General features: G+C 54.7%; 52 protein-coding genes, 4 tRNA genes and 1 pseudogene (1 of these 57 only partly in view). 40 read left to right on the top strand and 17 right to left on the bottom strand.

Features of this window, described 5'->3' with window-relative positions; translation table 11 throughout:
• From MMC1_RS11540 to MMC1_RS11515, 6 genes are all read left to right on the top strand, one after another.
• A protein-coding gene (locus MMC1_RS11540) for a hypothetical protein (protein ID WP_011713868.1) crosses the window boundary here: on the top strand, positions 1 to 750 show its 3' portion. Its footprint begins 111 nt before the window's first position; 750 of the gene's 861 nt are visible here — the last part of the coding sequence; its start codon lies beyond the left edge, outside the window; the stop codon is at positions 748 to 750.
• Positions 751 to 861: 111 nt separating this feature from the next.
• Entirely contained in the window at positions 862 to 1,446 is a 585-nt protein-coding gene (locus MMC1_RS11535) for a hypothetical protein (RefSeq protein WP_011713867.1), read from the top strand.
• 423 nt (positions 1,447 to 1,869) lie between these two features.
• A complete protein-coding gene (locus MMC1_RS11530) occupies positions 1,870 to 6,120 on the top strand; it encodes a PilZ domain-containing protein (RefSeq protein ID WP_011713866.1) in 4,251 nt (1,416 codons plus the stop codon).
• Positions 6,121 to 6,243: 123 nt separating this feature from the next.
• Entirely contained in the window at positions 6,244 to 7,275 is a 1,032-nt protein-coding gene (locus tag MMC1_RS11525; RefSeq protein ID WP_011713865.1) for a flagellar biosynthesis protein FlhF, read from the top strand.
• A gap of 14 nt (positions 7,276 to 7,289) precedes the next feature.
• On the top strand, positions 7,290 to 7,733 hold the full coding sequence (locus MMC1_RS11520) for a hypothetical protein (RefSeq protein ID WP_011713864.1): 444 nt from the start codon (positions 7,290 to 7,292) through the stop codon (positions 7,731 to 7,733).
• An 8-nt stretch (positions 7,734 to 7,741) separates the two neighbouring features.
• Positions 7,742 to 9,466 (top strand): hypothetical protein, encoded by a 1,725-nt coding sequence (locus MMC1_RS11515; RefSeq protein ID WP_011713863.1) that lies wholly within the window; start codon positions 7,742 to 7,744, stop codon positions 9,464 to 9,466.
• Between the two features lie 284 nt (positions 9,467 to 9,750).
• Here the strand turns inward: MMC1_RS11515 and MMC1_RS21920 are convergent, their stop codons facing one another.
• From MMC1_RS21920 to mamD, 5 genes are all read right to left on the bottom strand, one after another.
• Positions 9,751 to 9,912: a hypothetical protein gene (locus MMC1_RS21920; protein ID WP_160162701.1), complete on the bottom strand. Its 162-nt coding sequence runs from the start codon at positions 9,910 to 9,912 to the stop codon at positions 9,751 to 9,753.
• A 173-nt stretch (positions 9,913 to 10,085) separates the two neighbouring features.
• Positions 10,086 to 10,805: a hypothetical protein gene (locus MMC1_RS20135; RefSeq protein ID WP_011713862.1), complete on the bottom strand. Its 720-nt coding sequence runs from the start codon at positions 10,803 to 10,805 to the stop codon at positions 10,086 to 10,088.
• A 260-nt stretch (positions 10,806 to 11,065) separates the two neighbouring features.
• Positions 11,066 to 12,994, bottom strand: coding sequence for a magnetosome biogenesis transporter MamZ (gene mamZ, locus MMC1_RS11505; RefSeq protein ID WP_011713861.1), 1,929 nt, complete (start codon positions 12,992 to 12,994; stop codon positions 11,066 to 11,068).
• A gap of 3 nt (positions 12,995 to 12,997) precedes the next feature.
• Positions 12,998 to 14,035, bottom strand: a complete 1,038-nt coding sequence (locus tag MMC1_RS11500) for a magnetochrome domain-containing protein (protein ID WP_011713860.1) — start codon at positions 14,033 to 14,035, stop codon at positions 12,998 to 13,000.
• A 244-nt stretch (positions 14,036 to 14,279) separates the two neighbouring features.
• Positions 14,280 to 15,302, bottom strand: coding sequence for a magnetosome protein MamD (gene mamD, locus MMC1_RS11490; protein WP_011713859.1), 1,023 nt, complete (start codon positions 15,300 to 15,302; stop codon positions 14,280 to 14,282).
• Positions 15,303 to 15,775: 473 nt separating this feature from the next.
• On the opposite strand from mamD, the gene MMC1_RS11485 reads away from it, so the two are divergent.
• Both MMC1_RS11485 and MMC1_RS11480 read left to right on the top strand, forming a co-directional pair.
• Positions 15,776 to 16,090 (top strand): hypothetical protein, encoded by a 315-nt coding sequence (locus MMC1_RS11485; protein ID WP_041641191.1) that lies wholly within the window; start codon positions 15,776 to 15,778, stop codon positions 16,088 to 16,090.
• A gap of 411 nt (positions 16,091 to 16,501) precedes the next feature.
• Positions 16,502 to 17,245 carry a tetratricopeptide repeat protein gene (locus MMC1_RS11480; protein WP_011713857.1) on the top strand — a complete coding sequence of 248 codons (744 nt, stop codon included), beginning with the start codon at positions 16,502 to 16,504 and terminating at the stop codon, positions 17,243 to 17,245.
• Between the two features lie 247 nt (positions 17,246 to 17,492).
• Here the strand turns inward: MMC1_RS11480 and MMC1_RS11475 are convergent, their stop codons facing one another.
• On the bottom strand, positions 17,493 to 17,840 hold the full coding sequence (locus MMC1_RS11475; RefSeq protein WP_049757666.1) for a magnetosome magnetite crystal formation protein family: 348 nt from the start codon (positions 17,838 to 17,840) through the stop codon (positions 17,493 to 17,495).
• 200 nt (positions 17,841 to 18,040) lie between these two features.
• Here MMC1_RS11475 and MMC1_RS11470 point away from each other — a divergent pair, with 200 nt between their 5' ends.
• From MMC1_RS11470 to MMC1_RS11460, 3 genes are all read left to right on the top strand, one after another.
• Positions 18,041 to 18,433 carry a hypothetical protein gene (locus MMC1_RS11470; protein WP_011713855.1) on the top strand — a complete coding sequence of 131 codons (393 nt, stop codon included), beginning with the start codon at positions 18,041 to 18,043 and terminating at the stop codon, positions 18,431 to 18,433.
• Between the two features lie 192 nt (positions 18,434 to 18,625).
• Positions 18,626 to 18,931 carry an STAS domain-containing protein gene (locus tag MMC1_RS11465; protein ID WP_011713854.1) on the top strand — a complete coding sequence of 102 codons (306 nt, stop codon included), beginning with the start codon at positions 18,626 to 18,628 and terminating at the stop codon, positions 18,929 to 18,931.
• Between the two features lie 5 nt (positions 18,932 to 18,936).
• On the top strand, positions 18,937 to 19,341 hold the full coding sequence (locus MMC1_RS11460) for a bacteriohemerythrin (protein ID WP_011713853.1): 405 nt from the start codon (positions 18,937 to 18,939) through the stop codon (positions 19,339 to 19,341).
• Between the two features lie 250 nt (positions 19,342 to 19,591).
• On the opposite strand, the pseudogene MMC1_RS11455 reads toward MMC1_RS11460, so the two are convergent.
• A pseudogene (locus tag MMC1_RS11455) lies at positions 19,592 to 20,336 on the bottom strand (IS3 family transposase); the annotation flags it as partial.
• A 427-nt stretch (positions 20,337 to 20,763) separates the two neighbouring features.
• Here MMC1_RS11455 and MMC1_RS11450 point away from each other — a divergent pair.
• Positions 20,764 to 23,913 (top strand): hybrid sensor histidine kinase/response regulator, encoded by a 3,150-nt coding sequence (locus tag MMC1_RS11450; protein ID WP_011713851.1) that lies wholly within the window; start codon positions 20,764 to 20,766, stop codon positions 23,911 to 23,913.
• 351 nt (positions 23,914 to 24,264) lie between these two features.
• Here MMC1_RS11450 and MMC1_RS11445 read toward each other — a convergent pair whose 3' ends face one another.
• Positions 24,265 to 24,480 carry a hypothetical protein gene (locus MMC1_RS11445; RefSeq protein ID WP_041641188.1) on the bottom strand — a complete coding sequence of 72 codons (216 nt, stop codon included), beginning with the start codon at positions 24,478 to 24,480 and terminating at the stop codon, positions 24,265 to 24,267.
• 31 nt (positions 24,481 to 24,511) lie between these two features.
• On the bottom strand, positions 24,512 to 25,084 hold the full coding sequence (locus MMC1_RS11440; protein WP_011713850.1) for a TetR/AcrR family transcriptional regulator: 573 nt from the start codon (positions 25,082 to 25,084) through the stop codon (positions 24,512 to 24,514).
• Positions 25,085 to 25,532: 448 nt separating this feature from the next.
• On the opposite strand from MMC1_RS11440, the gene MMC1_RS20130 reads away from it, so the two are divergent.
• Entirely contained in the window at positions 25,533 to 29,360 is a 3,828-nt protein-coding gene (locus tag MMC1_RS20130; protein ID WP_011713849.1) for an EAL domain-containing protein, read from the top strand.
• A 368-nt stretch (positions 29,361 to 29,728) separates the two neighbouring features.
• A complete protein-coding gene (locus tag MMC1_RS11430; RefSeq protein ID WP_011713848.1) occupies positions 29,729 to 30,697 on the top strand; it encodes a hypothetical protein in 969 nt (322 codons plus the stop codon).
• Between the two features lie 174 nt (positions 30,698 to 30,871).
• On the opposite strand, the gene cobA is transcribed toward MMC1_RS11430, so the two are convergent.
• From cobA to MMC1_RS11395, 7 genes are all read right to left on the bottom strand, one after another.
• Positions 30,872 to 31,711, bottom strand: a complete 840-nt coding sequence (cobA, locus tag MMC1_RS11425; protein ID WP_011713847.1) for a uroporphyrinogen-III C-methyltransferase — start codon at positions 31,709 to 31,711, stop codon at positions 30,872 to 30,874.
• A gap of 210 nt (positions 31,712 to 31,921) precedes the next feature.
• Positions 31,922 to 32,893, bottom strand: a complete 972-nt coding sequence (locus tag MMC1_RS11420; RefSeq protein ID WP_041641186.1) for an acetoin utilization protein AcuC — start codon at positions 32,891 to 32,893, stop codon at positions 31,922 to 31,924.
• Between the two features lie 107 nt (positions 32,894 to 33,000).
• Positions 33,001 to 33,708 (bottom strand): rhodoquinone biosynthesis methyltransferase RquA, encoded by a 708-nt coding sequence (gene rquA / locus MMC1_RS11415; RefSeq protein WP_041641185.1) that lies wholly within the window; start codon positions 33,706 to 33,708, stop codon positions 33,001 to 33,003.
• Between the two features lie 398 nt (positions 33,709 to 34,106).
• Positions 34,107 to 37,469, bottom strand: a complete 3,363-nt coding sequence (locus MMC1_RS20125) for a PAS domain S-box protein (RefSeq protein WP_011713844.1) — start codon at positions 37,467 to 37,469, stop codon at positions 34,107 to 34,109.
• A gap of 163 nt (positions 37,470 to 37,632) precedes the next feature.
• Positions 37,633 to 37,989, bottom strand: a complete 357-nt coding sequence (locus MMC1_RS11405) for a hypothetical protein (protein ID WP_011713843.1) — start codon at positions 37,987 to 37,989, stop codon at positions 37,633 to 37,635.
• A gap of 211 nt (positions 37,990 to 38,200) precedes the next feature.
• A tRNA-Ala gene (locus MMC1_RS11400) sits at positions 38,201 to 38,276 on the bottom strand.
• A gap of 22 nt (positions 38,277 to 38,298) precedes the next feature.
• Positions 38,299 to 38,375: transfer RNA gene (locus tag MMC1_RS11395), tRNA-Ile, on the bottom strand.
• Between the two features lie 252 nt (positions 38,376 to 38,627).
• Here MMC1_RS11395 and MMC1_RS11385 point away from each other — a divergent pair.
• From MMC1_RS11385 to MMC1_RS11365, 5 genes are all read left to right on the top strand, one after another.
• Positions 38,628 to 38,717, top strand: a tRNA-Ser gene (locus tag MMC1_RS11385).
• 372 nt (positions 38,718 to 39,089) lie between these two features.
• The gene (locus MMC1_RS20120; RefSeq protein WP_011713842.1) at positions 39,090 to 42,005 is read left to right on the top strand and encodes an EAL domain-containing protein; all 2,916 of its coding nucleotides are present in this window, start codon (positions 39,090 to 39,092) and stop codon (positions 42,003 to 42,005) included.
• Between the two features lie 170 nt (positions 42,006 to 42,175).
• Positions 42,176 to 42,682, top strand: coding sequence for a hypothetical protein (locus tag MMC1_RS21465; protein ID WP_011713841.1), 507 nt, complete (start codon positions 42,176 to 42,178; stop codon positions 42,680 to 42,682).
• Positions 42,683 to 42,689: 7 nt separating this feature from the next.
• The gene (locus MMC1_RS20115; RefSeq protein ID WP_227665206.1) at positions 42,690 to 43,127 is read left to right on the top strand and encodes a nucleoside deaminase; all 438 of its coding nucleotides are present in this window, start codon (positions 42,690 to 42,692) and stop codon (positions 43,125 to 43,127) included.
• Positions 43,128 to 43,159: 32 nt separating this feature from the next.
• A tRNA-Ser gene (locus MMC1_RS11365) sits at positions 43,160 to 43,250 on the top strand.
• A 257-nt stretch (positions 43,251 to 43,507) separates the two neighbouring features.
• Here MMC1_RS11365 and MMC1_RS11360 read toward each other — a convergent pair.
• The gene (locus tag MMC1_RS11360) at positions 43,508 to 44,617 is read right to left on the bottom strand and encodes a methyltransferase (protein ID WP_011713839.1); all 1,110 of its coding nucleotides are present in this window, start codon (positions 44,615 to 44,617) and stop codon (positions 43,508 to 43,510) included.
• A 1,232-nt stretch (positions 44,618 to 45,849) separates the two neighbouring features.
• Here MMC1_RS11360 and MMC1_RS11355 point away from each other — a divergent pair.
• The 21 genes from MMC1_RS11355 (at position 45,850) to MMC1_RS11255 (ending at position 115,241) form a co-directional block, all read left to right on the top strand.
• Positions 45,850 to 46,368 carry a Na+/H+ antiporter subunit E gene (locus MMC1_RS11355; protein WP_011713838.1) on the top strand — a complete coding sequence of 173 codons (519 nt, stop codon included), beginning with the start codon at positions 45,850 to 45,852 and terminating at the stop codon, positions 46,366 to 46,368.
• Positions 46,361 to 46,621: a monovalent cation/H+ antiporter complex subunit F gene (locus MMC1_RS11350; protein WP_011713837.1), complete on the top strand. Its 261-nt coding sequence runs from the start codon at positions 46,361 to 46,363 to the stop codon at positions 46,619 to 46,621. Before MMC1_RS11355 ends, MMC1_RS11350 begins: the two co-directional genes overlap by 8 nt.
• Positions 46,621 to 46,959 carry a monovalent cation/H(+) antiporter subunit G gene (mnhG, locus tag MMC1_RS11345; protein WP_011713836.1) on the top strand — a complete coding sequence of 113 codons (339 nt, stop codon included), beginning with the start codon at positions 46,621 to 46,623 and terminating at the stop codon, positions 46,957 to 46,959. The genes MMC1_RS11350 and mnhG overlap by 1 nt, the downstream gene beginning before the upstream one ends.
• A complete protein-coding gene (locus MMC1_RS11340) occupies positions 46,956 to 47,210 on the top strand; it encodes a Na(+)/H(+) antiporter subunit B (protein ID WP_011713835.1) in 255 nt (84 codons plus the stop codon). The genes mnhG and MMC1_RS11340 overlap by 4 nt, the downstream gene beginning before the upstream one ends.
• Entirely contained in the window at positions 47,203 to 47,904 is a 702-nt protein-coding gene (locus MMC1_RS11335; protein WP_011713834.1) for a Na(+)/H(+) antiporter subunit B, read from the top strand. The genes MMC1_RS11340 and MMC1_RS11335 overlap by 8 nt, the downstream gene beginning before the upstream one ends.
• Positions 47,901 to 48,260: a sodium:proton antiporter gene (locus MMC1_RS11330; RefSeq protein WP_011713833.1), complete on the top strand. Its 360-nt coding sequence runs from the start codon at positions 47,901 to 47,903 to the stop codon at positions 48,258 to 48,260. The genes MMC1_RS11335 and MMC1_RS11330 overlap by 4 nt, the downstream gene beginning before the upstream one ends.
• On the top strand, positions 48,257 to 51,400 hold the full coding sequence (locus tag MMC1_RS11325) for a proton-conducting transporter transmembrane domain-containing protein (RefSeq protein ID WP_011713832.1): 3,144 nt from the start codon (positions 48,257 to 48,259) through the stop codon (positions 51,398 to 51,400). The genes MMC1_RS11330 and MMC1_RS11325 overlap by 4 nt, the downstream gene beginning before the upstream one ends.
• A gap of 2 nt (positions 51,401 to 51,402) precedes the next feature.
• Complete coding sequence (locus MMC1_RS11320; RefSeq protein WP_011713831.1) at positions 51,403 to 52,308, top strand: respiratory chain complex I subunit 1 family protein; 906 nt, start codon at positions 51,403 to 51,405, stop codon at positions 52,306 to 52,308.
• A gap of 6 nt (positions 52,309 to 52,314) precedes the next feature.
• Positions 52,315 to 52,956, top strand: coding sequence for a NuoB/complex I 20 kDa subunit family protein (locus tag MMC1_RS11315; protein ID WP_011713830.1), 642 nt, complete (start codon positions 52,315 to 52,317; stop codon positions 52,954 to 52,956).
• Between the two features lie 5 nt (positions 52,957 to 52,961).
• On the top strand, positions 52,962 to 53,492 hold the full coding sequence (locus MMC1_RS11310; protein WP_227665204.1) for an NADH-quinone oxidoreductase subunit C: 531 nt from the start codon (positions 52,962 to 52,964) through the stop codon (positions 53,490 to 53,492).
• A 1-nt stretch (position 53,493) separates the two neighbouring features.
• Positions 53,494 to 54,669 (top strand): NADH-quinone oxidoreductase subunit D, encoded by a 1,176-nt coding sequence (locus tag MMC1_RS11305; RefSeq protein WP_011713828.1) that lies wholly within the window; start codon positions 53,494 to 53,496, stop codon positions 54,667 to 54,669.
• Positions 54,670 to 54,671: 2 nt separating this feature from the next.
• Positions 54,672 to 56,468 carry an FAD-dependent oxidoreductase gene (locus MMC1_RS11300; RefSeq protein WP_011713827.1) on the top strand — a complete coding sequence of 599 codons (1,797 nt, stop codon included), beginning with the start codon at positions 54,672 to 54,674 and terminating at the stop codon, positions 56,466 to 56,468.
• Complete coding sequence (locus MMC1_RS11295; RefSeq protein ID WP_227665203.1) at positions 56,465 to 56,971, top strand: ferritin family protein; 507 nt, start codon at positions 56,465 to 56,467, stop codon at positions 56,969 to 56,971. Before MMC1_RS11300 ends, MMC1_RS11295 begins: the two co-directional genes overlap by 4 nt.
• A gap of 506 nt (positions 56,972 to 57,477) precedes the next feature.
• Entirely contained in the window at positions 57,478 to 59,307 is a 1,830-nt protein-coding gene (locus MMC1_RS11290) for an IS1634 family transposase (RefSeq protein WP_041641528.1), read from the top strand.
• 570 nt (positions 59,308 to 59,877) lie between these two features.
• Positions 59,878 to 60,672 (top strand): SapC family protein, encoded by a 795-nt coding sequence (locus MMC1_RS11285; RefSeq protein ID WP_011713825.1) that lies wholly within the window; start codon positions 59,878 to 59,880, stop codon positions 60,670 to 60,672.
• 79 nt (positions 60,673 to 60,751) lie between these two features.
• Positions 60,752 to 62,479 (top strand): TolC family protein, encoded by a 1,728-nt coding sequence (locus MMC1_RS11280; RefSeq protein ID WP_160162700.1) that lies wholly within the window; start codon positions 60,752 to 60,754, stop codon positions 62,477 to 62,479.
• Positions 62,479 to 63,303, top strand: coding sequence for an efflux RND transporter periplasmic adaptor subunit (locus MMC1_RS11275; protein ID WP_011713823.1), 825 nt, complete (start codon positions 62,479 to 62,481; stop codon positions 63,301 to 63,303). The genes MMC1_RS11280 and MMC1_RS11275 overlap by 1 nt, the downstream gene beginning before the upstream one ends.
• Positions 63,304 to 63,312: 9 nt before the next feature.
• Positions 63,313 to 65,172, top strand: coding sequence for an efflux RND transporter periplasmic adaptor subunit (locus MMC1_RS11270; RefSeq protein ID WP_011713822.1), 1,860 nt, complete (start codon positions 63,313 to 63,315; stop codon positions 65,170 to 65,172).
• Entirely contained in the window at positions 65,169 to 67,331 is a 2,163-nt protein-coding gene (locus MMC1_RS11265) for a biotin/lipoyl-binding protein (protein ID WP_011713821.1), read from the top strand. The genes MMC1_RS11270 and MMC1_RS11265 overlap by 4 nt, the downstream gene beginning before the upstream one ends.
• The gene (locus MMC1_RS11260) at positions 67,328 to 69,277 is read left to right on the top strand and encodes a preprotein translocase subunit SecA (RefSeq protein ID WP_011713820.1); all 1,950 of its coding nucleotides are present in this window, start codon (positions 67,328 to 67,330) and stop codon (positions 69,275 to 69,277) included. The genes MMC1_RS11265 and MMC1_RS11260 overlap by 4 nt, the downstream gene beginning before the upstream one ends.
• Positions 69,278 to 69,503: 226 nt before the next feature.
• On the top strand, positions 69,504 to 115,241 hold the full coding sequence (locus tag MMC1_RS11255; RefSeq protein ID WP_011713819.1) for a hemolysin-type calcium-binding protein: 45,738 nt from the start codon (positions 69,504 to 69,506) through the stop codon (positions 115,239 to 115,241).
• Positions 115,242 to 115,343: the final 102 nt, after the last annotated feature.

Here is a 115,343-nt window from a genome sequence, read left to right as displayed (position 1 = left end):
GCCGTTGCGAAACAGCCGCAGCCTACAGTGACCGTAGCAACACAGGTAGAACCGTTGCCCCAAACGGTGGAACCCTTACCCCAGGCGCTAGAACCGTCTGCACAACCGGCGGTAGCGCCATCCGCGCCAATGAGCTGTCCAGAACTCCCCGCTCCGGTGGTTAAAGTGGAGCAGGTCTATGTGGAGGACCCTGCGCGTCTCTCTTTACAAGATCTGTTAAGCCGCCTCAGTAAGGAGCTCACGGCAGAGGGGGTTGCGCATCATGTGGATGAGCTGGGCGGGGCGCTCTTTCTCCCCGATCTCTTTTTGTTTGATGCCGGACGTATCAATGTGGGAGCGGAAAAACAGGCTTTGCTCGGTAAGCTTGTCGGGGTGTTAAAAAAGGTTTTACCTTGCTTTACGATTGATGCGCCTGGGTTAAGTTGCGCGGGTGAGCCAGGTAAGGTTTTGTTGGAAGGTGTCTATGTTGAGGGCCACTCCCCACAGTCAGATATTGATCAGCCACGTTTTAATGGCAATTGGAACGTGGCGATGAAACGCGGCTTTAGCCTGTTTGAGAGTCTGCTGAAAAAAGATCGGCTACTCAACGGATTGCGTGGGGCACAGGGGCATAGTTTGTTCAAGGTGGCGGGTGTCGCCTCCAACTTTGATGTGCGCTCGGATGGGCGTCGCGTTGAGTTGCGGTTTGTTATGCAGCAGGCGGTCGCGCTAGAAAACCGAGAGAACCATGTCCAGCCGCAAAATCCCTAGTCCTGACCCCCATGTGAACGATTCTGGATATATGCTTGTACATGGCAAAATAACCGCTCTATACTATAGGGGGAAGATGTAAAACCATAGTGTGTGGAGGGAAGTATCGCCATGTTGTTCCTGTTACCTCTAGGGCTTAGTGCCAGTATCGGTGTGGGGTTGGCGTATTACATCGCCAATCGTGACGCTGTGAAGCCGGCCTCGTCGAAAGGAGGTCTGTTAAGCAGGTTCAGCCAGCCGACACCACCGGATATGGAGATTGAAGATGAAGTGTTTCTGGACGAAAAAACCGTCACGCTAGCCAGTGAAGAGATTGTGCTGGATAATCGCTTTGGAAACCACAGCATCTACAGTGAGCATGACTTTATCCGCTCTGCGGATATTAAGCTGGAGTTTACCTCGGGAAAAGATTTTGGCCTGGGTAGCCAGAGCCGACTGTTGAGGGTCTTGGAGTATAAAGCCAACCAATTTCTTTCGCAGCGACTTGGTGGAAGGGCTGGCTCGCAAATAGAGCGCCGGGTCCATTTGCGACTGGTGGCTGAGCGTGAAACCCGTGCCATCTACCGGATCCATTGGAAACAGAGCAGTTGCCGGGGCCTGTTTGTGGTACGGATTGGGGATAAAAAGATAGAGTTGCCCTATATGGCCAGCTACGGATTGTTTCACGAGGTGGAGAGCATTAAGGATGATGGTTGACGCGCTTGTGGGTCAAAATAGGGCGCACTGAATCGGCAGCGCCGGCAGTCCAAAGAGTCATCTAGTGCTGTTGTTCCATGTTTTGTAGAGCTCCCTTGGCTCCCCTAGTTTTGGAGTGCTTGGGCCGCTTGACCGGCCTTTGTTAGACAAGATGATCTTGAAACATCATTCGTTTGCATCGGTATAATACGCAGTGTGCCACCGTATGATCGGCAGAGAATGAACATTTGGGTTAAGTTGACAGGACACTTTCATATAAACAATGCCCTGATGTTGCATGAGACGGCATGCTGGTGGTTTGTCGTGTAGAATGCAAATGGAGTATGCAGGTTACGCTTTGCCGGAGGCCTGTCGAGAGCATGGGTATATGGCCATGGCACGGGAAATCAGAGGGTTTGGTAGGGTTGAACTTTGAGTGAGTCGATGCAGCAAAAAAAATTGACCATTCTGGGTCAATATGGTCAGTTGGTCGTCTTACTCTTTGAAGGTGTAAACGAGGTTGATGAACCCGTACGGCTGCTCTCGCCAACCAGTGGCTATGAACGGCTGAATGATCAAGATAGCGCTACGTTCTTTCATGATGTTGCCCCACAACTCATGAATGATTTAACCGATACCATCCATGCGCTCCGGCGTCACCTGTTAAAAGAGTGGTCACATAACCACGAGGATCCTCGTCAAGCTGGTCCGATCTCTGCCGCATATTTCAACTTTCAAAATGCGGTGCGTCAAAATGAAGAAGCGTCTCTCTCTGAAAATCCATTTTACGATCTTGCCAAGCTGATTTATCGTCTGCACCAACAGGCGTTGCAGAGTAATTTTCAGAATAGTTTAAAACAGATTGGTGAAACGCCAGATTTTAATATGCCGGTGGTGCGCCCCTTTAAACAGATTTGGGGAAAAGCGTATCGCTCGGACCCCCTGTGGCGCAAGCTGTGGCACACCATCAGCTTGGTGGTTATTTCTAGTAAAACCATGTTGGCGTTGTTTCTTTTTGTTTTCTCAACTTTTACAACCTCCCGTGGTGTCAATGAGCTGCTGCAAACACCTATGGTCGAAGCGTTGTTTGGCTCCTTATTTCTGGGTCAAGATGGGGAACTGCCCCGGGCTCTAATCGCGTGGGGCAGTGGTGTGGTGCTCTCATCCGCGATCTTAGATTATAAAAACAGAATTTTTATAGGGATTGTTGAGCGCGGGAAAATATTTAAAGGAATTTTTTTGTCGATGCAACGCAACCCACGTTGGTTTGTGTTGGCTTTTTTCTTAACCTTTGTCTCTATTTTTACCAACTATGACGGTATTGTAACCCTGCTTTCCAAACATGGGGATCTGGCTAAGCAGGCTGAGGAGATTCAACACCGCGTGGAGATGGTGTTAGGTCAACGAGCCTTGGCTAACCCCGACAACCCTCAATCGCTGAACGGCTTGCTACGCTCCTTGGAAAATACCGCAGAGGCGGCCATTCAAACTTTTCGGCAGATCCCCGAGGATGAAATTTCCGGTGTGGCATCCAGCCGTGACCCCCGTAAAGGCCCACGCTATTGGGCCAAGCACTTTATTATTTTTGGGGGATATTACGAAGGGGTTAATGATATTCCGACGGTTTTTCGTAACTCCACGGCGGCGCAGCAGGTTAACCGTATTCTACTGGATTCGGGTCTGGATTTAACCCAGTCGGTGGAGCAGCGGATCAAGGATCTGCTGGCGCTCTACCGGGACCATTTTAACCATACTGAACGAAAAGTCCTGGAAAAACTGAATGCCCTCAATGGGTTGATGACCATTAAAGATTTCACGCCGACAGAGTTGCAGCGCATTTTGACGTTGGAACACTATAAGGTCAACCAGCGTATCGCGGAAATCATCAAACTGGTTGAGGAAAATAAGACCGTTTATGACGAGGTAGCCTCGGATCTTAATCTGCTCATGGGTGAGCGGGTTGCCCTGCTGCAATTGGTCGATAAATATGGCAAATCGGTTAATGCCAGCTACAATGTCGCGGTCAATGTGGATGTCCCGGAAATTTCCTCTATCGAGGCGTTAAAGTCCGGTATTATTCCGGTTGCCACACATAAAAGTCTGGCGGAGCTTAAAGGATTTTTGGTCGAAAAATATGGTCTGGCCATGGGGGGGTTGATCCTGACGGCCATCCTCTATTTTGCCATAAGTATTGATTTGGCAGACGTTATGTTCTTTATGCACCATAGCGCCGCAGTGGGTCGTAGAGATCAAAAAAAGTTAAAACAGAAAATAGATCAACTGGATAAATGGGAAAAAAATCTGACCCATGGCTTGTTAAATTTTTTTCAGCAGGGGCAGGTTACAGCCATTCTCAACTGGTTGCCAACAGCTTCTAGTGTCATTATACGCTATGGTTTGTTTAGACAAGCCAATGAGTTGAAGCTTATCCTGCGTGAACCTTCGGATCGACACCCTCTGGCGGCCCTGAGTATCTGGTTTATTGGCCTATTTCACATGGCCAGGCATCCTCATGTTAATTTGATCAATGCATGGTACGATTTTGCCCTGCATATTCGTTCTGGCCAGGAGCGCATGGCCAATCGACTGTTTTGGTCCTTTTATCCTGGGGTGCAATTGGGCGCTGGTGTGCCTAAGCAGGGATTTGACTACCTGGAAAAGCAGTCGCTGAAGGGCATTGAAAAAAACAAAGTAGATTTTGCTCAGGAGGTTAAATCGGTTGTCAAGCAGGTTGAAGACCCGTGTGGCGAGGTCAAATGGAGTGTGCTGTTCCGGCAAGAAGATGGCGACTTTAAGCGCTTGGAAAATGCCTTACAAAAGCTGCAAAAATCAGGAAAAACCGACGATGAAAGCCATCATTCTGGCCTGTTTGGGCGCCAGGGCAGTGCCCTGTGGAAGTTGTTCTCTTTTATCGCGTTTAGGGGCTACTGTTTGTGGCGGACGCTGATTTTAAGCGACTTTGCCCCGGCTGTAGAGCCGTTCCCTGTCGAATATAAACAGTGGCTGCGGGATCTGGAGCGAAATTTAGAAGATTCGCGCCGGATTAGCGAGGTGGTCAGTTACAAAGTGCCTTTGGCCAAACGGATCATGCAGGAATTGCCCGTGTTTCAAGCGATGGTCTTGCTGCCTGTGCGGTCCAAAATAGATTCGTGTGATGATGATTGGGCGCTGCCCTACCGAGCGTTGATTAACTATTTTATCCCGATATTTCATGATCTAGAAGCCGAAGCCATGCAGTTGCTTGGCTTCTATAAACGCACCCAAGAAAAACTGTCGCTGGACGATCCATGGATGACCAAATCGGATGGTGGTTATGTTCAGTTGATGTATAACATGAGCGGCGAAAATTTTTCGAATGTTGAAAAGTATGATTTTTTGCGTGAACAACTCAAAGAAGCTCAAGAGACCATTGCCCTTATCTTCGAACGGATCGAACTGCAAAAACAGTTAATTCAAGAAACCCGGGAATGCGAACAGCGTTTTTCACATTTGACCATGCGTGTGCGCATGCGCAGTTATGGTCAGATGGGTGGTCAGATGGGGGGACACCAACAAGCCGCTCAGTTGATTGATCGAATTAAACATGAGATGCAGTTGATGCTCGATTCTGCCGAGGAGTTGGTGATTCCTGGTGCGGTTCCTGATGAGTTGACATTGGAAACCTTAAAGCAAATTCGAGATCGTATGCATGAAGTGGAGACCCGTATTGATGGAGGTGACGGCCTCTTTGTGGATGAGATGCTCAGCCCGACCTATGTGCCAAGTGACTTATTCCCCGATGAGGTTGTGGAGGATAAGCTTTCTTCTCACGACATGCCAACCTATGAAACCATGGTTAGCACCACACAGGCGGCTGGCATAACCTCACCTGTGCGTAGTCGGCCCTCTGCGGGAAGAACGCAGGGGGGGGCAACTCAAGTAGCGAAAGCTGTGCCCCAACTGTCCAAGCAGACGATGAATTTTAAGAGTGAGCCAACCATTGTGGAAGAGGAAGTGTGGGTCCCGCCCGTACCACGCGCGGAGCCCCCTAAAGAGAGACGACAGGAGCGCAGCACGCTTGAAACGCCGTTGTCGTCTCAAGAGGGGCCACCCGTGCGCCGTTCGAACCAAGTGACACATTCATGGCCTAAACTCAAAACCACCTTTAAGAGCCCTGTTTTGGATCTGGAGCGTTTGGTGGTTTCGCACCAAGCAAGCGCAGCAAGACCCTTGGCACAGGCCCCCTTGGCACAGGCCCCCTTGGCACAGGCCCCCTTGGCACAGGCCCCCTTGGCACAGGCCCCCTTGGCACAGGCCCCCTTGGCACAGCCTAATAAGGGGTCCACTGCCATGCAAACACCTGATTTAGCGCAAATACGGCGGAAGGAAAATCCACGACGTCAAAATAAACGGGTGGAACATGCTTCTACAGTGGAGTTTATCAATGAGAGCGGTTGGATCTATAGGGGATTGACCGAGGATATTAGCGTGACCGGTGTGCGTGTGGTGATACGGGGTTCGCTGCATGGATTGTATCCTGGCGAAAGCGGTGCCTTTTTCCTGATGGGGCACGCGGATGAACGCGGCTTCCCCTGCAAAATCGTGCGGGTGGAAGAGGATACACTGGTTTTAAAAATCACCGGCGACCTGTCGCGTTATAGCTTATTGGTGATGCAAGACGCCTTTGCCCAGTTTAATTTTTTGAATGCGCCGTAGTCTTTACTGGGCACATAATCCGCAGTATACGCTTGTTTTGGCCTCTAAAATGCTTGGTATTTCCCTTATCACGTTTCAACATCATAGTAATCCACCATAAATATGGCAGGATGGGGTAGATTCATGCAACAAGATCACCACTCTGAAGAGAAAGCCCAACTTGAAGAAGCCCTCATTCGATGGGTAGAGAGCGAAGGTCATGCTTGGTTTCAGAATGTCGGGGTAGAGTTAGCACGAACCTACGAAGAGATCGTACGGGAAAGGGGCATTCCCGTTGAGATCGCGGAGATTATCACGGCACTGGAACAGTGCCAGGAATTTACGGTTAAAAGGGTGAGCGCGGCAATCTCCCACAGTTTGCGACCGGCTGCGTTTGAACCATCGCCCCCCCCACCTCTACAACAGCCCAACAGAGTCCATGATGCCCGTGCTCATGGCACGCAACAAGAGCGCCCACCGGCAGCAGCCCAGCAGGAGACACCGGTTATACGTGCAGCCCCGGCTGCTGCTGAGGAGTTGTTTCCTCAAGTAACCCGGCAAAATTTGGCGGTGCGTCGGTCGAACCGCTCCCAGTGGAGCGCTCCAGTGGAGCCCAATAAAATCGTTCGGGAACCGCGCCCCGATCAGCCTGCCGCGCATACGGGCATGGCTCATCACTCTGCGCCTGCCCCGGCACCGTCCACACCACAACCCGGTGCTATGAACGCTGCAACCGATGCGCAGACAGCGAGCATGGGTATGGAAGAAGTCGCCATGGCCGAGATGTTAAAAGGGGTTGCGGCGCGTTTACACCCCATTGCCTCCTTTAAAGAGGGGCAAGTGCTGCTGCACAACCTACAGGTGTTGATTCACAGCATGTCCCAACCCGGTTGTTTGCATAACCCCCAACTGCGTCAACAGTTTCTGGAAATGGCCCATGCACTCGACCATGCGGGTAAGCGCGGTTTGCTCGAACAGACGGGGCTTGCTGATGTGGGCAGTGCTTTTGAACATATGGCGAATTTTTTTAAGGTTAGCCCACAAGAGCCCGCAGCGCGTGAGGAACAGGATGGACGAGCACCTGTGGTCGGCCAGCAGACAAGCACGGCCGTAGCAGCAGACGTACACCCGTTTGCCCAGAACCTGCAAACCCATTTTATGCGTCTAAAACGCTGAAATAAGGTGGTGTTATGAACAACACTCAGATACGACGTTCACCGGTTTACCGATGTTCATCTACGGTAAAAAGCAAAATTCGCTACCGCAATCAACACGATGTCTGGGTGGCAAAGGCGGGTAAAGCATTGCTGGATAATCAAAAACAGCATATCTTTGAGCAGATCTGTTTTGCCGAACCTCAGCACACCCAAGATATACCGTATGCAGAGATTATCGATTTGCCCGAAGTAGATAAGCTGCCCCCACCTGGGCAAGCGCGCAGTGATGTCACGCTGGCTGTGGCACGGCATGATGGCATCACGCTGGAATTGACGGGTTTTCGTGATATTCGCGACTATGATAAAACCGTTGGGCGAATTTTAAGTGCCATGGCGGCAAACTACATCACCCGGGAAGAGGCCACACAACTCTGTTGGCAGCTTCATCATTTACGCCAAAACCATCAGGGAAGTTAAATACCCCCATGGCTAACATCTCGTCCCTCACCAAAGTGCTGTATGTTGGACTATTCTGCTTTGTGTTGGGTGGGTGGGCTGTGTCGGCCATGGCGCAAGAGCAATCCGCCGCTCAGGAATCTACCGAGGCACGCCAACCCATTTTAGATCAGCAAATTCGGCAGACTTGGTCCCGCCTCAATCAGGTAGCCATGACCAGTGGCACCAACTCGGAAGAGTATCTACGTCCTTTACAGGTTTTGATTAATCTTTTTATGGACGCCGATATGTTGCCCCTCGCCGAGCCGCTTATTCAGCAAGGGTTGGATGCTTTAACTTTGCTTAAAGGCCCTAACCACTATATGACGCTGAAAATGCGCATTCTTATGTCTAAGGTCGATTATTCCAAGGGGCGCTATGAGCGGGTTTCTGGTGAGCTCAATAATGTGCTCATTATCAATAAATCCAAAGGTGTGCTTAGTCGTGAACAGATTAAAGAGGCTGAGCTTTACCTCTATCGCGCTCGCCTTGGCTTGGTTAAAGAGCTTATCGCGACACCCGGTAAACAGACGCGCGCGGAGCAACTGTTATTGGTGTTGATCCCTGATTTCGAATCGCTGCTGGGGACCAAAGCGCCAGAGTTTTTAGAAGCGGTGCATTTACGGGCCGAAGGCATGTTGATGCGGCGGCACTATGGTGACGCCGAAGCGCTGTTCCAGTATTTGCTGGAGTTGTACAACAAATTGGATGCACCACCTGTGGATGAGCGGGTACGTGTTTATAGAGATCTGGCAATTCTATATGGCGAACAGCGCCAAATGGATAAAGCGCTGATCTGGATTGATAAAGCCTATCATGATCTGCCAGGCGTCATTGGTGTGCGTACCTGGCAGACCAAGGTCGAAGTATTATCAACCTTGATTGTTATTTATCAAAGCCTGGGTAAGACGACAGAGATTATGCCTTTGGTGCAAAAAATGGAGAGCTTTATTGGTAACTCCTTGGGCCATCATAGTTTAAAGCATGCGCGTTTTAGCAAAGGCTTAGCCGAAGTATTAAGTTTTTTAAAAATGGATGAACAGGCCAAGCAGCTAACCGCGCAGTCAGAGCAGATGGGGCAGCAAATCTTTAAACGCGAACCAAAATTGTTTGCCCATTGGTGGGAATCTTTAGCCCAGGAAAAACCGAGCGGCAAGCGCCGGGGTAATGATCTATCCCTGTTGGTTCGTTATATGGATGACCTTATCGCGCGGCTCTTTGTTCAGTCAGAGAGCGTCATGTTATGGCGGACCAAATATCAGGAGGAAAATCCCCAATGGCAACCCTCTTCTCCCAGTAAATCCGATGAGGCTGAAGCCGAAGCTGAGCCGCCTGAGCCTGAACAGAAGAGCAGTGTCGTCCAAAAGATTAAGGAGATGTTGACCATCACCAAGGATGACAATAAAGAACAGAAATCCGCGCAGCCTGCCCAGGATAAAAGTAGTGAAGAGGCATCGGTAGGGCTGGATGCCAGGAGTGGTTATCATGTCTCTATGGGCTGTTTTTCCAGCAAGTCTTTTCCATCGCAAATTATACGTCGGGGCGAGCAAGAGGGGCTGAACGTCTATATGCGTGCTCTGCCGCGCGGCGGTGGCCGCGAACTCTATTGTGCGGTTGCTGGTCCATTCAATAACCGGTTAGAGGCCGAGCAAACCAACGAGGCTATTAAGATTTTAAAGCTTAGTGAGGATAGCGCGATTGTTTTCTATAAATAGGGCGCGTACAACAGTGCTCCCCTTAATCAATCCGCGCTGGGCTATTTTGATCCCGGCTCATACCCGCATCAAGCAGCAAGAAGGGGGTGTTGGGCGGGTTTTCCCGTCTGGCAAATAGGGAAGCAGGACGGTAGCGCTGATGTAAGTCGGTGGGGGCGTAGAAGGCTCTTGGGGTTGGGGTAAGCAGCGCTGCTGTGCGGGCATGTATCGCTCTTGAGCGTGCTTGTAAGCGCCTCTAAAACAGGGTGGATTTCTGGGTTGAAAGCGCATTCATCCGTATAGGATTAAACCGGTGGGTGTTTGGGGCGAAAACGGGTAGAGGCTAAAAAACGGGCCAGCAAGAACTTAAAAGAGAGCCCTACAACAACGGCAAGACCGATGAGTTTTGCGGCCTTTTTTATCCCCTCACGGCGGCGGGCAATGGTGTCGGGTGTCTCAGCAGGCATATTTGCGCAGGGATAAACGTGAAAAGGTTTGCGGTATAAGCGTCATGCTCGGTAAGCCTTGCTGAGCTGGGTAAAGCCCGTTAAGGCGGTAAAGAGAGGGCCTTTCTGCGTTTAGAAAGGCCCTCTCTTATTTTAAAAAAGCAAAGAGCGTGGCGCGTGTCGGTAGAACGCTTTCACTCAACCGTGGGCGCGGAAGAGGTGCTCATGTGCGGCGGTGTCGCCAACGCCTCGTCATGGCCCTGTTGTTCCCCACGGTGACGTTTAAGATAGTTGTAGACCCCGACACCCACCGCTGCGGTAACAACACCGCCCAAGGCAACAGTACCCCAAACGCCTAAGCCCAACCCCAGCCCTAAGCCCCAGCCTGTGCCAGACCAGATGGAGCCGCCCACTTTTGAGGCCACAGCCGCGCCCGAAGCTTGGGTGCTGGCAGGCTTGGTTAAAGCAATGGTCTGCGCCTTGGCGGGTGCTGTGTTGAGGGCGGCAGCCTTAGCAGGTACGCTCTTAACCACAGCAGGCTTAACCGCAGAGTTGGCCGCGACAGCTTTGCCGGTGGTGGTAATTTTAGCCTCGCCGCCGGTGAGCATTACCCCATTTTTGGTGCCCTCGATCAGGGTGCCATTGGCCTCAAAAGAGGTGATGGTGGTTTTACTCCCGGTCAAGCTGGTGGCGGTACCCGCACCTTCAATTTGTACCAGCGATTGAGCCGTGCCCGTTTTCAAGCCCTGAACTTCAGTACCGTTGAGCAGAACTCGCCCTTTAAGGGTAATGGCGTTGGTCGTGTCCAATGGGGTGAGTTTAACGGTGCCAGCCCCCACCTGCTGTACGGTAAATTGCTTACCCGTTAGTGCGGAAAGTTGATCTTTTCCGATAAGTTCGGTCGTTGGCATCATCGCTCTCCCGTTCCCCTGTAATGGTACATTAACAAGAATGATTATCGTAACCAATATTTTGTTAATAAAGCACTCTTGCAAAATAGCAAAGCGCTGGCATGAGTGCAAGAAATCTACTGCGGCAGAAGGGCGTTTAGCTTGCGCCGGGCACTGGCATGCCCCTGTAGCCTTAGGTGTAACCCAAGTGACGCCTAGGCGGCTTGCCACACAAAGAGGGGGGGGGGCTCCCTATGCTGTTGGTGTTACGTGTGCTGTTGGTGTTACGTGGGCAGAATAGCGTGGCGTTTTCGTTGCAGATCCCTTGTGCCGTTGCGGCGTTTCCAGGCTTGGTGCGCACGATACCCCAGCAACACCGCTACTAAGGAGGCATAAGCGTAGGCTTCGCCATTTTCATGGGTGGCGGCGAAAATAAAGTGCAACGCCACCAGAATATTCATAGTATACGTGAATTTATGCAAAAATTTCCATCGTTTGCCGCCCATTTGCCGGATAATCTGATTGTGTGAGGTCGCAGCCAACACGATCATAATTAAAAAGGCGATGACCCCCAACAGGATAAAGGAGCGTTTGGTGACGTCATCGACAATCTCATGCCAGTTAAAGATCCACTCTAGCCAGAGGTAGGTTAATACATGCAGCAGTGCGTAGAAAAACGCATAAAGCCCGATCATGCGTGAGTATTGGGCGAGTTTTTTAACGCCAGTAATCTCATAGATAGGGCGCAGAGCGAGGGAAAATAAGAGAAAATTAAATGCCCAATCCCCCAGATAGCGGTTGATGAAGCCCACGGGCATTTGGCCTACCGAATTGCCCGGCACGTAGCCGCTCATGAGAACCCGACCGACCAGCCAGATGAGGGGCAGGGTGGAGGCCATGAAAATCATGGGTTTTAAGTTGAGTTTGGTTTTATGTTTTTTCTCTAATATCTCGTGCTGGGCATTTTCGTTAAAGCCCTTGAGTATCAGCCAGACGGCATAAAGCGTGAAGAGCAGGTTGCCGGTGCCCATCAGGATAAAGGGAGAGCTTGGACCGACCGCGTCAAAATAGTAACCACCACTTTGCACCATCAGCACCAGGCCGATGCCGCCCGTCAGGAAAAAGAGCCCCTGGAGTGGGCCAAGAATATCTTTTGGGGCAAGATCGTTGGCCAATACTTTAGGCGCGATCAGAGCACCACCACTGCCCATGCCGATGACAATTAAGGGGAGCACCACGATCCATTGAAAGGGGTTGACCACAAAAGCCAGCATAACAAAACCAAGGCCCGAGAGAGCCAGCGCCGCGCCAATGGCCGCCACCCGGCTATGGTGCTCCATAAAGCGGATCCACACCGGGATCGAGATCAGGGTAGAAGCCCCCACTACCCCCATTAAGCCAGCCGCGTGGGCGGTGGCATAAAGCCGCGAGGCCCCCACCATATCGGCCATGGAGTTAAGCCATAGAGAGAGAAATAGGCTTACCACGATCATGTCGGCACGGGTATAGAACGATGCGGCAAAACAGAGCTGCATCCGGGCATCGCCAGTGACCAAGGACCAGATTCGATCATAGGGGCGCTCTTTTAGCTCCGTGCCCGGGCGTGTGGTTTTGTGTAGGTTATAGCGGGTTAAGAGCGCTCCGGCTAAACCGACTAAAATTGGCAGGGCCAGCACAAAGTTGACCGTACCGGTGTCGTGGGGGATCTGGATGATGATGCTGTAGAGGATGGTTGAGCCCAAGACCATCATGGAAATCACCCCAAGCATTAGCTTAGGTTTGTGATCGTGAACTGAAACATCGCCCATCCAGGTGGTGGTTTCCATCTGCACGGTGTTGGTGCCGATTGAGATAAGTGTACGCATAAGGTAGTAGAAAGCCAGTCCACCGACTCCTATGGCGATCTGTAAACGGCCACTCCACGGTGCCAACAGCGAGCCGATTAGGATACAGAGAAATCCATAAAAAATGAGCTGTGCTCGGAATGTCCGGCCATAGCGAAAGCCGGTATAACCGACCACAAACAGGCTTATCATCTCGGTAACAACGGTTAAGTGGGCATTGATGGTACCGGCTTTTTCAAAAGGAATTTTGAGCACCTCATCCAGAAACAGCGGTTGCACCCCCACAGCCAAGGCAATCGCCAGTGTGCTCATGACCGAGAGCATGTAGAGGATGTGTTCCGTACGGAAGCTGCGGGATAGAGCAAGCATCGGTTACTCCTCCTCCGAGTCGACGCCCGGCCAGATCCAGGCTCCCACCAGGTGGTTGTTGCGGATCATGCAAAAGGCACCGTTGACAGACATGGTGCCGGCATAGCGCAAGCTGCCAGGCGCGACTCCCATCTCTTTGTAAGCCGTGCCTTTGATGAAAGTTCCCGGCATAGGCATACACCCTTGTTGGCGTAAAAACCAACTGGGCGCAACGTTGATCCATTGTGGTGGGTTAATATCGTCATACACCAGGACATGGAGATTTTCGCGACCCGAGCGGGGAGATTTGTCCACAACCCTTAATACTTTGCCTTGAAAACGCAGGGTCCGAAAGCGCTCGTGCCACTCGGGATCCATAAAAGCGGCATTGGGCGTTGGGGGCAAGGGGGGCAGGGGAGCGTTCCACGCAATGGCCAAGGCTTGAGCGCCGCCAGGGTTGGGAGGGGCCATACGCCCTGCGGCACCTTGGGCAGGAATCAAGCGGTGACAGCTTGTACAGACTCGTGCATTGCGCCCATCCGTATGGCTGGGGGGAGCCGGTTGCCCTTGACGGATGGGGGGGGTTGTCGATGGCGGGGCTGTGTTTCGGGTGCTCTGCGTTGGGTCCAACATCGCATGGCAGCTAGAACAGACCCTGCGGTCCCGCCCATCTTTGTGCGTGGCTGGCGCGGGTGCGCCACGGGCAATGGGTGGCACGCCATTTTGGGCAGAGGTGCCGGCGGTGCTTGCAAAACTGTGGCAGTTGGAACAGACGCGTTTATCGCGCCCATCGTTGTGGGAGATGGGTGCAGGAGCCCCACGGGCAATGGGCAGCAGGCCCGTTTGGGCGATGTTGCCGCCTCTGTTTTTGATCAACTCATGGCAACTGGAGCAAACCATTTTTTCCCGTCCATCACGATGCGGGGCAGGCATGCCTACCGCGATGGGTGGTGCCTGATCATAGGCATGGTCATCCCATGGATCATTGCGCGCAATGGAGAGCAAGAAAAACGCAAGGCTGAACACAATGGCGACAGCCATGATCCATTCAGCCACTTTCATAGGGAAGCAAAATCCATAAGGGACAAATCCGCGGGTAATCCGAAATAGGTTTGGTTGGTCTCTTTATGTTGAAAGTAGGGTCAGGTGGTTAGAATACGCTACTCTGATCGGGATAAAAAGTATTGGTTCCACAATTTTTGCTAAATGGTAGCCGCCACTAGGTAGAGACAAGGTGTTTAAAGGAGATCAAACAAAAAAGAACCCTGCCGGGGCAGGGTTCTTTATGGTCGTGCCCGAGGGGAACTCAGGCAGGAAAAGCCTCTGCTGTGGTGTGCGGGTTAGGCGTCGCATCCGTTGCGTTGGCAAAGTTGCCCTCTTCTTTGTCCAACTCACCTTCTAACTGAGCCCCAGCGGTTTCAGCGGCCGATTTTTTGGCTTTATACTTTTTATAGGCCAACCAACTGCCGTAACCGGTACCCACCAAGGCGGCTCCAAGGATAACGGGACCGGCCACACCAAGCCCTAAACCAAGCCCCAAGCTCATGCCGCCGCCATTCCAAATGGTGCCAGAGACAGCGGTACCGGTAGCCGTCGCGGTCGCAGGGTCAATTGGGGTTTTTAAGGCAATATTCTGCATTTGTGGTAGCGCCGTTACATCAGGAACGGGCGGCATCTGCTCGGTGCCCACCATGCTGGTGGTTGCTGTGGCCTGAGCCGTTGGTTTAAACAGGAGCCAGTTGCCCGTAACATTCCCCGTGGCCATGGGGGCTTTGGCGATGGTGTAGCTTTTGCCGTTCATGCTGCTTAAACCCATAGCGTTGGCATCTTGCACTTTGATGCCAACAGAAGCCTGGCCACCGGCGGGTTTAAAATAGACCATGCCATTGGCTTGAGCCACGTTGGGTGCGGGCACAACTGTGACGGTTTTGCCAATAAATTTGGAAACCTGAGCAGCCTGGCGCGCCCCTTCGAGTTGGACCAGTGTGGATGGCTCCGGGAGTTGGGCGGCACTTACTGCGGAAGCATTGTTCACGGGGGTCATGACCAAAAATTTACTGGTCTGACCGCCGATCAAAGTAGGGGAGGGGTCGATGAAAACATTTTTCCCGGCCAAATTGTTGGCCGCAGCCATCTGCCGTGTCCCTTCAAGCTTGATGGTAACTGATGAGGTGGCACCGGCGTTGACGGGTGTCAGAGTGATCCATTTGGCCAACCCCATGGCACCTGCGCTGCTGGGCACAACGGTGTAAGTTTTGCCAGCCATAGTGGCCACTTTGGCCATCTGCTTGGCACCTTCTATCTTCAACATCGTCGGTTCAGTGAGCATGCCCGTTTCCTCAGCTGTGATCCACAGTTTATTTTAAATATATCATGGAGCGGTGGCTTTTATAAAAGTGTCTCGGTGAAGTTCTCAAGCCACACAGGTCCATCATTGTCCATTCTAACAACACTCAGTATCTCAATGCAACCATACAATGCTCTGCCGGGAAGGGGGCCTATACTTTAGGTGTGGTTAGACTCGGGGTGTCTGCTCAACTGACGGCTACATTCATCGCAGTGTTTGGGGCGTTGGGTTGAGCAAATAGGGCGGATTTTAAAGGGCTTGAGTGTCTGTCAGGGGGGTAATTAAGGGAGGGGGTGAAAAGATGCATCACTTTTTAACTGTTTATATTATGGCACCGGGTACTGTTTAAGATGGGGTTGATTTTTTTTGCAGTTTGCCATTATCCTAGGTGCGGAAATCCTGGGTGCCTTGCAGGGTGCTCATGGGTGCAGCTTACTTATAAGAGAGGGAAAACGATGCCCGTTAACGAAGTGATCGCAAAGTTGCAAGCGGGTGAGGTGTTTGTTGCACCTGCTCCGGGTACCATTGAGTTTGTTGCGACCCCTCAAACGGCGCCCGCTGTGAAGGCTGTTGCGGCAAAAGGTACCGCCGCGAGTACCGCGCCTGCGGTTGGAGTTACCACCGCGAGCGCCCAATCCGTTCCGGCCACATTGCTCTCAGGTAAGGTGTTTGGATTCTCCCTGGCCACGGTTAACCCTTGGCTGCTGTTGGGGGTTGGCGCTATAGGTGGCTATTACTATTTTAAAAAACGCCGTTTTAGTTTTTTCTGAGACTAAAGCGTTTGTCATTCCCTGTTCGCTTGTTTTGTCCTAGCATGCGCGTGGATTATATCGAGGGTAAAGCGCTTAAAAAGAGGGAGCTTCTCTTTTTAAGCGCTTTACCCTCTTTGGTATGCTCGCGCTTAGGCAAAACCTGCCTCCATGCCTTCATCACATCCGCAAGCCGCCGGCTTGGGCTGCACCTTTTGTAAATATCCTCTGCCGAATGCCCAGGCGCATCTTTGCAAGCTTTTTAATCGTTGTAAAATCAAGTGACATTGCACAAACGCTTCGCTCCTTACGTTACCCCCTCTGGATGAGAGAGATCATGAAACCGGCACAGCGTGTGTGGATTTACCGTAGGTGGCCTCTATCGTGCATGTTTCCCCGGGTGGTAAACGATTTCCCACCAGGAGAGGTACAATGCTGGAGCAGAAATTTAACTTGGACATGCTGACACAATCCACATCCACCATGACGATAGAGGGGTATGAGCAGGAGCAGGCAGAGCTTAGGCACGACACTGCCCGCGCGGGTCATGAAAATGTGGTGGGGGTGGTGTTGCATCGGGCGGATGAAGCACTGGAAAAGGTTATTTCCCGTCTTGAGCGTCACTTGGGGTTCATTGAACAGGACAGCCGCTCCGTGTCACCGAGTGAGCCGGTAGAGGCTTTTTCGCATGTGAGCAGCAGCCCCCAGCTCGCCGCTGATGCACGCAGCGTGGGCATTTCCGCCAACCGTGCGGGTGCCTATGATAAGGCCATTGAAGCGCTCGGGCAGGTCTGGCATAAGGATGGGCAGCGGGATGCCGAATTGGCCATGAATCTTGGTTTTGCGCTGCTCAAGAAGGGGCGTTTAAAAGAAGCCGCGCGGGTATTGTCCATACCCTTTCATCAACAGCCGCAAAATCCCGCTTTGGCCACTCTATTGGGTAAAGCACTGCTTTTTCAAGGTCTATATGAAGATGCCGCCAAGGTGATGGTACCGGCAGCCCGTAAACATGGCAGCCGCTTTAACCTGCATTTTTATCTGGGCTTGGCGTTCGCCAAGATGTCCCGGTTTGCCGATGCGCAAAAAGCCTGGCAGATCGCATCCTCTATCCGCCCCAATGATGGTGAGACTCGCCGCATGCTCAAACGGGTAGAGGGTGTTTTACAGGCTTCTTAAACGAGTAGCCACGAGTATGGACGCTGTAGCGGTTTTGCGTGCCATCTACTCTGCTAGGTGGATAGAGGTGGCAGCTTGCGCTTCTGTGTGCCGGGTATACCTCGGGCAACCCGCGCAAGTGAGTGGCTAAGCGTCTTGCACACCGTTCGCCATTGGATGAGGGCGTCGTTCTAGAAACTTCGGTAAAAAAAAAGATCCTGCCCCCAACGAAGGAGGCAGGATCTTTTTTTGTCTTGGTGAGGGCGTGTCAGATTTTGCAAGCTAGGGTATAGACAACCGGAATGCGCCAAGATTGTCCCAAAATGACCGACACGATCCCAATGATAGAGAGAATCATACTCACCCATACGGATACCAAAAGGATAACAGGCCCTATTCCCGGCAAAATCGTACTAAAAGAGCCGAGAATATAGATGAAAAAGATGACAAATCCCTGCCGGGCATGAAACTGAACATAATCATGGTCTTTGAAAAAGATCAGGGGAATCAAGCAGAGAAAGCCCATATAGCTCAAGATGGCCCAGACACGGTCCGTTAAGCTGCGGTTGCTGGTATAATGGCTGATATTGTTCTGAATTTTCTCAAAAAACATCATGGCGATTCCCATAGATGGCAGGTTTAGAAGGGTAACATTGTGCTTTTTACCTCAATCCGCTATAAAATAGCACAATAGAAAGCCAGGAGCGGAGTAATAATCGCATCCAAATAGATATTTTCCCTTTAAGTAAACGGAAAGTGCGTAGGTTCAAGATCAAGGTAGCCCGGTGACACTTTTGGCCTGGAGTTGGGTGTAAAATGACGACGCTCTTCACAGATGTCAGTGGTGATGGCATTTGGCTGCAATATGACTGGTACGAATTTAAAACCTCACCATGGATGGGGCAGCGTTACGGTATTGAGCAACTGATCGATTTTAAGATTCTTAAAAGAGGGGAGCGTGAAACGACCTCTAGGGGCTATTTACAAGGGGCAGGTTTTGGTATATTGGGGGCGTTGGCTGCGGGACCCTTGGGGATGGCACTGGGCGGGCTGTTCGGCTATGAACGGGGGCGCCATACCGCCATGGTGCGGGTTGCTTTGCGCTTTGAAGATGGCCGCTGTTTTCACGGAAATGTGAGTCGTGACGGTTTGAAACGTATTTTAGAAGACCATGCCCACCGGCTGCAAGAGTTGGAACAGGATGGCTAAAACGCAGAAGCACTCTGCCAAATAACCATTGTGTTGTTCACCAAGCTGGTCATTATGGGTAAAATGCAAAATTTAGATTTTTATTGGATTATATGCTAGACATTGGCCGCTGCAAATGCTCAAATCTCTGTAAACACATTAGGAACGTCAAAAGTAATGCCAAGGCTCTATCGCAGAAAGGAACCTTAAACGGTGAGTGCGGTAATAGAGGTAATATCGCCGGGTCCCATAACGCGAGCAAAATTGAAGCAGAAACTTGGATTTCAAAATCTCAAAGAGGTCCAGGCTTTCGCAGCTCAACTCGGTGCCGTTCAGCAGTTCAGATTGGACTTTTCAGAGATTGATTGGCTGGATAGTACGACCTTGGGTCTGCTGTTGGTTCTGCGATCTCAACTTATCGAGAAGGGGTGTCAAGCCTTTGTGTTAACTGGTTTATCCGACATGCTGATCAAAATGATCAAAACGGCGGAATTCAATACCCTTTTTGACTTGGAATAGACGTGATGCCACCTTTTTTAGATCTGCCTGAAAATTGTCGCCTTAATCAGCCTGACATCGACTTGCAACACTCGATTTTGTTTGCATTGATCAACGCTGTCGAAACCAACAACTCCATTGAATTGGAAGTTGTCTTCAAATCGCTGGTTGAGTACGTGGACGTACACTTTAGCTACGAAGAAAAAACCATGCTCCCGGAGAGTTATGGTTTTTATCACCAGCATTTAGCCCAACACCGCATGTTTGAAAAGAAGGTCTCAGAAATGCGCAGTAGATTAACCTCAGGCGATCAAGCGCAGGAGGTATTGCGTCAAGAACTTCGTCTGTTTTTGCATGATTGGCTTGTCGACCACATCAATGGTATTGACCGCCAACTCTTCGCCACGGCCAGCAACTATCGAAAGCCTTGATGTCATCCTGCTCTGAAGGCGTGTGGCCGGCCCTCAATGGGATAGGGAAGGTTGCCCGTTGAGGGGTTGTGGGAGCGTGGAACCGTGTGGTGCGCATTGTCTCGACTTTGCGCATTTTCTCCCCGCCCCTCTTTGCGCTTGGCCCGAGGGGGAGGGGCTCATGCTCAGTGCGGTAAACAGCCTTGCTGTCGTGCGGGCAGTGCTGGAGAACCTTTGCGCCTCGATGTGGTAACACAAAACGGACAGTTTTTTACACGGAGTTGAGCCACTCTGTTTCGTACTGAAAAGGGCGCATATAGGCGATGGATGAATGCTTGCGCTTGCGGTTATAAAAGAGCTCTATATACTCAAAGATTACCTGTTTAGCCTCATCTCGCGTTTTAAAGTCACAGGATGAAACCAACTCAACTTTGAGCGTGTGGAAAAAGCTTTCGGCTGGCGCGTTGTGCCAACCGTTGCCACAACGACTCATACTCTGTGTATAGCCTCTATCATCCAGATATTTTCTAAAGCGTTCAGACGCATATTGGCTACCACGATCACTGTGAACAATCCGCCCGGCCTCTGCACGGCGCTTGAAAAAGGCCATGCGTAAAGCGTCAGTTACCCATTCTGCTTGCATAGGGTCTGCCATAGACCAACCGACCACAGCTTTTGAATAAAGGTCAATCCAAACAGTTCGATAGAGCCAGCCTTCCTTGGTCGGGATATACGTGATACCACCAACGTAGGTGTTATCAGGGCGTTCCATATTGAACGGACGATCAAGAAGGTTGGCAGCTATAGGCGACGAGTGATTTGAATCTGCCGTTACAACCCTATAAATCTTCCGAGCTTTACAAACCAAGCCGAGCTTTCTCTTGATTCTAGATGCGCGTCGTCGACTTATCCGTACGCCATTTCTCGTTTAACGCTTTGCGTAGACGCTGTGTTCCATAGGTTGATCGACTCTCCTTGAAAATCTCCGTTATCCACTCTCCAAGCAGTTGATTCTCCAATGAAAATATTACGAGAAAATACGACTTCTGAAAATTCTCAATTTTAGGGGGGATTACCCAATCTCAGGTATGGATTTATCAGACGGCTCTACCATTTTGAGCACCTGATCGTTAAATTCTTGGACGTAGGCTGTAGGGGCTTTTCTGCGCATGGGAGACCTTTCTGTGCGAGATCTCATTTTCCCTCATTTTTAGTGTCCGTTAAAGTGTTGCCCCATCATGTTCGGTTGGGCTTGACATGGCTACGGTCAGGAACAATAAATCTGAGGAAGGAATCATGCCGTTAGGATGCATCAGAGTAACGACAGTTGAACGGTTTTATGCTAGAATCGGGCAAGCACTAAATTACACATAGGCAAACATTATGACCTAACGTTGTTACACAACTGTGGGGTGTTTTGCCGCCCGGTCTGCGGGAGACGCTATGCACAGACGATCCTCACTCAAAGTCAAATTGAGTCTGTTCCTCTTTATGGTCATCGCTATGACAGCGGTGATTGTCAGTTTTTCCGTGCAGCAGTTGGCCATCCAGCAGTTTAAGGCAAACCGTGATCAGCGTATTCATGAAACCCAGCAGCAGCTACTCAACCGTTTTCGCTCCTTTGATCTGTTTATGAACGAGTTAGAGGCAGAGCTGGATCTGCGCATGGCGGAGGTCTTGCCCAAAATTGCTCAACGCATTGCCCAAGGGCCAGAACCCAATGCGTGGAGCCTAAGCCAGCTGACCGCCCTGGCGCGGGAGTTTTCCGTTGGGGATATTTATCTGATTGATCATGATCTCAAGGTTTTCAATACCACCTTTAAGCCAGATATGGGCTTAAACCTGGGTCAGCTTGGTGAGAGCTTGAAAACCAAGCTGGAGGGGCTGCAAGGCAGTGGCCGTCTGGATGTAGATCGAATTTCCATGTCCAACCAGACCGGCATTATTAAAAAATATGCTTACCACGGACCCGTGGGTAAACCCTATTTAGTTGAGGTGTCGATCAATATGTGGGAGGGGGCAGAGACCTTTGGCTCCATGGCCCAGAAGCGTTTTTTTCTTGAGGAGTTTTTCCAAAGTTTGGTCGACAGTAACGACATTCTTAAAGAGCTGGATCTCTTTATCGCCGATGATCTGGCCCAGTGGTCGGTACTGCATGAAGGCACGCCTATGGATCCCCAGGCAGCCGCTCAGCTAAAAGGGCAAAACAGCCTGGAACAACTCAACAACAACCTGTTGACGATTTACACCATTCAGGCTAGGCGAGAAAATATCAGTGGATTCCGATTTTACAGTAAAACCGTCTTTGATACCGCCATGCCCGCCGATTTTTATCGTGGGGTGCATCTAAGCACCCTCGGCTTGGCTCTGGTCGTGGCGCTACTGGCCTATTTATTGGTGGATCGGTTGATCTTTCGCCAGCTTTATGCCCGTGTGCAGAGTATGGATCAAGGCCTCAAACAGATGCGCGAAGGGGCACTGAACACCCGCATCCCTGTTATAGGCGATGATGAGCTAACCCGCATTACCTTGGCCATCAACGAGCTGGCCATGCAGGTGCATGATCGAGAACAGCAGCTAACAGCGACCAAAGAGGATCTGGAAAAACGGGTGGCGGCCCGTACCCTGGATCTGCAAACCTCCATGCGAGCGCTCTCGGAGCGGGAAGCCAACTACCGCTATTTGGTAGAACATGCTCGCAGCATTATTCTCCGCTGGAAGCCTGACGGGGTGATCACCTTTTGCAACGACTATGCGCTCTCTTTTTTTGGTTATAGCGAGCAGGCGCTGCTGGGAAGTTCGGTCTATGAGACCATCGTCCCTAACCGTGAGAGCAGTGGTCGTAACTTGCACCAGAGGGTGGATGAGGTGGCGAATACCCCAAACAGTTTTACCTTTCACGAAAATGAGAATATCTGTAAGGATGGCCGCCGGGTGTGGGTCGCTTGGGCCAACCGGGCCATCCTTGATGAGCAGGGCCAGCTTAAAGAGCTGTTGAGTGTAGGTGCCGACATTACCCATCTGAAGATGATCCAGCAGGAGCTGACCCTCGCGAGGGATGCCGCCAATGCCGCCAACCGTGCCAAAAGTGCGTTTTTAGCGGTGATGAGCCATGAAATACGTACCCCAATGAATTCCATTTTGGGCATGACCGATCTGCTCATGGAGCACGCTCTGGATGCCGAACAGCGCCACGCCCTACAGGCTATTGCACGGGCTGGCGACGCGCTGATGATTATCATTAATGACATCCTGGATCTCAGTAAGATTGAAGCCGACCGCCTGGAGCTGGAGTTGGTGGAGACCGATCTAGACAATCTTATGGCAAATTTGGGGGATATGCTCACCCTGCGTGCCCAGGAGAAGGGTGTGAAACTGAGTTTGTTAAGAGAAGAGCAACTATCCCCCTATCGCTGGTGCGATCAGGTGCGGCTGCGGCAAATTTTGGTTAATCTCATAGGGAATGCCATCAAGTTTACCCACCAGGGTAGCATCGAGGTTAAGCTCAGCAAGGGGCCGGGCAATCGCATTCGTTTTAGTGTCTCCGACAGCGGCATTGGGATTGACCTACAGCAACAGGAGGCCATTTTTGAATCCTTTAACCAAGGGGATTCCAGTGTCACCCGACGCTATGGTGGTACTGGGCTAGGGCTCTCCATCAGTCAGCGTCTGGTTAAGCTGATGGGGGGTGTTCTCAAGGTGTACAGTCGGCCCGGTAAGGGTAGCACCTTCTTTTTTACCATTCCCATGGCGCCCGTACCCCATCTCGGTCGACATCTGACGCATATACAGAATTGGGAACAATTTCACCTGCTGCTGGTAGAACCTGTTGGCACAACAAGCACAATTGGACAACTGTTAACCCCGTTGGGTATGCAGGTCAGCCATCTTCACGAACTTACCCATATCAGCCAAGTCGTGGCTCAATTGGATCCCATTGATCTGCTATTGATTAATCTGGATAGCGTAGAGGATGAAACCCTAAATCAGAGTCTGCAACAGGTGCATGATCACCCGGCTAGCGCCCGGCTGCCGTTACTGTTACTGCTGCCAGAACCGGATCATACCCGTTTTGAGATGGTTAAAGGGATAGGGGGACACTGTTTGGCTAAACCAGTACGCAGACAAGGGTTGATTGATGCCATGGAGCTGGTTATCGGGGCCAAACATGCTACGCAAGAAGCGAAGATTGCAGGTGAAATTAAGGGCTTAAAAATTCTTATCGCTGAAGATTCTGACGATAATATTTTATTGCTGCAATCCTACCTAAAGGGGTCTGATCATCAATTGACCATTGTGCGCAACGGCCTAGAGGCGCTGCAACAGGTGGAACAACACCATTTTGACTTGGTGTTGATGGATGTACAGATGCCGGTGATGGACGGGCTTGAAGCCACCCGCAAGATTCGCCTCATGGAACAGCAACAGGGGGCACGGCAGCCGCTACCTATTGTTACCTTAACCGCCCATGCTATGCTGGAAGATAAACGGCGCAGTGTGGAGGCCGGCTGCACCGACCACCTGACAAAACCCATCAAAAAACAGGTTCTACTCAAGGCGATTGCAAAATTGATGCAATCGGTTGCAGCATAAAAAAGGGGCAATCTTTAAGGGGTGACAACCCTGTCCGTGCGACTTGAACTGGGATAAGGCATGGCTATGGGCAAAATTATTTAAGAGAAAGGTTTTGCTGTGTAGGTTTGGCTAGAATACAATATACCGATTGCAATTAACTTTTCACGGTATTTGATGGGAATATCACCCGCAGGTTTTCAATCCAAATTAGGAACCGTGTGCTTAAGGTTGGCGCCACTGTGAGGCCCTTTGCAGGGGCAGTGTTTGTTTGGACCGATTTTTAGGCAGACTTGGACCGCTCCGTTGTAGGTAGGAGAGGATTTATGTCGCCATTCAAGAGGCTCGGCTACGGTTTATCAAAGAGTACCATCACGCATGGCGTGGCGGTAGCAGGGGAAAATGCAACAACCGCATGTCGTTATGCCATGGTTTGTTAATGGGGTGGTAGTGGGGGCAGCTACCATCGGCGCGCAAAAACTCTTCCACATAAACATGCCGACAGTTGCGCCGTTCGACACACTCAGGAAAGTGGCACTCTACGCCGACGCTGGGTCGGCCAGCGGTTTGTCTGTAGGTTTTGATCATCCCACGCGCTCCCTTGGGTAACGGCTTTTAACTACCGGTTGTGTATGGCCCGCCAGTAGAGGGCAAACGTTTGATCTATGTAGAGTCTACACTGTTTGTCATCGGGTTTGGTGCGTAAAATATACTGTACCGTGCCATCAAGGAGTAAACGGAAGAGGTGTTGATGGTAAAGGCTGGGTAGCGTAGCAATGGTGCCATGCTCAATGGCGTCGAGCATCGGCTCTTTTGGGAAAAGGTGGCTAAAATCGTCATGGGATAAGCCGAGCAGGGTCTGTGCTTGGTTGGATGTACATAGCGTAAGCAGCAGTTGGTAACGTTCTGGATGTTCTAAGGCCCACTCAATTAAATTGTGCCAAACTAGGCTAAGATGCTCCCGTAACCCCATGTCTATACGAAGATCATTGTGGGCAACACGGATGGTTTCGCGCTTGAGTTGATGCAAAATTTCCTGCAACAGCGGCTCTTTGCTATCAAATTCTTGGAGCAGGATCGGTAGGCTTACATCGGCCGCACGGGCAATTTGAGCGGTTGATATGTTGTCCAATCCACGTTGGGCAAACAGCGCAATAGCAGCCTCAATGATGCGCTTATGTTTAGGCTCCATAACGACTCCCCGTCTGGTTGGCAGGTTTTTGCACCGGTGTGATTGTGCCTCTGCTTGGGGCTTGGGTAAAGGCATTTTTATATCTAAGGCGTTGTTCCATCGCTTTCTTACCACCACTGGCAGCTGGTTAGGGGGGGATCCATTTAGGCAAGTGCTGCGTTAGGTGCACACCTAACAGGACGCGGCAAGCACCATTTAGGCGCATCTTGAAGATGCCCGGACGGGAAGCCTAGGGGAGAATAATAAATCATAGTCCGTTATCCACCGTAGCCGCCAAGCTTCACGACAGTCGATTCTCTAGGAATATGTTTTTTTATAATAAATTGATCGTTTAGGTTGGAGAGGACTTTTTTAATGGGGATGGGGTTAGAGGATGCATCCCTGCTGGGTTCATGGCATGATGATGGGTGGATAGAGGTCGGATAACGGGGCATGCTAGGTGTTTGGGATGATCGTGCAACAACGGGGCAAATGGATGCAGCTATCTATCGCACGCAAGGTGGTTTACGGCTTTGCCGTGCTGATTGTGTTGGCACTATTCAGTGGCCTAATGGTCTCTTCTCAGCTTGTGGTATTGCAGGATCGTGTGGCTCGGTTGCAAGGTCAGCGGGTCCCCTTGGTGGTCAACGCGGTCGCCTTTGTTAGCCATGTCAAAGATGCCCTTAGTGCTTTACAGAGTTGGATGACCACCGAACTTCCCCGCTTTAAACAGGAGCGCCAACATGCCTGGCAGCAGGCCCGTCGCCAATTATTGAAATTGGAACAGATTTTGGTCACGGATCCGCGTTTGTTGGAGCAGTTAGAGCCGCTTAAAGAGGGATTGACGCAACTTGGGGTGCTGCAAGATCGCATTGAGGCGTTGATCGAAAAACCTGCTAACAAGCCTGCCCATCAGCTCTATAAAGAGCAGCTTTTGCCGATCCTTGAATCCTTGGATGTGCAGGTGCGGCGTCTTGTTTTGCGTGAAAACCACCGTCCTGTTTTTGCCGGGGGTGTGGCCGAAGCCATCAACAGTCGTACCCAGCTTAAAGAACTTGCGGATCTTCGCAGTGCCTTGTCGCTCTGCCGCAGTCAGCTAGAGCGCATACTCACGGAACCAGATGACGCGCTGGTGCAACGTTTTGGGCAGGGTTTAAAGCAGGCTGATGGGGCTTTGGCGGTGTTGGTACGGGCCGATATGAGTCAAACTCAGCGCCAAGAGCTCGGGCAGGTGCAGGAACTGTGGAGTGAATGGCCCGCTTTGGCCGAGCAGGTGATCGTCTTGCGTCAATCCGATCATTGGAATTTGGCGCGTCACCTGACGGGTGATGCGCTGTTACCCCTATGGCAAACCCTGCGTCAGCGGTTGGACACCACGGTTGAGCAGCAGCTCACCACGATGGTCGAAGAGGGGCGGTATCTGGAGCAGAGCATTGCGCTGAGCCGACAGGTGCTGTTTTTTAGTTTTGTCCTGTTGTTGGTGGCAGGTGGATTGTGGGCGTGGTGGATCAGTCATCGGCTGCGCAGTGGTTTTCACACGCTGCTGCAACGGATGAGCTATGTTAGTGACCGCATACAACAGGCTGACCTGACGGGCAACTGGAGCGATTGTGACCTGGATATTTGCTTGATCCCCAATCACCAGCAAGATGAAATCGGGGCTGCTGTGAGTGCCTACAACCAGTTGCTTACCAACTTGGTTGTCGCGCAGGGGAATGAGAGTCGTTTTATCGACTCACTGACCCGCATGCACGCCATTACGGTACGTACGGAGTGGGACTCGCAGCGTAAGATCCAGGAAATTTTGGAAATGGGTGGTGAGATTCTGGAGATGGAGTCGGCCATTGTGACCCATGTTGATGGTCAAATGTGTCAGGTAGAGCACCTGCTGGGGCAGGATAGCCTTTTTGAAATGGGGCAAATACAGCCGTTGGAGCAAAGCTTTTGCAAACAGGTGATCGACGCGGGTCATGCTGAGGCGATCTACCGCATTAAAGGCAGCCTGCTTGAAGAGCATCCGGTACATACCCAGTTTGGGGTGGAATCCTTTATCGGTACCCCACTCTACCTGGGTGATCGTTTTTATGGTGCTTTGAGTTACTACTCCAAGGTGCCACGCACGAAGGGGTTTAGTTTTCATGACCGCTCTCTGATTAGCCTGCTGGCGCAATGGGTGGGATGGGAAAAATATCGTGCTCAGCAGCTCAAACAGTTAGAGCAGATTCACCAAGATTTGGAAAATGCCCAGAGCGTTGCCAAAATTGGTAGCTGGCACTGGGATATGCAGAAAGATAACCTGCATTGGTCGAAAGAGCTGGTGCGGTTATTAGGGTTAGAAGGGGATACTTCCCACGCCTCCTACAGTACCTATCTAGAGCTTATCCATCCTGATGACCGTGCGAAGATTAATCGGCAGATGGCTGCTGTTACGCGGGGCATGCAGGATCGGTTTGAGGCAGACCATCGAATCATTTGCCATAAGAGTGGCGAGTTACTGCATATCCACGCCCTAGGTATTGTGAGCCGCGACAGCCGTGGTGTGCCCAGTCAGATGGTCGGTACGTTGCAGGATGTCACGCGCCGTAAAATGGCCGAAGAGGGGCTGGTGCTGGCAAAAATGATTTTTGATAATGCGGGCGAAGCCATCGTTATTACCGATGCTCAGGGGGATATTACCGACGTTAACCCCGCGTACCAGCGTATTATGGGTTATACCCGTGATGAAATTGTGGGACAAAATCCCAGCATTCTTAAATCGGGCCGACATGATGAGCAGTTTTATGAACAGATGTGGAACGAGATGCTGAGTGAAGGACACTGGCAGGGTGAAATTTGGGATCGGCGTAAGAGTGGGGAGATCTTTCCAAAATGGCTCACCATTGATGCCATTCGCGACGAGCAGGGCGTAATCAGTAACTTTGTTGGTCTGTTTATGGATATTACCCAGCAAAAGGAGACCGAAGAGCAACTGGAAAAACTGGCCTACTATGACCCCCTCACCGAGCTACCCAATCGCGCGTTGTTTCGTGACCGTTTGGAGCAGGAGATGCGGCTATCTGCCCGTGGAGGAAAAAGTTTGGGGCTGTTTTTTATTGATTTGGATCGTTTTAAATATGTGAACGATAGCCTTGGTCACGATAAAGGTGACGATCTCCTTATTCAGGTTGCTGGGCGCATCAAACACCATTTACGCACCAGTGATACGGTGGCTAGACTGGGGGGGGATGAGTTTACGGTTATTTTGCCGGGCATTGAGCAGACCAATGATGTCGCCCGTATTGCGGGGGCGATTGTCAAATCCTTGGGTGAGGTGTTCGTGCTGCAAGGGCACGAGGTGTTTATTGGGGGTTCCATTGGTATTGCCATGCATCCCGATGATGGTGAAGATTATGAAACGCTGACCAAACATGCCGATACGGCGATGTATCGGGCAAAAGAGGAAGGGCGGGGTACTTATAAGTTTTTCACCAGTGATATGAACGAAATTAATGGGCGACGGCTTAGCTTGGAGCGTGCCCTGCGGCAGGCGGTGGAGTGTAATCAGCTCACTTTGCACTATCAGCCCAAGGTGGATGTCAAACAGTGTCGTATCACCGGTATGGAGGCGCTGGTACGTTGGAACCATCCTGAACAGGGGCTGGTGTCGCCGGTGGATTTTATTCCCATTGCCGAAGAGACAGGGCTGATTATTACCATTGGTGAATGGGTGATGCAGCAAGCCTGTATGGACGCCAAACGCTTAGCAAGGTCGAGTCGCCATCCCTTGCAGGTGGCAATCAACCTTTCGGCCAAACAGTTTCAGGACGCCTTGTTGGTGGCCAAATTGGAGCGCTCTCTACAGCAAAGCGGTCTTGCGCCAGAGTTGTTGGAGGTGGAGATTACCGAGTCATTGGCCATGGGGGATGTCAACCGCACCATTGAGCAGATCGGGGAGCTGCGGGCATTGGGGGTAAAGGTCTCGATTGATGATTTTGGCACCGGTTATAGCTCGTTGAGTTACTTAAAAAAACTTCCCCTTAATGCCTTAAAAATTGATAAATCTTTTATTCAAGATCTCTATCTGGACTCTGACGATACCGCCATTGTCTCCTCTATTTTGAGCATGGCCAGTGCGTTGGGGTTGAGCGTGGTGGCCGAAGGGGTGGAAAACCAAGCGCAGATTCACTTTTTGTGTGAAAAAGAGTGTCCCACCATTCAAGGATATTTCTTCAGCAAGCCGTTACCGTTTGAGGCGTTTGAAAAATTTTTGCTGGATTGGGATCCGGTAAAAATGAAGCACTCCCTGGAGAAAATATAGCCTGCAAAGCGCCAGAAAAGCAGACAGTCGATATGGTGGATCGCTGACACAGCCCCATTTTATTAAGCTCAAGGCGGTGAAAAACCGGGTGGAGATTAAAAAAATTTGCAGGAATATAAGATAATAAATACCAAAAAAACAAAATATTATGGTATTTTTAAGTAAAATGGCGGGTAAAACTTAAAAAAAAGTCCGGAATTTTGTGAGTTGGCATGGCATAGAACATGCATTGAGTTGGTCAGGCAAGCAGGAGCGGTGTAGAGTGATGCTCTACCGCCCCTAACAATTCAAGCCCAAAGAAGGGGGATAGATCCCCAAGGGCGTATTGACGCGCATATCGGCGCAGTCATTGAGTCAGGAGTGGAGCCATGGCCCAGATGACGTCTCACAAAATATCAGTGCACCATTTAGGGGAGGTTAGTCACGCCTCATTTCCCGTGGTGCACGCCTTTATGCATGATGTGCAAGCGGTCTATTTTGGTCCCCAAGACAACCGCTGTCTATCCCGCATCCGTCAACAGGTGCATGGACGCACCCACTACCCAGATACCCATGTGGTGCCATACTGTATTAGCGCCCATAATGAAGAGTTTGTTGAGCGTCAAGAGAGCCGGGTAAACTGCCTACAGATGGCACCGGCCCGTCTGGATGCCTTTTTGGCCGACCCTGACTGTCAGGTTTCGGCCCCCACCTATCTGTCGGTGGCGTTGCAAGAACAAGCCTATGAAATTTTGAATTCTGCCCCAAAAACCTTGACCCGCAACGTGGTTGCTGTTTCGGCTGAGGTGTGGTTTTTACCCATGGTCCAGGGGGGCAAACGCTACCAGGATGTGAGCGATTTGTTGGCGGGTTATGGTTTTGCCGTCGAGAATTTAGAAGCCCAGCAAGGACCCGATGCCGTGCATGGCGCAGGGTTGGCGTTGCTGTTTAAAAAGCCAGAACGCATTATTGAGTCTCATCCCCACGCGGCGCTGGATCTGCTAAAAGCCGCGATGCTGGCCATTTTGCATAGCCGTGTGGATCTGGCTCACAGTTATCTGGATGCCTTTGAGACCCTGAGCAGTTGGCATACCTTGGGGCCGGTACTACATCGTCCAGGATATCTGCCCTTTTTGGCCCGCTGGCGCCACGCGATGCAGAGCTATGCCCAGGTTTATGCGCTGCCATTCCCAGAGCTTTACTCGCCTCGGGATGCCTATGGACAGGTGGATATGAGCTGCTCCATGTTAGAAGGTGATGAGGCGCTGTTTGGGGTCGAAACACTATTGGCTGACATTGGCCTAGAGCAGTTGGCGCATACGCTGCGCAATCTGCGCCATGCGCAACTACAGGCGTAAGGGCAAACAAGCATACCTAGATTAAACAAAAGCGGCGCACCCTCAAAGGGTGCGCCGCTTTTGTTTAACGCATCATCGCTGTCGTATGCGCTGCCCCGTTGCTGGGGGCTAGGTGGTTTATTGGGCGTTCAGCGGGCTTTAATAGTCCCCTTTTGCCCATGCAAAAACCGCCTGTTATTCATCATCACGCAGTTTGTTTTTGCAGTTGTCGCGGGTTAGGGTATCGTCGGCAAACCAGCTAAGATGATCCCGATAGTTCACCACTTCGCCAATCACCACAATAGAGGGTGGTTTGATTTTACACTCGGAAATATCATCTGCCGCCCGGTTTAGGGTGGTAATCATGGTTTGTTGGCGCGGGGTGGTGGCCCAGCGGATGAGCGCCACCGGGGTTTCTCCAGAGCGACCGCCCGCGATCAGCCGTTTGGCAATGGTGGGTAGGTTTTTAACCCCCATATAGAGCACAATAACCGGAAAGGCTGCCCCAACAGACTCCCAATCCACGGTGGTTGGTACCGTTTCGCCAGCGGCATTGGTGGGGGATTCGTGACCCGTCAAAAAGGCCACGTTGGCGTTGACGTCACGGTGGGTAATGGGTATGCCCGCATAAGCCGGACCCGCCACCCCAGCCGTCACACCCGGAATAATCGAGAAGGGAATGCCCTCGCAGCTTAGGCAGTAGGCCTCTTCGCCACCACGACCAAACACAAAGGGGTCGCCCCCTTTTAGGCGTAGTACCTTTTTACCGGCCTTTGCCAGCTGCACCAGTATGGCATTGATGGCCTCTTGACCAATGGAAGGGTGGCCTCCCCGTTTGCCCACAAAATGCTGCTCAACCGACGCAGGCACCAGTGCCATAATCTCGGGTGAGACCAAAGCATCGTAAACCAGCGTATCGCAGGCTTGCAGGGCCTTGTAGACCCCAAGGGTGAGCAAATTGGGATCGCCCGGACCTGAACCGGCTAAAATGACCGAGCCAGGGGCCATGGATGTGTAGGTATCAACGGTGTGCATGGTTATTTTCCAAAGCAAAAAGCAGCAAACGCAAAAAACACCAAACCGATTACGTAGAGAAGCCCTTTGGAGTTTGACAACGCCATTTGGTTCCCAACGGTTGCTCAGTGGTTAGAAACCGGGATTATACTGCAAAACCTACAAATGTGAAGCCTTTGCGCGTAGGGTTTTGGTGCCACGTCAACCACAGCTTGTTAAGCCACACAGTCGTTAGGGCTGCGCAGGGATTATTGGGGCTTCGATTAAGGCACGCAGTACGGCGCTCCAACCTTGTGCCACATTGCTTAGGTTGTACCCGCCGCCGCCCAAAGCCAATACCCGCCCATGGCCCAAGGTTTCGGCCATATGGCACAGCCGCGTCGCCGCATGACTGTGGGCTGCGGTGGAAAAGGCTAAGTGGGTGAGGGGGTCGTTTTTCAGCGAATCGGCCCCACACTGTAGAATGATAAATTCTGGCTTGTGTTCCATCAGCAGGGCCTCAATGCGGGGCCACGCAGAAAAAAAGTCGGCATCTGAGGCATCGGGGGCCATGGGAATATTGACTTTGGTACCATAAGCCGGACCTACCCCAGTCTCATCCTCACTCCCACACCACGGATAAAGATAACGACCATCTTCATGGATATCGGCAAAAATTAGGTGAGGGTCCGCCTCAAAAGGATAGAACACCCCATCGCCATGGTGGGCGTCAATATCCACATACGCAATTTTTTTTATGCCGTGTTGTTTGCGCAGATGTTTCACCACCACGGCGGCATCATTAAAGACGCAAAACCCCCCTGCAACGTCAGGCTGGGCATGGTGCAAGCCGGCAATGGGAATAAAAATACGTCGAAAGCGCTGCTGCATAATCTGCTCAGCCGCCGCCACCGCTGAGCCAACCACGTAGGCTGCTGCTTCATAGATCCCCGGAAAGGCAGGTGTATCGCCATGATCCAAAAAGCCCTCTCCGGCATCGGAGCAGCGTTTGACCAGCTCGACATACTGGGGGGTGTGAAAGCTGTGTAACTGCTCGGGCTGGGCCATCACCGGGTCTGCGATCACCACTTTAGATGAAAGGCTTTGGCGGGTGGCCTCTTGCCAAAAAGCATCCATGCGGGTGGTGGTCCAGGGATGACCGTCGGGAAAACCATACTGGGCGATCTCTTCACCCAGGTAGACACAGATCGTGGCGTCACGCATGCGATTTACCATAAAGGTTGCGGTTAAACACTCAAACGGCACCAAGGGCCAGCGTGCCCTTGATGCCGTTTATCTGTTCGGTAAAGCGCAACACACCCTGTGACCCGCTAACAGTCACACACGACCCTTTGGTAGAGTCCGCCAAAATAGGTGGTCTTGCGCAGCGTTGCCGGGGCTTTGCCCTCGGGTATCCAACTGGCGATCTCTTTATCCCAAACGGCTAGGGCATAGGGCTCCAGCCATTTTAGGATCGGCCACATTACGTAGCGGAACGGGTTGTGCTTTACCGGCTGATGATAATCGACAAAGATCACTTTACCACCGGGCTTGACCACTCGGAAAGCCTCTTTAACCGTTTGGGCCCGCACCTGCTCAGGTTGTTCATGTAAAAGAAAAAACAGCAAGACATTTTCAAAACTGCCATCAGCATAGGTTAAGCTGCTGGAGTCCTGTAAAGAAAGGTGGACATGGGGCGGGATATCCCCCAGTTTTTTTTCAAGATTATCCAATTGAACGGGGGCCACATCCACCACCTCAAGCAGCCCCGTCTTGGGCATTTGCTGGATGATGCGGTGGGTAAAATCCCCATAAACACACGCGACCTGTAAGGTTTTTCCCCCTAGGTTGGGCTGCATCGACTCAATCGCTGCATCACGTAACTTCGCAAAATTGCCCCATAAAATAAGATTAACCAACCATTGGCGTTCAAAAAAACGCACCGCATTAGGGTGTAAATAGGCCCACCAATAGGTTTTTTGCAGGTAGTCTGGAATCACCGGTAGACAGCCTTGAGGGGGCTGGTTATGTCGCTCCACACGGTGCGTTGGTAGAGTGCTCGTCCCCTCCCGAGGTAGGGCAATGGGGTTGTTCGATGATGAAAAGCTATTTGGGGACGGTCTATTCATTATTCTGCTTCCAACACAAAATGCCGTACTGTACAGGGGTAGGTAGGGTCCATTGCATAAAAGCCAGTTTAACCAAACGGGCATGATGGGCAAGCGCAACTAAGCGACCATTGTTTTACACTACGGCGTCGAGGGAAGGCCCCTCCGTTGGGAGGTACGTTACCCGGAGTGGTGTCATGGGACAAGCAAAAATCCAATGGAAAAGATAGGAGACACCGAAACCCACGCAACATCAACTGGCGTGCACCACCCTGTCGTGGCGGCAAACGGACTTTTTTAGGGAGAAGTAGGGTCCCCGGCGGTGGCCGCTAAGGGAGGGGTGGCGCATCATCATTATGGGTAGGTACAACGGGACACAGTTGATGACAGAGCGCTTCCAGTAGCCGTTTTTTGGCAATGGGTTTAGATAAATGCAGGTCGCAACCAGCCGCCAAGGCATCATTGTTAACATCAAGCATGGCATGGGCACTGAGGGCAATAATGGGGGTGCGGGATTTATGCTGCATTTGCTCATGCTGGCGGATCAAGCGGGTTGCTTCGAGCCCATTCATGATAGGCATCTGTATATCCATCAAAATCAGGTCAAAGCGTTGCTCTTGGCACAGACGTACGGCTTGCTCACCATCTTCGGCCATCTGGATCTGCATTTGACAACTCTTTAAAAAAGCTTGAATTAAATTACGGTTATCCTCGGCATCATCCACCACCAGTAAACGCTTGTTTACCAGTTGCGTAAGGCTCACAGGTGCGTGTAAAACGCTCTGCGGTGAAACTTCGTCGGGGGCTGGCTCCATAGCCGTAGCGAGGGGAAGGGTGAAGTAAAAAATGCTGCCATGACCCAATTGGCTCTTTAGCCAAAGTGTGCCCCGCATGGCCGTCACCAGTTTATGGCAGATGCTTAAACCCAAGCCACTGCCGCCAAAATGGCGATGGGTGCCACTCTCTTCTTGGACAAAGGGTTCAAAAATGATCTTCTGCCGGTGGGGGGCGATCCCTGGCCCCGTGTCGGCTACTTGGAAAGAGTATTGGCCATCAGGTTGTTGCTGTAAGGTTAGGGAGACACTGCCCTGCTGGGTAAATTTAACGGCATTACCTAGTAAATTAAGTAAAATCTGACGTAAGCGTTGGGCATCCCCCCGCACCCTTTGTTGCGGGGGGATGTGCAGATGGGTTTGGAGTTGCAACCCCTTTTCACTGGCCTTATGACGCAGAATGTCCATCACATGCTCCACCGTTTCTGCCAAGGTGAAGTCGTCCAACTCCAATTTAAGCTGCCCCGCTTCGATTTTGGAAAGATCTAAAATGTCATTGATGAGTGAGAGTAGGGTAGAACCCGCGCGGCGAATAATTTTCAGATAATGGCTCTGCTCTGGGTCCAGGGAAGATTCACCCAACAGCTCGACCATACCCAATACCGCGTTCATGGGGGTGCGGATGTCATGGCTCATGGTGGCCAAAAAATCGCTTTTGGCTCGGTTGGCACTCTCCGCCAACTCTTTGGCTTGCAACAGCGCCTGCTCGCTCTGTTTCAGGGAGTTGATATCCGTGGCGACCTCTAGCCGCACGGTGCGGCCATCCACCCAGGTGATGGGCTGGGAGTGGGCCGAGTACCAACGGTGGTTGATGGGGCTGCAATACTCCCAGCTCTGAGCATGGTTGCGGCCCCGGCTGCGGGAAGCTGGTGTGCCTTGCGAGAGACGCTTTTTGTTTGGGTAGAGCAGCTCCTCACGTTCCCCTTTCAAATTACCCGCAATATCGAATAAATATCGGTTGTGGTAGAGTATCTCTCCAGTTTGCGGGTCGGCGACATAGACAATTGATTGTAAACTATCCAAAATCGTAATAAGACGCCCATGGGAGGCTTCGAGCTGATGTCGGTTGTGGCTTAATGCCGCTTCAATACGCCGCCGCTCGGTAATGTCATGTACAATCGAATAAAGTAGGGCACGTCCTTGGATCTCCACCGGTCCCGAGTGAATTTCAACATCACGCACCTCACCGCTGCTAAGGCGATGGCGGAACTGGAAATGGTTGCGATTTTCCTGCTCGGCCCGCAGCATTTCCTGCTCAATTTCGTCCCGTGTGAGAATGTTGATCTGCGCGATGTTCATTTGGCGTAAGGTATCGCAACTGTAGCCATAATAGTCTGCCGCGGCCATGTTGGCATCGACGATTTGGCCGTTAACGGGATCAATTAACAGCTCAACCGCTTTATTGCGTTGAAAAAGTTGCCGATAACGCTGTTCGCTTTCTACCAGAGCGGCCTCAGCCCGCCGCCGATCGGTAATATCCCTCGTCATATTAATCAAAAATTCAGGCTCATCCATGGCGTTGGTCAGAGCTGTGACGGTACTCTCAACCCATATCCAACTACCATCTTTATGGAGAATCCGTTTTTCAAGGGTATACACACTGCGCTTTTTTTTAGCCAGATCATGCAATAAAGATAAATTTTCAGGAAAATCGCTGGGGTGTGTGAGCGACTGTAATGAGCGCCCTACCAGTTCGTCTGGGCTGTAGCCCAGCAAGTTAGCGTACGCGCTGTTTACTTTTATAATGGTACCATGGATATCCCCTTGTGCCACGGCCAAGCCTGCGTGCTCAAAAATGGCGCGGAACCTTTTTTCACTCTCCTTTACTTGGGCAATGATGTGATTATGTTCGCTTAGGTCCACAGCGGTGTGTATGCAGTGGGTAATACGTCCCGATGTATCCCATAAAGCACGGGTGGAGAGGTTGACCGAAACCCGACGACCCAACGCGGTGCAGAGGGGGAGCTCTAATTCAAAATTTTCAGTGAGGTGTCGTACAAGTCTCTCATATTGATCAATATAATAATCACGATGGCGGGGGTCGAGCCACTGATCAATGGGGGTATTAAGCAGCGCCTTAGGCTGGCACTCCAGCAGCACGCAAAGTTGTTTGTTGGCATGTAAAAACAGGCGGTCCGGGGTGGTAATCGCCATGCCTACCACGCCGTGGGCAAAATAGTCATGGAAAAGGCGTTCTTGCTGCTTGAGTTGGGTGTGAGCAAAGCGCAGGGCCTGTTCACCGCGTATGCGGTCGGTGACGTTCATTTGGGTGCCCATCATACGCAAAGGGGTCTGCTGATCTCCCCACTGTACCACTTTACCCCGGGTGAGCAGCCAGAGCCATGTGCCTTTTTTGGTGTGCTGGCGGTGTTCAATTTCAAAATGTTGGGTGTGTCCCTGTAAGTGCTGTTCCAGAGCCTCTAGGGTGGCGGTTTTATCGTCAGGGTGAATTTGCGTTATCCAAGCTTGGTAGGTGTGGGGAATTTCACCCGGCTCAAAGCCGAGCATGCGTTCCCAGTGGCAACTAAAATAGAGCGCTCCGCTGGCAATATCCCACTCCCACATCCCCTCTTGCGCACCCTCTAGGATAAGGTTAAGGCGCTCTTCACTGTGAACCAAGGCATCGCCAATTTTGCGTAGCAGGGTGATGTTTTGCACGGAACCAAACAGGCGTTGGGGTGAACCGGATGGACGAGGTGTGCTCTGCATGACGCAGCGGATGACTTTGGTCCAGATCTCCCCAATTTCCACATGAAACTCAACCTCCACGGGCTGACCTGGATTTTGCCAAGCTTGGGCCATGGCTTGGAGAATGGCGGGACGATCTTGGGGGATAGCCAGTTGGGCAAAGCTCTCCATGGTTGGGTGGTAGTGTTCTTGGAACTGGCCTAATATGGTATAAGTCTCAGTTGACCAGGAGGTGTGCTTACGCTCTCTGTCGCACCACCAAGAACCAAGGTTGATAATGGGCAGGAGCTGCTGGATTTCAGATAACTCGATGAGTTGGGCTGGGGATGGTGTCTTAATTTATGGGTTTAATTTGGCTCAGGTGGTAGGCCAGCAATGGTGGAAATGCAGGGTCTTGGGCGTCACCTAAGAGGCGAGTAAAGCCCTGTTTATGCCAAGCCAGTTGCTGTTCGGGGTTGGCGTGATCCAGTAAAATGAGGGTGTGGCTGGCATGTTTGAGCAGTGGTTCAGGTAGAGCGCTGGGAGGATTGTGTAGAAGCAGCCATCTGTCTGTGTAGGACGCAGGCTCTTGGATCACCTCTGCCCAGCTTGAGAGGGTGACAGGCTTGTGTAGGGCGTGCATGCTCCGTTGCAAGCGTAGGCTAAAGTCACCTTGGTCAGTGATCAGCAGCGGGGCGTGATTGCCTAGCATAGCGTAACCTAATTTCTTTCAATGAGATGTCAATAAAAAATGCGTACTTCAGGCTCAGTGTAGAAAATTTTGGTGTGCTTAGGAAAGAGGTATTTTGTGATCTGTGGTAGAAATAAGGCAGGAGAGGGCGGGGTGGCAAGTTTACAGCTTTTCAAATTTTGCATTGGGCACAAAAAAAGCCTGATAAATCAGGCTTTAGATGTATTTAAAATGGTGGAGGTGAACGGGATCGAACCGATGACGTCCTGCTTGCAAAGCAGGTGCTCTCCCAGCTGAGCTACACCCCCGAAGAGACATTTACGAAAAAGATGGTGGGCCTAGGTGGATTTGAACCACCGACCTCACGCTTATCAGGCGTGCGCTCTAACCAACTGAGCTATAGGCCCCCAACGAGGCCCAAATTAATACAATGGCTTGGGTATGATCTGCAAGAAAAAAAAGCACACGCCGACACGTTTGTTGGTAACGCTTTAAAAAATAAGACACTAAAATGTCACAAAACGGAGGGTGTGGAACAGCTTGGTGAAGATAAGATTGAGGGGTGTGACAGGGGGAAGGCGCAAGGTGAAAAAAAAATAATTGAGCGCTTGACACGACGCTCCGCCTCGGCTTAAATAACCAACCTGTCCCCCTGGGAAGGAGAGGTGGCCGAGCGGCTGAAGGCGGCACCCTGCTAAGGTGTTATACTCGTAAGGGTATCGAGGGTTCGAATCCCTCCCTCTCCGCCAGAATAAAAACCCCTTGATGGAACGAAAGTTCTAGATCAAGGGGTTTTTTTGTGCCCAAATGCCCAAGTTGGGGGCTTGCAAAAATCTTTTAATAGAATTTCACAAAGTTAAAGTGTAAAAAACATGGATTTGTTTACACTTTTTATAATAGAGACTAAGGCAAGCTTGCGCTGCTGATGCGATCAAAATTCCCCGTCCAAAATAATGGGACTTTGGTTCGATCTTAACCCTGTGTGGGTGTACCCGAAATCCTTATTTGTGCCGGTTATCCGTAAGCCAGCAGGATTGATTGGACCCCTGCGGGTTAATGTTTTACAGTGATTGGGGGAAAACGATACGGTTACACAACGTGGCTGTAAAAATGGGGGGGGTATGGATTTTCAATATGGTGACAAAATATTATTTAAACATATAACCATACATAATCGCATGCTGGTCATGGTTGGTTGCGCCATCATTTCCCTTATGTTTGTGGGTGGTTTTGGTTTGCGAGAGCTGCATAGCAATCTGATGCAAGATCGTAAAAATAAAACGCAACATCTGGTCCAAGTCGTGGTCTCTACGCTGGCGGCGTATCAAGCGCAGGTGGTTGCCGGAACCCTGTCGTTGAGGGATGCTCAGCAGCAAGCCGCAGATATGGTTGCCCATATGCGCTACGGGCAAGAAAATTATTTTTGGATCAATGATTTAAATATAAAAATGGTTGTTCACCCTCTGCGGCCAGAGCTAAATGGTCAAGATCTTTCCACCATAAAAGATGCCAATGGCGTGTTTTTGTTTACCCGCTTTGTGGATGTAGTACAGCGCCAGGGTAGTGGTTTTGTGGAGTATTTATGGCCCAAGCCAGGGTCCATAGAAGCCGTACCCAAAATTTCTTATGTCGAAAAATTTGCGCCCTGGGGGTGGATGGTTGGCTCAGGGATCTATGTTGATGATGTAGAACATATTTTCCAAGATGCGGCCAGTGCTTTTATGGCGGTCATTTTAACCGCGCTACTGGTTGTTTGGGCCATTTCGGTAAAGATTGGCCGTAGCATTACGCGACCTCTCTTCCAAACCCGCCAAGCGATGTTGCGCTTGGCCAATGGCGACTTGGATGTGCCCCTTGAGGATATGGACCGTTCCGAGTTGGGGGATCTTAGTCAGGCTCTGCGTGTTTTTAGGGATCAATTTGCCATTAACGAAGGGCTGCGCCTAGAGCGGGAGGAGAGCCTAAAACAGGCTGCCGAAAAACGCGAAGAGTTGGCACGTATCATTGAAATAAGCCACACGGTGGTGCTCTCTTGGGAGAATGATGAAGAGTGGTCCCTGAGCTATGTATCAGAAAATTGTTATCGGATTTTGCAATCTGGGCTTAAATCATTGGTGTTAAAACCGCTGGTTAATCCTGAAGACCTCCCTCAGATGGAGGCCCTGTTGGCTGCGGGTGGGGATGCGTCTCGTTGGGTCAAGTTAGAGTTTCGCTTGTGCTTGGGCAGTGAAGAACCCCGATGGTTTGAGTGCTGCGTGCTCCCCATCAAAGATGATCATGCAGAGGTTGTTCAATACCATGGCGTTTTACACGATATAACCGAGCGCCGCAAAGGGGAGCATGATCTGCGGTTGGCCCAGGTGTTGTTCCGCACGACCAATGAGGCGTTGATGATCTCGTCGCGGGATAACAAGATAGAGATGGTTAACCCAGCTTTTAGCCGTATTACCGGCTATCAACTTGATGAGGTGCTAGGCAAGGGTCCTGACTTGTTGCAATCGGGCCGACACGATGCGCCATTCTATACACAGATGTGGCACGCTTTGCAGCAGGATGGTGCGTGGGAGGGGGAGATCTGGAACCGACGTAAAAGCGGTGAAACCTATCCTGAATGGCTCTCCATCGCGACGGTGACGAATGACAAGGGCGAGACGGTGCAATATGTCGCGGCCTTTAGTGACATTACCAAACGGAAACAGGCGGAAGAGACCATTCTTCACCAAGCCAATTATGATTTTTTGACTGACCTGCCCAACCGTAACCTTTTTCACGACCGTCTGCAAACGGAGCTGAAACGGTCCCAACGTTCTGGGCAGCAGGTGGCGCTGCTGTTTATTGATCTCGACCGCTTTAAGTTTGTTAATGATACGCTGGGTCATAATGTTGGGGATCAATTGCTGCGCGAAGTGGCGATCCGTTTGGGGCACTGCGTGCGTGAGTCGGATACCATTGCCCGGTTGGGTGGGGATGAGTTCACGGTGATACTGCCCGAGCTGCACGGTCCCGAAGGGGTGGCACGGCTGGCGCAGGGTATGATTGATAAGTTGGAAGAGCGCTATTGTATCCAGGATCATGAGCTGTTTATTTCGGCCAGCATCGGCATTACCATTTATCCGGAGGATGCGGATAATATGATGGATCTGGTAAAAAATGCGGATGTCGCCATGTATCGCGCCAAGGAGAATGGACGGGGCAGCTTTTGTTTCTACACCGCTGAGATGAATGCGGATGCAAGACAGTTGCATAAGATTGAACAAGCGTTGCGGGTTGCTTTGGAAGAGGGGCAGTTTTGGATCCACTATCAGCCCTATGTGCAGCAATCCAGTGGGTTGATAACCGGGGTTGAGGCGCTGATTAGGTGGCGCAATAGTGCGGGGGAGATTGTCTATCCGGATCAATTTATTCCCGTAGCTGAAGAGACGGGTTTGATTGTGCCCATTGGATTATGGGTGTTGCGCAGCGTTATTGGGGTTATTGCACAATGGCAGCGTGAGGGGCATCCAGACATTACCTTTTCGGTAAACGTCTCGGCGCGGCAGTTTCAAGAGGGGCACTTGGTCGGTCAAATTAAGGCTGCCTTGCAGGAGAATCAGATCAATCCCCAGAGCTTGATGTTGGAGATCACGGAAAGCCTCATGATCCGTGACCCAGAGCATACATTAAACATGCTTAAAGAGATTAAGGCGTTGGGTGTTCGGGTGGCGCTGGATGATTTTGGCACGGGTTATTCTTCCTTGGGTTATCTTAAGCAATTTCCCATTGATTTGCTCAAGATAGACCGCTCCTTTATCAATGGTATTGCCAACAGTCAGGATGATGAGACCATGGTATCTGCCATTGTCAGCATGGCGCACAGTCTGGGTGTTGGGGTGATTGGAGAGGGGATTGAAAATGACCAGCAATTGCAGCGGGTCAATCTTCATGCCTGTGATTATGTTCAGGGATTTTTTTACAGTAGACCCATGCCGTATGATGAATTGGCGCTGTTTTTTGAAGGGTATCAAAAGAGTCACCTGGGGCTAGCGGAGTCGGAGTAGGGGTGTCCATAGGCTCTAAGGTGGGTTTGTTGGGGTGGGTGTTTTTTGGAAAAAGGACCGCAGAGTAGCGGTGGAATTGTCCGTGTAGGGGCTGTGCCCTTGCCGTGGGGTGTGGATGGTGTCACAGTTGCGTATGGTTGGCTCCAAAGTGCAGAGATGGGATGTCAGTGATGGCTAAATGGTATGTGTGGATGGTGATGGCAACCCTGCCACTAAGCGGTTGTTTAGAGGATCCTGCTCCGCGAGAGGTCTATAAATCTTTAGAGCAGGCTCGGCAGGACCGTCTGCCTGTGGCGCCCCATGTGACCCAGGTACAGGCACGTCCGAGTAAAGAGATGGTACACAGCAGTCGGGGTGTGCCGGTGCGTTTTCAGGTATTGGATAAACGCACATTAAAAATACACGCGTTTGTGGTTTCGGTGGGCGAGCCCACAGCGGCCCCATGGAATGGGGGTGTGTTGGTACATGCCTTTGTACCCGATTTGTTGATTTACCAGAGCCAAGCGATTCATGGACCCGATGGGCATATCAACCCAGCGGTATGGTTGGAGTTACGGGGTCGAGACCATCAATTGTTGTATGAAGGTTGGCTGTTTGTTCGCGATGGTTCACAGGTGGCGTGGGATCATCCGCGTTTTGATCTTACCTTTAAAGGTGCACAGCGTAAGAATGGTTGAGGGTTGCGTGGATTTTCTTTCGAGCCACGAGGCACATAATCTGATGACGTTGGTGCAGGCGACCGATGCGGCGGCGCGGGGTGAGGTACCGGTTGGGGCGCTCATTTATGCAGCCCAGGGTTGGGTGGTGAGCATGGCAGGCAATGGGCCTATTGGGGCCCACGACCCTATGGCACATGCGGAGATTGTCGCCATGCGCTGTGCGGCCAGACGATTATCTAACTATCGTTTGAGTGGGTTATGCATGGTGGTATCGTTAGAGCCCTGCCCAGTCTGTCAACAAGCCACTGGATTGGCGCGCTTGCAGAGTGTGCGCTATTTGACCGCGCAGGGGGCGGAAAATGGCTTTGTACGGCCTGACATAACCCCACCGTTACAGGAGGATAGAGCCTTTATGACGGCAGGTGAAATGATGTTGAAGATTTTCTTTGAATTTCGCCGATAATTCGTGTCTAATATGCGCTCTTTAATTGTGATGGAGAGGTGACCGAGTGGTTGAAGGTGCACGCCTGGAAAGCGTGTGTACTCTAACCGGGTACCGGGGGTTCGAATCCCCCCCTCTCCGCCATTAAGAAATTTAAGGCCCCAGTATCTTCGGATGCTGGGGCTTTTTTATTTGTGCGCCCGGCAGGGGGCACCTACTTGGAGGTGCAACTGTAAGCCGTTACATGAAATCGGCAGGATTGACACTTGAATACGGAATTCCGGTGTGGGGCTCTGTGCCTTTCCCATTGTGAACGCTGTTTTTAACCATCCTATCAAACAGGTGTGTCCCGAATCTTCAAGCTACTTCAATTTAGACTGCAATGGAGATGCTGTTCGCTGTTATGACGATTTAACGGATTCAAGCACAACAAATTTAGGGGTGGCTGCAATGGATCGGCAATGGCCGAACAGCTTGTGCAGTTTGGCGTGATAACCCAGATGACGATTGCCAACCATGCGCAAGCGTCCTCCTGGTTTGAGCACGCGGTGGGCGTCTTTAAACATGCACCAAGCAATATCATCGGTTAGGGTTTGGTGCTGATGGAAGGGGGGGTTGCATAAGACAAGATCAGCCTGCATACCCTCAATAAAGGATAGGCTATGACCCCAAACCACCTTAAAATGTTCGGGTGTGCGCACACGTTCCAAATTGATTTGGCAGGAACGGGTAGCTTGCCAGCTTTCATCGACGGCCAGAACATGGCTGTTTGGGTTACGCTGAAGGGCGGCGATACTTAACACCCCGTTACCACAGCCCAAATCCACCACTTGATCGGGAATGGTGCCAAGGTTTTGCAGCAGTACCCGTGCCCCTAAATCGAGCTTTTGACGGCCAAATACATTGGGATAATGGCTTAATAGGCAGTCAAGCTCTGCACAATGCCACGCGGTGATTTCCGCTTGACCGCTCTGGCGCCCGCTCAGTTGACCAAAGATTAAACGCGCCTTTTTTTCTGCCCTGGAAGGGTGTACATCATCAAGCAAGCGGCGTGTTAAATCGGGTAGTGTCGAGGGCATATCTTTTTGACGTGCGGCAATAACAACCGGTGTGCCCTTGGGCAAATGTAAGTTGAGCCAGTCCAGTTGGCTGCTCAATAGCTGAAGCATGCGGGGTAATTTGATGAGGATACCGACCGGATTGGTGGGTGAGGCCGCCAATGCTGGCGTGCGATGCAGAGGGGTTTCAATGCGATTTAATTGAAGATTTTGCGCGAGTGCTTGATGCGCCATGTAGGAGTCATTAACCCATTCCAGGGTGCGTTCGGGGTAAGCAAGGCCACAGGCCAAGGCCCCAAAATGATCGTTTAAGATCAAAATCTCCCCATCAGGTAAGGCATGGTTGGTTAAGGCCAACGCATCGGCGGCATCCCATGCTTGTAGGGGGCACCCCGGTTTGTGTGGAAAGCGTCGCAGGGTAAGGGTGTGGCCATGGATATTGAGGTGTTGCATGCCGAACCTATCAAAAATACAAAATGGAGTTAAGATGCGACGATGATGTTGAGCCCGATTTTGGTGGAAGGGAGCAGGACATTCTACACCCATTCTCCATTTGGAGAAATGGTCCTGCTGAGGTGTTTGGGGGTGGCTGGGTGAGCCCAGGTTTGATGGTTTGCGGCATAGGTTCGTAGAAAAAAGCCAATTTGGTTCAGTGGGCAGCTTGCTTGGCTAACCTGTAAGGGGTGTTTGACCTGTGTGGGTGCGCTAGGGTGACTCTTCTTATGAACAAGGGTGTGCTGGCAATCTCGGTGTGAGTGGCGTAATAAAGAGGGTAGGGTGTTTGCCTTGTTGGCTAGGGAGGATCTGTTTTGCTCATTCGTTTGGTCATTTTCATCGTGCTTGTCGCTCTGGCCGGTTGGGTCGCGCTACGGTTATTGGGGATAAAAATCAGCCTGAGCTCAGCGGGTAAACGGAGTTTATTGAAAGGGTTTTTTGTGGCTCTTGGTTTATTGTTGCGTCGATTTTTGGGCCGTTAAGGGAGCGTTCTGTTTTTTGGTGGAGCAGAGCCAGCTTAGGGCTCTTGCAAAGTAATTTATTGAGCAGATGGTGCGACTGGGGCAACGGGTGTTGCTTGGGGAAACATGGGGCGCACCATAGCCATGATAGCCACTGAAGGCGTTGGCGAGATTGGCCACGGTCTGACCACGGCAAGCCTGATCATGGATCTCCTCCCGCGGCACGCCCTAACATCACAAACCGTGTACCGATGAATAAGCGTGGGGATGGGTTCAGCTTACTGCGCACAAAACCGAACAAACCGTCTGACAAATGCAAAAAAAACACAAAAAAGTAGCGGTATAGTCGGGCAAAAGTCACGATCGTTTATAAATTGAAATATACATTTGCCAGCGCGAGAAAATAGGCATAACCTCATTACCCGTTGGTCAGCTGTCGTAAGCAATGTGAGGGTAAAGTGTCTCTTTGTATCCCCTTTGTGGCCTGCGCATCCTCCCTCTGTCATTGTCTGTGTAATGCTGTGTCCGTGGAATCGTGGAGCCGAGTAAGGATTCTATTGGCTGGCATAGGATAATTTGCGCGGCTTTTATAAGGGCTTTTGCAGGCCAAAAACAGATCGGATACAAACAGCATAAGCTGTGTGGTGTTGACGGAGCTGTCAGCCCTTTTCAACCCCTTGTCCGTTGTGCATAGTTACGGGGTGACAGTAGACCCCTTAAGAGCATTAGATGGTACGAAAGGCTTGGCATATGAGGACGGTGCGCAGTTTGGTGGTCCCCTTCATCCCCCTGTTTTTATTTTGGGTGATGCTCAATGGATCGACAGATGCAGATACCTTGTTTATTGGGGTAGTGGTGTCGTTGATCATCGCTCTGCTGTTTAGAACCAGCCTCTCTCCCTTCACAGAGCTTCATTTCACCCCCCGTGCGGCAAAGGCGGCGCTAGGCTTTTTCATCTTTTTTGTGGGAGAGCTGGTCAAGGCCAATATTCGATTGGCGCGGGTCGTTCTTTCCCCCAGTCTTCCCATTAAGCCAGGCTTTGTTAAGGTGCGTACGCGCTTGAAAAGCCGTATGGGCCGTTTGCTACTCGCTAACTCCATTACCCTAACCCCCGGCACTTTGACCGTTGAGTTAGAGGGTGAGTGGCTCTACGTCCACTGGGTTACGGTGGAAACCACCGATACCGAACTGGCCTCTCAGCAAATTGTGGCCGGGTTTGAAAACTATCTTGAGGTGATGTATGGCTGACATTTTACTCTATCTGTCGGCTACCTTGGCCGGGGTGGCTATGATCCTGGTGTTTGTACGGTTTGTACTGGGGCCTACGGTGTCGGACCGGGTGGCGGCTTTTGATGTGCTCACCATCATCTCCATCACCGCTATCGTCATGGTGGCTTTGGTAAGTGGACGCAGCATCTACCTGGATGTCGCTCTCATTTACGCCTTACTCTCCTTCCTAGGTGTGGTTGTGGTTGCGCGTTATAAAGAGGGAGGTTTTTGATGAGTATGCTCTTGGATATTATCGGCGGGCTGCTCATGCTGGCCGGTACCGGTTTCTTGATGCTGGGTGGCTTAGGTCTGGTGCGGATGCCCGATCTGTATAACCGCATTCAGGCTGGCACGAAAACAACCACATTGGGGACCATCCTGACCTTGGCTGGAGCGGCCTGTATGCAGCCGGGTTGGAGCCTTAAATTGGCGCTAATCAGTCTGTTTTTGCTCTTTACCAATCCTCTTTCATCGCAAGTTTTGGCGCGTTCTGCCCACCGTACAGGGGTTAAACCCACCGAAAAAACCGTGGTTGACCACTACGCGGAAAACGTGGAGAAACGGTCATGACCCAATTGATTCTTGTTCTGACAGTGCTGTTGGTGTTGGCAATGGTGGGTACCGCACTGGTGGCGATTATGGTACAGAGCTACGCCATTGCCATGCTCTCTGCGGGATTGGTGGGTCTGTTTGCCTCGGTGCTGTTTTTGGTGCTTGGTGCGCCCGATGTGGCCATGACCGAAGCGGCCATCGGCAGCGGCCTAACCTCCTTCCTGTTTTTCTTTATCTTGGGACGCATTCGGGGAGGCGACCGTGGTTAAGCATATCATTGTACTACTACTGATGTTGGTAACCGGTGTCCTGTTTTTGGGGTTGATGGAGAGCTACCAGCCGGATACGCAGCTAAACACTACCGCCCGTTACTATGCCGAGCAGACCGTCAACGATACCGGTGCCGCCAACATTGTCACCGCCATTATCGTAACCTACCGAGGGTTGGATACCTTGGGTGAGGTGACGGTGCTGTTTCTTACGGCAGCCATTATGGGATTGGTGCTCTCGCTACAGCGTGGGGTAGGGGCGACCAAACTACCGCCTAGGGCTTCAGTGGGTGAGCTGTTGCAAAACGGTGGTCAGTTGTTGGTGCCGATGATTCTACTGCTCGGGGTCTATGTGTTCGTTAATGGCCACCTTACCCCTGGCGGGGGCTTTCAGGGCGGGGCAATCGTCGCTTCGTCGGTGTTGCTGGTATTGCTCTCTAACCCCTTACGTCCCATCAGCCATCGCCTAATTTCGGTGGTGGAGTCAAGCTCTGGTCTGGCTTACATCATGATAGGTGTGCTGGGGATGGTGCTGGCCGGTGGCTTTTTGGATAACCGCATCTTACCCCTGGGTGAGTTGGGCGACCTCTTCTCTGCGGGTGCCATTCCGGTGATCTACTCCCTTATCGGTCTAAAAGTCGGGGCAGAGTTCAGCTCTATGTTGGTCAATCTTAGCGAAACGGAGAGATCATGATATCCACCCTGAGCATGGCAGCAGGCTTTGTCTTGATCCTTATCGGACTCTATGGCTCTCTGACCAACCGCAATATTCTACGAATGATCGTGGCGTTTAGCATCTCCAGTACCGGCATCAATATTGTCATGGTGTCGGTGGGCTATATGACCGGACGCACCGCCCCCATTCTGGATGACACACTATCGGTTACCGATGCGGTGCAACGTATGATTGATCCAGTGCCCCAGGCACTGGTGTTGACCGCCATCGTCATCGGGTTGGGCGTCACCGCCCTCATGCTGGCTTACGCTTTAAAGCTCCATGAGAGCAAGGGTACGCTGGATATTTCCAAATTTACGGAGCTGAAGTGGTGAGTCCTCTTTACATCATTGCAGTCGGTCTGGGCGGTGCCTTTACGTTAGGTTTTCTAAATAAAAATCAGCGTAATACTGCCTATCTCATTACTTTGGCTGCGCTCGCCTGTATGGGTGCTGTGGCCAGCGAATGGTTGTGGGCCTTTAGCTTTTTAGGGGCTTCAGCGGTTGAGATCCAAACAGCGGGTACGGTGCCCCCCTTTGCCATTAACTTGCGCATGGGTATGTCCGAGGCGGCCTTGTTAACCCTTATCACCGCTACGGGTTTGCTCTCTGCGCTGCACATGCGCGAGGTGTTGTTGCGGGTGGGACAGCGGGGCATGGCGGTGCTGCTCATCTTTGTCATGGGGCTAAGTGGCATTATCCTCACCCGCGACATATTTAACCTCTTTGTGTTTTTCGAGCTGGTGGTTATCGCCACCGGGGGGCTGGTGTTGCTCTCGGACGATAAACGCTCACTGGGGGCAGGTTTTAAATATTTGATCATCTCCCAGGTTATCACCATCCTTATGTTGGTGGGGATAACGTTTATCTACCACGCCACCGGTACCCTTAATATTGATGGTATGAGTGGGGCTTCCTTACAAGGCGGGGTGGATCTGGCCATCATGAAGGGCGGGGCGGTGGCCTTCTTCTGCCTGTTTATTGCGGTGATTGCCGAATTAAAACCCTTTCCCGCGAATGGTTGGGCGTTGGATATTTATGAATCGGCCCATCCATCCTTTGCTGCGCTTTTCTCCGCAGCTTCGGCCTCGGCAGCGCTGATCGCCGTGGATAAAATTTTGCTCATTGGTGGTGCCCAGTGGCATCTGGTGGCCACCGCGGTGGGAATTGTCACCTTTGTGGCCTCGAACCTGTTTGCTCTGACGCAAACCTGTGATCGCCGTATGTTGGGTTACTCATCGGTGGCGCAAGTGGGCTTGGTGTTGACGGTGATCGGTCAGAAAAACCTGCTGGGGGATAACTACCTCTATGTCGCCGGCGGTATTTTGCTTGCCCATGGGGTGGGTAAGGCTGGCCTCTTTTGGCTCTCTGGTTTGGTGGCCCAACGCAATCTGACCGCTTGGAGCGCGCTGCGCGGACATCCTTTGCTGATCTTTAGCTTTGTCACCTTCGTGGCGTTGCTCACCGGTTTACCGCCTTTCCCTGGTTTCTATGCAAAATGGGACCTTATGCATGCTCTGGCAGGCAATGGTAAGTTGGTGCTGATGGGTATGATCCTGTTTGGTGCCCTTATGGAAGCAGGCTATCTGCTGCGCTGGTTTGGCTATGTCCTCAAACGTGAGCAACCTGCTGAGCCCGTAACGCATGATCTGTTAAAGCAAGGCGTGGTGTTGGTGGCCGCCCTCGCGGGCTGGGCATTGGCTTATCAGTGGGGTAGTTTGTCGGCCCACGGTAATCTATTGCATGCCCTACCGTTGCTGTTTGCCCTGAGCTTTTTGCTGCTGGAGTGGTTGCCTGCCTGGGTGAAAAACAGTTTGGCCATTGCGGGTATGAGCTACTACTTTTCGCAACATTTTACCGAGTACGATCCACTGCACCTGATCTTTGCGGCGATTATCTTGATTGGTGGGGTGGTGACACTGCTGGCGGGGTACCATGCCCATGGTCGCCGGGTTGGCTTTTTCCCCTCGGTTATGTTGATGTTTGCCGGTTTAATTATGTTGGTTACGGCTAAGGACTCGTTTAACTTTTTTGCCGCATGGGAGCTGCTGACCGTTGGTTCCTACTTCTTGATTATGCGGGGTAAAGAGTCAGAGCCCCATGCGCTCTCTTATGTGCTCTTTTCGTTGGGCGGGGCCTTTTTAATTTTGGCTGGCTTTGCCATCGCTGCTCAAGGTGGGCAATCCATGGTTCTTGGTGCGTTAGGTGGTTTGCCCGCCGCGATTGCACCTTGGGTATTTGTACTGTTAGCCATCGGTTTTATGACCAAAACGGCATCCATCGGTGTGCATATTTGGTTGCCCGGCGCCCACGCTGAGGCTGAGACCGATGTTTCGCCCATGGTATCAGGCATCTTGCTTAAAGCGGGACTGTTTGGCTTTGTGGTTTTACTGCTTAATATGGGCCACCAGAAAATTCTGGGCGTTGATCTTACCCATGTGTTGCTGTGGATTGGTGCGTTCTCGGCCCTGTTGGGTAACTTGATGGCCATTTTTCAAGAGGATGCCAAACGGTTGCTGGCCTACTCCTCCATTGGTCAAATGGGTTACGCCCTGTTTGGTCTGGCCTTGATGAACCATCTTGGTTGGCTGATGGCGTTGATGTTTGTGATTAACCACTATGTTTACAAATCCATGCTGTTCTTGGCGGTGGGGGGTGTGGCGAAACGCACCGGTACCCGTGCCATGTACCAGATGGGTGGGCTTATCAAGTTGATGCCCTTGTCGTTTATCTCGGTCTTGGTGGGCATTATTGCGGTTTCTGGTCTGCCGCCGTTGTCGGGCTTTGGTGGTCGCTGGATCTTCTATAATGCCATTTTGACGGCTGAAACCCAGCTGCCCATGGTGGTGCTGTTCCTGGCCGGCCCCATTGCCTTCCTCTACCTGTTCCGCCTGATCCATACGATCTTCTTGGGCCAGTTGAAGGATGAGCACCGCCGTCTCAAAGAGGCCCCCTTCTGGATTTTGGTGCCGCAGATGATCTATGTGGCGCTGTTGATGGTGGTGGCGCTCTTCCCGGGTATGGTGCTGCGGCGAGTGGATAGCTTCTTGGGTGGCTATTTCCCCGATCAAGGTTTGCATTGGGGGGAGGGTACGCTCATTACCAGCCAGTTTGGTTACTGGAACCCTATCGCGATCATGGTCATTGTGGTCTCTATCTTTGCCACGGTGTTGTTGCTCATGCTGTTTTTACACCGTAAAGCACAGAAAATTAAGCAGTTCAATATTGCTTTTTCGGCTGAACGCCCCTATCGGCCCGAAACCACCCACTACGCTTGGAACTTCTATGCCCCTTATCGCAAGGCGCTGGGCATTTTGACTGAGCCGGTGATCGAGCGTTTCTGGGCGGCGATCATGGATCTGTTGCACGGTACCTCAGAGATTTTCCGACGTCTCTATACGGGTAATGGACAGACCTATGTGACCCACTTTATTGCCTTTGTGGCCATCGTCTTCCTCTTTTCTGTGGGGGTCTGAGCATGGATTTCGAGTGGATCAAGATCCCATATGCGCTGTTAAGCCTGTTTATCGTGCTTAACTATGGTCTATTAATGACTGCGTTGGTAACTAAAATAGGGGCGCGGGCCGGTCGGCGTTATGGCATCCCTATCTACCAGAACTACATTGATATTTTAAAAAACATGGCGTTGCGGACCTCACTAACCCATGGTGTGATGTTCTACCTAGGTCCGGTGTTCCGGCTGAGTGGTGGGGTGGGGCTGCTGTTGTTTATGCCGCTGATCTTTGGTTCGGAGATGTTCTCTAACTTCTCCTTTGCTGGCGATCTCATGTTGGTGCTCTACTTTATCTTCTTTGGCATGCTGGGTATGGCGCTGGGGGCAGGTGAGAGTGGTTCACCCCATGCGGCCATTGGGGTTTCCCGTGGTTTGTCCCAAGTCACGACCTCGGAACTGCCGTTGGCATTGGCGGTGTTTGCGGTGGCTTTGCAGTATCAAACCTTGTCCATCACTGACATTGTTGCGGCACAGCAACATGGTTGGACAAGTTGGACACTGTTTACCAACCCGTTGGCGGTAATTGCCGCGATGTTCTCTTTTTTGGGCAGCATGATGCGCCCCCCCTTCGATATCGTGCTGGCCCCACAAGAGATTCCCATTGGGCCACCGACAGAGTATCACTCCTCTTACCTGGCGGCCATGCAGACCAACCGCATGATCTTTGCCGTGGCCAAGGTGGTGGTCTACATGAACCTGTTTTTCGGGGGCGCGAGTAACTGGTTTGAGCTCTTTATCAAAGTCTTTTTGATCTACCTCTTCTCGGCCTTTGTGGGGGTCTGTTTTCCCCGCTTTCGGGTGGAGCAGTCGGTCCGTTGGTTCCTGGTCTGGGCTGTACCGCCAGGCATTCTCGCTATCCTATTGGTATAGAACACAATGAAGAAAGAACTGGAAAAACGAACCGTTACCGGCCCTGATGGCCAAGTCTTTGAGGTGGATCCGCTGAAAGACTATTTCTGCGAGGCCACCCCCACCGTACAGACCGGCGAATATCTACAGATTGTTGAGGATCTGTTTAACTGGGCGCGCAGTAACTCCATCTGGGTGCTTGGTTTTGGTACGGGTTGTGGGGCTATTGAGATGCGCCCTTTGATGACCCCTCGCTTTGATGCCTACCGCTACGGTGTGCAGTGGCGGGCGACGCCGCGTCAATCCAACCTGTTTATTGTCTCTGGCTACTTGTCGGTGAAGACGCTCAAGCGGGTGGTGCGGGCTTATGAGCAGATGCAAAGCCCTAAATATGTGATGGGGCTTGGCTCTTGTACCATCAATGGGGGGATGTATTGGGACTCCTACAACACCATCAAACAGTTGGATGACTATCTACCGGTAGATCTTTATGTAACCGGTTGCATGCCCCGTCCTGAAGCGCTGTTGTCGGGGATTGAGGCTTTAAAAAAGATCATACGCGAAGGTCGCGGCGAAGGCGCCAATATCTACGCTGAGCGGTTCGAGTGGTACAAAGCGAACCAGAAAAAGGTCATTCAGGATTGGGATATGCCTGACTACAACTGGTAATGATAATGCGCGATATCTATGAAAGATTGTTGAAGACCTTCTCCCTTGGGGAGCTCATTGAGCAACGGCCTGACTTGGCGTTTATCACCGTACCACAAGCGCAATTGCAAGATGTGCTGATACGGCTGCGTGACCGGGAGGGGTTTACCCATCTGGTGTTGCTCACAGCGGTGGACTGGATTGAGGATAATCAATTTCAGCTTACCTACCTGCTCTCTAACCGAGAGGCTGCGGTGGACCTGGGGCTGCGCGTGATGATTCCACGGGATGAGCCAGTCATGTCCTCCATTCACATCATCTGGCCCACTGCGGCCACCTATCAGCGCGAGCTGAAGGAGATGTTCGGGATTGATTTTCTCGATAGTCCCGGTATTGATGAGCCGTTTATCCTGGAAGGGTGGAGTGATATTCCCCCTTATCGCCGGGATTTTGATACAAAAAAATATGCCGAAGAGACCTACAGCAACCGCCCGTGGCGTGAGACGTTGGATCCTCAAGAGCATATGAAAAAACAACTCTACCCGGATGGGACCTAACATGGCGTATCAACCCGACCGTAGTCAATATCCCCAACGCCGGGTCGATGGTCGTCTGGACATCGATTTGGCATCGGGTAAATATCTGAAACTGTGGCATGGTCCTCAGCACCCAGGCATCACCGGCAACATGTCGGTGGAGCTGACCCTGTGTGGGGATGAAATTGTGGATGCCAAAACCCATGTGGGCTATCTCCACAGAGGGTTTGAAAAGCTCATGGAGCGCCGCACTTTTATCCAGTGCTTCCCCATTGTGTGCCGCGTCTGTGTGCCGGAGCCCGATTTTAATGAGTACTGCTATGCCGCAGCGGTGGAAGAGCTGGCCGGTATTGAGTGCCCCGAACGGGCCCGCTGGATCCGCACCTTGATTTTGGAGATGGGCCGCATCAATAGCTATTTGATGTATCTGGGTGGTCAGTCTGGGGCCTTTGGCATGGGTGTCATTGGTCAGTGGACCACCTATATACGGGATTTGATGCTGGACCGTTTTGAAGAGCTGACCGGCGCTCGCATTTACCATATGTTTATCTTGCCTGGTGGGGTGCGGGATGGTCTGCCCGAAGGCTTTGAGCAGCGCATGGAAGAGACCTTGCGTGAGCTAGAGTCCACCATGAAAGATGTGCGGGATGTGCTCTTTCACAATGCGGTGTTTAAAAAACGCAGCGTTGGCGTAGGGGTGATTGATCCGGCGTGGCTGGAGCCCTATGGGGTGACCGGTCCCAATGCACGTGCGGCCGGGGTCGCCAAGGATGTGCGCATTGACCAGCCCTATCTGGTCTATCCTGAGCTCTCCTATGAAGCGATTGTGGGTAAAGATTCGGACATCTATACCCGGGCGGATGTGCGTTATCGGGATCTGTTGCAATCGGTGGACTTGATTCGGCAGATTTTGGCGCGCATGCCCCATGAAGGGCCGGTGATGGCCAAGTTGCCCAATGTGCTGCACTGGAAAATCCCCCAAGGTGAGACCTATATTCGCGGGGAGTGCTCCCGTGGTGAATATGGCTACTATGTGGTGACCGATGGTAGCGGTTATCCCCGACGGATCAATGTACGGGGTCCCTCCTACACCCACGCGGTGGCGCTGTTGGAGCATATGATTATCAACCAGAACATCTCGGATGTAGCGGGACTGATGGTCTCTCTGCATACCTATCCCCCAGAGGTTGAGAGATAACCATGACTATTCGCGATGTGCTCTCGCCCTTTACTGCGTGGAAAAATCTGTTTCGTGAACCGGTATCCATTAAGGATCCCATTCACCGCAAAGCTGCACCGCGCTACCGTGGTTTCCACAAAAATGATGTGGAAAAATGTATTGGCTGTGGAACCTGTGAGGCGATTTGTCAAAACGGTGCCATTGATATGGTGGAGAACCGGGATGTACCCGGTAACCGCAGTGATTCTGGCTTGCGTCCCCGTATTGATTACGGGCGCTGCTGCTGGTGTGCGCTGTGTGTTGACGTCTGCATGACCAGTTCTCTTACCATGTCCAATGCCTATCAGTGGGTAGACAGTGACCCTAAGGCCTTTATGTTTACGCCTGGGGTGGACCCCAAATATTGGGACAATATGGAGCAGGGCTACCGCCGTCCCGAGGGGCACCGTTTAACCCCTGCGGCACGGGTGCATATGCACGAGATGGAGGCTGAGGAGCGTTTAGACTCCTTTACCGAAATTGTGGATGGCTACTCGGTAACCGATGCCCAGTTTGAGGCTGACCGCTGTGTGGCGTGTGGCTTATGTGTGGCGACCTGCCCAGCTCATATGAGTATTCCCGACTATATTGCGGCGGTGCGTGATGGGGATTATGAGCGGGGCTTGGCCCTGCTTTATGAAACCAACCCCTTCTCCAATGTCTGTGGGCGGGTCTGTACGCACAAGTGCGAAACCGTGTGTGCGGTCAACCATGAGGGTGAGCCCATTGCCATCCGTTGGTTAAAACGTCACATTGCCGATCAGGTGCCGGTGGAGAAATATCGCCAGATTATTGGGGATCCTGCGCCGGCTGTGGGTAAAAAAGTTGCGGTGGTGGGGGCGGGACCGGCCGGTTTAACGGCGGCTTTTGATCTGGCAAAAATGGGCTATCAGGTCGAAGTTTACGAGGCCCGTCCCAAACCCGGTGGTATGTTCCGCTATGGTATTCCCGAATACCGTCTGCCCTATGATATGATGGACCGGGATATTGATGTTATTACCTCAATGGGGGTCAATATTCACTGCAACATGCGGGTAGGCCATGATATTGCCATGGAGCAGCTCCGTGAGGGACATGATGCGGTGTTGTTGACCATTGGTTTGCACTTGGGTCGTTCCACCCGTATTCCGGGCTCCGACCATCCCAACGTGACCAAGGCCATTGACTTGCTACGGCAGATAACCGAAGGGCAACAGATCGAGGTGCCCCGCCAGTTGGTTGTGATTGGCGGTGGAAACGTGGCCATGGATATTGCCCGTAGTGTGGCCCGTTTGCAAAAACAGAGCTATGGTGAGATCAAAGTCACCCTCACGGCGTTGGAGGATCGCGCCCATTTCCTGGCGGACCCGGATGAGATCCGTGAAAGTCTTGAAGAGGGGATTGAAATTTTGGATGCCCGTGGTCCACAAGAGATCCTGGTGGATGACAACGGTGCGCTGGTTGGGCTGAGAACATTGCGGGTGCTGGCTATTTTTGATAGTGAGGGGCGCTTTGCCCCCAGCTATGATGAGAGCGATGAGCGCATTCATCCTGCCAATATGATCAGTGAGGCCATTGGCCAAATGTCTGACACGGAACTGCTGGGTGAACCGCTTAAAGAGGCCTTAGAGTGGAACCGTGGTCGTATTGCGGTCGATGGCATGGGACGCACTTCAGAGCCGTGGCTGTGGGCGGCTGGGGATTGTGTCAAGGGTCCCGATGTGATCCATGCGGTGGCAGATGGGCACCGGGCTGCCGAGAGCATTGATGCCGCCATCAAAGGGCAGGGAGGTGCATGATGGGTGAAGGTAAAACCAGCAGCTATGAAAAATTGCAGAGCCAAAAGAGCCTTGCCGATATTCTGGATGTCGCCATTGGTTTTGAACAGACGGCCTTTGACTTTTACACGCAACTGACCCCCAAGGTGGGTAAGCCATTGCGCTATTTGGTGGCGGAGTTGGCCCAAGAGGAACAGCGCCATGTGGTGCTGTTTACCGAACTGCGCAACCGTCCAGAGCTTGAGCAGCAGATTCGTGAAATGGTGGATACACCAGAGAGTGATAGCCGTTTTTCCGATGCAGTGCATCTGCCTGAGTTAGGGGAAAACCCTGACGATCAGTCGGTGCTGCAATTTGCTATGGGGCGGGAACATACCGCCATGCAGCAGTATACCGCGTTGGCTGAATCGACCCCGGTTGGCCCCATCCGTGATCTCTTTGCTTATCTTGCGGATGAAGAGATGCTCCATAAAAAAGAGTTGGAGAAGCTCTACTATCAGGTCGTACATAGCGGTGGGGTTTAATGCGCCGAGGTGTGTGGTGTTGTTCGAGATCGTGGCATGGTAGCGGTTTGCCCTGTAAGGATCCGGAAAACCTGGAAAATAGGTCATCTTACAAAGAGATTAAATGAGATTTTTGTAAGATGAAGCATAAAAAAAAGGGGCGCTAAGCGCCCCTTTTTTTTATGCGCAATGGGGCAAAATATTTATGAGTGTGCTTGATTTCAAATCGTATTTTTCTTTACCGTGCGTAATTTTCAGAAAAAGGCCCATTTAAATTGGATAATTTTCCCTATATTTGATGAGGAAAGGTGGCCAGAATAAGATTGCTAGCTATGTGTTGAGGTTGTTAGTATGTCCTAAAATTAACCCATGTTTAACGTTTCTCTGCCGAATTTAGGCATGTTTGGCCTGTTGATGTATTTTAACATATTGATTTATATGTACTCACAAATTCAAACATGTTTTGTAGTGCCATAATAAATTATTATGTCTTGCGCCACCATGGTGCTTTTGGTATCATTCCGAGTATGTATATACGACGCACACAAACCCGCAATACAGCCACAGGCGAATCTTACTACACGCATCGCCTGGTTCAATCCCTTCGTGTCGGCACGAAGGTCAGGCAGGTGACACTCTTGAATCTTGGCCGTCATTTCGCCATAGGCCAGAATCACTGGCCCACCTTGTGTTCACGTATCGATCAACTGCTAAGCCCTCAGAAGACACTGATTTCTCTTGATTGTCCTTCGCAAGTGGAGCGGGAGGCCCAGCGTATTGTCGCGCAATTGTTGACCCGTCAGCCGGAAGCAATCCCGTCTGCCAAGGAGACGGAAACCGGCCTTTCCCCAGAGGATGTGCAAACAGTATTGGTGGACTCTCTTGAAATGAGCCGCCCCCGGAGTGTGGGGGTGGAGCAGGTGGGACTATGGGCCATGGGTAAGGCAGGGTTTACAGAACTGTTGGCCGATGTCGGACTAACCGGCCCTCAGCGAGCCGCAGCCATCGGCGCCATTATTGGACGCATGGCCGCACCTGGTTCCGAACGGGCGCTGCATAGATGGCTCAGCGCCCAAAGCGGCCTAGGGGAGTTGCTTGATGTGGACTTCGAGACCATGAGCCTGATGCAATTTTACCGAGTTTCAGACCTATTGATCAGAAACCGCGAGGCTATCGAAAACAGATTGTTTTCCAAGATTAACGATCTATTCAACCTGCCGGGCACCGTCACCTTATACGATTTGACCAATACCTATTTTGAGGGAGAGGCAGAAGGAAACAGCAAAGCTCAGCGGGGGCGCTCAAAGGAGAAGCGTTGCGACTCTCCCCTGTTGACCTTGGGTCTGGTACTCGACGGTAGCGGGTTTGTGCGCCGTTCGCAGATTTTCCCCGGCAATGTCTCCGAAGGGAGCACCCTGGAAGGGATGCTCAAAGGCTTGAATGCTCCCAATGGTACCTTGGTGGTTATGGATCGGGGGGTAGCCACTGAGGCCAATCTTGTCTGGTTACGCGACAAAGGCTATCGTTATCTGGTGGTCAGCCGAGAACGCGAGCGGCAATTCGATTTCAACGGTGCTGCATGTATCGAAACGGCCGCAAAGGAACAGATCCACATCCAAAAAGTTCTCAGCGACGATGGCCAGGAGGTGAGGCTTTACTGTCATTCCCAACGCCGTGCGGAAAAGGAAAAGGGGATCTCCCGGCGTTTTGCCGAGCGCTTTGAAGCCGGTCTGACTAAGCTCTCCGAGGGGCTTTCCAAGCCCCGCACCACAAAGAATATCGATAAACTTTGGGAGCGCATTGGACGGCTGAAAGAAAAAAATCGTGGTATAGGCCAGCACTACCACATCGAAATCATCCCGGACGACAGTGGTTTGCAGGCCCAAGCCATCCATTGGAAACAAAAACCGCTCGATGGCACCTCGCTGACCCACCCTGGGGTCTACTGCCTGCGTAGCAACGAGACCGGCTGGGATGAGGAGCGCTTATGGCGCACCTACATCACCCTCACGGATCTGGAATCGGTGTTTCGCTCTCTCAAATCGGAATTGGGCTTGCGTCCACTCTTCCATCGGAAAGAGGAACGCAGCGATGGTCATCTGTTTATCACCGTGCTGACCTACCAGATCGTACAGATAATACGTCAACAATTGGCGGAAAAAGGTATCCACGGTCGCTGGAGCACGCTGCGAGACATCCTCTCCAGCCAGTGCCGGATTACCGCTTCATTTCGACGACCCGATGGACATTCCTTGCAGGTGCGCAAAGCCACCAGACCTGAGCCTGAACAACAGAAAATCTTCCAGGCGCTTGGAATCCATGCAAACCCAGGCGGGGTGAAAAAGATGGTCGTCTGAGCACATTTTCCAAAGAATGCACAGTTTGTAGTGCCACTCGAAAAAAATACACATCGTAAGATTCTGTATTTTAAGATCTTCTACAATAGCCTGTTAAACATGGGTTAAGTCTGTAGTGGCCTGCCTGTTGATACCAATTGTTGCGATAGATGAATTGATATAGGCCTCGACTCTGTTAAAACCCATAGGAGCGAATGCTATTTTTTTAGGATGAAAATCTCTCGGATTTACCTTGATACCGTTTGGGTAAGGTAAAATCATACAAGATTAGAAGCATTTGATCGGTCCCTTTTAGAGCCTCGCATAAGTGGGAGTTATCCCATTACGGCTTCGTCTGGATCTCCCCTCGCCGCTTGGTTGACAGGTTTTTTTTGGGGGGGAAAGGTTATTAGAGGGTCTGTCTTTGTTGGATATTCACCAACGGTTCGTGTTAAGCCACGTTTGCCCGTTTTTTCTTGTCCTGCTTGTCTGTTTAGAGTGATCAAGCTTGAGCGTTTGTTGTCGAGATCTCTACTGGCGATTGCCTTGGCTGAGTTTTTGGCCTTAACCGTCATTTGTGAAGGAGTTGGTATGTTTGAGTCGATGGTTCCCGTTAATCGGGAGCGGCACGGTCACAAAAAGGTGCGCGCTGATAACAATTTTAGCTTTGCATCCCATTTTCATTTGGCCTACCTCACCATGCACGAATTTGCACGGGCCGCGTCGATCTACCCGGTGGTTTTTTTGGAAGAGAGCCAAAACGACACCTTTCGCCCCGTTGCACTGCTTGGGCTAGAAGCGGGTGAAAACCTGTTTGTGAGTGCTCAAGGAGAGTGGCTGGCCAGCTATATTCCTGCCATCATCCGCCGTTATCCCTTTGCATTAACCAAAGCTGGCGATGACCGTTATGTGGTCTGTTTGGATGAAGCGAGCAGCATGATCAATGATGACGAGGGTTTGCCGCTGTTTGATGAGCAGGGCGAGCCAACGCAAGTGATCGAGAATGTGCGTAAATATTTGGGCGAATTACAGCAGATGGACCAGATGACACAGGCATTTACCCAGTTTTTACAGGCCAATAATCTGCTAACGCCGCTCAATATGCGGGTCAATGGTAGTTCGGGTGTGCGTAATATTTCAGGTTGTTACGTCATCAATGAAGAGCGGATGAATAAGTTTAGCAATGAAAAATTTTTAGAAGTGCGTGAAAAGGGCTTTTTGCCGGCCATCTACGCGCAGTTGATCTCGCTGTCACAAATCGAGCGTTTGGCCAGCATGCAAAAAGAGGGTGCTGCGCTGAATGTGGAGAGAGAGCCCTTGGGTCAGGTTGTGGCTGCGGCAAAAAGCGCCAAAAGTACCAAAAACAGTTCCAAAAATCTTCAGTAGTACTTTAAACAGCCATGTATCTGGATCGGTGTAAGGTGGAACAATGATCAACCGAAAATACCATCAAAGAGGCCAGCGTTTGCTTCGCTTAACACTGGCTATGGGGTTGAGCCTAAGCGCTGTCTCTGCCCAGAGCGCAGCAAGCACCACCCCACCGATCCAGACACCGTCGGAGCGTCTGGTGGCAGCTGCGGATCTGCCCAATATGGTGGGAGAGGCCATCCAAGCGGCCCCTGCACAACCCCCTGCAGAAAAGGGTGAGCAGGCCCAAAGCGCCGATGAAAATGTGGTGATACCGACCCCGCCTGCAAATCAACAACCACCAGGAGCGATTGCTGAGTTTGCGGTCTCTTCGTGGTGTGCAGGGGCGGGCTCTGTTATTGCACCATCGCCTGAGCAGCCGCACATGACGCTGGGGCAGTTGATTGGGCTTCTACAGCGGCACAACGCCACGTTGCAGACCAAGCAATTGGCCCAGCAAAGTGCCGAGGCTGCCGTGCAGCGGGCCAAGGGGGTGTTTGACCCGCTGGTAAGCTTTTCTCTCAAGCGGAGTCACCAGGAAGAGCCCAATAACATTGAAGAGAAATTAACCCGCTATACCAGTATTTATAAGACCGATAGCACGGCGGTTTCCATGTCCATGAGCAAGCTGTTTTCTTCGGGTTTGCAATTAGAGGCCGAGGTGAGTGAAACCAAACTGATGACCAGCACCATGAAGACGCTGGATGCCAATGAGCCGGATAACCATCGTGCCTCCTACAGTCTGAGTGTCACCCAACCTTTGTTACGGGATGCCCGTAGTAGCGTGGTGGAGGCGCCTGTCCGGGCGGCTGAGTTGGGGCATAAGGCGGCTGAGCATGAGCGTTTGGATACCCAGTCCATGGTCACTGCCGAGGCGGTGATCGCCTATCACGATCTGGTGTTGGCCCAGCATAAGGTGGCGGCCATGCAAGAGAAGATCGCCATGGCCAACCGGTTACTCGGTATGGCAGAAGATCTCTACAAAAAGGGGCGTTTGCCCCAATCGGATGTGTGGGAAGTGGAAAACTCTTTATCCCGTTTTGAAACGGCGTTGGCCGAGGCCCAGCAGGGGCAGCGGGAGCAGAGCAACCGTTTGCGCACCATGATTATGCAATCGCAAGGTGAGGATTTGGGGGTTTTGCAGGTTGCGGATGTGTTGCCCAAAAAGATAAGCAACCTGCCAACGCTAACCGAGAGTGTTGAGCAAGCCTACGCCAAACGTCAAGATCTAAAGGCTAAGCGCATGCTGCTTAAACAGCAGGATGAACAGTTGGGTTACAGTGAAAACCAGATGCTACCGCGCCTTGATCTGGTGGCCAGCTATGGACGTAGTGGTTTAGCCTACGATGGCTTGGATGCCTTTGAAGGGATGAAGGATTTAAGTCCAAGTTGGAGCCTAGGTGTGCAGGCTTCCGTGACGTTAAACGGCAATAAGCAGGCGAAGGCGGACGTACAGAGTGCGCGGGCCAAACGGGAAGAAGCCGCACTGGCCGTCAAATCATTAGAAGTGACCATCACGAATGATATTGATACCAGCCTGAACGCGTTAAAGAGTGCCTGCAAACGCTGGAAATATTGGGATAAGGTCGCCAACCGTGAAGAGCAACGGGTGGTCATGGAAAAAGATCGGGTCAAAGCGGGTCGCAGCGATGTACGCCAGCTCTTGCTCAGTGAAGAGCGGGCGATCGACGCCCGTCAGGTGCTCAAAGAGCAGCAGGTTGCCTTTGCGAAAGCACAAGCCTTATTAGCCACCGCGCAGGGGACCTTATTGGAGCAGTTTCATTGATGAAGGTAAAGGGGCGCATAAGCCGTTACTTGGTGGCGGCAGGCTGCTTTATGGCCAGCTTTGCACTGAGTGCGGCTTGGGCCGAGCCCATGGTTATGGGGATTACCGAGGCATTTCGTTCGGCCCAACTCAGCATGACCATGGGGGGGCGGGTGCAGGCGGTGCAGGTACGCGAGGGTTCGGTGTTGCAGAAGGGGGATCTGATTCTCTATCTGGATCGCGAGCAGGAGCGGCTAGAGGTTAAGCGGCAAGAGCTGCTGTTGCAGGACCGGGTTCGGTTGGATGCCCTGCGGGTACGCAAAAAAACTTTAGAAGCGCAGGTGGCACAGATAAGAGTGCTCTTAGCCTCGGGCGCGGTCTCTGCAAAACAGGTGGAGGATGAGGAACTGGCGTTGCAATCCACAGTGGCGGAGTACGAGGCGTTGCTGCTTTCTAAAAAACGGGAGCAAGTAGAGCTGGATCTGGCCCGTCACACCTATGAACGCCGCCATTTGCACGCTCCTTTTGCGGGGGTGGTGACCAAGGTGTTGGCCCACGTGGGGGAGAGCATCGCCCCCAATGAGGCCGCAGTGGTGTTGGTGGATGTGAGCCGGGTGCGTTTTGTGGGGACCTTTCCCGCCACGGCTGAGGGCACACTGTTACAGGTAGGGCAGCGGGTCACGCTCAATTTGGGGGCTGCGGGGGAGCAGGTGCAGCGGGTGGCCGAGGTGGTATTTGTGTCACCTGTAACCGACTCGGCCAGCGGATTGGTAGAGTTTGTGGCGGAGTTTGATAATCGGGATGGGGCGGTGCGTCCTGGTCTCTCTGGCCGTTTGGTGCCCTAGGCGGGGTCTATGGATGACACAGTGATGGGCCAAGTAAGCCTGCCAACCGGTGACGAAGAGCGCCCGTTGGAGCTAAGTGAACTGCACGCTTTTACGGGGCCGGCCGAGGCGTTTTGGCCCGTTTATCTGGATGCCGTGTGCCACGCCTTGATGGCTCATAAAGTGGTGTTATTGCTCAAAGGGGCTGAGCAACGCTGGCAGGGGGTGCTGTTTTCGCCTCGGCAGGCGGTGATTGACGGTGGCGAAGCGCCACAGCTATTGGCATTGGCCAATGCCAGCGATGAGCAAGCGGTGGTGCGGGGGCAACTGGAGAGTGGCACGGCGCTGTTGGCACTACGTTTACCGATCTCTCCTGATCCCACACGTCCGAAGGCGGTGTTGATTTTATGGATGATGCAGGCCGTTGAGCCCCTTTCAACCGAGGTGCAAAGCTTGGCCGCACTGGCGGCCCAGGTGCCTGTTCACTATCAGCATGGGCAAGAGCGGTTGCCGGTGGCGTTGCAACTCTCTGGTGCCCAGCGCATGCATGAGATTTTACAGCTCAGCATCCGCCTAAGTGGTGAGGGGCGGTTTATGCGCACCGCCTTTGATCTGTGCTGTGAATTGGCGGTACGGTTTGGCTGTGAACGGGTTTCGCTGGGTTGGGTAGAAGGGGCCTATGTGCGTCTGGTCGCCATGAGCCATATTGAAAAATTTGATCCAAAAACCAACCGCTCGCGGGAGATGGTCAACGCCATGGAAGAGGCGTTGGATCAAGGGTGTGTGGTGAGTTATCCGGCTCTGGCCGAGGCACGTCCGGTCAACCGGGTGCATGAAACCTATGTGCGGGAGTACGGTGAGGGTACCGCCATGTCGGTGCCGATCCACTGGGTGGGCGGCATCATCGGCATCCTCTTTGTTGAGCACCAAACGAGCCTGCCCACCGAGTTGCAGGTTTGGGAGCTGGAGCTTACCAGTCAAGCCTGTGCGCACCATCTGCGGGATGTCTATTTGCGGGATCGCTGGTTTGGGGCCCGTTTGTGGGATCGTTTTAAGCAACTCTTAAACGTGGTGTTTGGACCGGGCCACGCCCTGTTAAAGCTAAGCGGGGTGGTAACGGCGCTGGTGCTGTTGGCATTGATTCTGACGCCGTGGAACTATCGGGTCGAGGTAGGGGCCCAACTTCATAGCCAGGATTTGCTGTTTATGCCGGCGCCGTTTGATGGGTTTTTGCGCAGTGTGCACGTGGAGGTGGGGGATCGCGTGGCACAAGGGCAGGTGTTGGTTACTTTAGACACCCGCGATTTGGAGCAAGAAGCGGCCATGGCCGCCGCAGAAGTGACCCGCTTTGCCCGCGAGGCAGAAAAGGCCAATGCCACCCGTAAATTGGCTGAAATGCAGATTGCACTGGCCCATGGGCAGCAATCCGAGGCCCGCTTGGCGTTGGTGCGCTACAAGTTGCAACACGCCGAACTCACCGCGCCCTATGAGGGGATTGTGGTGGAGGGGGAGTTGAAAAAAAATCTCGGTGCGCCGGTACGCAAGGGGGATCTGTTGCTCAAACTGGCGCAGACGCAGCAGATCTATCTTGAGTTAGAGATTGCCCAGGTGGATGTGCATGAGGTGCAGTTGGGTCAAGTCGGTGAAGTGGCCTTGGTGGGGCGCCCGGAGCAGCGCTTTAAGATAGAGGTGGCGCGTATGGATCCCATCGCCACCCAGCGTGAGGGGCGCAGTGTCTTTTTGGGGCGAGCGCGGATTTTAAGCCCGGTTGAAAAATGGTGGCGGCCCGGTATGGGGGGTAGTGCCAAAATCGCGGTGGGTGAGCGGCGCTTAATCTGGGTATTAACCCATCGCACGGTACGTTTTTTACGGGAGTTGTTCTGGATTTGAGCACCTCAACGCAGCAGACCCGAGTTTTTAGCGATTCGTGGCACCGTATCTCGGGTGTGCGGGTCGCCCTGCTCAGCAGTGTGCGGGCGCACCGTCAGCAGTTTCAGGGCGAGATGTGGGTGGTGTTGCGAGATAGCCTAAGCAGTGACTGGTTTCGGGTTTCGACAGAGGCCTACCGGTTTCTCTGCCGTCTCTCCCTCCAAAAAACGGTGGAACAGGCGTGGCAGGAGAGCTTGCAAGCTGAGCAAGCGCATGCCCTTACCCAGGAAGAGGTGGTGCAGCTGCTGGGGCAGATTAACCTTTCCAACCTGTTGCAGTACGACCGTACCACCGCCGGGGCCAGTCTGTTTGAGCGCTATAATAAGCGCCGCAAGCAGGAGCGTAAGGCGTTATGGATGAGCTTTATGGCGGTCAAAATACCGCTGATTGATCCAGACAGTGCCTTGCAACGCGCCCGCAAGCTGATTAGCTGGCTGTTGGGGCCTTGGGGGGTGGGGTTTTATCTGCTGCTGCTTTTGGCGGCGCTGATTACGCTTTTCAACCAAGGGGACCGGCTGTTTGACCAAGGGGCGGGTATTTTAGCGCCGGATAACCTGCTGCTGCTGTATGGCGGCTTTATCGTCGCCAAGGTGGTACACGAGCTGGGTCATGCGGCGGTGTGTAAACACTTTGGCGGTGAGGTGCATACGGTCGGGGTGATGCTGTTGCTGTTTGCGCCGTTGCCCTATGTGGATGCCACGGCGAGCTGGGGGTTCCGCAGTCGTTGGCAGCGCATCTTGGTGGGGGTGGCCGGGGTAGCGTCGGAGCTAACCGTAGCGGCGGTGGCGGTGCTGGTGTGGGCCTATACCGCGCCGGGCACCCTTAATGCGCTGGCTTACAATGTGATCTTTGCCTCCAGTGTTTCAACGCTGCTGTTTAATATCAATCCGTTATTGCGGTTTGATGGCTACCATGTGTTGGTGGACCTGTTGGATGTGCCCAATCTGTTTCAGCGTTCGCGGGAGCAGCTAAAGTATTTGGCGCAGCGCTTTGTTTTGCGTCTGCCCCAGGCGCGGCCTGCGGCCCATAGCCGTCGTGAAGTGGTGTTATTGCCCCTGTATGGCGTGCTCAGCCTGGGCTATTGGGTGTTGCTAATGTGGTCCATTGTGTTTTTTGTGGCGCAGCAATACCTGGATTTTGGGACCGCATTGGCTTGGTTTTTGGGCTTTACCATTGTGGTGGTGCCGCTGTTTAAACTGTTGCGTTACCTGCTGACCAGCCCTCAGTTAGAGCGTCATCGGGGGCGTGCCTTAGGGGTGACGGCGGTGATCGTGCTGGTGGTGGGGACGGTGGTGGGGGGAATCCCCATGCCGGACCGGATGCGGGTCAGTGGGGTGGTGGAGGCAGAGCAGTTTCGCCAGTTACGCAGTGAGTCTGAAGGGGCGTTGCAGCAGTTATTGGTGCAGCCGGGTAGTACGGTACAGCAGGGGCAGACGCTCTTGGTGTTGAGCAATGCTCAGTTGGATCTTGAACTGGAGATGTTAAACGCCCAATTGGTGCAGTTGCACGCGCAGGAGTTGTTGGCGATTAGCCGTGCGGTGGCCGATTTAGCGCCGCTACAAGAGCAGCGGCAGGCGGTGGAAAGCCAGCTTGAGGAGGTCAAACGACTGCATGGAGCGTTGGTGGTGCGGGCCCCTTTGGCCGGGGTATGGAGCCTACCCCAAGAGCAGGCCGGTCAAGGGCGCTGGGTGGTGCGCGGTGGTGCCCTGGGGGTGATTGTGCAACCGGATCATTGGCGCTTTGTGGGGGTGTTGCCGCAGATTGGTACCCACCTGTTTGAAGATCAAATTCGTGTTGCTGAGGTACGGGTGCGGGGCGAGGAGGGGGTCAATGTGGTGGCCCAGCAGGCCCAGGTAGTCCCCCATGAAAATGGCGTGTTGCCCTCGGCGGCATTGGGCATGCCGGGGGGTGGTGAGATTGCGGTGGACCCCACCGATCCCCAGGGGTTGAGTGCCGCAGAGCCCTTTTTTAGGGTGCAGGCTCATCTACCCAGCGGTGCGGGTGCGCACTGGGTGCATGGCCGCTTGGGGGTGATGCGTTTAACCTTGAGTGATCGTCCCCTGATTGTGCAGTGGGAGCGGGCATTACGGCAGTTTTTGCAGCGGAGATTCCGGGTGTGAGTGGGGTTTCTGAGCTGCTGCTGCCCAGCCCGGTGCCCCAGGGTGTCGAGGGGGTGCTGCATGGGTTGCATGGGCGCTGGCGTGGCCGTGCCGCCCATCGGCGGCGGTTGATGCAGCTGGCCGAGCAGGCTGAGCGCCGCTGTATGGCCCTGCTGGGCTTGCCGGAAACCCAGCTGCAACAGCAGCTGCTGGAGATTCAATCACGGTTTCGGCGACGTCTGCTTACCGATGATGAAACCCTGTTGGCGGGGGTGGCTTTGGTGGGCGAATTGGCTTGGCGGGCGGTGCAAAAACGTCCCTATCGGGTGCAGTTTATGGGGGCGTTGGCCATGCATCGGGGCTGGTTGGCGGAGATGGCCACGGGTGAGGGTAAAACCCTTACGGTGGCGGTGGCGGCGGTGCTGGCGGGTTGGAGTGGGCGGGCCTGCCATGTGATTAGCGCCAACGATTATCTAACCGAGCGGGACGCGCAACAGATGACCCCCCTGTATGAGGCGTGTGGGGTGACGGTCGCCAGCGGTGGCGGGGCATTGAGCCCCGAGGAACGGCAGCTCTGTTACAAGGCCGATGTGGTCTATGTGACGGCCAAAACCTTGTTGGCGGACTATCTGCGGGACCAGTTGGCAACGCGGCAAGGGGCGGGGCGGGCGCAACAAGGCTTTGCTCAGTGGCTCACGGGGGGGGCGCAGCAGCCCAGCGCGATGATGCTTGGGCGCGGCTTACACACGGTGATTATTGACGAAGCCGACAGTGTGTTGATTGATGAGGCGGTGACGCCGTTGATTTTGGCGGCGCCACAGAAAATACCGGGCATGCATGGGGCGGTGATGTGGGCGGCTGAGGTGGCGGAACGCCTGCACGAGGAAGAGGACTACACCGCAGACCGACGCACCCGGCAGATTCAACTGCTGGAGGGGGCCAATCAGTTGATGGCCGCCATGGCGTGGCGGTTGGATGCGGTGTGGCGCAGTGAGGTGCGGCGGCAGGAGCTGGTTCGCCATGCCTTGAGCGTGCGTCACTTTATCCGGGTGGGGCAGCACTATCTGGTGCAGGAAGATAAGGTGGTATTGCTGGATGATGCCACCGGACGCATGACCCCAGAGCGCAGTCTGACGGCGGGTTTGCATCAAGCCATTGAGGCTTATGAAGGGGTGCCCTTGACCGATCCCAATGCGTCCATGGGGCAGATGAGTTTTCAAACCTTTTTTCGGCGTTTTCATCGGTTTTGTGGCACCACCGGCACCGCGCGGGAGTCCACCCGCGAGTTGTGGCGCATCTATCGGCTGGCAGTTTTGCCAATCCCCACCCACCGGCCCCGGCAGACGGTGGTGCATCCTACCCGCGTTTACGCCACGTTGGAGGATAAGTGGCAGGCGGTGGCCGCCGAGGTTGCCCAGGTGCACGCCAGTGGACGGCCCGTTTTGGTGGGGGTGCGCTCGGTTTCGTCCAGTGAGCAGTTGGCGGCGGTGCTGGTGGAAAAGGGGCTGTCGGCCCAGGTGTTAAATGCCCGTAATCATGCCGAAGAGGCTGCAATTGTCAGCCGCGCGGGGCAGTCGGGGCATGTGACCATCGCCACCAACATGGCGGGTCGGGGCACCGATATTGGGTTGGAGGAGCAGACCCGTAGCTTGGGGGGGTTGCATGTGATTATTGCCGAGTGCAACAGCTCGGCGCGCATTGATCGCCAGTTGGCGGGCCGCTGCGGGCGACAGGGTGACCCGGGCAGTGTGGTCACTTTGCTCTGTTTGGAAGAAGATGTGTTGCGGCAGCAGCTCTCCCCTGCGCTGTTGGGGATTGCTCGCAGCTTGCCACGTTGGGGGTGGGCCGCAGGGGTGTTGGCTGGCTTGGTACACTATGCCCAGCGCCGTTCAGAAGCTCAAGCCTATGGGCAACGGCGGGCGGTGATGCAAGGGGATGAGTGGCTCAATAATGCGCTCCCTTTTTAATCCTTTTGGGGGATACTTGAAGGGGCAAAAATGGTAGCATATAGGATGGTTTTGATGGATTGGTTGAGTCCGGTTGGCAGATCGGCGTGGGTGGGGTAGAAAAAACGGTTAGACGCTCAATGTGCAAGGCAGGTCGTGGTGCGTTTGATTGGTTTTTATCGTTATGTAAAAACTGTGAATTATTTTGTTTGCAGTAAATGTTGGTTAATGGGTTGGGAGTTGGGCCATGAAGAAGAAGCGTTTATTTCGTGGTGGTCAAGCGGGTACGCGAAAAGCCTTTTTCAACCGCAACCGCGCGGCGGTGGAAAAATTGGAGGATCGTATTCTCCTCTCCGCTGAGTCGATGGTCCAACAAAAACCCATTGAGGATGGGCTTACCCTGAGTGCCCAGACGTTGCAACTGGAGGTGGTGCAAGTCCAGAGCAGCTTTAGCAATCTAAGCGAGATTGCGGCGCAATCCACGGTCATTGACCTGAGCCTGAATGGGCTGGGGGCAGACCAGTTGGAGGGGTTGAGCTGGATGGATGGCAACACCCTGCTTAGCCTCAATGAGAGCCTGACCAATCTGATTTTGGATCTGGGCGATGGGGATGATGTGGTCACCCTGCGGCAGCAAGAAGATGGTCTGCTGCGGTTAGAAGGGGAGAGCATCTACGATATCGTGTTTGCCGCGCCCACGGCCACGTTTGGCCTATCTGGTGGGTTAGGGGTTGATCGGCTTTTGCTTGAGTCGGTGGATCTGGGGCAAGCCTCGCTGATTGCCGAAGCCGAACAGATTGTTGTTCCCCTCGATGCCACCTTACAAACCGGTGCCAGCCTGGTGTTGCGGGCGCAATCCGCCTTTGTCGAAAGCCGTACACCGGGCAATGCCATCGCTTCGGTTATGGATCTGTTTGATACCATTGATCATGGGGCCCTGTTGCAGATTGAGGGGGCGCTGCACGCCGCCGAGGCGGTGGTGTTAGAAGCGTTGGTGAGCACCGATGTTTCCGTTACAGCGGATGCGCCGTTGGATGTAGCGGTGCTGTTTGCCGAGGTGGAGGCCAGCGCCTTGGTAGGCAGTTCGGCAGAGATTGAGGCGCAGAGTGTGATCCTGCGGGCGATCAATGAGACCCGCCTGATTGTGAACTCCAGCGCATCCCTTGGGGTGGTTGGGGTGGACCTGTCGCAACACACGGTGGCGGGTATTGCGGGTGGGGCGGTGTTGGTGATCAGCCCAGAGAGTGAAGAGAGCCAGAGTGTCGTTATCGAAGCGGTTGACCGCACCCAGGTAAGCACCACCTTGAGCCCCAGCGATGAAGAGGTCACTGCGCTTGCGGAAGGGTTGGAGATCGGCGCCAGCCAGATTACCCTCGACCGGCAGACCGAAGCCTATTTGGGTGATGGTGGGGCGATGGTGGTTTTGCAGGGGGTGAACAGCCAATCTGCGGGTGGCGTGCGGGTGAGCGCGGCCTCGCTGGATGGGGAAGCGGGGGGCATCTATGGTGAGGTGTTGTCGGATTTCCTGGGGCTGCAAAATACCAGCGTGACAGAAGCGGTGGAGGCCCGCGTGCAGGGGGCTGAGCTTAATGTTGGGGCGTTGCAGGTGTATGCCTTGAGCGGCAGCAGCTACGATGCGCGGGGTAAGATTGCCCGTACCCATAGCAGTGGTTCGACCATGGCGTTGTTGGATGGGGTAACTCTGAACAGTGCCGGGGATCTCTCTGTTTTGGCACAGGATATGAGCCGCTACAGTGCCACCAGTGCCGGTTTTGCGGCGGATGTACCGATGTTGGACGGGGTGCAGTTGGGTATTGCCGCAGCCAGCAATACGCTGGCTCGCAACACCTCGGCCAGCGTGATCAGCAGCACGATTGAGAGTGGGTCGCTGAACCTATTGGCGGCTTCCAGCATGAGCCTGAGTGCCACCACCGAGTCCATGGCCATCACTGGAGGGGAGGAGGCCAGTGCGGCGGGTGCTCAGTTGGCGCTGGGGGGGACCTTTGCCTGGAACCAGCTTACCGGTGGGGTGACGGCCACCCTTATCCAGAGTGACGTTGTCACCGCCGAGGGGGGGGATCTGCGGGTGCAAGCGGATCAACTCGCGTCGGTCAGTGCCAACAGTGTGGCGGGTACCGGGGTGAGTGGTGGGGCTGGTTCGGCGGGCGGGGCGTCGCTGGCCTTTAATGCTGTGGGTTGGGATATGGGCAATATAGCCGCTGCGGCCCTGAGCAGTTTGATTGGCAGTGATGTGGGGGCAACCGCGATGCCCCTGGAGACCCTTGCTTATATCCAAGCCAGCAATGTCAATGCGGGTGGTGATGTCGCCATTAGCGCGGTGGATGCCATTGCTCTGAATGCCGCCATCAGCAACGCTTCGGAAGTTTCCTCCGGCGATGCCAGCAGCAACCTGAGCATGGGTGCGGCGGCGGTGTTGGCCAGCAACCGGGTACGCAGCAATACCCGCGCTTTTGTGGATGGCAAGGATGAAGCCACCGGTTTTCCCCTCTACAATATGCGTTCGGTAGGTTCGGTTTCGGTGCTGGGGCAGGATGATGCCCTCATTAGTGCTGAGGTTGCCATGTCCTCGGTTGCTGCCAGCAATGGTGGCAGCAGTGTGTCGGTGGGTGCGGTGGTGGTGCGCAACGACGTGCGTAATGAGGTGTTGGGCCTGCTGGATACGGTCATGTTGACGGTGGGGGGCGATCTGTCGGTGCAATCCCTCTCCAACGCAGGGATCACCGCCACCCTAAGTGGCGAAGTGCGGGCCAGCAGTGAAGCGGCTCTGGATGAAGCCGCGCCTGAGGCGACCGATGAATCCCAGGCTGGGGCAGAGGATGCCCCTGGGGTTGAAGCGGAGGTGGTGGAGGCAGCGGCCCAGGCCGATGGTGTGGACGAGCTGCCTGCGGAGGATGCCCCGGTGGCAGAGCCCCCGGCGGAAGAGTCGCCTGCGGTGGATGCTGGGGCGGGGGGGAGCAATCCGGTGGCGGCCAATGGGCTGATTGCCACCAACATGATCCTTAGTCAGGTCGAGGCGTTGGTGATTGATGGCATTATCTCGACGGATGGCAGCATGCAGGTGGAGGCCGATAATGCGGTCTCCATTGATGCGGTAAACAGCGCTGTAACCGAGAGTTCGGGCACCGCTGTGGGGGCGACCTTAGCCTTTAATACCATCGGCTGGCAGGCGCAAAATGTGTTGTATGCCGCGCTGGATGCCCTGATTGGCAGCGAAATAGGCGAAGAGCGTCCTGCTTCGGTGCGGGCGCAGGTGCGGGATAGCCGTCTGCTCATTGGTGGGGATGTGGCGGTTACGGCGGTGCAGGTGCCGCAAATTAATGCTTCGGTCATCAATAGCGTCGCCTCCCAAGGGGAGAGCGCAGCGGTGAGCTTTGTGTTGGCCAGCAACATGGTGAGCTCCCGCGCCGATGCCCTGTTTAACCCCTATGCCACGCCCGATGAAGATGTGCCCAGCGTGGGGGAGACTATCCATAACATCGGGGGCCATTTTACCCTTAAAGCCAGTGACACCGCCGGGGTGTTGGCTGAGGTGACCATGGGTTCCAGCAGCGCGGGTGGTACCTCGGTGGGGGGGTTGGTGGTGCGCAACGATGTGCGCAATGCGGTTGCTACCCTGCTGGATGAGGCTCACCTAGAGATTGGTGGGGATGTGGAGATCCTGGCCCGGGGTTCGGCCACCATCACCGCCCGGCTGAATGGCGAGGTGCAGACCCTGTCGGAGGATGAAGCCGCCGAGCAAGAGCAGGCGGGCGGTTTGGCGGTCAATGCCTTGATTGCCACCAATAGCGTGCTTAGCGATGTGCGGGCCACCGTCATCAATAGCGCTATTGTCAGCGCTGGTTCGGTGCAAATAGATGCCCGCAATGGTTCGCTGATTGATGCTGAAAACCGTGCGCTTATCTCATCCGGTGGTACGGCGGTGGGGGTCACGCTGGCCTTTAATACCATCGGCTGGCAGCCACAAAATATTCTTTTTAACAGTTTGGATGCCCTGTTGGGGACCTCTTTAGGGGATGCCCAGCCCGCCGCCGTGCAGGCGGTGATCTACAACAGCGCCATTGAAGCGGGGAGCAATCTGCATGTCGCGGCGGAAGGCGACGCCCAGATTATGGCCAATATTCTTAATGAAGCCTCCTCCAGTGGGGCCAGCGCGGCGGCCAGCTTTATTTTGGCCAGTAATATGGTGGCTTCACGGGTGCGGGCCTTTGTGCGTAAGGGCGAAGATGAGCTGGGGGATATGGTGCTCAGCGCCGGGGGCGATATGAGCCTGCTGGGCAGCGATCGCGCGGCCATCGAAGCCAATGTCAGCCTGAGTGCCAGCAGTGGTGGTGGTACTGCATTGGGCGGTTTGGTGGTGCGTAATGATGTACGCGGGGATGTGTTGGCCGAGGTATATGATGCGGTGATGGCTGGGGGGGGCGATTTTACCCTGAGCGCCTTGGAGTCTGCCACCATTGCCGCGACCGCAGCGGGCCAAACCCTTACCCTGAGTGGGGAAGAGGAGGCGGCCCCTGGGGCGGATGCAGTGGGGGCTCCCCAAAGTTCTCCCTTGGCGGTGAATGCCTTGATCGCCACCAACTTGGTGCTTAGCCGTGCCGATGCCCATGTGCTGCGCAGTGCCATTGATGTGGATGGCGCTTTAACAGTGGCGGCGGATAATGTCTCTTCCATTGTGGCCGATAATAGCGCGGTGATCGAGTCGGACGGCACCGCCGTTGGGGTGACATTGGCCTTTAATAGCATTGGTTGGGCCCCTCAAAATCTGTTTGCAAATGCCATTGATGCCCTGTTGGGTACCTCCATTGGTGATGAGCAGCCGGCGGAGACCACCGCCTACATGGTCTCCACCAGCTTTCGTGCGGGGGGGGATGTTACGGTAAGCGCGGGGGCCTTTGATGCGGTGGAGGATGCACCCATCGGGGCGGGGATTTATGCGACCTTAAATAATGCGGCGGCGGCCAATGCTGACCATGCAGCGGCCAGTTTTGTGCTGGCCAGCAACTTGGTAAGCAGCCGTGTTCATGCCTGGATTAGCCCCTATGCCAGTGAGGCGACCGCTGGGGATGATCGCTTGAGCCTAAGTGCCGGTGGCGGTTTGACGGTGGCGGCCTTGGATGCTGCGGTGGTGGAGTCGGCGATTGCCCTGAGCAGCACCAGTGCCGGTGGTGCCGCCGTGGGTGGGGTGGTGGTACGCAATGATGTGCGCGGTGCCGTGACAGCGGGATTGGACCGGGTGGATGTGACGGTGGGGGGGGATCTGTCGGTGCTGGCGCTGGAGTCCGCCGCGATTTCGGCCACCCTGACGGGCAGCAGCACCACCAGTGCCGAAGGGGATGCCAGCTCCGGTTTGGCCCTGAATGGTTTGATTGCCACCAATACCCTGTTGAGCAGTGCCCAGGCTACCATTACCCGTAGCAACCTGCTGGCGGGTGGGGATATGCAGGTTTATGGGGAGAACCGCGCCGATTTAATGGCGGAAAATAGCGCCATTATGAGCTCTTCCAACGGTACCGCCGTGGGGGTCACACTGGCCTTTAATACGGTGGGTTGGCAGCCGCAAAATCTGTTTGCGTTGGCGGTGGATGCCCTGTTGGGCACCGCCATTGGGGATGAACAGCCCGCTGCCGTGTTGGCGAAGGTGGATGACGCCACCCTGCAAGTGGGGGGGGATTTGTTGGTCAATGCGCTGGTGTCGGGCAACATTGAGGCCAGCACCAGCAATGAAGCCAGCGCCGGGGGTAGCTCCGCAGCGGCGGCCATCGTGCTGGGCTCCAATATGGTGAGCACCCGGGCCGATGCCTATATTGTCGAACCTGCCGATAGCGAGCAGAGCATTGTGGTGGGTGGTACCTTGACCCTCCACGCCGATGATGCCCCCAGTGTACTGGCGACCACATTGCTGGTTGCCACGGCAGCGGGGGAGGCGGCCGCCGCTGAGGATGAGGCTTATGCACGGGTGGATTTTAACAGCGGCGATGGTGAGCAAGAGATCGCCTTTGGCCAACAGGTTATGGTGGCGGTGGACCATGAGGGGGGCGGCAAAAGCGGTAAGATCTATCGCTATATGGGAGGGGATAGTCTGACCCTGGATCTGAGCGGTGTGGACTACAGTGATAGCGGCTATTGGTATGAACTGGTACCGCCCAAGGGTAAAGCGGCGGAGTTAATTGCCCTGCTGGAAGGGGCGCAAATGCCCTATTTTGAGCGGGCTGTAAACTTTGGCAACATCACCCTGGGTGGGGAGTCCTTTGACCTGGGTTTTAGTGCTGGAGTGGGTTGGCGCAACCTTTCGTTTCTGGAGTTTATTGCGGGCAGCGGGGGCGCCGTTGCGGGTGGCGTGGAGCAGACCGAGGATGGCCTGAAATTTACGGTGCCTTCGCTGGATCTGGGGGGGCGTAATTTTGCGGGCCCCGAGTTTAATCTCGCCTTGGATTTTCCCAACCCTGTTTTACCCTATTTCTCGGTCGAGGAGGTGTTGGGCAGCATTGAGCATGGTGGGCAGAACTTTGAATGGGGGGTGCGTGCCGCCGTGGGTTGGCAGGATATGCGCCTGCTGGATATGGTTAATTTGGAGGCGCTGCTACAAGGTGAGTTTGCCCCCATCATGCCCAGCTTTGAGGCATCGCTCTTTTTTGGCGATATGGAGATTGACTCCCTCAAGTTTTTGCCTGCCGAGCTACGGCTTCAGCCACCAGATGTCCTGGTGACGCTGTTTGGCAAGCCGGTCCGTTTGACCTTTGGCGCGGAGATTGTCATTAAAACCCCGGACGCCATGGCCGATTATATTGATCCTGAGCTGGCACCGCTGGAGGTTTCGCTGGGTGAGATTGATCTGGATGCGCTGTTTAAGCAGGTGGGCAGCGAGCCCCGCGCAGAGGGGTATTGGGATGACGCCCTGACCATTGATGTGAGCAATCCTGAGCTACCCTATTTTGAAAAAGAGCTCATTTTTACCACGGTCAATATTGGGGATACCGATTGGGAAGTGGGTCTGAAAGCCGGTTTTGGTTGGCAGAATATGACCCTGCTGGAGATGCTGTTGGGGGATGCCCCGGCGGCCTCTATGAGCGGCTTGGATACGGGCATCCACCTGCAAGCCCCCAGCTATGATATTGCCGGGGTCACGTTGCAGGGTCCGGAGCTTAATCTGGAGCTGATTCTGCCTGATCCCGAACTGCCCTATCTGACCTACAGCCAAGCCCTTGGTACGGTTGAGATCAATGGTGAGAGCATTGAGTGGGGCGCTAACGTCGCCCTGGGTTGGGAAGATGCGACGCTGTTGGATTTGGTGGATGTTCAGGCGTGGCTGGATGGCCGTTTTGAGCCCAACCTGCCAAGCCTGGATCTCTCCCTCTATCTCAATCTGCCCGAGGGCTTTGAAGGTCAGCTGCTCCCTGCTGAGGTAGAGATTGCGCTACCCTCCATGAAGCTCTCGCTGTTGGGTGAAACGGTGTTGCTGGGTTTTGGAGAATCCATCACAGTCGCCATGCCCGACGCCTATGCTGCGTTTGTGGATAGCAGCCTGCCGCCGCTTCAGGCTGCTTTGCCCGGCTTGGATATGGATGCGTTTATTCTTAGTGAAGAGTTAGCGGTTTATCAACCCGATGGTAGCGAAGTGGTGGTGGACATCACCGATCCAGAGTCGATGAAAACCGCACTGTTGGGCTTGATTCAGATTTTACCCTCGCACTACATGATCACCGGCTCGCCTTTGTTGGAGACGGTGGATGTGCTGGCGTCGCAGATCCTGCCGTTCTCCCTGAACGATTTTACCCTTGAAGAGCTGTTGCCCGAGTCGGTCTACACGTTGGTAGAGCTGTTTATTGATCCCGATGCCGATGTGGTGGAGCTGGCGCTGGATGATTTGGCCTTGGACTACAGCATTCCGGGTATTGATCTACTGATTAACAATCCCGAGCTGCCTTACTACGAAGAAGCGCTGGTGGCCAGCAGCGTGACGGTTGCGGGCGAGGCCTATGATGTGGGGCTTAAGGCGGGCCTGGGTTGGCAAGATCTGCGCCTGTTTGACATGCTGCTGGGTGAGTCGGTGGAGGCGGGCTTTAGCGCGTCCAATACCGGTATCAGCCTGCAAGCCCCTGGTTTTGACCTGGCGGGTATTAATTTTCAAGGGCCTACCTTAAATCTGGATCTCCTGCTACCCGATCCTCAGCTGCCCTATTATGCCTACCGGCAGGCGTTGGGTGAGCTGGAGATCAATGGGCAAATGGTCACCTGGGGGGCCGACGTCGGCGTGGGTTGGCAGGATACCTCGCTGCTGGATATGGTGGATATTGACGCTTGGCTGGATGGCCGTTTTGAGCCAGAGATGCCTACCTTGGATGTGGCGCTCTATCTGGATCTACCCGAAGGGTTTGAAGGTCAGCTGTTACCCAGTCAGTTTGAGGTAACGTTGCCGCAGATGAAGGTAACGTTGTTGGGTAGAACCCTGCTACTGGGTTTTGCACCCACCCTGTTGGTGGATACTCCTGCGGCCTATAGCGCCTATATTGACAGCGCTTTGGATCCCGTTGTCGCAGCGCTGCCGGTGCTGGATCTGGATCGGGCGCTATTGGATGACGAATTGGTGGGTTATACCCCGGTGGGGGGTGAGTTGCTGGTGGATGTGTTGGACCCCAACTCGTGGAAAGATGCCTTTTTAGACCTGATTAAGATCATCCCGGGCAACTACAGTCTCGCGGATTTCAATATAACCGGTACGCTGTTGGGCTTTGATATAGATATGGATCTGCCGGTGGCCGAATTGGCCAGTCAGGCGGGGCTTGGTTTTGATCTGGCCAACTTTACCCTCCAGGATGTGCTGCCAGAGGCCGCCTATAACCTGATTGATATTTTTGTCGATGGGGATGCCGAGACGGTGGATTTGGTGGTGCCAACGCTGGATTTGGGCACCATTGGTGAGGCGATCCCGGGTGTGGATCAATTGATGGATCTGCTCAAGACCCTGCCCACCGAGGTACGTCTCTACGATCCTGCCCTGAAGGGGGATATTCAGGTCAGTCTGGCCGATTTCTCCAGTTACGCCTCCATTTTGGATCTGTTGGGTATTGAGAGCAGTTATAGCGAGCAGTTTGATACCACCCTGCCGCTGTCCGAGCTGATTAATGGGCTGGATATTCCCTATCTAAATTTGGGGGTGGATGAGCTGGGTGACAGCTATATTGGTTTTAATCTGCTGGATGTGCTGCCCCAAACCGCGTTGGATGTGCTGAGCTATTTTATTGATACCGAAGCGACCCAAGTGCTGGATCTGCGCATTCCCGACTTGGATTTTGGCACCATCGACAAAGATACCCTGATTAACGGCTTTAACACCTTACTGGGCAGCAACGCCACCGCAACCGGCGGCGACACCACCGGCACCACCGGCACCACCGGCGACACCACCGGCGACACCACCGGCACCACCGGCGGCACCACCAGCGACACCACCGGCACCACCGGCGACACCACCGGCGACACCACCGGCGACACCACCGGCGGGGATAACTGGTCGGCGCTGCTCCAGGTGAGCGATGGGGCAAGTGGTCAGGCGGAGATGCAACACCTTACCCTCACATTAGCCGAGGGTTTTGTGCCAGATGTGGAGGATCGGCCAACGGTACGGTTGGCGCTGGGTGACGAAGTTACCGCACCGGTAGAGGTGCTCACGCTGGGGCAGCATGCGGATGAGGTCCAGCGACTGACCATCATGTCCACCACCTCTTTGGTGCCGACTGTGGTTGAGGGTGTCACCACCCGCTATGATCTCCAGATTAGCTACCCCAATGGGCAGACCCCTGGGGCGTCAGACTACTTTAAGTTTTACTTTGATGGGGATGACACCACCCTGTCGAAAAAGACCGCTTACAACGGCATGCCCTTTAGTCAAGGGCGACATATTGCCGAGTCGTTGGCCTCCTTGTTGGGTATAAGCGGACGTGCCACCCGGTTGGGTTCTACCGATAACTACCGACTGGGGGGCATTACCGTTGAGGGTTTGCAATCGCCCCTGAACAATCAACACTACACCATCCATTTTGACGCCGAACTGGCCCAGCAGTTAGAGGGCTTAGGCGCTTTGCAGGTGGTGGGTAAAGAGGGTAGCCCGCTACGGTTTAACCTAACGGCGGAAGCCGCCACCCAAAGCCAGCAGAGCGAAGCCTTGCAGCTCAACTATCTGGTGAGCCTAGGTGGTTTGCAGAGCATGGTGGCCTTTAATGGCCCGGCCAGCGACTCTGCCGAAGATCTGTTGGCGGCGATGCAGGATAATGCCGCCTCGCTCCAATCGGCCCTGTCGCAATGGGTGGGCGCGGGCAATGTGGCGGTGAGTTACCAAGAAAATTCGCTGGTGGGTTGGTCGTTTGAAATTCGCTTTGCGGGCGAGCAGGCGGCAACCGATCTGGCATTGCTGCAAGCCAGCAGCAGTACCAGTTCTGATGGGGTGTTGCTGTTTAGCAGCACAACGCTGAGCGATGGCAGTGTCGGGTTTACTGCCGACGACCAAGCACAACGCATTGAAACGGCGCTCAATGAGACCCTGGGCGAGGGTGCAACGGCAGTGGTGGCCGATGCAGAAGGGGGCTACCAAGTTCTCTTTGGTGGTGCCTGGGCCGACCAAAATGTGCCTAACCTGCGGGTGGTTGAAGCCAGCCAAGGGGTGGCAAGCCGCACCGCGACTTTGATCGAAGGCCGCGCCAGTACCGCCCCCGAGTTCCTGCTTAATCCCGCCATGCTGGGCGAAGCGGCATCATTTGACCTGCGGGTTGCCATCGACGGTGTGCTCTATGAGGCCACCGCTTTGGCGTTGGATGCCAATGCCACCACCATAGAGTTGGCCATTGCCGGTGCCCGCAGTGGGGCGCTGGAGGGTGAAACCACCACGCAGCGGTTGGATGAGCACGGCTTGCAGGTGGTGGTGCGTGCCGCCACCGGAGCCGAAGGGGGCCAAGGCTGGGTGGTTGGTTTTGCCGGTGAGGTTGACGGGGTGCGCATTCAGAGCATGGAGGTGCTGGCCAGTGAGGCCGCGCCCAATGATACGGCACTGAATGCCCTGGAAGAGGGCAGCTCATCCAAAGCGGTTGCGGTGGGTGGCGTGGTGGTACGCAATGATGTGCGCGGGCAGGCCAATGCCTATATCCTGCGGGCCACGGTGGAGGCGGGCGCGGTAACGGTGAGCGCCACCGATAATGCCATTATCAAAGCGATGTTGGATGCCACCGCCACGGCGGTCACGGATAAGAGCGGTCAGTTAGGGGGCGGCTCGTCGTCGGGTGGTTTGGCGGTGGGTGGTGTGATTGCCACCAATCTGGTGCTCAGCGGGGCCGATGCCCACATTGTGGACGCTTCGGTGTTAACCCTGCTGGGGGATGTAAAGGTCGAGGCGCTGGAGTCGGCCCATATTGTCGCCAATAACCGCAGTGCCATGACCTCCGACGGTACCGCCGTTGGGGTGACGTTGGCCTTTAATACGGTGGGGTGGAAAGCGCAAAATGTGCTGTTTGCCGCCGTGGATGCCCTGGTGGGTAGCTCTATTGGGGATGAAGATCCCGTCGCAACCCGTTCCTATATTGAAAATTCTGACATCCATGCGGCGGGCAATGTGGCCGTGCATGCGGATTCCGAAGCCTATATCCACAGCGCCATCAGCAATGAAACCACTTCGGATCTGGCGGCGGCTTCCTCCAATAGCGAGGGGGTTAGCGGTGCGGCCTCCAGCGTGGCGGGCAGTGCCAGTAAAGCGTCGGGTACCAGTGTGGGCTTTGTACTGGCCAGTAACATGGTCAGCGCCTCGGTGGTGGCCACCATCCAGGGTGCGGGACGCTCCGTGACAACCGACGCGGGCAACCTGTCGGTGGAGGCCAAAGATGATGCTCGGGTGACGTCGGATGTGGATCTGGCCGCTGTAACCTCGGCCAATGAGAGTGAGTTGACCCTGGCGGCCAAGGCGCTCATCAACTATGTGGGGCTTAGTTACACCGACCGTTCTGGGGTGCAGGATCTTAAAATTGGCGACCGGGTACGGGTCGCCCAGGCCGATTATGATGAGTTTGACCGTCCCGCCACCCTAACGGCGGGGCAACGGGTAGGACTGACCAGCAGCATCGGTGGCGGTACGGCGGGGGCAACCTATGAATATATCGGGGCCGATGCGCTAGAAGATGTGGCGCTGGATCAGCAGGACTACAGCGATACCACCTCGTGGCGGCGGGTGCGCGGTGATGCCGGGGTAACCTATATCTATATGGGTTCTGGCGGCGAGAGCAATCTGGCCTTTGAAAATTATCAGGATGGCAACCGCTGGTTAAAACTGGATCTGGGTGAGTTGGCCGATGTTGGCATGGCGGTGTTGGACTCCCTGGGACAGTCTGACGATAGCGCCTCGGCCTTTGGTGGGCTGGTGGTGCGCAACGATGTCCGCAGCGATGTCAAGAGCAGCATCACCCAACAGATGTTAAATGTGGGGGGCGATATTAAGCTGGTGGCGCTGGAGCGTGCCGCCGTCATCGCCCAGGATAAGAGCACCGTCAGTGCCCAGGATGTCGGCGTTAATGTCATGATCGTCACCAACACGGTGTTGGGCGATGCCCAAGCCTGGATGGCCGATAATACAGTGACGACCCTGGCCAGTGAGGCGGGGGATGGCGACCTAAGTGTGTTGGCGGATAACCAGTCGCGTATCTCTGCCACGGTTTCCAGTAAAATTTTGGCCAGCACCTCGGTGGGGGTCACGTTGGCCTTTAACACCATCGGCTACGCCCCGCAAAACCTGCTTTATGACATTGCCGACTCTGTGTTGGGCTTGGGGTTGAACGACCCAGCCGGTATCCAAACCCATGCCTGGATTGATAACAGTGCGCTCAACCTGGATGGCGGTTTGTCGGTTGAAGCCTTCTGGCGTGGCAGCCTGTCTGCGGTGGTGAAAAACGCGGCGCTGGCGGTGGATGCCAGCATCAAGCCCGCCAGCAAAGATAAATCAGCCATCACCGTGGCACCGGTGGTGGCGATGAACAAGGTTGCGGCAGATGTCTCTGCCTACATTGGTCAAGCCAAACCGGTGCAGGCCACCGGGGATATTCGTGTACAGGCCAGTTCCACGGCGCAAATTCAGGCCGAAGTAACCGCCAGTGCCATTGGCATTGCGGCGGGCACCACCGGTTCTAGGGCCATTTCGGTGGGGCTTAGTCTGTCACGCAACGACATTAAAAACAGCCTGGGTGCCTTTATTCAAGGCGCCGCAGGCGCACGCCCAGAACTTACCAGCAGCGGCGGGCAGATTGTGGTGCAGGGCGTTCGTGGCTCTAGCATTATCGCCAATGGTACGGCCACCGCCGTAGCGGTTTCGGCCAGCGCCAAGGGTGGCCCGGCGGTCTCTGGTGCCGGTACCTTTGCCTTTAACCGCATCAGCGGTGATACCGATGTGTTTGCCGAGCGGGTGGTGCTGACGACCCTGGATCAAAACAACGGAAACCTAACCGTTAAAGCATCGGATGCTTCGCATATTGAAGCCTATCTGCGCTCGGTGGCCGCCTCGGTCTCGGTGGGTTCCAACAGCGCCAAAGCCTTCTCCCTGGGCTTTGCTCTGGCGCGTAACATGATCGGTGCCGAAGCCACCACGGTGGCGTACGATGTTAAAGCCAGCGACTACAACGCAGACCATTTGCTGACCACCCTAACCACCGGTACCCGTGTGCTTAACGATACCGGCTTTATGGGGAATGAGGTCTACGAATATGTGGGCGATACGGTGGTCAATACGGAAGATGGTATTGAGCTGCGCACCCGTAACTACTCCGATGAAAATAATTGGAAACTGCTCAGTTTCACCCCCACCACCGCAGCCACCCAGGCCCATCTGAGCTTGGTGGAGGCCGATATTGCCGGTGGGCTCTATCTGGAAGCAGAATCCACCGCTGGGATTGAAGCGGTGGTGCTGGCCGGTTCTGCCGCTGTTGGTGCTTCGGGCAGTGGGGCCACCAGTGTGAGTGCCGCCGGGGTCTTTGCAGAAAACCGTATTCATAGCAGTGTGGATGCCCGCATGGATGGGGATGCCGCGCTCACCGGTGATCAACGTTTGCAGATTGCCGCCGAGAGCATCACCCTGCGTTCCGAGGGACGCGCCTCCATTAAATCGGTGGCGGGGGCGGCCTCGATTGGGGCTGCGCTCACCGGTGGCGGCAGTGGCGTTGCGGTCTCTATTGGTCTGTCGTTGGCCTTTAATAGCATCGACAACGATGTGTTGGCCCAGGTGAACCATATGCAGTTGCTCTCCCGCAGCGGAGAGATCCAGCTAAGCGCCCACAGCGGTGGTGAAACGGTGGTCCCGCAGATTCAGTGGTCCGACCTGCTGCTACGGGGCATCACCGCCGAGGGGCTGGATGCCCTGGGTAATGCTGGGGCCAAAACCAGCTATGTGAGCAGTGCCGATCAAACATGGCTCTATCTACAGAGCGATGGTTTGACCGTGCTGCAAAATGGGGATCAAGTGCGGGCCGATGATGGCCGCATCTACACCTGGGAGGGGGATGACGATGCCCAAGTTGATCTGGGCAGTGTCACTTATGCTGAGGATAACGATTGGTCAGAGGATGAGACCGATGCCCAGAGTGTGCGGGCCGGTTACACCGTGTTGGTGGATCCCCTGCACAGTTATGGCGGTTTGGTGGGACGGGTCTACCGCTTTGTGGGCGTGCCGGTAGACTATACCACCGAAGAGGGCAGCTATGCGGTGCAGCGCGGCGATGTGGTGCGGGTGGGCAGCAACCATGAAGATCAAGACCTGTTGGGCAACGTCTATATCTACAAGGGGGGTAATGCCACCCTGGATCTGGCCAGTGTCGATTTTACCAGCAGCGATTGGGAAGCGTCGGAGGTGGAAGAGGAGATCGACCTGTGGCGGGAAAACTATGCCGATACCAGCCGTTGGGAGTTGGCTACGGAGTTTGCCGACAGTGCCGTGGCCGACGCCCTTGAGCAGGCCTTGCGGGATGCCGGTATCGCCCTGCCCACCGCCGAGAAGGTCCGTCCTGCGGCCACCTACAGCAGTGTGGATGAACGCTACTGGGATATGAGCACCGACGATGGGGAGCAAGAACTCTCCACAGGCACCTTGGTATTGGATCTGCTGGGTAGTGGGGAAAATATCTACCGCTATCTGGGTGAGCAAGAGAGTCTGGATCTGAGTATCGAGGAGTTTTCCGATACGGAACTTTGGGAGCAGATGATCAACCAGTGGGACCACAGCGTAACCGACCCGGCGACGGCCCTGACAGCAGGTGCGCTGCTGAGTGCCGGTAGCAGTGATTATCCGGTGCTGCTTAGCTATGTGGGTGAAGAGGGTGCGGTCAACCTGTTAGAGAGCGACTTGGCCGACGATACCCTATGGCAACCGCTTACGGTACAGGCGCTGCCCTTGGTGGATGCGGTGACGGTGGAGGCCGATGGTTATCTGCGGGTAGATTTAGGCGACGCTCCCCAGTTCTACCACTATTTGGGTGGTGAAGCGGTCAGTGTGGATCTGGCCAGTTGGACCTCCATGGCGTTGGATGCCGAGCAGTGGGCGTTGCTGGATGGGGTGATGGATGTGCCGGTTGCGGAAGAGACCGAACTGGTTGTTGGGGCGTTGGTTGCCCATAAAAGTGCCACCGGTACCACGGTCTATCGCTATGAGGGCGAGGCTGGGGCTGTTGCCCTAATGGGTGCCGATTTTAGCGATGAGAGCCTGTGGACAGCCCTGGATGTGGGCACCCGCATGAGTAAAGGGCAGACGGTCAAGGTGGCCGATCAGCACATCAGCGGTGGGGTGGCCGGTCAGGCTTACCGCTACATTGGTAAAAATTATCTTCGCATGGATCTCTCCAAAGAGGACTATACCGACCAAAGCGTCTGGCAGGTGGTTAAGCCTGAGCTGACGGTGGCGGTGGTTAAAGAGGGTGAAGAGTGGAGCGTGCAGGATGCCTCCGGCAGTGCCTACACCCTTAGTTTGAGTGGTGACACGCTGGCGGTGAGCCGCAACAACATTACCGCTGTGGCGGTGGCCGCTTCGGCAGCCATTGGGGCTTCTGGCACCACGGGGGTGGCGGTCAGTGGTGCTGGGGCGGTATCGGTCAATAGCGTGCAGGGTCACACCGATGCCCTGCTTAATGACAGTATGGTCACCAGTGCGGGTGATCTCAATCTCTCTGCCCAGAGCACGGCCAAAATCTCGGCCACCATCGTGGCTGCCTCGTTGGCGGTTGGGGTGGGGGGAAGCACCGGGGTGGGGGTCTCTATTGGGGTCTCCGTGGCCCGTAACCTGATTGGTCAAGAGGGCTTTGGCTTTAAGGGTGACGATGCCATTGCCACCGTGCAGGCGAAGATATTGGATTCGGATGTGGTGGCCGCTGGGGCACTCCAGATGAACGCCCAGGCTGAGCAGAGCATCCACGCCTTTGTGCTGGCGGCCTCAGCCGGGATCGCGGTGGGGGGTAGCACCGGGGTAGGGGTAAGTGGCTCGGGGGTGTGGGCAGAAAACCAGATTGGCAACCAGGTGTTTGCCGGGGTGGGCAGCAGCGATACCACCCTCGCGCCCACCAGCCATTTGGAGATTGGCGGGGATGTGGTGGTGACCGCTCAGGACCGCTCCCGCATTAAAGCCTTTGCTGGGGCCGCTTCACTGGCGGTGGCCATTGGTGGTTCGACCGGAGTGGCTGTCTCCATTGGGGTCTCCTTGGCGCGGAACATTATTGATACCCAAGTGATGGCCGAGTTGACCGGGGCCGCATTGGTGGCGGCTGGTTCGGTGGCGCTGGAGGCAAACACCCAAGCCAGCATTAAAGTGACCGCTTGGGCGGCTTCGCTGGCGGCGGGCATTGGGGGTTCGGCGGGCATTGGGGTGAGTGGTGCGGGGGCCTCGGCCCTGAACGTGATCCTAGGTGATGCCAAGGCGGTGGTGGACCATAGCGATCTGGTGGTCGGCGGCGATGTGTCGGTGGTGGCGCTGTCGAAAAACCTGATCCACGCCTATATTCTCTCGGCCTCGGTCGGGGTTGGGGTTGGGGGTAGCGTCGGGGTTGGGGCCTCCATTGGTGTCTCCATGGCCCGTAACTATGTGGGCTATGATCCCACCGCCTACCAAGGGCAGGTTGACTACACCTCGGGTGTGGATCAACCAAGCCGTATTGTTAAGGGGGATGTGGTGCGCCTGGGGCCCAAGGCGGGCGGACGCGCCAATGAGGTTTATGAATATATTGGCGATGAAACGCTGGTGCAGGTGGACGCCGACGAAGATGAGGTGATGGAAAACCTGATCCTCAGCCAGGATTACAGCGATACCGAAAACTGGAAACAGTTGGTGAGCGTGGATGCTAACCAGATTATGGCGCTCATGAGCGGCTCCTCGCTGGTGGCGGCATCGGGCGGTGAGGTTGATCTCACCCTGTCGGCAGACAACCAACAGGCCATTGAGGCCACGGTATTTGCCGGTTCGGTCGCCTTCTCGGTAGGGGGTACGGTGGGGGTTGCCATCAGCGGTGCGGGGGCCAGTGCGGTAAACCGCGTGGGCACCACCACCCAGGCGATGTTGACCGATACCTCTGAAGCAGGGGTGGATATTCGTGGCGATGTGGTGATCCTAGCCAACGATCAAGCCAGCATTGATAGCACGGTGATGGCGGCCTCGGTGGCGGCCTCCTTTGGTACCTTTGGAGCCTCTGTCTCCATGGCCATCTCCGTGGCACACAACCATATCGACAATGTGGTTACGGCGCTGGTGGACCGCGCCGTGGTGCAGGCTGATGGGAATATCTCCATCCAAGCGTTGGATGATGCCGCCATTCACACCACCTCCACGGCGGTTTCGGTTGCCATTTCCGGCAGCATTGGTGGGGCGGTTGCCGGGGGTGGGGCCTTTGCGGTCAATACCATCGAGACCGTGGTGACAGCGGCCATTGATCGCAGTGGTGAGAGCCCCGTGGTGGGCAGCATCGGGGGTTGGACCGAAGTGCTCAGCAAAGGGGATCTGCTGGTCGCCGCCAAGAGCACCACCGCCATCGACAGCCAGGTGGTGGCGGCAGCGGCCAGCTTTGGTTTGGCCGCAGCCGCAGCGGCTGGCTCCATGGCGGCCAACGTGCTTGCCCCTGTGGTCCGTGCCTATGCCAATGAGGCAGAACTTAGCGCCGGACCCAATGGCGAAATTGAGATCTCCGCCATTGGTTTCCAGTCGGCCAATGCCACTGTGGCCTCCATCGCCGTGAGCAGTGGTATCTCGGTGGGCGTTGCCCTGGTGAAGAGTGTCGACAGTGGCCAGATCCTCGCCTATCTGGGGGATGATGTCACCGCCACGGCGGGTGCCCTGCGCATCCATACCGATGCCCATGATGAGATCTACCAAAAGACCATTGCCGCCAGTGGTGGTCTGTTTGCCGGTATTGCTGGTGCCTATGCCGATCTGAGCATCATTGGCCAGACCCTCACCAAGATTGGTGATCGTGCCTATCTGGATGTGGGTACTTTGGATATGCGTGCGAAAAGGACGCAAAATTTTGACTCCAAATCCCTTAACTTAGCGGTGGGGCTCTATGCCGGTAGTGGCGCTTATGCCACCAATGAAGTGACCGGTACCGCCAATGTGGTGATTGGTGAGGGGTCCGAGATCAATGCCAACACCATTATTATCTCCGCCAGCAATACCGCGTCTAAAGAGCATTATGCCTCTAAGGGGAATACCTTACGCTCCACCTCCGGCGGGCTTGGTAGTGTGGATGTGCTCGAATCGGTTGTGGATATTGGTAAGGGAGATCGAAAATTTGGCTCCAATGTCAGCATTGGTCAAGGCAGCGCCCTGACCGTCTCCACCGATGATGGCAGTGAAGGAATCTTTGAAATCACCACCTATGTGGATGTGAGTGCCGTCGACAAGGTGCGGGTGGATGGCGTGGCGGGCTTTAAGCTTACTGTGGCGGGTTCCAGCTTAAACAGCCATCTCCTGTCGGATATTACCGTTACCGGTGCCACCTTGCGCAACCTGAGCGGTGATCTGCTGCTCTCCACCAAGACCGATGCTTATGTCATCAGTGCCGCCAATGTCTTTACCCTGGCCTTTGTGGGCGGGGCGACGGGTATCTCCCACAATACCTTGATTACCGACAATACCATTCACCTGGACAATGCCTCCCTGAGCGGGCTGGATGTCAAACTCTATGCCGGTGAGAGTGCCGACCGGGTGAGTAACATTCTTTACGGTACTTCACAAGCCGATGTGACCACGGTCTCCCTGGCGGGGATCAGTGTGCCCGTGGTGGGGATGGTGATTAACGAAATCAACCAGGTGGTTCTGACGGGTGAAACCGCCGTCCGGGCGGTTGGAGATGTGGATCTGGTGGCCCAAGAGGGGGTCGGTGGTTCTGACCGGGCCTCGGTGGATGGCATGGTGATGAACATCGGGGGTATCCCCTATGCCATGACCGCCTCGGGTACGGCCCAAGTTAATAGCCATCATTGGGTGCATATCGGCGAGCAGGCCACAGTAGAGGCCGGGGTTAACTATCAGACCAAAATCCAGTTGTTACCCTATCTGGTGGATGGGGAGCGGCGTCTGGATATTGATCGCATCAACACCGATTTGACCGAAGAAGAGAAGGCCGCCTTGGGTCTGGATCCCGCCCAGCAGTATCACTATGCTGCGCTGGAGATGGAAGATGTGGCCATGGGGGTCAATGAAGGAACCATTGTGGAGGTGATTGCCGGTGCCATGGGTGATGGTCAAGCCGGTGGTTTCTACCGCTACACGCCAACGGAGATCTCTGAGGGTGATACCAGCCTTGTGTTGGAGAAAGAGGACTACACTGACACCAGCCGTTGGCAGTTGATAACCCCTGATATTCAATTAGATGGCAGTGAGGTTGAGCTTCAAGTCAGCATTGGACAGATGGTTCGCACCAGCGATGGTCGCTGGTATCAACTGAGCGATCTCAGTGCATCTTTGACCGCCGCCAGTGAAGAGTTTGGGGATGGTTGGATCGAGATGGAGTTGATCCAGAGCGATATGGGGCTGAAATTTGCCTTGTCGTTGAGTGATGATTTCTATCTGGTTAAGCCCAAATCCATTGATCTACCCCAGTTGGTCTATGCCAATGTGGCCAACCAGCTGTTGGAAGATCGCAGCAAAATCATGGGCTGGATGGCCAGTCATGCGGGTAATGCCCAAGCCATTGCCCGCTATCAAGCGTTGGTGGAGGCTATTGACCTAAAACTGGAAAAAATGGGGCTGACCGAAACCGACAGCGAGAGTGGAACGGTGGCCCCCCGTGGGGCATTTGACCAACTCTTTTTGCGCATGCCGACCATCACCGCATCGGGCGGTGGGGTCTACATTACCACCAATGATGCCTCGGGCGTTGGCATCCAGAGTGCCTATAATGATGGGCGACTGGTGGCCCATGGCGATGCAGATGTGGAGATCCACAACGCCACCCCCTTTGGCCTAGAGATCAATGACATCCAAATTCTGAGCGGCGGTCGGGTGGATGTGGTGAATGGTGCGTTGGTGACGTTGGGTGCCGGTACCACCTACCTAAACGGTATTGCACTGGGGCAGGCCTCCGACGGGGGTAATAGTCAGATCACCATTACCCAGGATGCCTATCCAGCGGAGTATTATGATCTGGGTCAGGTGCAAATTCCTGACGCCCCGCAAGATCTCTATGTGCGCGGGCAGATTATTAACGAAGATGGCGCACTGACCATACGCAATGCCGAGGGCAGCATTAATGTCACCGGCGAGGTGCGTGCGGGGACCTTAACCCTATCGGCGGCGGGTGATTTTAACCTCTCCACCGATGATTGGTACCATGCTGGCGGGGATCCTCGCCAGTTGGTGGACTTTAATGCCAGCTTTGGTGTGCCGTTGGCCAATACCAGCAGCGGTGGGGCCTATGTCGAACAGGGTTATCTTACCGGTGATGCCCGTCTGGATGCGCTGCTCAATGCCATTGAAAACCCCGCCACCCCCTCACATGTGTTTGCCATGGGGGCGATTAATATCAATGCCAACTACCTGAATATCAATGGTCTGATCCAGAGCGGTGTCGAGAACATTGACCTGACCTTTGACGAAAGCTTTAACCCCAGCCAGTCGGTGAACTTTACCGATGATGCCGGTCAGTTGCAGCAGGGTATTCAGTTTGGTGCCGATGGTCTGCAAACGGTGGATGGTTTCTTTGACTTTGATAAAAAGACCATCGTGTTGGACGCCATTAAACCCGAAGCCGGGGCGATTAACATTACCGGTACGGTGGTAAGCACCGGTAATGGGCGTCTGTTGGTGGCCAGTGGGTATGCTTCGGTCAATATCACCAATCTGACCGATTTTGATCTGGCGCTGGATGCCATTGATGTTTCGGAAAATCGTGTTGGTACCATCACCATTACCGATGCCGCTTCACTGCGCCGTGAACAATTTACCATCGCCGATGGGCTGTTTGAACGGGTGGTAAGCCAGGGTAGCTTGGTGGTTGAAGAGGGTGGCATTAGCACCATTACCTATACCCAACTCTCTAGCGAGCAGGGTTTGTCGGGTGAGGATCTCTACTATCAGCCAGAAGAGGGACGTTACTACGTCTGGACCGAAGGTCAGGCCAAAACCAAGACTGTGGTTGAGGTGTATAAGAAGAAAAGCTTTAACCTGATTGGGGTGGATTGGGACTGGATGGCCGCCGATACCAAGGCAACCAGTACCAAAACCAACTATACCGATGGCGAGCCGTTGCTGGAATCGGAATTGGTGGTGGGTATTGACGAACTGGGCTTTGACCCCGAGGTGATGCTCTATACCAATTATGAGGTTATGGCCAACCCCTCGGTGGGGTTGATCAACAACATCTCCCTGGTGCGGGATGTTCAAAGCAACATCCTCTACCGTTTTGTGGGCGAGAGTGGGGATTACGCTTTTCCCCTAACCGATTTTAGCAATACCGAACAGTGGGTTGTGGAAGCCAACCTGATTGGTGGTCAGCCCTTCTATGTCGGTACCCCAGAGAGCGTGGCCGCTCATCCTCTGCAACCCTGGTTGTGGGAGATCGAAAGTACCCAGATTAAAGCGACCAAAAAAAATGCCATCTACTACCCAAGCGGTATTAAGTGGGCGCCTTCCAAAGCGGCAAACACCTTTGAAAGTGATTTTGATAACCGTGAAGTCACCACCAAAGGGCCCACCACCACCGGGGGTGGTTGGCTGCGTAAAAAGACCGTTACCACGGTGGTGACCACCTCTACGGGTCTGAAAGATTTCTACACCTACGCCCTGCGGGCCGATGCACCCATCGCCATTGAGGCTTTAACAGGTTCGGCCAAACCCACCGTGAATATTGTCAATGACAATAGTGCCTTGTTATTACGGGGGAGTCTCGCTTTTGCGGAGATTGACGATGCCGATGAGGATGAGTCCGTTGTGCAGCCGGTCAAGCTCTCTTCAAACGCTTTGACCATCGCGGGCAATGTGGTCTTTTCTGGGCGTCTGCCGGAGCTTTACGCCAACAGTGATGTCACCATCACCATCAAGGATGCCCGTGGCAAACTGGCGGTGGTGGCCGATGGGGATGTGGTGGTGCACCAATTGGCCGGACGTGAGGCCAACGCCCTTAAAATACGCGGAATTTCAGCAGTAGGCGATGTCACCATTGATGCGGTGGATAGCATCATCACCGATGGTCTGGGCATGATACAGGGCCAGCAGGTGCAACTCTACAGCGCCACCGGTCTGATTATTGGTAATGTGGACAGTGAAGGTCTGGCCGCCCATGCCGAGGGCAGTGTCACCCTGGTGGAGATCAATGGGGATATGAACCTCATAACCCCCACCATGGAGGGCATGAGTGCCTCCATTGAGTCGGTGACGGCGGATGTCAACCTAGAGGCCAAATCCGGTTCTATTCTGGATGCTGCCCAGGAGCGTTACACCCCAGACAGCCAGCGGGTTTTGTCCCAATTGGAAGAGGCGGGTTTTTCGGATAGCGCTTTGGCGGCGGCGGGTTTGGGTAGCTCAGCCGAACTGATGGCACAGGCCAGCTATACCATGTCACCGGATTTGGTGCGGGAAATCCTGCCCCATAATGAGGTGTTGGGGCAGGGCGAGGTGGCCACTACCGAACGGATCAATATCAAAGGGCGTAACATCACCTTGGTGGCCGACGATGGCGCGGATGACTCCCTGGGCAATGCCAGCGAGCAGGTGAGCATTGTGAATCCTGCGGCGTTTAGCAGCCTGTCGGTTGAACAGCAAAAGTTGCTCTCTCAGGCTTCGGCTGAGGATGTGGTGGACCGTCGCTATCAGGTCTATGAATATCTGGGCGAGTCAACCAGTTACGATTTGTCGTTAGAGAGCGCTTTTGGCAACAGTGGTTTATGGCGGGCGGTCAGTTTGGGTGAGCAGACCGACCAGCCTGTGTTGGCCACCACCGATGGCCTAAGCCGTGTGCATAGCGGGCAGTGGGTGGAAAATCGGCGGGAACTGCTGTCGGTGACCATCCAATTGGCGGACGATCTCAACCTAAGTGCCAGCGGCACCGTGACCGCTCAAGCCGGTGGCCATGTGGTATTGAGCAGCGATGGGGATCTGATTGTCAGTGACGATAGCCAGAGCGCCCTGACCTTGGGTGGCATTGTGGCAGGTGGCCAGTTGCATCTGGATGCGGCGGGGGGGATCTCCACCACCGGCAGCGCTACCCAGGCCCGTCTGGTGAGTGGAGAGTCCATGTGGCTGCGGGCTCAGGGTGTGACCGGCAACTTGGGGGGTGAGGTACGTGGGGCTTTGACCGATTCTGCCCTGATAATAGATATGCAGGATGGCAGCGCCAGCTTGACGGTTTCTGCCTTGGGCGACATTTGGTTGCAGGATGAGAGTGGGGATCTAACCCTCGCCCAGATCCATGCCCAGCAGGGTGATGTTTTTGTACAAGCGGTGCAGGGCAGTCTGTTTGCCAGCGGTGATGATGGGGTCCATGTGCAGGGCCAGCGGGTGGTGTTACAGGCCGGGGATGCCGGGGTGAGTGCCACCGGTCTACGCCTGATCGGTATGCCAGAGCAAAGCTTGCGTTTAGAGGCCGATGTGTTGCAGGCGCAAACCTTTAGTGGCTACCCCTCGTTGATCAATATTGATGCGGTGGGTGATCTAACGGTAGAGAGCCTAACCGTACAGGATAGTGCCCAGGTGCGGGTGCATGCCCAGGGCGACCTTACCCTAGAGGGTGGGCTGGAGTTGGCCTCCTCGGCCAGTGGTTTCATTGATCTGGCGGCAGAGGGTGGCACGCTAACCTTGCAGCAGGCCATCCTAGCGGGCTTGGGTGAGATGCACCTGAGTGCGGGTTTAGACCTGATCCAAGGGGCCACTGTTTGGAACATGGGTGGGGTTAGCACGGTGCAGGCAGGCCGTGACTTTATTCAACAGAGTGGTGTAGCACTCCAAACCCAGGCGGCTGGGGATGGGGTGGATGGTAGCTTGAGCGTCACCGTGGGGCAAGATCTGTGGTTGGCATTGCTGGATGCCGACACAGCCACCCTGACCCTGACGGTTGGGGGTTCGGTGCAGGAGCTGATCGAGGATGCCGAGGCTGACTTGGTGGCAGGTCAGTTGGTGTTGCAAGCCGGGGGTATGGTGGGCCGCAGTGGCCGTTATGGCAACCTGCTAGAGAGTCAGGTTGCAACCCTTAGCCTTACCGCAAGCCAGACGGTAGCGCTGGATAACCTAGTGGCTTTACAGATTGATCACCTCTTGCTCCACGAGGGGAGTGAGGCTTCGGTGGTGGTACGCAGCGGCGGGGATCTTACCCTGGCTGGTGGTGTGACCCTGGAAGGGTCGGCCAATTTGTTGTTGGATGCGGCGGGTGCCTTGACGGTAGAGGGGCAGCAGGTACAGAGCCAGGGTGGCGATCTTACCCTGCTGGCGGTGGGTCATCTCTCCCTGCTGGGGGCGGCGACCCTGCTGAGCGAGGGGGGGGATCTCTTCTTGCAGGCCGCGACGGGCAATCTAACCATGGAAGAGCAGGCGTTGTTGGATAGCCTAGGCGGTCAGGTACGGTTAGAGGCTGGCTTGCAGCTCCAGTTGGGGCAGATCGAGGCGCGTGGTGAGGTGGATGGCGCACGGGTGGCGCTGGAGAGTGGTTCGGCTACCTCGTTGATCGCAGGTGGAGCCATTGTCAGCGCCCTCGCCAGTGACAGCACAGCCCTGAACGTAGCGGCTGGTACACTGCGCATGGTCGCCGGTAGTGGCATCGGCGGTAGCGGTGTCGAGGAGGCCCTTAAAACCTCGGTATTGCTGGTAAGTGGTCAAACCACCAGCGGTGATGTGCGTCTGGTGAACGACCGCGCCCTGACGGTGGGGCCGTTGGCGGATCTGGCGGTGCGGCAGGTGGTGCAGAGTGGTCATACCGCGACGCTGTGGGATAAAGGTATCTCCGGTCTTGCCAGTGGGGCGGCTGGGGCGATTGCGGTGCAGGCATACGGCAGCATGACCGTGGAGAGCGATCCCGGTCTGGATGGTGGTGTCGCGTTGCGGGCCGGTAGCGGTGGGTTGAGTCTGACGGCCCTAGGGAGTGCCGCAGATCTGTTGATCCGGGCCGATATGGTCAGTGGCGGTGCGGTGGTCTTGAGTGCCACCGGCGCGGTGGAGATCAGCGGCATTGTGGCGGGGGGGTACGCCAGCCACATGCTGGACCAAAACAGCGCATTGGCGGCAGGTTCACAGGTGAGCATCACCGCCGCAGGGGGTAATGTGAGCCTCTCCTCCTGGTTGGGCCAACGGAGCGATCCGGTGATTGTGGCGCAGCAGTTGGAGATCCGTGCGACGGGCTCCATCGCGGCCATGGATATTGCGGTGCATACCCTGTCGGCTTTGGCTGGGGCGGGCGATTTAAGCTTTACCGATCGGGATGGCTTTGGTGGGGCGATGGATGGCTTGCTGCTCAGTCAGGTGCAGTCGGCGGGCAACCTGAGCATCGTGTCCCAAGGAGATATGACGGTTAATCAGGCCCGTGGTGATGGCGCGGGTACGGTCACGCTGGAGTCGGGCGGCAACCTAACCCTTTCTCTAACCGATGCCTTGGCCCAGTTGGGGGCGCAGGCAGGTAGTGAGCTCACCTTGGTAGCGGCGGGTGTGATAAGTAGTGGCCGTCTGTTTACCGGCAGTTCTCGCACCAGTTATCGCGCCGGTGGACCCCTGCGGGTAGGGGCTGCCGATAGTTTCGCCGCCGAGGCGGCTTATATCGCCTACGATGGCGGTAGTGTGGAGAGTGAAAATCTGTGGTTGGGCAGTGAAACAACCCTGAGTCTCTCTCAAGCGCTGCCCTTAGCCAGCGTGGCAACCACCCTGCACGCGGTGGATGGGGTGTTGGTGGTGCAGGCGGGGCAGGATCAAATTGATGCAAATCTGGTAACGGTGGATGCTCCGGTGGTCACGCTGACCACCGCTGCGGAGCTGTTGGCCGGTCACGATAGCCTGCCCACGCAAGCTTATTTGGTGACGCCCGATTATGCCAATGATGGCAGTTTGACCCTGACAGTAACCGGCGACTTTATTCTGGATAGCCGCTGGTTGAATCTGGAGAGCGGCTTTACGCAATGGTGGAGCGATGCCGCTCTGCCCGCTGTGACCATTCAAGCCACGGGCAATATTGTGGTTAAAGGGGTCACACTGCTGCCCAACCAGTTGGATCTGCAAGCGGGTGGCTCGGTGACGGTGGCGTTGGATGCCAGCAGCCAACTGGGCAGCCTTGCGGTAACAGCGGGCGCGGATATTCGCATTGAAAATCAGGGTAGTGCAACGCTGGATCTGACCGGTTTGGCGGCGGGCAGTGTGGGTGTGGCGGGGGAAATTACGGTGCGTAGCATGGGGGCCGTAACCCTGTCGGGCGATCTGGATAGCCATGGTGGCGGGGCGTTGATTGAAGCCGCAGGCGGGGTGTTGACCCTGGCCGCTGGGGTATCCGCTGGGGCATTGACCCTGGAGGCGTTAGCGGGCATCCAAACCCAGGTTGGCGCAGGGGTAAGTGCGGAGTCTCTGACCCTGCATGTGGCCAACGGGGATGTGGGCAGTGCAAGCAGCGCCTTCGAGGTGGATTTGGCGGCGGATGGGGCGGGCCTTGCCGGTTTTGTGGGGGGCGATCTCTACCTGAGTGAGCAGGTGGGAGATCTGCGTCTTAACCGCATGCGTGCCACCGGTCAGGCAACGCTTGCCACCCTGGATGGGGCTATCTTGGGGGTTGCTCAGGGGGGCTTTGCCGATCTGGCCGCCGATCAAATCTTCTTGCGCGCCCAGGGCAGTCATGCCGGTGTTGGCGCAGTGGCCGCGGGGGCGGGTTTGACCGCCGATGCCCTGCTGTTACAGAGCCAAGCCTTGCAGGTCGAGAGTGCGGCGGGTGCCATTGTGGTGCACAACCAGGGCGATTTGCAGTTGCTAGATCTGGATGTTCAATCCGCTGATCCGGCGCTGTTGCTTAACGGCGCTGGGGATGTGCGCATCACCACTGTGGGCGACCTTATCTTGAGTGGAACCCTACAGGCTGCTGGTGGCGCGGTATCCCTACTGGCGGGGGGATCGTTGATCCAGCAGGGCTCGCTGGTGAGTGGGGATGGCTCGGTGGAGCTGATAACCAGCCGGGGCAGCATTACCCAGCAGCAGGATGCGCTGATTAATAGCGGCCTGGGGGATCTCTGGGTGCAGGCCAACGATGGGGTGGTGGTGAGCCAGATTCAGTCCCAGGGTAATGTGGCGGTGGTGGCCCAGCGTGGTTCGATCCTCAACGGGGCCAGCGCTGGGGTTGCCATCAGCGCCACCGGCTTGTGGCTGCAAGCGGGTGAGGCCATTGGTGTGGATGTGGCTGAGGGGGGCGTGGGCGAAGCGAGCGCAACCCTAAAGGCGCTGGATCTTGCGGTTGACCAATTGGCCAGCCAAAGCCAGGGCCGGATGGTGCTGGTTGAAAACGACCATGTAACGGTGGGTGAGGTATCGGTTGCGGTGGCGCGGGCCGCTGCCTTTGACAGCCAAAGCCAGAGTGCTGGCAGCGGCATGGTCACGCTGGATGGCGGGGCGATCCAACTTTCTGCCGGTAGTGGCAGTGTGACGGCGGTGATCCGCGTTGAACACGGGGCGCGGGTGGCGGCATTGGCCGGGGGGGATCTATTGCTCACAGCCTCGCAGGCGGTGCAGTTGGTAAATGAGGATGTCGAGGCCCTGGATGTCGCGGCGGTATTGGTGGGGCAGGATGCCCTGGTGATTACGGCGGCGCAAGGGTTGCAGAGTGTGGATGGCAGCGGTGCCGAAGCGGCGGCGGTGTTTGGGCGTAGTGCCGCTGGGGTGATCACCATTGTGGGGGATCAAACCCTTGGTGCAAGCCAGACCCTTGCCCTCTCCCTGTATGGGGATGGGCAGAGTGACCGGTTGCAGGTCAGTGGTTATTTAAATCTGGATGGCAACCTCTCCATAGCCCCTCAGCAAGGGTATGTGCCCGAGTTGGGTGCGCAGTTTGGGTTGATTGAAGCAGGCACCTTGCAAGGTATGTTTAATGCTGCGCAAGGGCTGTTTGGGTATGACGATGGCACTACGGTGCTGGATATAAGCCAGGATGGTCAAACTTTGGCGTTGCAGGTGGTGCCTCGGGTGGCCGCCGACGAGCTGGCCATTGAAACCCATAGCCAAGCCGATGCCGATGCCTTCGGTATGTTCCACAATGCGCACTATTTCGGGAGCGAACGCAGTTATGCGGTGGGCATGACCCTGCGGGCCAGCGACTTCTTTACGGTGGATGGCCGTTTCTTGCTCTCCAACGCGCTACAGACCATTACCCTCTCTGGGGATGATGGCGAAGGCACGGCCCAGGTGCGCCGTTTCCTCATCGGCGGGGAGAATCTTAATGGCTTTGTGGGCTTTAATGGCCCCTACCGGGAAGACCGCGACCATGATGGGGATCTGGAGGATGAGAGCCCCAATGCCAGCGCGGCTGGGTTTGAGCTCAGCGGTGTGGAGGTGGCCTTTGCCCTCTATCTGGAAGAAGATCCCAGCAGCGCCGGGCGCTCTTGGGTAAGCACCACCGCCTTGGCCCAATCGGTGACGGAGGTTGGTTTGCCGGTGGTGGAATTTAGTGTCGAGCAGATGGCGGTGGATCTGAACCTAGGCAGCGATGGCAGCGTGGTCAACTATATTGCCGCGCCATTGGATGTGGTGATCAATGCGCAGGGCGACACCCTGACCCTGGCTCATAATGGGGCCTCGGGTAGGCTGGTGCGGGCATCAGGTTATGTCTCGCTGGAGGTGGATGCGTTCTTCCACCTGTCGGGTTCGTTGGGTTTTGAAAAATCTACCCGTGAAGTGGTGCTGGCCGATGGTACCACGGTCAATATGGATACCATCACCGTGGGGGGTGAGGGGCTCTATGCCTTTGCCGGGATTGATGGCCCTTACTGGCAGGATAGCAATCAGGACGGGGTGATTGACGCCCAGGATCAACCCATGGCGCATGGTTTAGGCTTGGCCATGGAGGATGTCAACTTTGGCATGGCGTTGATGAACAGCGGCACCAGCCAGAGCGATCTGGAGGGGGTCACTTGGACCTCGTTGCATGCCGATGCAGGCAGTGTGGCGGTGGTGGGTATCCACGACATTACCCTCGCGGCGCGGGATCTGTCGGTGGATATTAACTTGGTCAGTGGGGTGGATACGCGTTTTGACGCGGAGACCCTGGTGGTGGATTACAGCGACCCCGAGCGGGCACCGTTTGAGATTGTGACCGGCACCGGCCATAGCATGCGTCTGGGCATAGATGGGGCCAAGGGTCAGTTGGTGCGGGCCAGTGGCGATATTGAGCTGAAGGCAGGGGCGTTTTTGGAGCTGTCAGGCTCGGTTGGGTTTGAGCGGCGCTTGCAGCAGGTCACACTCTCGGATGGGCAGGTGGTGGAGACCGCTCTGCTCAGTGTTGGCGGTGAGAACCTGAGCGGTTTTGCCGGTATTGGTCCCTATGGCAGCGATGTCAACCAAGATGGCTTGCTGAGCGAGGATGAACTTAATCCCGATGCCCGTGGTTTTGGCTTGCAGGATGTCGATTTTGGCTTGGGGATCTTCTCGGCCCGTGATGCCGCCTATAGCGGCACACAGTGGACCGCCATGACCGCCAGTGTGGGCCGCGTGGATCTGCTGGGTCTTCCGGAGGATTTAACCCTGGATATCCACGATCTCGGGGTGGATTACAATGGGGTTGAGGGGCAGTTCCTGGATAGTCAGAGCCAGAGCCTGATGGATAGCCCGGTTATCGACTTTGCCAGTCATATGGTGGATGGGCAAGCGGTTACCCAGTCGGTTACGCTGGTGACGGGTACCGGCAAGCGCATGGATCTTAGCCACGATGGTAGCCGGGGTGAGATGTTGCGTCTCTCCGGTGGCATGGATCTAAGCGTGGGTGGATTTTTACATGTGGGTGGCACCATCTCGGTTGAAAAAGCCAACCAGATGGTCACCTTGGCCGATAGCAGCCAACGACAAACCCAGGTATTGACCATTGGTGGTACCAATCTAAACGCCTTTGTGGGGGTTAATGGGCCCTACCGCAGTGACAGCAATGGGGATGGTCTGGTCAATAGCGAGGATGCCATCAATCCAGCGGCCATGGGGTTGACCGCTTCGGGCTTAACGTTTGGTATGGGGCTATTCTATGAAGAGGGTGGCCGTCAGTGGAGCGCCCTGCAAGCCACGGCAGAAGAAGCTGCCCTGGTGGGTGTGCCCCAAGTGACCGCCACGGCCAGCGATTTAATGGTCAATATCAACCAAGTGAGGGGTGTCGACCAAGCCTTGGCGGACGAACAGGTGATCGACTTTGCCGCACAGCCCTTCCAAGTGGCGACGGGTTATACCACCAGCATGAACTTGGATATGGCGGGGGATAAGGGGCAGCTATTGCAGGCTGCGGGTCACTTTGATCTCTCCGTTGCGGGTTTTGTGCAGGCACAAGGCAGTATTGGTTTTGAAAAATCCAGCCAGAGCGTCACCTTGGCCGATGGACAACAGCTCGATGTGGATGCCTTGACCCTAGGTGGTACCGGTTTAAACCTGTTTGCTGGGGTGGGCGGTCCCTACTTTGTGGACAGCAACCTGGATGGCGTGGTGGATGAGACCGATACCCGGAATGCCCATGCCACCGGTTTTGTGATGGACAATGCCGAGTTTGCCTTGGCCCTGCTCTCGACCCCTGCCCAGAGTACCAAACTGGCGGGTGTACAGTGGTTGGGGCTAGAGGCCAGTGCCGCTGAGGTCGCCTTTGTTGGGGTGCCAGAGCTTACCCTGTCGGCGCAAAATATTGAGGTCTCAGTCAATCAGGTCTTTGGTCTGGATGTGGGTGTGGAGAGCGCCAGCAAGGTGGTGGACTTTGCCCATTCGCCCATGGAGATCCTGACCGGCAGCGGTAGCAGCCGCAGCTTAGATGTCAGCGGAGATAAAGGGCAACTCATTGGTGCAACGGCGGATGTGACCCTGAGCGTGGGGGATTTCTTCTACACCAGCGGTTCGTTGGGCTTTGAAAAATCCACCCAATTCCTGGTATTGAGCGACGGCCATGTGGTGCAGCATGATCTGCTCACCATTGGCGGGGCCAATCTACAAGCTTTTGCGGGCATCAACGGTGGGGCGTTGGTCGATAGCAATCACGATAACATGATTACCATCGAGGATAGCCCTGGTGAGGATGCGGTGGGTTTCTCCTTGGCCGAGGTGGATTTTGCCTTGGTGGTGGCCAGCCAAACCGATGCAGCCGTAACCCGAGTTGCCCTTGAAGCCCAGGTTGGGGCGGCCCGTTTTGTGGGGCTGGATGCCATTACACTGGGGGTGAGTGACCTGTCGGTAGCGGTCAATCTGGTTGGGCAGGGGGATGATCGGGTTATGGATTTTGCCCGTCACAGCTTGAATGTCGCCACCGGTACCGGTAGCAGCTATAACCTCTCGCTGGATGGCAGCTTGGGCGAATCCCTGAGCGTGGCTGGGCAGCTGAGCCTAGGCTTGGATGACTATCTCTATTTGGATGGTGAGGCCGCCTTTGAAAAACGCCAAGAGAGCGTGACCCTGGCCGATGGTAGCACGGTCATGGTGGATACCCTGACCCTAGGAGCCAGCGATCTGGATGGCTTTGTGGGCACCGGTGGTCCCTACCGGGTAGAGGGTGAGGTGCTGAACGCTGATGCCGCAGGCTTCTCACTCAGCGGGGTTGGGGTGGCCATGGGGCTGTTCCAGGCCCGTAGCAATCAGCTGGATGCCCAGCAGAACGCTTTGGATGGGGTGCAGTGGCTCGCCCTTTCGGCCCAGGCGGGCGCGTTAGAGGTGGTGAATCTGCCCCTGGATATGCGCATCAGCGATCTGACTGTGGATCTTAACCGCGTCTATGGGCTGAGCAGTACCCTGGATAACAACAGCCATGTGCTCGATTTTACCACCCCTTATACGGTGCGTACCGGTAGCAGCAGTGCCCAGGATCTCACCTTTGCCGGTGAGCTGGGTGAGTTGTTGCGGGTCGAGGGGCAGGTCCACGCCAGCTTTGATTCACTGTTTAGCATTGATGGTCGGGTGGGTTTTGCGCAGAGTCATGAGACCCTCACCCTGTCGGATGCCACTCAGGTATCGGCCAATTTGCTGACCTTGGCAGGTAATGATGTCACCGCCAGCATGGGGGTGAATGGTCTGGGGGTCGCCATTACCGGGTTGGACTTCGGCATGGTGCTGGCCGCCTCCGCCGAGCAGGGGGATGGCCGCGCGTGGTTGACCCTGCAAGGCATGGCCGACAGCTTGGCGGTGACGGGGATGGATCGTTACGGCGTGGTGATGGCCGGTAGTGATCTGCAACTGGCGCTAAACCAGGGTTGGGGGCAGAGTGCCACTGGGGCTGCCAATCATGCGGTGATTGATTGGTTGGCAACGGGTGTGCGCAGCGTCTCCGCTGGGGGGCAGAGCTTTACCCTGGAGGCTGACTCCGAACGGTGGCTGATTGCCGGTACCTTTGATCTGGGTATTGAGGATCTCTTCTCGGCCAGCGGCTCGATGCAGCTTTCGCAACAGAGCATGGATATGGTGGTGGCGGGACGCACCCTTGCCGCCCAGGGGCTGTTTGTGGGGGCGAGCAATCTTACCGCCCAGGTGCAGGGCATCCAGGTGGAAAATCTTGATCTGGGGCTGGTGCTGATGCGTCCTGAAGCGGCCAATGGTAACGATAGCCGGAGCTGGTTGGCGCTGTCGGCCCAGGTGGAGAGCGTGAGCTTGGATGCTGCGGCACTGGGTCTGCCGGATAGTCTGGTTATTGAGGCCAACAGCCTCTCCTTGGATCTGAACATGGGGCTGGGCAGTTATGCGGGGGTAAGCAATAACCAAGTGCTGGATCTCTCGGGCAGTCAAGCGGTGTCGGTACAGACCGGCAGCCGTGTGGCGGGCAAAGAGAGCATCGTGTTGGATTTTGATGGTGCTGCGGGCGAACAGTTTGCCTTGGGCTTGGATGCGGTGGTCGAGGTGAGTCAGGTGGTCAGTCTGGTGGGCAGCTTTGCCTTGAGCCGGGCTGGGCAGCGCATGGTCACGCTGGACGATGGTAGCCGCCGTCGCATGGGGGTAACAACCTTGTTGGCCGATGGGGTTAACCTCAAGGCAGGTCCCGGTGCTACATCGGAGCAGATTGAGGATTTCACCGGGGTCGAGATGTTGGATGGCCGCCTGGCGCTGGTGATGCTGGATGATCTAAGCAGTGGGGCCCAATTTATCGGTATGCAGGCCCATGCGGATGCCGCCATGCTCAGTGGGGTGGATGGCCTGCAACTGGTCGCCAATGGTCTGGATCTTACCCTGAATATGGGCCCCTCCGCTGGGGAACTGGCGGGTCGGGTGGTGGATTTTAGGGTGGGTGATATTGATGGTGACGGCTTGGATAGTGGGGCGACCATACTCAGGTTGCCGCAGCATCCTGGCAGAAGCTTCCGTCTGGATAGCCATACCGCCACTTTGGAGGCTGCCGGCTCTTTGAACATCGCCTTGGGGGATGTGGGCGAGACACCGATACTCGCCGGTTCTGGGGATTTTGCCCTCGCGCTGCAAGGGCAGCAACTGCACTTGGGCATGAGTAATTTACAGGCGGAGGTCAATGCCTTGGGGCAGAGCGCCAAGGTGCGGGATGGTGCGTTGGCGCTGGTTACCGCCAATGGTGGGTTTGCCCTTAGTCTGGATGCCTCTGTTTCGCTCTCCATACCAGGGCTTATGGGGGTTACGCTGTTTGGGGATGTGGCACTGGATGTCAACCGTACCGGCCTAGCCCTAGAGGAGACGGTGCAGGTGGGGCGTGAGCTGGTCACGGTGGCGTTTGCCGAGGCTGACAATAGGGTCGATTTTGCCATTGATAATCTGGATGCCTCCTTGACCGGTCTGCTGGGTCAATCGCTGGGTAAAATAGCCGGGGATTTGAGTTCAGCCCGCGAGGGGCTGGAACAGGCCGATGCCTTGCCCCTGATTAATAAACGGGTGGATGAGCTGGTGGCACTCTCCCCGGTGCTCAACTTGGGCGACTATATGCGCCACTACATGGGCCAAGAGACCACCTTGGTGGATCTGCCCGAGGTGGTTTATGGGGTGGAAAATCTGCCTACCTTGCAAGGATTGTTGACCTTCCTAAACAGCTATTGGGCGCCGCAGTCGGGGCTTGCCACGCTGGAGGGCGAGACCCCCTTACGCTTTATGATCGACCAATCTGGTTTGGCGATTGGTGTGACGGCGGGGCTGGATATTGGCTTCCAAGATCTGGCGGTTGAGCTAGAGAGCTCATTGGATGCCCTGGGTGTGCAACTGGAGGGTGATTTCACCATTGATGCCCAGCTCACGGCGGCTCTTGATTTTGATTTCTTGGTGGATTGGAGCCATGGGCTCAATGCCGAGTTTGATCTGCGCGAGCTTAGCTTTGCCGGTGAGTTGGCCGCCGAGGATGTGGTGTTGGGGGCAACGCTTGGGCCACTCAATCTGAGCATTGGACGCGAAGGGGATAATAGCACAACCGGTGATCCTTGGCAGCGCGGTGCGCTGCATGCGGCCATTGCTGGTGGTATCGCCATGGTAGATGGTCACTTTGTGGTGATGCCCCAAAGCGAGGGTGCCAACCAAATTGAGCTCTACCTGCCGGTCTATGCTTCGGTGGCGGGGGTGGATCTCACCGGGGATGGTGCGGTGCCCAGTGTGACCATTGCGGGCAACCTGTTTGATGGTGGGCTGTCAGTAACCAGTGAAAACTTTGAACGTTTTGCCAACTTTACCAAGGTGAGCATGCAGGATCTGCTGCTGGCCCTGCCGGAGATGTTGGACTATTTGGGCGGTATTGATGTTGATAGCTTGGGCTTGTCAAATATGCCCTTTATCCAATCCTCTTTGGGGGAGCTGCTCAATATTGCAGAGAGCTTTAATACGCAGGTGGTGGATAAAATTGACTTCTACAAGCCGATGCAACAGTGGCAACCGGCGACGGGAGAGAGTGCCAGTGCCACCGGCACCACGACCATTGTAGAGGGCGAAAAGCAGCTGTTGGGCACAGCGGGACAGTTTGCCCAATCCATGGAAAAACAGTGGCTCACCATTGGCACACAGAGCGTGCAAATTGAGTCGGTGGCGGCGGATGGTAGCAGCCTTACCCTCGCTAGCGCATGGAGCAGCAGCGCGGATGCGGCAGAGTATCAGATCCATGCTGAGCGGGAAAAAATCACCACCATGGATGCGTTTGTCACGGCGCTGAACAACTCCGGTTTGTTGGGGGATCAGCTCGTCACCTATGACGCCCTTACCGGTGATTTGCGTATTCCCGTGCGCTTTACCGATCACCGTAGCGTGCAAAGTGATTTGGATCTGTCGCTGGGTAACGCTGGTGGCTTGGAGCTCTCCACCGAGGCGGTGGGGCAGATCGCCACCGATCTGCAAGCGGGCTTTGACCTGCTGCTGGGTTTTGGTGGCGATGACTTTACCATCGACTTTGATCAGTTTAGTGCCTCGGCCGATCTGTCGCTGGCGGTGGATGATTTTGGGGCCGAGGCCAAATATGGTTTTGTGAGCATTGCCGCAGGTGGGGCGGGCAGTGGATCGGGCCTTAATTTTGATGCCAATGTGGGGGTCAAACTGGACCGCACCCCGCAGGATGACCAGAGCGGTACCCGCTTTAGCATCGCGGAGCTGGTGACGGAAGGGTTTGATAGTGTGGTGTTTGAGTTGGGTGGTTCAGCCTCGGCATCCTTGCAGGGTTTGTCCCTGAATGCAGGCAGTGCCTCCTATGATCTGGCCCCAGAGCTGGCGTTGAGCATCAACCTGCCGGATCTGTTGGATGTGAATAGCCTCAATGTGGTCCTGCCCGACCTGAGTGAATTGACCCAAGTAAGCCAGTTGGACTTTGGCCAGATTATCTCGGCGCTGCGCTTTGGAATTGAGAGTGTGGATCAGCTGGTGCAGGATCAACCCTTCTATAACCAAGCTCTGCCGGTGGTTAATCAATCCCTAGCCGAACTCATGGCCGTGGGCGACACCTGGCTCGGTTTTGTGGAAGAGGCGGCGGCCAATCCCGCCGAGGGTCTGGCCCAAGCTGAAATTCTGTTGGAAGAGGCGCTGGGACTGCCCCCTGAATGGCTGAACTTTAGCTTGGAGAGTGCCACCAATACGCTGTATGTGGATCTCTCCATGGGCTTTGCGTACCAGGATGAGGTGGCACTGGATCTGGATCTGGCCTCCTTGGCGGGCATGCTGGGCCTTTCACTGCCCCAGGGTATTGATGCCCTCATCGACCTCTCTGGCGAGGGTAATATTGGCCTGGATCTGGGGGCTGACCTGCAACTGCGTCTGGCGGTGGGACTGCCTACACCAGAGGGTGGTGAGCTCTCCATTAGCCTGGGCGATTATGATGCCCTTACCGATACCGGCACCCGTCTGGCCCTGACTGCGGGGTTGCGGGCTCAGGATATGGATCTGGCCTTTGACCTGGGGCCGCTCTCGATCTCGACCCAAAATGGCTATGTGGTGATGGATGCCGATGGTCAGCTGGGCACCGATACGCCTGCCTCGCTGCAATTGGCGCTGGTGGATGGTCAGGCCCAGTTTGAGGTGGTGGGAGCCTTTGATCTTAAACTGCCCCTCTACGTGACAGTGTTGAACAGCGATATGAACATTGGGGTGCTGCAACTGCGCACCGCCAGTGAATTGGGTAGTGGTGGTTTGCAGTCGCTGGTCTCAGCCTTGGCGGGGCAGGGTGCGGATCTTAGCTCTGTGCTAGATATGCGGCTGCCCGATTTTGATCTGGCCAGTGCCGGTGGTGGTAATCAGAACGGATTGGCTGCGCTGCTGTATGATCCCACCATTGTGCTGGATGGTATCGATTTGGGCCTAGGTGTGGTCCAAGATCTGTTCCAAAGCAGTTTGGCCGGGGATATCCCCTTTGTGGGGCAAAATCTGGCCAATGCTGGGCAGATGATCGGCAACCTGCGTGGCGGCCTGTTACAAGACCTGCGGGACAAGCTCTCTGGCGATGGTAAACCGGTGGAACTCATCCGCAATGCCCTGTTTAATACCTTCGATAATCTGGGGATTTTGCTGGATCATAACGGCGACAACATGGTTACCGTGGATGATATTGAGATCGCCTTTTATGATGAAGCGGGCGTGCGCATCGCTACTTGGCAACCCGATCTACCGCTGCCCACGGGCGGGGTGGATGATATCCGCTTTGATATGAGCTTGGGTGGTACCGTTGTCAGTACGGGGGTGAATATTCCCCTTAATATTGACCTACCTGGGTTTGACTTGAATGTGGATGGTGGCTTCTCCTTTGATGCCCATTGGTTCTACGATTTTGGCTTTGGTCTCTCCCAGAGCAAAGGTTTTCACCTTAACACCAACGACGAAAATGAACGGGCTGAGCTTGGCTTGGAGCTGGAAGCCTACCTGGATGGGGATCCCACCGATTCGGACATTATCACCCCCTTCTCGGGCTCCGGTTCGTTGCTCTTTTTTGAAGCCGAAGTTATTGATAAAGATACCAATGATACCTTGGCTGGGCATCAGGGTAGCGGCTTGAGTGGTGGTCTCTATATTGATCTGGTGGGGGATGAATCGGGGGCTTTAACCCTGGATCAGGTGCTCTCACGTCCCTTGGAGTCGGTGCAAGCCAGCTTGGGCATTGATACCCATATTGATCTGGGGCTCACTTTGGGGGTAACGGGTCTACCTAAATTGATAGGCGACTTTGTGTTGGATTGGGACTGGCGCTTGGGGGATGAGTCGGTGGCTGCGCCAGAGATCTCTTTAGAGAACTTGCGCCTGGATATGAACAGCACGGTATTGGATTTCTTGCTGCCTATCGCCAACAAGGTGGCCAATGTTGTTGAGCCGCTGCGGGATCTGGTGAATGCGCTGACCGTAAGGGTCTCTGGTTTGAACATACTGGTCCCCAGTGATCCAACCTTCCGGGGCTTGATCAGTAAAATTTGGGATCTAACCTCCGGCAAGCCCCCCATCAATTGGGCTTTCTTGGATGCGGTGCAGTTTGCCCTGGATATGCCTGCCATGGTACAGACCTTGGCGGCCATTGGCTCTGGCCTGCCCTTGGGGAGCATCTATGGCCTAGGTGGTGGTGAAATTACCTTTGTTCAAGGTGATGGCATCAGCCTGGGCGGTGGCGATGATGGCGCGATAACCAGTATGCTGGAGCAGTTTAATGGCTTTGCAGAAACCGCCAATGGCGGTGCTGAGAGCTCTCCTGAACGCTCTGGTTTGCAGTTCTTGAACTACCTAACCGACATTTCCAACTGGGCCAAAATCTTTAGTGGTGGTAATGCCACCCTGTTTACCTATGAGCTGCCGCTGCTGGAGTTCTCTGCCAGCTTTGATACCACCTTGGCGATTATTCCTATCCCGTACCCTCCGCTTTCGTGGTTGCAAGTCGTCATTGGTGCCTTTGGCTCCTTTAGTGCCTATGCCGATCTTTCGTTTGGTTTTGATACCTATGGCGTGCAAAAGGCGTTTGAGACCGGTAGAGCGTTGGATGTGCTGGATGGCTTCTATGTGGGTGACTTTACCCTGCCCCAAGTGGGCAGTGATGGTTCTTTGATCGCCGGTACGGGTGGGGTAGAAAAGCCGGAGTTTGGCGTCACCATGGAGCTGGGTCTGAAAGGGGGCCTGAGCATTGCGGGTTTGGTTTCCGCCGGTTTGGGCGGCTCTATTGAGCTGCGGGTTGGGGTGGATCTGAATGATCTGGCCGAAGCGACCATTGTGCGGGACAGCACGGGCTTGGTGACCAGTGCCACCTTTAAGGGGGATGGTAAAATTCGTGCCTCGGAAATTGTCAGTATGTGGCAATACGAAGGGTTGGGGCCGCTTAACCTCTTCTCGATTCATGCCGGGGCCTACATCAACGGCTATATCTGGGGTCGGGCTGGCATTGGCATCTTCTCCGTTGGTTTTGATTATAAAATCTTTAGCGTCAAGGTGTTGGATATTAATCTCAGCATGCCAAACGTGCAGCCACGGCTGGGTGTGGTGAACAATGGCACCCTGACCCTGTATGCCGGGGAGCGGGCCTCGGATCGTCTCTATCTGGATACCGAGGATGATGCCGAAACCTGGATTTTAAGCGGTAATGATGGGGTGGTGCAGGTGCAGTTTGGCAACTACTACCGCGAGTACACTGGGGTTACCGAGGTGGTGGTGGATCTGGGCGACGGCAACGATAAGCTGGATGCCCGCGCCCTTTCGGATGTGCGTGTGTTGGCCGATGGCGGCGCGGGGGATGATACCATTCTGCTGGGCTCCGCCGGGGGTATGGCGGTGGATCTGGAAGGGAATAACGTGTTGACCGCGCTAGCCGGTAGCACCGCTTCGGTGACGCTGGTGGGTGGCCTGGGGGATGACCAATTAACAGGTGCGTTGGGGAATGATATTTTGGTGGGGGGGCGCGGTACCAATACCCTCACGGCTGGTGGGGGTGACGATACCCTCTATGCCCTGCAAGGGGTGAACAGAATGATCGGCGGCAGTGGTGTGGATAGCTACATCTTTGCCGGGGTGTTGGGGGTTAATACCATTGTTGAAAACAGTGGGGAGATCTCCTTGACCGACTTCTCGGGTGGGGTGCCAGACGCCTTAATGAGTGTGGTTGGTGTGCTGCCGGGTGCGCCGACTGTTTCGGTACCACAAAGCTTCTCGGCGGTGCGGGGGCGGGTGGCGGCATTGCCGCTGCCTGGGGTGGCCTTTGGTGGGGACAGTGAAGAAGATGCCACCATTACCCTGTCGGCGTTGGATGGATCTATTGAAGGGGCCAGTAAAAATGGGGTAACGGTAGGGGGCAGCGAGACGGTGCGCACCTTTACCGGTTCATTGGCCGCGCTGAATGCTTACTTCAACGCGGGTTATGCGGGCTATCGTTATGATAGCGATGAATCCAGCCGTAACATCACCTTTGTGATTACCCAGGGTGATCTTGCCAGCATGGCGCAAACCAATGTACAACGCGCCAAGAGCACCACCGTGGCCCTCGATTGGCAAGATATGTCACGCAGTGGTGATGTGATGGCCGCTGTAGCCAGAGTGGGCAGTGGAGAGCAGGGTATCTACCTCTCTTCTGATGGCGGCTTGACATGGCGGGATTCGGGATCCCCCACCGGTCGTAGCTACCGCTATGTTTCGGTTTCGGGGAATGGTCAGACCATTGCAGCCCTGGCTAGCGGTGGGGATTTGGCGGTTTCTCAAGATGGCGGCCAAACCTGGGTATTGGCTAAAGTGCCCGATGATGGTAACGATGCGGTATTGGCCCTGAATGATGGTCGTGTGTTGACCATGGATGACCCCACCAACCACACCGAATTCTTCTTTAAAAACATCTTTAACTGGGGCTGGAAAAACGTTCATACCGCCGGTGAAATTCGCCTAAGAAACAGCGATGGTAGCTGGCAGTTGATCAATCCCGCCGACGCCGATTGGAACGACTTGGCCGCCAGTGATGATGAAAGTGTGCTACTGGCTGCCTCGGGCTCCGGTGGCGCGGTCTATACCGCCCCCTATGGTAGTGACGGCGGCTTTAACTGGAACAACGATGCCCGCAATGTAAGCGGGGCCGATTGGTACTCGGTTGAGGCCAATGTGGATGGTCGCTATCTGGTGGGTGTAACCAAGAGTGGCGCGGTCTATTTTGCCGATACCCGTGAAACGAATTGGCAGTGGCAGGGGGCCGGTTCGGTGGGTAGCTATGCGCGCATGGCGATCTCTGATGATGGCCAACTGCTGGCGGCGGCGACCTCTGACGGTATCTTGGTCAGTAATGACCAGGGTGCCCACTGGGTGCGGGTGGCCGGCCATGGCGTGCTTGGGGTTGATGGCGTACCCGCTTGGCGGGGGGTGAGCATCGACACGGCCAACAACCAAATTGTGGCGGTGGCGGCGGGTCATCCTATCTACACCTTTAATATACCGGCTCTGTCGGCGGCACCAACCCTGGATCTGGCCGAACGAGTTATCGTGAGCGATGAGTATACCAGCGACATCGTGCTGCCCTTGGGTACCTTGGTGGATGCGGATTCTGCCTCTTTGAACCTCTCTATGACGGTGGAGAGTGGGGCGCTCTCCTTCGATGAACTGCTGGCCGCAAACCTTGCCATCACGGTCACGGTTGTGGAGAACGGGGCACAATTGACTGGCAGCGTGGCGTCTCTTTCGCAGTTGTTAGCCGCAGAGGGTGGCGTGCGCTATACCCCAGCTGTGACAGGGGTAGAAGGGGCGCTGCACTTGGTGGCGGATGATGGCCATAATGTCACCGAGCGCTCGACCTCTTTGGAGGTGGTGCAGGCCTTTGCCATGAATGCCCAGTATAATGCGGGCCGCTTTGAGGTCTTCTCCAACCCCGGTAACGCCCTGCGTTTGGGTGGCTCTACAGTCAGTGATCTCCGCTTGGGTGATCTGGCCGATGTGCTGGATATCTATGCTTTGACCCATGTTCCGTTGACCCTACAGGCGTCGAGCGGGGCAGATACGGTGCGGGTCTCCATGGGCAACTCCAAACCCAATAAGGAGCGTGAGCCCAGTCAGTTGATCCTCAAAAATGACGCGGATGACCGCCTGAGTAATGATACTCTGGAGCTCAATCTTAAACCGCTGGAGCAGTCTGCTTCGGAAAATCTGATTAAGATTGGCAATGGCACCCTGCTGTTAGGAGGCGAACAAATTAGCTGGGATGAAGGTCTGGGTACCTTGGTGGTGCGTGGTGACACGGTGCGTCTGATGGCCGAGGAAGAGGGCGGCATCATTGATCTAGGTGGCACGCGCCTCGTGATCGAGGCGGAGAACCTTATCGTCAATGGTGATCTACATGCCCAGAGCATTACGTTGGATGTGAGCGAACGGATTGCCCTGCGTGGCGAGTTGGTGGCCGCTGAAGGCGAGACGCTTTATGCCGGTGAAGGTGAGCTGTTTGTTATCATGCCGCCGCTGGAGCAGGGCGAGGTGGATTTTGGTGCGCTGCTGGCCAAACTGCCTGCGGGTGCGGGTCTGGTAATCGAACCCAGCAGTGCCAGCACCACCATTAGTCTGGGTGGTGGTGATGGCATCAGCATTCTTGCCAGCAGCCTTGTTGGGTTGGATCGCCCCTTGACCTTGGGCAGCGATGGTGGCTCAAACCCCATTAGCTTAAATGGCGGTGCTGGGCTGATTTTGGATGTTCCGCTGTTGCTGCAAGCCCAGGGCGAGGGCGGGCATATCCAGATTAGTGGTCTCTCCTCATTCTTGAGTTTGGAAATTCAGGGTCCGGGACATACCACCGAGTTAAGTGATGGCAGCTCCACTACAGCCCAGACCAGTATGTTGATCAATGATGCTCTGCATGTTACCGGTGGGGCCAGCCTAACAGCGGGTTCAGGCATTACGGTAACGGGTCGCGTTAATGGCGGTCTGGGCGATCAGGATATCCTAAACCTCAATGTGGGGGGCAACCTCACCATTGGTGGCCGTGTGGGTGATGGGGTGGCCAGTTGGCAGCAGAGCAGCGCGGGTAGCAACTATGCCGATGGCAGCTACCAAGGGGTGAGCGTGCTGGGTGGTAGTGGCAGCGGGGCGACCGCCAACATCACGGTTGTGGGTGGGGTGGTGACATCCTTGACCATGGTTTCCAGCGGTGGTGGTTATGTGGTGGGTGATGAGCTGCGTATCTCTGCGGTCTCTTTGGGGGCGCAGGCGGATGATGCCTCCTATAAGTTTAATGTCACCGCGCTGGAGGATCTGGAGGGATTAAATATCACCAATGCAACCAACGTGACCTTTAGTGAGCGGGTCTATGTGGAGGGGGATATCTCCATCGCGGCGACGGGGGTCGTGACCTTTAGTGATGAGTTGGTGCTGCGTGAGGGTGGTAAAATGACCATCACCGGGGCCAGTGAAGTGATCTTGAGCAATGGTACCCGTCTGTTGGCCAGTGGGGCGGGGCAGAGTGGCAGCATTGTGATTGATGGGAGCGATGTTATTCTGCGGGCCACCAATAATGGTTTGTGGAAGGGCGATGGTTCTGCTTTTGTGGTGACGGGGGCCGACCACTTTGATCTGCGGGGAGATGTGGGGAGCCAAGGCTATAGCTGGGTAGAGATGCAAGATACCAGCGGCAATGGCTTGCAGCTTAGTGGTATTGCCGAGGGCAGCACCGCCAAACTGACCACCGGTACCAGCAGTGCCACCCTGACCCTGTCGAGTGTGGGCGGTGCTGTCACGGTGGACAGCAGCAGCAGCTTGAACGTGGCCAATACCGTTTTACAGAGCCAGGGTAGCACTGTGACCCTGGGTACAGGTAGCACGGTTAAGGGTACAAGCCTGAGCGTAACGACGGAAAATCAGGCCATTACATGGGCCGATTCGGTGAATGTAGAGGTTGACAGCGTAACCTTGCAAAGCCAAGGCGGGGCCATTTCGGTGGGTGCCAGCAGCACCCTTAAAGGGAGCAGCTTAACGGTAAACAGCGGTGCGGGCAGCTTGAGCTTGGGTGATCAGGCCAACGTCGAGGTAACAACGGTCTCCCTGCAAAGCTTGGGGGGTGCCATCGCCCTTGGCAACAGTAGCAGCTTTAAGGGTACCACCCTGGGGGTGAGCAACCAAAATGGCACCATCACACTGGGCACCAGCAGCTCGGTGGCGGTGAGCAATGTGACACTCCAGAGCCAAGGTGGCGCGATTTCAGTCGGCACCAGCAGCACTCTGAAGGGGAGCAGCCTGAGTGCAGATAGCGGCACAGGAGCGCTTACCCTGGCGGATCAACTGACGGTCGAGGTTGATACGATTGCGCTGCAAAGTCAGGGCAGCACCATCACGGTGGGTAGCAGCAGTAGTCTTAAGGGCACAACCCTTAATGTGAGCAACCAAAATGGTGGAGTGGATTTGGCCACCAGCAGCAGCGTGGCGGTGACGAACATGACGCTGCAAAGCAAAAACGGCAATATCTCGGTTGCCAGCGGCGCGAGCCTGAAGGGTACCACGCTGGCCATGACCAGCCAGAGTGGCAACATAACCCTCGCTTCGCAAAGCCTTGTGCAGGCCGATACGCTTACCTTCACTGCCGCAGATAGCACGGTCTACAGTTCCAGTGATACCCAAATTATAGGGGGTACACTCACCATGACCACGGGCGTTGGGGTGGGCAGTGAACAGGCCCCCATGATGCTAAGTGTGGATACATTGCAGCTAACCAATGCCAGCGGCAATGTCTATTTGACGGAGAGTGATGGGCTCACCATTAATGGCACCGGTGTGGTGATTAGCCAGGGCAGTGGCAACGTCTCGTTGGTGGTGAGTGCAGGCAATCTGCTTATGGAGAGTGGCTCTGCCATCAGCACCGATCAAGGGGCCATTAGCGTGCAGACGCTGGCGGGTAATTTGGGGGTTGCTACCATCAAGAGCAACCAAGGGGCCATTCAACTGCAATCTGCGGTGGCGATACTACCCACCGACACCACCAATGTGGTACAGACTGCTGGGCTTGCCAATCTATCCGCAGTAAGTGGCATTGGTCAATTTGGCTCGCAGTTCCTACGCCTTGATGTGGCCAGTGTGCATGCAGAAAACAGCAGTGTTGGTGATGTGGTGTTGGTGGGTGTTGATGGTCTGAACTATGACCTAATCTCCATTGCTTCATCGGAGAGTTGGGTGGGGCTATCGACGGAACAGGGTATTTTGCAGGGTGGTAAAGTGAATGCTGCAAGTGGTCACGTTGCCATGTTTGTGGGCAAGTCGGTGATCTCTAAGGATGCCTTAACCAGCCTCTCCATTAGCACCAGTCATCGCACCAACCGGATTGAAGCGGTCAGGGCCAATGCGGCGACCATGCAAGAGAACTTGTCACAGAGTGCGGCCACCCAACAAGCCATGCTTGACATCACTTCGCCTGCGAATCAACAGGGCGATGCCAGCGGTGTGGCCACAACGGTCCATGGGCAGCCTGTGGCACCGGAAGGGGTCTCTGGCTTGCTGAATGGTGCCCTTAATACAACCCCGACAAACAACCCCTCTCTGCCGGGTAATTCGCTGTTGGCTGAGCGTGCGAGCCTGCCAGAGCAGACCCTTTTCAGAGCTCCGACTGAGGCAGAGCAGCTCAGTAATGAAGGGAGTGACGATCTGCTAACCGCACCCGCCGGTGATAAGGGTACAGAACCCGCACCAGCCGACCAAAGCGCGGGTGAGGATGGCACACCAGCCGGGCAACAGGCGGCTCCTGAACAGAGCGATGGCGCTCCCTCTGGTGATGCCCCAGCGGCAGCTCCTGGTGATGCCCCAGCGGCAGCTCCTGGTGATGCCCCAGCGGCAGCTCCGGCCCAACCTGCGGATACTGGGGCTTCGGTCCAGCCTGTGGCGCAGGGCTTGTGGGCCAAGATGCAGAAGGGTTTTCTGGGGTGGTTAGACTCGCAGACGGCGCAACTGACGTTGGAAGAGCCAGAAGAGAAGGGTTAACGCTGTAAAGGTTTGAAGCGCACACGACCCGTAGGGCCATAAAAGGCCCCTGCGGGATTTACAAAAGCCGCCGCACCAACAAGTGCGGCGCTTTTGTATGGT

Source organism: Magnetococcus marinus MC-1 (assembly GCF_000014865.1).
GTDB classification, from domain to species: Bacteria; Pseudomonadota; Magnetococcia; order Magnetococcales; family Magnetococcaceae; genus Magnetococcus; species Magnetococcus marinus.
This window is presented reverse-complemented; position numbering and strand designations above follow the sequence as displayed.

Bases quoted from the DNA above. Each gene is read 5' to 3' on its own strand.
- MMC1_RS11535 (WP_011713867.1), top strand. From the start codon at position 862: ATGTTGTTCCTGTTACCTCTAGGGCTTAGTGCCAGTATCGGTGTGGGG.
- MMC1_RS11530 (WP_011713866.1), top strand. From the start codon at position 1,870: ATGCAGCAAAAAAAATTGACCATTCTGGGTCAATATGGTCAGTTGGTC.
- MMC1_RS11525 (WP_011713865.1), top strand. From the start codon at position 6,244: ATGCAACAAGATCACCACTCTGAAGAGAAAGCCCAACTTGAAGAAGCC.
- MMC1_RS11520 (WP_011713864.1), top strand. From the start codon at position 7,290: ATGAACAACACTCAGATACGACGTTCACCGGTTTACCGATGTTCATCT.
- MMC1_RS11515 (WP_011713863.1), top strand. From the start codon at position 7,742: ATGGCTAACATCTCGTCCCTCACCAAAGTGCTGTATGTTGGACTATTC.
- MMC1_RS21920 (WP_160162701.1), bottom strand. From the start codon at position 9,912: ATGCCTGCTGAGACACCCGACACCATTGCCCGCCGCCGTGAGGGGATA.
- MMC1_RS20135 (WP_011713862.1), bottom strand. From the start codon at position 10,805: ATGATGCCAACGACCGAACTTATCGGAAAAGATCAACTTTCCGCACTA.
- mamZ (WP_011713861.1), bottom strand. From the start codon at position 12,994: ATGCTTGCTCTATCCCGCAGCTTCCGTACGGAACACATCCTCTACATG.
- MMC1_RS11500 (WP_011713860.1), bottom strand. From the start codon at position 14,035: ATGAAAGTGGCTGAATGGATCATGGCTGTCGCCATTGTGTTCAGCCTT.
- mamD (WP_011713859.1), bottom strand. From the start codon at position 15,302: ATGCTCACTGAACCGACGATGTTGAAGATAGAAGGTGCCAAGCAGATG.
- MMC1_RS11485 (WP_041641191.1), top strand. From the start codon at position 15,776: ATGCCCGTTAACGAAGTGATCGCAAAGTTGCAAGCGGGTGAGGTGTTT.
- MMC1_RS11480 (WP_011713857.1), top strand. From the start codon at position 16,502: ATGCTGGAGCAGAAATTTAACTTGGACATGCTGACACAATCCACATCC.
- MMC1_RS11475 (WP_049757666.1), bottom strand. From the start codon at position 17,840: ATGATGTTTTTTGAGAAAATTCAGAACAATATCAGCCATTATACCAGC.
- MMC1_RS11470 (WP_011713855.1), top strand. From the start codon at position 18,041: ATGACGACGCTCTTCACAGATGTCAGTGGTGATGGCATTTGGCTGCAA.
- MMC1_RS11460 (WP_011713853.1), top strand. From the start codon at position 18,937: ATGCCACCTTTTTTAGATCTGCCTGAAAATTGTCGCCTTAATCAGCCT.
- MMC1_RS11450 (WP_011713851.1), top strand. From the start codon at position 20,764: ATGCACAGACGATCCTCACTCAAAGTCAAATTGAGTCTGTTCCTCTTT.
- MMC1_RS11445 (WP_041641188.1), bottom strand. From the start codon at position 24,480: ATGATCAAAACCTACAGACAAACCGCTGGCCGACCCAGCGTCGGCGTA.
- MMC1_RS11440 (WP_011713850.1), bottom strand. From the start codon at position 25,084: ATGGAGCCTAAACATAAGCGCATCATTGAGGCTGCTATTGCGCTGTTT.
- MMC1_RS20130 (WP_011713849.1), top strand. From the start codon at position 25,533: ATGATCGTGCAACAACGGGGCAAATGGATGCAGCTATCTATCGCACGC.
- MMC1_RS11430 (WP_011713848.1), top strand. From the start codon at position 29,729: ATGGCCCAGATGACGTCTCACAAAATATCAGTGCACCATTTAGGGGAG.
- cobA (WP_011713847.1), bottom strand. From the start codon at position 31,711: ATGCACACCGTTGATACCTACACATCCATGGCCCCTGGCTCGGTCATT.
- MMC1_RS11420 (WP_041641186.1), bottom strand. From the start codon at position 32,893: ATGCGTGACGCCACGATCTGTGTCTACCTGGGTGAAGAGATCGCCCAG.
- MMC1_RS20125 (WP_011713844.1), bottom strand. From the start codon at position 37,469: ATGGAGAGCTTTGCCCAACTGGCTATCCCCCAAGATCGTCCCGCCATT.
- MMC1_RS11405 (WP_011713843.1), bottom strand. From the start codon at position 37,989: ATGCTAGGCAATCACGCCCCGCTGCTGATCACTGACCAAGGTGACTTT.
- MMC1_RS20120 (WP_011713842.1), top strand. From the start codon at position 39,090: ATGGATTTTCAATATGGTGACAAAATATTATTTAAACATATAACCATA.
- MMC1_RS21465 (WP_011713841.1), top strand. From the start codon at position 42,176: ATGGCTAAATGGTATGTGTGGATGGTGATGGCAACCCTGCCACTAAGC.
- MMC1_RS11360 (WP_011713839.1), bottom strand. From the start codon at position 44,617: ATGCAACACCTCAATATCCATGGCCACACCCTTACCCTGCGACGCTTT.
- MMC1_RS11355 (WP_011713838.1), top strand. From the start codon at position 45,850: ATGGTACGAAAGGCTTGGCATATGAGGACGGTGCGCAGTTTGGTGGTC.
- MMC1_RS11350 (WP_011713837.1), top strand. From the start codon at position 46,361: ATGGCTGACATTTTACTCTATCTGTCGGCTACCTTGGCCGGGGTGGCT.
- mnhG (WP_011713836.1), top strand. From the start codon at position 46,621: ATGAGTATGCTCTTGGATATTATCGGCGGGCTGCTCATGCTGGCCGGT.
- MMC1_RS11340 (WP_011713835.1), top strand. From the start codon at position 46,956: ATGACCCAATTGATTCTTGTTCTGACAGTGCTGTTGGTGTTGGCAATG.
- MMC1_RS11330 (WP_011713833.1), top strand. From the start codon at position 47,901: ATGATATCCACCCTGAGCATGGCAGCAGGCTTTGTCTTGATCCTTATC.
- MMC1_RS11320 (WP_011713831.1), top strand. From the start codon at position 51,403: ATGGATTTCGAGTGGATCAAGATCCCATATGCGCTGTTAAGCCTGTTT.
- MMC1_RS11315 (WP_011713830.1), top strand. From the start codon at position 52,315: ATGAAGAAAGAACTGGAAAAACGAACCGTTACCGGCCCTGATGGCCAA.
- MMC1_RS11310 (WP_227665204.1), top strand. From the start codon at position 52,962: ATGCGCGATATCTATGAAAGATTGTTGAAGACCTTCTCCCTTGGGGAG.
- MMC1_RS11305 (WP_011713828.1), top strand. From the start codon at position 53,494: ATGGCGTATCAACCCGACCGTAGTCAATATCCCCAACGCCGGGTCGAT.
- MMC1_RS11300 (WP_011713827.1), top strand. From the start codon at position 54,672: ATGACTATTCGCGATGTGCTCTCGCCCTTTACTGCGTGGAAAAATCTG.
- MMC1_RS11295 (WP_227665203.1), top strand. From the start codon at position 56,465: ATGATGGGTGAAGGTAAAACCAGCAGCTATGAAAAATTGCAGAGCCAA.
- MMC1_RS11290 (WP_041641528.1), top strand. From the start codon at position 57,478: ATGTATATACGACGCACACAAACCCGCAATACAGCCACAGGCGAATCT.
- MMC1_RS11285 (WP_011713825.1), top strand. From the start codon at position 59,878: ATGTTTGAGTCGATGGTTCCCGTTAATCGGGAGCGGCACGGTCACAAA.
- MMC1_RS11275 (WP_011713823.1), top strand. From the start codon at position 62,479: ATGAAGGTAAAGGGGCGCATAAGCCGTTACTTGGTGGCGGCAGGCTGC.
- MMC1_RS11270 (WP_011713822.1), top strand. From the start codon at position 63,313: ATGGATGACACAGTGATGGGCCAAGTAAGCCTGCCAACCGGTGACGAA.
- MMC1_RS11255 (WP_011713819.1), top strand. From the start codon at position 69,504: ATGAAGAAGAAGCGTTTATTTCGTGGTGGTCAAGCGGGTACGCGAAAA.